Annotated in this window: 95 protein-coding genes and 1 pseudogene (2 of these 96 running past the window's edge); 51 read left to right on the top strand and 45 right to left on the bottom strand. The window is 70.6% G+C overall.

What is annotated here, in order from left to right:
* The 3 genes from AB0I66_RS03415 to AB0I66_RS03405 all read right to left on the bottom strand — a co-directional run.
* Positions 1-150, bottom strand: partial view of a tetratricopeptide repeat protein gene (locus tag AB0I66_RS03415; RefSeq protein ID WP_363205982.1) — the beginning only. The gene continues 1,272 nt to the left of window position 1, outside the view; only the first 150 of its 1,422 coding nucleotides appear in the window; it begins with the start codon at positions 148-150; its stop codon lies off the left edge, out of view.
* Between the two features lie 224 nt (positions 151-374).
* Positions 375-1,313 (bottom strand): MerR family transcriptional regulator, encoded by a 939-nt coding sequence (locus AB0I66_RS03410; RefSeq protein WP_363205981.1) that lies wholly within the window; start codon positions 1,311-1,313, stop codon positions 375-377.
* Between the two features lie 69 nt (positions 1,314-1,382).
* Positions 1,383-2,273: a LysR family transcriptional regulator gene (locus tag AB0I66_RS03405; RefSeq protein ID WP_363205980.1), complete on the bottom strand. Its 891-nt coding sequence runs from the start codon at positions 2,271-2,273 to the stop codon at positions 1,383-1,385.
* A gap of 149 nt (positions 2,274-2,422) precedes the next feature.
* Between AB0I66_RS03405 and AB0I66_RS03400 the strand changes: the two genes are divergently transcribed.
* A complete protein-coding gene (locus AB0I66_RS03400) occupies positions 2,423-2,896 on the top strand; it encodes a cupin domain-containing protein (protein WP_363205979.1) in 474 nt (157 codons plus the stop codon).
* A gap of 9 nt (positions 2,897-2,905) precedes the next feature.
* Here the strand turns inward: AB0I66_RS03400 and AB0I66_RS03395 are convergent, their stop codons facing one another.
* Both AB0I66_RS03395 and xylB read right to left on the bottom strand, forming a co-directional pair.
* A complete protein-coding gene (locus tag AB0I66_RS03395) occupies positions 2,906-4,108 on the bottom strand; it encodes an ROK family transcriptional regulator (protein ID WP_363205978.1) in 1,203 nt (400 codons plus the stop codon).
* A gap of 28 nt (positions 4,109-4,136) precedes the next feature.
* Complete coding sequence (gene xylB, locus AB0I66_RS03390) at positions 4,137-5,600, bottom strand: xylulokinase (RefSeq protein ID WP_363205977.1); 1,464 nt, start codon at positions 5,598-5,600, stop codon at positions 4,137-4,139.
* 191 nt (positions 5,601-5,791) lie between these two features.
* Here xylB and xylA point away from each other — a divergent pair, with 191 nt between their 5' ends.
* Together xylA and AB0I66_RS03380 are read left to right on the top strand one after the other, a co-directional pair.
* Positions 5,792-6,958, top strand: a complete 1,167-nt coding sequence (xylA, locus tag AB0I66_RS03385) for a xylose isomerase (RefSeq protein ID WP_363205976.1) — start codon at positions 5,792-5,794, stop codon at positions 6,956-6,958.
* Positions 6,959-7,284: 326 nt separating this feature from the next.
* Positions 7,285-7,635: a hypothetical protein gene (locus tag AB0I66_RS03380; protein ID WP_363205975.1), complete on the top strand. Its 351-nt coding sequence runs from the start codon at positions 7,285-7,287 to the stop codon at positions 7,633-7,635.
* 27 nt (positions 7,636-7,662) lie between these two features.
* On the opposite strand, the gene AB0I66_RS03375 is transcribed toward AB0I66_RS03380, so the two are convergent.
* From AB0I66_RS03375 to AB0I66_RS03365, 3 genes are all read right to left on the bottom strand, one after another.
* Positions 7,663-9,015, bottom strand: a complete 1,353-nt coding sequence (locus AB0I66_RS03375) for an esterase-like activity of phytase family protein (protein WP_363205974.1) — start codon at positions 9,013-9,015, stop codon at positions 7,663-7,665.
* 518 nt (positions 9,016-9,533) lie between these two features.
* Entirely contained in the window at positions 9,534-10,862 is a 1,329-nt protein-coding gene (locus tag AB0I66_RS03370; protein ID WP_363205973.1) for an SWF or SNF family helicase, read from the bottom strand.
* Positions 10,859-13,729 carry a DEAD/DEAH box helicase gene (locus tag AB0I66_RS03365; protein ID WP_363205972.1) on the bottom strand — a complete coding sequence of 957 codons (2,871 nt, stop codon included), beginning with the start codon at positions 13,727-13,729 and terminating at the stop codon, positions 10,859-10,861. Before AB0I66_RS03365 ends, AB0I66_RS03370 begins: the two co-directional genes overlap by 4 nt.
* A gap of 247 nt (positions 13,730-13,976) precedes the next feature.
* On the opposite strand from AB0I66_RS03365, the gene AB0I66_RS03360 reads away from it, so the two are divergent.
* The 3 genes from AB0I66_RS03360 to AB0I66_RS03350 all read left to right on the top strand — a co-directional run bounded on the left by AB0I66_RS03360 (position 13,977) and on the right by AB0I66_RS03350 (position 18,962).
* Positions 13,977-15,032, top strand: a complete 1,056-nt coding sequence (locus tag AB0I66_RS03360; RefSeq protein WP_363205971.1) for an acyl-CoA desaturase — start codon at positions 13,977-13,979, stop codon at positions 15,030-15,032.
* A gap of 141 nt (positions 15,033-15,173) precedes the next feature.
* Positions 15,174-15,356 carry a hypothetical protein gene (locus AB0I66_RS03355; RefSeq protein ID WP_363205970.1) on the top strand — a complete coding sequence of 61 codons (183 nt, stop codon included), beginning with the start codon at positions 15,174-15,176 and terminating at the stop codon, positions 15,354-15,356.
* A gap of 192 nt (positions 15,357-15,548) precedes the next feature.
* Positions 15,549-18,962: a hypothetical protein gene (locus tag AB0I66_RS03350; RefSeq protein WP_363205969.1), complete on the top strand. Its 3,414-nt coding sequence runs from the start codon at positions 15,549-15,551 to the stop codon at positions 18,960-18,962.
* A 51-nt stretch (positions 18,963-19,013) separates the two neighbouring features.
* Here AB0I66_RS03350 and AB0I66_RS03345 read toward each other — a convergent pair whose 3' ends face one another.
* Positions 19,014-19,847 carry a hypothetical protein gene (locus AB0I66_RS03345; RefSeq protein WP_363205968.1) on the bottom strand — a complete coding sequence of 278 codons (834 nt, stop codon included), beginning with the start codon at positions 19,845-19,847 and terminating at the stop codon, positions 19,014-19,016.
* Positions 19,848-20,338: 491 nt separating this feature from the next.
* The gene (locus AB0I66_RS03340; RefSeq protein ID WP_363205967.1) at positions 20,339-20,623 is read right to left on the bottom strand and encodes a hypothetical protein; all 285 of its coding nucleotides are present in this window, start codon (positions 20,621-20,623) and stop codon (positions 20,339-20,341) included.
* 100 nt (positions 20,624-20,723) lie between these two features.
* Between AB0I66_RS03340 and AB0I66_RS03335 the strand changes: the two genes are divergently transcribed.
* Entirely contained in the window at positions 20,724-21,629 is a 906-nt protein-coding gene (locus tag AB0I66_RS03335; RefSeq protein ID WP_363205966.1) for an oxygenase MpaB family protein, read from the top strand.
* On the opposite strand, the gene AB0I66_RS03330 is transcribed toward AB0I66_RS03335, so the two are convergent.
* On the bottom strand, positions 21,618-22,139 hold the full coding sequence (locus tag AB0I66_RS03330) for a PadR family transcriptional regulator (RefSeq protein ID WP_363205965.1): 522 nt from the start codon (positions 22,137-22,139) through the stop codon (positions 21,618-21,620). The two genes, AB0I66_RS03335 and AB0I66_RS03330, sit on opposite strands and share 12 nt — an antisense overlap.
* A 102-nt stretch (positions 22,140-22,241) precedes the next feature.
* On the opposite strand from AB0I66_RS03330, the gene AB0I66_RS03325 reads away from it, so the two are divergent.
* Positions 22,242-22,997, top strand: a complete 756-nt coding sequence (locus tag AB0I66_RS03325; RefSeq protein ID WP_363205964.1) for an alpha/beta hydrolase — start codon at positions 22,242-22,244, stop codon at positions 22,995-22,997.
* An 18-nt stretch (positions 22,998-23,015) separates the two neighbouring features.
* Here the strand turns inward: AB0I66_RS03325 and AB0I66_RS03320 are convergent, their stop codons facing one another.
* On the bottom strand, positions 23,016-23,615 hold the full coding sequence (locus tag AB0I66_RS03320; protein ID WP_363205963.1) for a methyltransferase domain-containing protein: 600 nt from the start codon (positions 23,613-23,615) through the stop codon (positions 23,016-23,018).
* A gap of 151 nt (positions 23,616-23,766) precedes the next feature.
* Here AB0I66_RS03320 and AB0I66_RS03315 point away from each other — a divergent pair, with 151 nt between their 5' ends.
* The 5 genes from AB0I66_RS03315 (at position 23,767) to AB0I66_RS03295 (ending at position 28,607) form a co-directional block, all read left to right on the top strand.
* Positions 23,767-24,540 carry an MHYT domain-containing protein gene (locus AB0I66_RS03315; RefSeq protein ID WP_363205962.1) on the top strand — a complete coding sequence of 258 codons (774 nt, stop codon included), beginning with the start codon at positions 23,767-23,769 and terminating at the stop codon, positions 24,538-24,540.
* Between the two features lie 64 nt (positions 24,541-24,604).
* Positions 24,605-27,157: a nitrate- and nitrite sensing domain-containing protein gene (locus tag AB0I66_RS03310; protein WP_363205961.1), complete on the top strand. Its 2,553-nt coding sequence runs from the start codon at positions 24,605-24,607 to the stop codon at positions 27,155-27,157.
* Positions 27,154-27,588 (top strand): roadblock/LC7 domain-containing protein, encoded by a 435-nt coding sequence (locus AB0I66_RS03305; RefSeq protein WP_363205960.1) that lies wholly within the window; start codon positions 27,154-27,156, stop codon positions 27,586-27,588. The genes AB0I66_RS03310 and AB0I66_RS03305 overlap by 4 nt, the downstream gene beginning before the upstream one ends.
* A 19-nt stretch (positions 27,589-27,607) precedes the next feature.
* The gene (locus tag AB0I66_RS03300; protein WP_363205959.1) at positions 27,608-28,021 is read left to right on the top strand and encodes a DUF742 domain-containing protein; all 414 of its coding nucleotides are present in this window, start codon (positions 27,608-27,610) and stop codon (positions 28,019-28,021) included.
* The gene (locus AB0I66_RS03295) at positions 28,002-28,607 is read left to right on the top strand and encodes an ATP/GTP-binding protein (protein WP_363205958.1); all 606 of its coding nucleotides are present in this window, start codon (positions 28,002-28,004) and stop codon (positions 28,605-28,607) included. The genes AB0I66_RS03300 and AB0I66_RS03295 overlap by 20 nt, the downstream gene beginning before the upstream one ends.
* Before the next feature lie 13 nt (positions 28,608-28,620).
* Here the strand turns inward: AB0I66_RS03295 and AB0I66_RS03290 are convergent, their stop codons facing one another.
* Positions 28,621-29,049 (bottom strand): PPOX class F420-dependent oxidoreductase, encoded by a 429-nt coding sequence (locus AB0I66_RS03290; RefSeq protein WP_363205957.1) that lies wholly within the window; start codon positions 29,047-29,049, stop codon positions 28,621-28,623.
* Positions 29,050-29,142: 93 nt separating this feature from the next.
* On the opposite strand from AB0I66_RS03290, the gene AB0I66_RS03285 reads away from it, so the two are divergent.
* Positions 29,143-29,556, top strand: coding sequence for a roadblock/LC7 domain-containing protein (locus AB0I66_RS03285; RefSeq protein WP_363205956.1), 414 nt, complete (start codon positions 29,143-29,145; stop codon positions 29,554-29,556).
* A 121-nt stretch (positions 29,557-29,677) separates the two neighbouring features.
* Positions 29,678-30,676: a DUF6397 family protein gene (locus AB0I66_RS03280; protein WP_363205955.1), complete on the top strand. Its 999-nt coding sequence runs from the start codon at positions 29,678-29,680 to the stop codon at positions 30,674-30,676.
* Positions 30,677-30,740: 64 nt separating this feature from the next.
* Here AB0I66_RS03280 and AB0I66_RS03275 read toward each other — a convergent pair whose 3' ends face one another.
* The 6 genes from AB0I66_RS03275 to AB0I66_RS03250 form a co-directional block, all read right to left on the bottom strand.
* Entirely contained in the window at positions 30,741-31,256 is a 516-nt protein-coding gene (locus tag AB0I66_RS03275; protein WP_363205954.1) for a tetratricopeptide repeat protein, read from the bottom strand.
* An 86-nt stretch (positions 31,257-31,342) separates the two neighbouring features.
* Complete coding sequence (locus AB0I66_RS03270; RefSeq protein ID WP_363205953.1) at positions 31,343-32,371, bottom strand: LacI family DNA-binding transcriptional regulator; 1,029 nt, start codon at positions 32,369-32,371, stop codon at positions 31,343-31,345.
* A complete protein-coding gene (locus AB0I66_RS03265; RefSeq protein ID WP_363205952.1) occupies positions 32,368-34,791 on the bottom strand; it encodes a glycoside hydrolase family 2 protein in 2,424 nt (807 codons plus the stop codon). The genes AB0I66_RS03270 and AB0I66_RS03265 overlap by 4 nt, the downstream gene beginning before the upstream one ends.
* Before the next feature lie 86 nt (positions 34,792-34,877).
* The gene (locus AB0I66_RS03260) at positions 34,878-35,711 is read right to left on the bottom strand and encodes a carbohydrate ABC transporter permease (protein ID WP_363205951.1); all 834 of its coding nucleotides are present in this window, start codon (positions 35,709-35,711) and stop codon (positions 34,878-34,880) included.
* Between the two features lie 51 nt (positions 35,712-35,762).
* Positions 35,763-36,719 (bottom strand): sugar ABC transporter permease, encoded by a 957-nt coding sequence (locus AB0I66_RS03255; protein WP_363205950.1) that lies wholly within the window; start codon positions 36,717-36,719, stop codon positions 35,763-35,765.
* Positions 36,719-38,002, bottom strand: coding sequence for an ABC transporter substrate-binding protein (locus AB0I66_RS03250; RefSeq protein ID WP_363205949.1), 1,284 nt, complete (start codon positions 38,000-38,002; stop codon positions 36,719-36,721). Before AB0I66_RS03250 ends, AB0I66_RS03255 begins: the two co-directional genes overlap by 1 nt.
* 258 nt (positions 38,003-38,260) lie before the next feature.
* Between AB0I66_RS03250 and AB0I66_RS03245 the strand changes: the two genes are divergently transcribed.
* Positions 38,261-39,250, top strand: a complete 990-nt coding sequence (locus tag AB0I66_RS03245; protein WP_363205948.1) for a glycosyl hydrolase — start codon at positions 38,261-38,263, stop codon at positions 39,248-39,250.
* 145 nt (positions 39,251-39,395) lie between these two features.
* Positions 39,396-41,660, top strand: a complete 2,265-nt coding sequence (locus tag AB0I66_RS03240) for an MMPL family transporter (protein ID WP_363205947.1) — start codon at positions 39,396-39,398, stop codon at positions 41,658-41,660.
* On the opposite strand, the gene AB0I66_RS03235 is transcribed toward AB0I66_RS03240, so the two are convergent.
* Both AB0I66_RS03235 and AB0I66_RS03230 read right to left on the bottom strand, forming a co-directional pair.
* Positions 41,647-42,552 (bottom strand): acyl-CoA thioesterase II, encoded by a 906-nt coding sequence (locus tag AB0I66_RS03235; RefSeq protein WP_363205946.1) that lies wholly within the window; start codon positions 42,550-42,552, stop codon positions 41,647-41,649. The genes AB0I66_RS03240 and AB0I66_RS03235 overlap by 14 nt on opposite strands.
* A 47-nt stretch (positions 42,553-42,599) precedes the next feature.
* Positions 42,600-45,236 carry a DUF3516 domain-containing protein gene (locus AB0I66_RS03230; protein ID WP_363205945.1) on the bottom strand — a complete coding sequence of 879 codons (2,637 nt, stop codon included), beginning with the start codon at positions 45,234-45,236 and terminating at the stop codon, positions 42,600-42,602.
* On the opposite strand from AB0I66_RS03230, the gene AB0I66_RS03225 reads away from it, so the two are divergent.
* Complete coding sequence (locus AB0I66_RS03225) at positions 45,235-46,029, top strand: metal-dependent hydrolase (RefSeq protein ID WP_363205944.1); 795 nt, start codon at positions 45,235-45,237, stop codon at positions 46,027-46,029. The two genes, AB0I66_RS03230 and AB0I66_RS03225, sit on opposite strands and share 2 nt — an antisense overlap.
* Before the next feature lie 63 nt (positions 46,030-46,092).
* The gene (locus AB0I66_RS03220; protein ID WP_363205943.1) at positions 46,093-46,977 is read left to right on the top strand and encodes an alpha/beta hydrolase; all 885 of its coding nucleotides are present in this window, start codon (positions 46,093-46,095) and stop codon (positions 46,975-46,977) included.
* 37 nt (positions 46,978-47,014) lie between these two features.
* Here the strand turns inward: AB0I66_RS03220 and AB0I66_RS03215 are convergent, their stop codons facing one another.
* Both AB0I66_RS03215 and AB0I66_RS03210 read right to left on the bottom strand, forming a co-directional pair.
* Positions 47,015-48,796, bottom strand: coding sequence for an ABC transporter ATP-binding protein (locus AB0I66_RS03215; RefSeq protein ID WP_363205942.1), 1,782 nt, complete (start codon positions 48,794-48,796; stop codon positions 47,015-47,017).
* Positions 48,793-50,646 (bottom strand): ABC transporter ATP-binding protein, encoded by a 1,854-nt coding sequence (locus tag AB0I66_RS03210; protein WP_363205941.1) that lies wholly within the window; start codon positions 50,644-50,646, stop codon positions 48,793-48,795. Before AB0I66_RS03210 ends, AB0I66_RS03215 begins: the two co-directional genes overlap by 4 nt.
* 293 nt (positions 50,647-50,939) lie before the next feature.
* Here AB0I66_RS03210 and AB0I66_RS03205 point away from each other — a divergent pair, with 293 nt between their 5' ends.
* A complete protein-coding gene (locus AB0I66_RS03205) occupies positions 50,940-51,677 on the top strand; it encodes a L,D-transpeptidase family protein (protein ID WP_363205940.1) in 738 nt (245 codons plus the stop codon).
* Between the two features lie 292 nt (positions 51,678-51,969).
* Complete coding sequence (locus AB0I66_RS03200) at positions 51,970-53,397, top strand: cation:dicarboxylase symporter family transporter (RefSeq protein WP_363205939.1); 1,428 nt, start codon at positions 51,970-51,972, stop codon at positions 53,395-53,397.
* On the opposite strand, the gene AB0I66_RS03195 is transcribed toward AB0I66_RS03200, so the two are convergent.
* From AB0I66_RS03195 to AB0I66_RS03185, 3 genes are all read right to left on the bottom strand, one after another.
* Complete coding sequence (locus tag AB0I66_RS03195) at positions 53,336-54,796, bottom strand: Gfo/Idh/MocA family oxidoreductase (RefSeq protein ID WP_363205938.1); 1,461 nt, start codon at positions 54,794-54,796, stop codon at positions 53,336-53,338. The two genes, AB0I66_RS03200 and AB0I66_RS03195, sit on opposite strands and share 62 nt — an antisense overlap.
* A 125-nt stretch (positions 54,797-54,921) precedes the next feature.
* On the bottom strand, positions 54,922-57,840 hold the full coding sequence (locus AB0I66_RS03190) for an FAD-binding and (Fe-S)-binding domain-containing protein (protein WP_363205937.1): 2,919 nt from the start codon (positions 57,838-57,840) through the stop codon (positions 54,922-54,924).
* Positions 57,841-57,891: 51 nt separating this feature from the next.
* Complete coding sequence (locus tag AB0I66_RS03185; RefSeq protein WP_363205936.1) at positions 57,892-58,332, bottom strand: MarR family transcriptional regulator; 441 nt, start codon at positions 58,330-58,332, stop codon at positions 57,892-57,894.
* A 116-nt stretch (positions 58,333-58,448) separates the two neighbouring features.
* Here AB0I66_RS03185 and AB0I66_RS03180 point away from each other — a divergent pair, with 116 nt between their 5' ends.
* A complete protein-coding gene (locus AB0I66_RS03180) occupies positions 58,449-60,266 on the top strand; it encodes an ABC transporter ATP-binding protein (protein WP_363205935.1) in 1,818 nt (605 codons plus the stop codon).
* Positions 60,267-60,312: 46 nt separating this feature from the next.
* Positions 60,313-61,158 carry an endolytic transglycosylase MltG gene (gene mltG, locus AB0I66_RS03175; protein ID WP_363206667.1) on the top strand — a complete coding sequence of 282 codons (846 nt, stop codon included), beginning with the start codon at positions 60,313-60,315 and terminating at the stop codon, positions 61,156-61,158.
* Positions 61,159-61,182: 24 nt separating this feature from the next.
* Here the strand turns inward: mltG and AB0I66_RS03170 are convergent, their stop codons facing one another.
* The 6 genes from AB0I66_RS03170 to AB0I66_RS03145 form a co-directional block, all read right to left on the bottom strand.
* A complete protein-coding gene (locus AB0I66_RS03170; protein ID WP_363206666.1) occupies positions 61,183-62,241 on the bottom strand; it encodes an NAD(P)-binding domain-containing protein in 1,059 nt (352 codons plus the stop codon).
* A gap of 132 nt (positions 62,242-62,373) precedes the next feature.
* Positions 62,374-63,582 carry an LLM class flavin-dependent oxidoreductase gene (locus tag AB0I66_RS03165; RefSeq protein ID WP_363205934.1) on the bottom strand — a complete coding sequence of 403 codons (1,209 nt, stop codon included), beginning with the start codon at positions 63,580-63,582 and terminating at the stop codon, positions 62,374-62,376.
* A gap of 2 nt (positions 63,583-63,584) precedes the next feature.
* Entirely contained in the window at positions 63,585-64,628 is a 1,044-nt protein-coding gene (locus tag AB0I66_RS03160) for an ABC transporter substrate-binding protein (RefSeq protein WP_363206665.1), read from the bottom strand.
* An 86-nt stretch (positions 64,629-64,714) separates the two neighbouring features.
* Positions 64,715-65,491: an ABC transporter ATP-binding protein gene (locus AB0I66_RS03155; RefSeq protein WP_363205933.1), complete on the bottom strand. Its 777-nt coding sequence runs from the start codon at positions 65,489-65,491 to the stop codon at positions 64,715-64,717.
* Positions 65,464-66,369, bottom strand: a complete 906-nt coding sequence (locus AB0I66_RS03150) for an ABC transporter permease (RefSeq protein WP_363205932.1) — start codon at positions 66,367-66,369, stop codon at positions 65,464-65,466. Before AB0I66_RS03150 ends, AB0I66_RS03155 begins: the two co-directional genes overlap by 28 nt.
* 118 nt (positions 66,370-66,487) lie before the next feature.
* Positions 66,488-66,571 carry a putative leader peptide gene (locus AB0I66_RS03145; protein WP_363206664.1) on the bottom strand — a complete coding sequence of 28 codons (84 nt, stop codon included), beginning with the start codon at positions 66,569-66,571 and terminating at the stop codon, positions 66,488-66,490.
* A 101-nt stretch (positions 66,572-66,672) separates the two neighbouring features.
* Between AB0I66_RS03145 and AB0I66_RS03140 the strand changes: the two genes are divergently transcribed.
* From AB0I66_RS03140 to AB0I66_RS03105, 8 genes are all read left to right on the top strand, one after another.
* On the top strand, positions 66,673-67,095 hold the full coding sequence (locus AB0I66_RS03140; protein WP_363205931.1) for a secondary thiamine-phosphate synthase enzyme YjbQ: 423 nt from the start codon (positions 66,673-66,675) through the stop codon (positions 67,093-67,095).
* A 153-nt stretch (positions 67,096-67,248) separates the two neighbouring features.
* A complete protein-coding gene (locus tag AB0I66_RS03135; protein ID WP_363205930.1) occupies positions 67,249-68,910 on the top strand; it encodes an MFS transporter in 1,662 nt (553 codons plus the stop codon).
* 226 nt (positions 68,911-69,136) lie between these two features.
* Positions 69,137-69,622: a MarR family transcriptional regulator gene (locus AB0I66_RS03130; protein WP_363205929.1), complete on the top strand. Its 486-nt coding sequence runs from the start codon at positions 69,137-69,139 to the stop codon at positions 69,620-69,622.
* Between the two features lie 198 nt (positions 69,623-69,820).
* A complete protein-coding gene (locus AB0I66_RS03125) occupies positions 69,821-70,852 on the top strand; it encodes an AvrD family protein (RefSeq protein WP_363205928.1) in 1,032 nt (343 codons plus the stop codon).
* 205 nt (positions 70,853-71,057) lie between these two features.
* On the top strand, positions 71,058-71,522 hold the full coding sequence (locus tag AB0I66_RS03120) for a hypothetical protein (RefSeq protein ID WP_363205927.1): 465 nt from the start codon (positions 71,058-71,060) through the stop codon (positions 71,520-71,522).
* A 5-nt stretch (positions 71,523-71,527) separates the two neighbouring features.
* Positions 71,528-71,701, top strand: a complete 174-nt coding sequence (locus AB0I66_RS03115; protein ID WP_363205926.1) for a hypothetical protein — start codon at positions 71,528-71,530, stop codon at positions 71,699-71,701.
* A complete protein-coding gene (fabG, locus tag AB0I66_RS03110; RefSeq protein WP_363205925.1) occupies positions 71,701-72,405 on the top strand; it encodes a 3-oxoacyl-ACP reductase FabG in 705 nt (234 codons plus the stop codon). The genes AB0I66_RS03115 and fabG overlap by 1 nt, the downstream gene beginning before the upstream one ends.
* Positions 72,406-72,531: 126 nt before the next feature.
* Positions 72,532-73,323: an ATP-binding protein gene (locus tag AB0I66_RS03105; RefSeq protein ID WP_363205924.1), complete on the top strand. Its 792-nt coding sequence runs from the start codon at positions 72,532-72,534 to the stop codon at positions 73,321-73,323.
* A gap of 48 nt (positions 73,324-73,371) precedes the next feature.
* Here the strand turns inward: AB0I66_RS03105 and AB0I66_RS03100 are convergent, their stop codons facing one another.
* Positions 73,372-74,388, bottom strand: coding sequence for a family 2 encapsulin nanocompartment cargo protein terpene cyclase (locus AB0I66_RS03100; RefSeq protein WP_363205923.1), 1,017 nt, complete (start codon positions 74,386-74,388; stop codon positions 73,372-73,374).
* 424 nt (positions 74,389-74,812) lie between these two features.
* Here AB0I66_RS03100 and AB0I66_RS03095 point away from each other — a divergent pair.
* Together AB0I66_RS03095 and AB0I66_RS03090 are read left to right on the top strand one after the other, a co-directional pair.
* Positions 74,813-76,238 (top strand): annotated as a pseudogene (locus AB0I66_RS03095) (family 2B encapsulin nanocompartment shell protein).
* 19 nt (positions 76,239-76,257) lie between these two features.
* Entirely contained in the window at positions 76,258-77,118 is an 861-nt protein-coding gene (locus tag AB0I66_RS03090; protein ID WP_363205922.1) for a geranyl diphosphate 2-C-methyltransferase, read from the top strand.
* A 28-nt stretch (positions 77,119-77,146) separates the two neighbouring features.
* On the opposite strand, the gene AB0I66_RS03085 is transcribed toward AB0I66_RS03090, so the two are convergent.
* Both AB0I66_RS03085 and AB0I66_RS03080 read right to left on the bottom strand, forming a co-directional pair.
* Positions 77,147-77,788 carry an NAD(P)H-binding protein gene (locus tag AB0I66_RS03085; RefSeq protein WP_363205921.1) on the bottom strand — a complete coding sequence of 214 codons (642 nt, stop codon included), beginning with the start codon at positions 77,786-77,788 and terminating at the stop codon, positions 77,147-77,149.
* Between the two features lie 31 nt (positions 77,789-77,819).
* A complete protein-coding gene (locus tag AB0I66_RS03080; protein ID WP_363205920.1) occupies positions 77,820-79,034 on the bottom strand; it encodes an MFS transporter in 1,215 nt (404 codons plus the stop codon).
* An 81-nt stretch (positions 79,035-79,115) separates the two neighbouring features.
* On the opposite strand from AB0I66_RS03080, the gene AB0I66_RS03075 reads away from it, so the two are divergent.
* From AB0I66_RS03075 to AB0I66_RS03060, 4 genes are all read left to right on the top strand, one after another.
* Positions 79,116-80,021, top strand: coding sequence for a LysR family transcriptional regulator (locus tag AB0I66_RS03075; RefSeq protein ID WP_363205919.1), 906 nt, complete (start codon positions 79,116-79,118; stop codon positions 80,019-80,021).
* 103 nt (positions 80,022-80,124) lie between these two features.
* The gene (locus tag AB0I66_RS03070) at positions 80,125-80,682 is read left to right on the top strand and encodes a PadR family transcriptional regulator (protein WP_363205918.1); all 558 of its coding nucleotides are present in this window, start codon (positions 80,125-80,127) and stop codon (positions 80,680-80,682) included.
* Between the two features lie 78 nt (positions 80,683-80,760).
* On the top strand, positions 80,761-82,482 hold the full coding sequence (locus tag AB0I66_RS03065; protein ID WP_363205917.1) for an acyl-CoA dehydrogenase family protein: 1,722 nt from the start codon (positions 80,761-80,763) through the stop codon (positions 82,480-82,482).
* 57 nt (positions 82,483-82,539) lie between these two features.
* Positions 82,540-83,376, top strand: coding sequence for a DUF3592 domain-containing protein (locus tag AB0I66_RS03060; protein ID WP_363205916.1), 837 nt, complete (start codon positions 82,540-82,542; stop codon positions 83,374-83,376).
* 4 nt (positions 83,377-83,380) lie between these two features.
* On the opposite strand, the gene AB0I66_RS03055 is transcribed toward AB0I66_RS03060, so the two are convergent.
* Complete coding sequence (locus AB0I66_RS03055) at positions 83,381-83,812, bottom strand: VOC family protein (RefSeq protein WP_363205915.1); 432 nt, start codon at positions 83,810-83,812, stop codon at positions 83,381-83,383.
* A gap of 52 nt (positions 83,813-83,864) precedes the next feature.
* On the bottom strand, positions 83,865-84,278 hold the full coding sequence (locus AB0I66_RS03050) for a Fur family transcriptional regulator (RefSeq protein ID WP_363205914.1): 414 nt from the start codon (positions 84,276-84,278) through the stop codon (positions 83,865-83,867).
* 308 nt (positions 84,279-84,586) lie between these two features.
* Between AB0I66_RS03050 and katG the strand changes: the two genes are divergently transcribed.
* Complete coding sequence (gene katG / locus AB0I66_RS03045; protein WP_363205913.1) at positions 84,587-86,800, top strand: catalase/peroxidase HPI; 2,214 nt, start codon at positions 84,587-84,589, stop codon at positions 86,798-86,800.
* A 54-nt stretch (positions 86,801-86,854) separates the two neighbouring features.
* Here katG and AB0I66_RS03040 read toward each other — a convergent pair whose 3' ends face one another.
* Entirely contained in the window at positions 86,855-88,198 is a 1,344-nt protein-coding gene (locus tag AB0I66_RS03040; protein ID WP_363205912.1) for a Gfo/Idh/MocA family oxidoreductase, read from the bottom strand.
* 220 nt (positions 88,199-88,418) lie between these two features.
* Between AB0I66_RS03040 and AB0I66_RS03035 the strand changes: the two genes are divergently transcribed.
* From AB0I66_RS03035 to AB0I66_RS03005, 7 genes are read left to right on the top strand one after another with little or no spacing between them, the layout of a single operon-like run.
* Positions 88,419-89,537: a Gfo/Idh/MocA family oxidoreductase gene (locus AB0I66_RS03035; protein WP_363205911.1), complete on the top strand. Its 1,119-nt coding sequence runs from the start codon at positions 88,419-88,421 to the stop codon at positions 89,535-89,537.
* Positions 89,534-90,454, top strand: coding sequence for a PmoA family protein (locus AB0I66_RS03030; RefSeq protein ID WP_363205910.1), 921 nt, complete (start codon positions 89,534-89,536; stop codon positions 90,452-90,454). The genes AB0I66_RS03035 and AB0I66_RS03030 overlap by 4 nt, the downstream gene beginning before the upstream one ends.
* Complete coding sequence (locus tag AB0I66_RS03025; protein WP_363205909.1) at positions 90,448-91,194, top strand: cupin; 747 nt, start codon at positions 90,448-90,450, stop codon at positions 91,192-91,194. The genes AB0I66_RS03030 and AB0I66_RS03025 overlap by 7 nt, the downstream gene beginning before the upstream one ends.
* A 56-nt stretch (positions 91,195-91,250) precedes the next feature.
* A complete protein-coding gene (locus tag AB0I66_RS03020) occupies positions 91,251-92,534 on the top strand; it encodes an ABC transporter substrate-binding protein (RefSeq protein WP_363205908.1) in 1,284 nt (427 codons plus the stop codon).
* Positions 92,531-93,490, top strand: coding sequence for a sugar ABC transporter permease (locus AB0I66_RS03015; protein ID WP_363205907.1), 960 nt, complete (start codon positions 92,531-92,533; stop codon positions 93,488-93,490). The genes AB0I66_RS03020 and AB0I66_RS03015 overlap by 4 nt, the downstream gene beginning before the upstream one ends.
* Positions 93,487-94,356: a carbohydrate ABC transporter permease gene (locus AB0I66_RS03010; RefSeq protein WP_363205906.1), complete on the top strand. Its 870-nt coding sequence runs from the start codon at positions 93,487-93,489 to the stop codon at positions 94,354-94,356. The genes AB0I66_RS03015 and AB0I66_RS03010 overlap by 4 nt, the downstream gene beginning before the upstream one ends.
* Positions 94,353-94,958, top strand: coding sequence for a hypothetical protein (locus tag AB0I66_RS03005; protein ID WP_363205905.1), 606 nt, complete (start codon positions 94,353-94,355; stop codon positions 94,956-94,958). Before AB0I66_RS03010 ends, AB0I66_RS03005 begins: the two co-directional genes overlap by 4 nt.
* Here AB0I66_RS03005 and AB0I66_RS03000 read toward each other — a convergent pair.
* From AB0I66_RS03000 to AB0I66_RS02990, 3 genes are all read right to left on the bottom strand, one after another.
* Complete coding sequence (locus AB0I66_RS03000) at positions 94,955-95,689, bottom strand: class I SAM-dependent methyltransferase (RefSeq protein WP_363205904.1); 735 nt, start codon at positions 95,687-95,689, stop codon at positions 94,955-94,957. The two genes, AB0I66_RS03005 and AB0I66_RS03000, sit on opposite strands and share 4 nt — an antisense overlap.
* Before the next feature lie 91 nt (positions 95,690-95,780).
* A complete protein-coding gene (locus AB0I66_RS02995) occupies positions 95,781-98,477 on the bottom strand; it encodes a discoidin domain-containing protein (RefSeq protein WP_363205903.1) in 2,697 nt (898 codons plus the stop codon).
* 131 nt (positions 98,478-98,608) lie between these two features.
* Positions 98,609-99,280, bottom strand: coding sequence for a GntR family transcriptional regulator (locus tag AB0I66_RS02990; RefSeq protein ID WP_363205902.1), 672 nt, complete (start codon positions 99,278-99,280; stop codon positions 98,609-98,611).
* Between the two features lie 335 nt (positions 99,281-99,615).
* Here AB0I66_RS02990 and AB0I66_RS02985 point away from each other — a divergent pair, with 335 nt between their 5' ends.
* The 4 genes from AB0I66_RS02985 (at position 99,616) to AB0I66_RS02970 (ending at position 107,146) form a co-directional block, all read left to right on the top strand.
* Positions 99,616-101,958, top strand: coding sequence for a collagenase (locus tag AB0I66_RS02985; RefSeq protein WP_363205901.1), 2,343 nt, complete (start codon positions 99,616-99,618; stop codon positions 101,956-101,958).
* 157 nt (positions 101,959-102,115) lie between these two features.
* Complete coding sequence (locus AB0I66_RS02980) at positions 102,116-103,012, top strand: alpha/beta hydrolase (RefSeq protein WP_363205900.1); 897 nt, start codon at positions 102,116-102,118, stop codon at positions 103,010-103,012.
* 183 nt (positions 103,013-103,195) lie between these two features.
* A complete protein-coding gene (locus AB0I66_RS02975; RefSeq protein ID WP_363205899.1) occupies positions 103,196-105,808 on the top strand; it encodes a helix-turn-helix transcriptional regulator in 2,613 nt (870 codons plus the stop codon).
* A gap of 75 nt (positions 105,809-105,883) precedes the next feature.
* Positions 105,884-107,146, top strand: a complete 1,263-nt coding sequence (locus AB0I66_RS02970; RefSeq protein ID WP_363205898.1) for a helix-turn-helix domain-containing protein — start codon at positions 105,884-105,886, stop codon at positions 107,144-107,146.
* Between the two features lie 67 nt (positions 107,147-107,213).
* Here the strand turns inward: AB0I66_RS02970 and AB0I66_RS02965 are convergent, their stop codons facing one another.
* Together AB0I66_RS02965 and AB0I66_RS02960 are read right to left on the bottom strand one after the other, a co-directional pair.
* The gene (locus AB0I66_RS02965; RefSeq protein ID WP_363205897.1) at positions 107,214-108,659 is read right to left on the bottom strand and encodes a glyceraldehyde-3-phosphate dehydrogenase; all 1,446 of its coding nucleotides are present in this window, start codon (positions 108,657-108,659) and stop codon (positions 107,214-107,216) included.
* 95 nt (positions 108,660-108,754) lie between these two features.
* Positions 108,755-109,726: an SMP-30/gluconolactonase/LRE family protein gene (locus AB0I66_RS02960; RefSeq protein WP_363205896.1), complete on the bottom strand. Its 972-nt coding sequence runs from the start codon at positions 109,724-109,726 to the stop codon at positions 108,755-108,757.
* Positions 109,727-110,025: 299 nt separating this feature from the next.
* Here AB0I66_RS02960 and AB0I66_RS02955 point away from each other — a divergent pair, with 299 nt between their 5' ends.
* Positions 110,026-111,390: an FAD-dependent oxidoreductase gene (locus tag AB0I66_RS02955; RefSeq protein ID WP_363205895.1), complete on the top strand. Its 1,365-nt coding sequence runs from the start codon at positions 110,026-110,028 to the stop codon at positions 111,388-111,390.
* 10 nt (positions 111,391-111,400) lie between these two features.
* On the opposite strand, the gene AB0I66_RS02950 is transcribed toward AB0I66_RS02955, so the two are convergent.
* Positions 111,401-112,597, bottom strand: coding sequence for an acyl-CoA dehydrogenase family protein (locus AB0I66_RS02950; protein ID WP_363205894.1), 1,197 nt, complete (start codon positions 112,595-112,597; stop codon positions 111,401-111,403).
* A 59-nt stretch (positions 112,598-112,656) separates the two neighbouring features.
* Positions 112,657-114,210: an AMP-binding protein gene (locus tag AB0I66_RS02945; protein WP_363205893.1), complete on the bottom strand. Its 1,554-nt coding sequence runs from the start codon at positions 114,208-114,210 to the stop codon at positions 112,657-112,659.
* 137 nt (positions 114,211-114,347) lie between these two features.
* On the opposite strand from AB0I66_RS02945, the gene AB0I66_RS02940 reads away from it, so the two are divergent.
* Positions 114,348-114,645, top strand: partial view of a TetR/AcrR family transcriptional regulator gene (locus AB0I66_RS02940; protein ID WP_363205892.1) — the start only. It continues 299 nt past the right edge of the window; the window shows 298 of its 597 coding nt (coding positions 1-298); it begins with the start codon at positions 114,348-114,350; its stop codon lies off the right edge, out of view.

Here is a 114,645-nt window from a genome sequence, read left to right as displayed (position 1 = left end):
CGCCGAATCCGGGGATGCCGACACCATCGCCTGCGCATGGTCAGCGACTTCGGCGCGGAAGAACAACAGGGCGTCGAGAGCACACTCGTAATGGCGCGCGGCTTCATCGCCGGTGCCACTCAGCACGTGGGCGTGCCGGTCCATCTCCATCGCTGACCCCTCGTCTGCCGGCTCTGTCCGGTCCATCCGGTTTCAACTCACTCTGCTCAGCCAGCCCCAGTTTCGGGGTTCTGCCCGCGGGATACGAGAGGTGACGCTCGGTTCACCAGAACGAGCAGGGTACGTCCGTCAGGCCCGGTAACCGCCGAGGAAACGCGGAGGGCATGTGTCGCCCGCCTCGGGTGGGTCGGTGTGGGTTGCGTCGGTCTGACCCACTACCGGGGCAGTCGGGCGTGCAGGGCTCGGATGGTCCAGTCGAGTACCGGTGCCAGGCTTTCGGGCGCGGGCCACCCGTTGATGACGGCGAGCAGCTGAAGGTAGCGATCCCGCCGGGGGTCGTCCATGGTCGCCAGGCGGGAGATCAGGCGTTGGCGGAGGGTGGTGTCATCGGGGAGGCCGAGGATGTGCGCGTAGTGCCCTGCGAGCGCCGTGACGATCGGTTCTGCCTCGGGCGAGGCCGGATCGGTGCCCGCCGCCAGGGCCGGCGCGACCTGCGAGCGAGCGGCTTCGGCGAGGATGCGTGGCAGGCCGGTGCTGTTGTCCGGGGTGCGGTCGGTCGCCAGGTCTCTGGCCATGCCCTGCATCGTGGAGCGGAACCCCGGGTCCTGGAACAGCTCGGCCAGCTCCACCCAGGCCTCGACCTGCTCGGCGTCGGGGTCGTCCGGCAGTGCGGGAGTGAGGGAGCGGGCGACCCCCGCGAACGCGGGGTGGTCGTCCAAGCCGTCGAAGACGGTGCCCAGGAAGTCGTCGATCAGACGGTTGCGTTCTTCCTCGGAGAGCTTGGCCAGCTTGTGCATGAGATCCAACTCCTCAGGGGTGGAGCCGCGCTTGGCCACCGCCGTCAGGACCGCGCGCCGCAGCCGCAGCACTCTGATCTGCACCTCGAGCGCGTCCGCGTGCGCCGCGGCCACCTCGGGGAGCGAAATCTCGCGGTCGACGACCTTCCGGATGGTGGCCAGGTCGAGACCCAGGTCGCGCAGGGTGCGTACGAGATCGAGGCGGGCGACGGCGTCGGTGCCGTACAGGCGGTAGCCGGCCGGGCTGCGGTCGGTGGGCGGCACGATCCCGGCGTCGGAGTAGAACCGGACGGTTTTGACCGTCAGTCCGGTCCGCCGCGCCAGATCACCGATCGAGTGGAGCGTGTCGCCGTTCATGGCCCCACCTTCATGTCTCCCCCTGGTGGAGACTCAAGTCCCGCCGTCCCCGAAGGCTGGGCACAGTACCTACTGCGCACGCGTGGCCTCCAAGGCGTTCAGCAGATGACGCGTCGCGGGGGACAGCGGTCCCGGCCGCACGGCAAGGCTGACGGCTGAGCGCGCGCCGAGCAGCGGCCCGAAGGCGATACGCCGTACCGGAGGAAGCTCACCCACGAGATCGAAGACGGTCCAGGAGGGCGAACCGCTCGTCGAGTCCGCGGCGATCGCCGCCAGAGTCTCCTGCAAGGTGGTGAAGTGCGGGCCGGCCGGCACGTCGATGCCCGCGCGCCGCATCAGTCCCGTCACCAGATCGTGAAACGCCGGGTTGTGGTCCCGTGGCGCCAACCGCAGCGGCAGGCCCGCGAGATCGGCGGGCTCGAAGCGGGGCAAGGCTGCCAGCGGATGCGTGGCGGGGAGTGCGACGATCAGCGGATCGTCCCAGACCGGCGTCACCGAGAGCCCCGGCAGCGGACCGTCACCTCGGACGAGCGCGGCATCCGACTCTCCACTCCGTAGTGCTTCGATACGCCGCTCACGAGCCTCCTGGAGCAGTCGGACCCGTAGCCCCGGAGCGCTTTCCGCCAGCAGATCGAGCGCCGGATGCACGCGTTCCGCGAATGCTCGGGCGGTGCCTAGGCGCAACACGCCCGCCCCGCCGGAGACGATCTCGCCGGCCACGTGGCGCACGCGGGCAGCGGCGGCCAGCGCGGCCCTCGCCTCCGGCAGCAACCGCTCTCCGGCCGCCGTGAGCCCCACGCGGCGGCTGGTCCGGTCGAAGAGGCGCAGGCCCAACTCCCGCTCCAGGCGAGCGACCTGCTGGCTCACCGAGGCCTGTACGACGTGCAGCCGCACGGCCGCCCGACCGAAACCGCCCTCATCCGCGACCGCCACGAAGTACTCCAGCTGCCGAAGCTCCACTGTGTCCGCGCCCCTCCCGCATCCGGTCCACGCGAGCACACCCATCGGCTCAAGTGATCGCTGCCTTCATGAACAGCTTCTTGGACGCGCCGTGTTCCCGCGATGGACTGGTGCCTCACGAGCAGGTACACCGCCCGAAGGAGTACGACGTGTCCCACGACCCGCACGCCCTGATCGTCCACGCGCGAGACGCGGAGGAAGTGCCCCTCCCCGGAGGGGGCCGGTTCCAGTTGCTGGAAGACAGCCGTGCGACCGGCGGACTACTGGGGGCCAATCGGCTCGCCCTGCCCGCCGGCGCCGACGGCACGCGCCCCCATCACCACCGTCTGTCCACCGAGCTCTTCCATGTGCTCGACGGCACCATGGAGTTCCTGATCGACGGCGCGCTCACGGCTGTGGGCAAGGGCGGCCTTGTCGTGGTGCCACCCGGTACGGTGCACGCCTTCGGAGCGTCCACCGATGGCCCGGCGGAGTTCTTCGCCGTTCTCACCCCAGGGATACAACGGTTCGAGTACTTCCGGCAGTTGGGTCGCATCGCACGAGGCGAGGCGGGCTGGGACAGCATGGACGAGCTGCACGACAAGTACGACGTGCACTTCGAAGGGGGAGCGAGGTGGCGCTGAGCGGGGACCCTACGGTGCGGCTCCCGCCGGGTCATCCAGGATCGCCCGTACGACCGAGTGTGCCGCCCCCAGCAGCGGGCCGTCGGAGCCGAGCCCGGAAACAGTGACGGCACAGGCCGTGCCCGCCGTACGGCGCCCCAACTCGCCCTCCAAGGAGGGCAGCATCCACGGCGCGAGCCGGGACAGGGCACCGCCGAGCACCACCGAACGCGGATCCAGCAGATTCACCGCACCGGTGAGCGCGATGCCCAGTGCGGCCCCCGCACCTCGCAGCGCCATGCGTACGTTCTCGTCGCCCTGCGCGGCGCGCTCCGCCAGCAGGCCGACGCGGTCCGTGCCCGGGTCGAGGCCCGCCGCACGCCACACTGCTTCCTCGCCCGCGTACTGCTCCAGGCAGCCGCGCCCGCCGCACGGGCACGCTGGGCCGTCCGGCCAGACCGGCACGTGTCCCAGCTCGCCCGCGAAGCCGCGTGTCCCGCGCAGCAGCCGCCCGTCGACGACCAACGCGGCGCCGATGCCGATCTCCGCCGACACGTGCAGGAAGTCCTGGGGTGCCTCTTCGCCGAGCCACAGCTCGGCCAGCGCCCCGAAGTTGGCCTCGTTGTCCACCGTCAGAGGCAGCCCGCTCGGCACCAGGGCGCCGAGGTCGACGTCGTGCCAGTCGAGGTTGGGGGCGCGTACCGCCACCCCCGTGCCGCGGGCGACCAGGCCGGGGACGGCGAGGGCCAGGCCTGCGGGGCGCAACCCTGCCTCGCGGGCCTCCTCGCTCACCTGCCGTACCAGCGCGATGAGTTCCTCGATGACGGGTTGCGGGGCCCGACCTCGGTTGTCTCCTTGTCGCACGGCACGCGCGCGTACCTCTCCGCGCAGGTCGACCACGCACACGGCGAGGTGATCGACACCCACTTCGGCGCCGATGCCGGCGGGTCCACTCCCGCTCACCGCGAGCGCGGAGCCGGGACGCCCCACCTTGCCGGGGCGCTCGGGGCCCAGCTCGTCCAGGAGGCCGGAGCGGATCAACTCGTCCACCAGGGTGGAGACGGCGGCCCGTGTCAGACCGATCCGGGTGGCAACGGCGGCACGGGACAGCGGCCCGTGCGCCGCGACGGCGTGCATGACGCGCGAGAGGTTGCGGCGGCGCATTCCCTGCTGGGTGTCGGGCAGCGGAACTCCGGACGTGCCCCGGCGCGCGTCGTGCGGTGGTGCGGTCATGCCCCCGTCAGTCCCTGTTCTTCGGTCCTCATGGCCGTGCGTCCTGGTGGCCCGCGGCGCCGAGCAGCGGCGCCGCGTCGGAGACTACCCCGGCGATCCGCGCGAGCGCCGATTCGTCCCGCTCCACGGGCGGCAGCACGGGCCCCTCGGCCGTGCCCCAGCGGCGCGCGACGGCCGCCGGGTCCTCACCCGTGAGGAGGCCCGCCGCCTGGGCGGCGGCTCCGAGCGCGACCAGTTCCTTGGCTTCGGGCACCTGAACGGCACGTCCGGACAGCCGCCGCACGGTGTCCTGCCAGGCCCTGCCCCGCGCCCCGCCGCCGATGAGCAGCAACGGAGCCGAACGGTCCGCGTCCGCGTCCAGGACCAGATCGAGGGCGCCGAGCAGCGAATGCACGGCCCCGTCGTAGGCCGCCTGAAGCAACTGCCCCGGAGTCGTGTCGTGCCGAAGGCCGTGCAGCAGCCCCGAGGCGTGCGGCAGGTCGGGGGTGCGCTCGCCGTCCAGGTAGGGCAGCAGGGTGACGGCGCCGCCGGCCTCCACCGCCTCACGGTCGAGGCTCAGCAGCGCGGCCACCCGGTCCACGGCCAGGGTGCAGTTGAGGGTGCAGGCCAGCGGCAGCCAGTCGCCGCGCGCGTCGGCGAAGCCGGCCACCGTGCCCGTCGGGTCGGCCTGGCGCCGCGTGGAGACCGCGTAGACGGTGCCCGACGTCCCCAGGCTCAGCACCGGGGTGCCGGGGCGCAGGCCGAGCCCCAGCGCCGCCGCCGCGTTGTCGCCGGTCCCGGGGGCAACCAGGGTCCCCTTTGAGAAGGGAAGTTCGCCGCTCCCGCGCACGGTGCCCGCGACCTCGCCGGGCCGCACCACGCGCGGCAGCAGCTCGGGATCAAGGCCCACGAGCCCCAGGATCTCCTCGTCGTACGCTTCCGTCGCCGATGCCCACCACCCCGTACCGGAGACGTCGCCCCGGTCGGTAGTGCCGCTTCCCGTGAGGCGTTCGGTGAGGTAGTCGTGGGGGAGTCGCACGGCCGCGGTGGCGCGGGCGGCCTCGGGCTCGTGCTCGCTGAGCCAGGCCCACTTGGTCACCGTGAAGGAGGGCCCCGGCACGCTGCCGACGCGCTCGGCCCACGCCTTGGGGCCGCCCAGGCGGTCCACCAGCGAGCGGGCCTGCGCCGCCGAGCGCACGTCGTTCCACAGCAGGGCGGGCCGCACCGGCCTGGATTGCGCGTCCAGCGTGACGAGTCCGTGCTGCTGGCCGCCGACCGACACCGCGGCGGCTTCGCGCGCAGGGGTGCCGCACTGGTCGAGGGCCGCGCACAGCGCGTTCCACCACTCCTCGGGGTCGCTCTCGCGGGCGCCCCCGGAGCTCACGTGGTGCGGGGCCTGGCCGCTTGCCACCACCCTGCCCGTGGCGGCGTCGACGACCAGGACCTTGGTGGACTGCGTGGAGCTGTCCACGCCGACGACGAGGGGCCCGTCGGCTGCTGGTGCTGAGGACATCGGGGGTCTCCGTTCCCGCGGCTCTTTCCGGGCACGCCCGGACTTCTTTCCGTCCGACCTTCCCAGGGATGCCTTCGGATACTAATTTGTTAAGCGCCATGACGAAATAGTCGCGGCGGCCGCAATGAGCGGTCGCGCAGCCGTGCCCGTTCGGCCTCACCGCCGTGCACCAGTCATCAAGGGAGCCGCACATGACGTACCAGCCCACTCCTGAGGACAAGTTCACCTTCGGCCTGTGGACCGTCGGCTGGCAGGGGAGGGACCCGTTCGGCGACGCGACGAGGGCGGCCATCGACCCGGCCGACTCCGTGCGGCAACTGGCCGAACTGGGCGCCTACGGAGTGACCTTCCACGACGACGACCTGATCCCCTTCGGAGCGTCGGACACCGAGCGTGAGTCGCACATCAAGCGCTTCCGGCAGGCGCTCGACGCGACCGGCCTCGTGGTGCCGATGGCGACCACGAACCTCTTCACGCACCCCGTCTTCAAGGACGGGGGCTTCACCGCCAACGACCGAGACGTGCGCCGCTACGCGCTGCGCAAGACCATCCGCAACATCGACCTCGCGGTGGAGCTGGGTGCCCACACCTATGTCGCGTGGGGCGGCCGAGAAGGTGCGGAATCCGGCGGGGCGAAGGACGTGCGCGTCGCTCTCGATCGCATGAAGGAGGCCTTCGACCTGCTCGGCGACTACGTGACGGAGCAGGGGTACGACCTGCGCTTCGCGATCGAGCCCAAGCCGAACGAGCCGCGCGGCGACATCCTGCTGCCCACCGTCGGGCACGCCCTGGCCTTCATCGAGCGCCTGGAGCGTTCCGAACTGTTCGGCGTGAACCCCGAAGTGGGCCACGAGCAGATGGCGGGCCTCAACTTCCCGCACTCCATCGCCCAGGCCCTGTGGGCGGGCAAGCTCTTCCACATCGACCTCAACGGCCAGACCGGCATCAAGTACGACCAGGACCTGCGCTTCGGGGCGGGTGACCTGCGCAGCGCCTTCTGGCTGGTCGACCTCCTGGAGAGGGGCGGTTACGAAGGGCCGCGGCACTTCGACTTCAAGCCGCCGCGCACGGAGGACTACACCGGAGTGTGGGCGTCCGCTGCCGGCTGCATGCGCAACTACCTGATCCTTCGCGAGCGTGCGGCCGCGTTCCGCGCGGACCCGGAGGTCCAGGAGGCCCTGCGGGCGTCCCGTCTGGACGAGCTGTCCCTGCCGACCGCCGAGGACGGTCTGTCCGGGCTGCTCGCCGACCGCGGCGCCTTCGAGGACTTCGACGTGACGGCGGCGGCGGACCGCGGCATGGCCTTCGAGTACCTCGACCAGCTGGCGATGGATCACCTGCTGGGGGCCCGGAGCTGACCGGAGCCTTCAGCTCCGCTCTCATCCAACGGGTATCAACTTGCGCGCAGGGGTCGCGTCTTGACCCTTTCGAGGCGACTCTTGACGGTATGGCCATGCCGCCCGTACCGCCGCCGCCTCCCCCTCCGCCGGGTGACCCACCCCCTCCGGGCGATGGGGGCTTCGGTCCGCCCGGGGGTGGGTACGGGCCGCCGCCGGGCGACGGATTCGGACCGCCCCCGGACGGCGGAGGGTGGCCTCCCGCGGGCGGAGGCGGTGTGCCCCCGGGAGGCGACGGGTGGCCGCCTGCTCCGCCGCCGGGCGGGCCCCCCGGCCGGAGGGGCGGGATGTTCGTCCTGCTTGCGGTGATCGTCGCGATCGCAGCCGTCGTGGCCGTGGTCCTGGTGGCCACCAGCGGTGACGGCTCAGGCGACAAGAAGGGCCCTTCCGAGAGCAGCGAGAGCTCGGGCGGCAAGCCCAAGCCCTCGCTGAGCATCCCGTCTCAGATCCCCTCCGAGCTGCCGTCGGAGGTGCCGACAGAGGTGCCGACGGAGGCCCCATCGAACCTGCCGAGCGAGCTGCCGTCGGAGTTGCCCAGCGACCTGCCGAGCGGCCTGGACTCCTTGTTGCCCTCACGCGCGGACAACGAAGTGCCCTACTACTTCCTGAAGGTGAACGTCACCGAACGTGCGCCTTGAGTGCTGCGTCGCAACCGGGCCGGCAGCTCAGATGCCCTTCGGCAGCCGCACGTACGTCACCGTGGTCTCCACGTCGCTGTCCACGAGCCGGCCCTCCTTGTCGAACGCCTCCGCCCCGTCCGTCATCCCGAAGTCGTTGTCGTTGATCAGGGCGAGAGTGTGATCGTTCACGCGGGCCACACCTTCGATCTTGTCGGGGACGCCGTCGATGCCGCCCAGGTCGACCAGCAGCCGCTTCTTCAGGACGGGCACTCCGGAGTCCGCCGGATCCGCCAGCTGCTCCAAGGAGGGCTTCGTGGCGTCGTCGTCCCACCGCTTGCCGAGGATGTCGGACTTGCGGTCGAGCTTCACCGTGTGCAGTCGTGCGGCCTTGTCGGTGCGCTCTTCGACCATGAGCCGGTCACGGCCGACGGCCACCACGGAGGAGATCTTCAGCTCCGACGTGTCGTCCTCGCCCGGGTCGACGACACCCACCGCGTCGAAGCGGTAGGCGTACTCGGCGGTGACCGCCTGCTTCTTCGGAGAGAAACGCAGCAGCCGCGTCGTCCGCGACGCGTCGCCCGCGTCCTCGTCCGGCAGGGACAGGGGGCTCTGGACCGCCATCACCAGGTCGCCGCCCGGGAGTTGCGCGAGTCCCTCGAAGCCGCGGTTGCCCTTGCGGTGCAGGAGGATGCCCGGAAGTGCCTCGGCGACCGGGTAGTCGGCGCCCGACAACTTCAGGCCCTCGGGGACGTAGCGCTTGAGCACCTTCCCGTGCGCGGAGACGTGGACGAGCGAGGGCCCGTACTCGTCGACCAGCCAGAAGCTGCCGTCGTGCGCCCGCACGATGCCCTCGGTGTCGAGGCCGTTCGGGTCGTGGCTCAGTGCCGTCTTCGCGTCGTAGGTGTACGGCGCCTCGTCGCGCCCCTCCTGGTTGGGCAGGCCGGTGACGGGCTTCCCGGAGGAGGTGGTCAGCGGGAGCGCGTCGATGACCTTCACGGTGTCACCGGAGACGCGGATCTTCACGATCGCCGGATCGAAACCGGGCACAGGGAAAGTGCGACGCTTCTTGCCGTCCACCTTGATCTGGCCGTTGGGCCCGCGATCGGTGACCGTCCAGAACTCGCCCTTGCGGCCTGCCGGATAGATGTCGCTGCCTATGCCGCCGAGCTTCACCCCGCGGTCGTCGCTCACCGTGCCGGGCATCAGGGAGTTGCTGAACTTTCCCAGGGGGATCTCCCCGAGTGTCGCCGTCGAGGTGATCCGGGACGTCTTCTCCTTGCCGCCCGTCTGGGCGCCCGTGGCGGTTCCGGCCACTGCGATCGCGGCGAGCACGGCGATCGGCAGACCCGCGGCGACGGAACGGCGGACGCGATGCTTACGGGCGGCGTGCGGGGACATTGGTGCCTCCTGGGGCGCAAGTGTTCGGTGACAGCGATCAGACTTCGCCGTCGCCGCGAACACAGGGAGGCACAGAGGTGAACGTGAGGGGGCACACTGACGGCGCCTCCCGCGAGGGGCGGGAAGCGCCGTCGTCCTGTACGGGCCGGTCAGCGGCAGTTGGGCACCTGGCCCTGGTCGCCCCCCTTCGCCTGGATCGCGCTGACGTGCTCCGGCATTCCGGGGCCCTGCGGAACGGGGGAGTCAAGTCGCGGTCAGCACCCCCTGAACCGATGTGATCCACACTCGCGGATGTCATGCCCGCGCTCAATCGCTGGCCAGGGGGAGTGCTCGTGCCGGTGTTCCCGGCGCGTACGCGAGCGGCTTGAATACGCCGGTGCCCGCCGCATCGCATGACCAGGTGGACCGGCGTCAACGCTCGGGTCCGGTGCGGGCCTACGAAAGGGACGTCCGGTGCGCGTCTGCCGAGGAACGTTCGGTGCGGGCCCCGCGAAAGGCCCGCACCGAACCTGGGCGGCCTATTCGCCGCCGGTCACCACGGCCAGTGCCGTCGCCGGATCGTGCGCCGCGGGGCCCGCCGGGGTCCAGCGGCCGCGCTCCTTGCGGTAGGGCCACCAGCGGCCGTCGGTGCCGTGCCGCAGCTGGGCATCGCTTCCGACCACGGTCCAGCGGTTGCGGGCGGCGCGCAGCTGGGGGCGCTCCTCGTCGTCCCACGCGGCATCCAGCGCCGCACGCGCGCGTGCCAGCGTGTCCGCCGCGGGAGTCCACTCCTCCTCCAGAACGGCCAGCGCTGCCGGGCCGCCGTACTCCCAGGCCCGCACGGCCAGCGCGAGGCCGTCCTTGCCGCGGCCCGCGGCGGTCGCGAGGCGCTCGGCCACCGGCACGGGTGCCGAGAGGGCGAGGCGAACGGCGTCCTCGTCCGGCGTCAGTTCCTCCGCGACCGGATGGCTCTCGTGTCCGAGGGAGAGCGCTTCGGCCAGCAGCCGGTGCGCCTCCACGGCCGCCTGTGCCGCCAGGAATTCGAGCGCGGCCACATCGAGGCCGGGCGCGGGCTCCTCCTCGGTGTCGAGCGAAGGCGGCAGGCCCGGCTCAGGCGGCAGCGGAGGCAGTTCGGGCAGCGGGGGGAGGATGGCCCCCTCCGCGTACGCCTCGTCGGCGTCCACGCCCTCCTGGGCCCCCTCCAGCTCCTCGCCGGACGTCTCCTCGGCCTCCGCATGTGCCACGCTGCGGACCTGCAGCTCGTCCAGCAGCTCGCGCTCCGCACGGCCACGCATCAGGAACAGCACGAACGGATCCTGGTCGAGGAGCCGGGCCACCTGGTAGCAGAGCGCGGCGGTGTGCCCGCAGTGGTCCCACGCGTCGCAGTCGCACTCGGGCTCCAGGTCGCCGATGCCGGGCAGGAGTTCGACTCCGGCCGCCGCGGCGTCCTCCACCAGGTGCGGCGGCATCTCACGGTCGAGCAGCGCCGCGATGTGCCCGGCCCGCTCGACGGCCATGCCCAGGAAGCGGTCCCACTCGTCCTCGCTGAGCCGCTGCAGCAGCACGTCGGAGCGGCGCGGGGTGCCGTCGCGGTCCTGGACGACGGCGGTGATCCGGCCGGGGCGCACCGAGACCGCGCCCACGGCTCCCGCGCGCGCGAACCTGCGTCCGGCCTTCAACTGCTGCAGGTCCAGGGCCGTGTCCTCAAGGGCCTTGAGCCAGGCCTGGCCCCACCAGCTCTGTGCGAACCCCCGGCCGTGGGTGGCCGGCAGTGCGGCGAAGGTGCGCTCGTGCTCGGACGCGCCCTCCCCGGGACGATCGTCCCCGTGCGTCTCGTCGATCGGCTCGTCATACATGTCGTCGCTCATCGAGTCCCCCCTCGCAGCTCCACCAGGTCAGACAGCTCGGCGTCGGTGAGTTCCGTCAGCGCCGCCTCGCCCGAACCGAGCACCGAATCCGCCAACTCCCGCTTGCGCACCAGCATGTCGGCGATGCGGTCCTCGATGGTCCCCTCCGCGATCAGCCGGTGCACCTGCACCGGCTGCGTCTGCCCGATGCGGTACGCCCGGTCGGTGGCCTGCGCCTCGACGGCGGGGTTCCACCAGCGGTCGTAGTGCACGACGTGCTCGGCCCGCGTCAGGTTCAGACCGGTACCCGCCGCCTTCAAGGACAGCAGGAAGACCGGGACTTCGCCGTCCTGGAAGCGCTCGACCATCGCCTCGCGCGTCGCGATGGGCGTGCCGCCGTGCAGGAACTGCGACGGGGTGCCGCGGGCCGCCAGGTGCTGCTCGATGAGGCGCGCCATCTGGACGTACTGCGTGAAGATGAGCACGCTCGCGTCTTCGGAGAGGATCGTGTCGAGCAGTTCGTCGAGGAGTTCCAGCTTTCCGGAACGGCCCTCGATCCGCGGCTTGTCCTCCTTGAGGTACTGCGCGGGGTGGTTGCAGATCTGCTTGAGGCCGGTGAGCAGCTTGACGATCAGGCCGCGTCGGGTGAAACCGTCGGCGCCGGAGATCTCGGCGAGGGTCTCGCGCACCACGGCTTCGTAGAGCCCCGTCTGCTCCGTGGTGAGGGACACGGCGCGGTCGGTCTCCGTCTTGGGCGGCAGTTCGGGTGCGATGCCCGGGTCGGACTTGCGCCTGCGCAGAAGGAAGGGGCGTACGAGCTGGCCGAGCCGCTCGGCTGCCGCCGGATCCGTGCCGCTCTCGACGGCCTGGGCGTAGCGGGAGCGGAAGGTGCCGAGCTTGCCGAGCAGGCCTGGTGTGGTCCAGTCGAGGATGGCCCACAGTTCGGAGAGGTTGTTCTCCACGGGGGTGCCGGTGAGCGCCACGCGCGCGCGTGCGCCGATGGTGCGCAGCTGCTTGGCGGTGGCCGAGTACGGGTTCTTGACATGCTGGGCCTCGTCGGCGACGACCATGCCCCAGGAGGTCTGCGCCAGGCTGTCCGCGTCGAGCCGCATCGTGCCGTACGTGGTGAGCACGAACTCCCCGTCGGCGAGGCCCTCCAGGCTGCGCCGAGAGCCGTGGAAACGGCGTACGAGGGTACCGGGGGCGAACTTCTCGATCTCGCGCTGCCAGTTGCCCATGAGGGAGGTGGGGCACACGACCAGGGTGGGTCCGGCGGTCTCGTCGTGGGTCTGCCGGTGCAGGTGCAGGGAGATGAGCGTGATCGTCTTGCCGAGCCCCATGTCGTCCGCGAGGCAGCCGCCCAGGCCCAGGGAGGTCATCCGGGCCAGCCAGTTCAGGCCGCGCAGCTGGTAGTCGCGCAGATGCGCGGCGAGCGCCTCGGGCTGGCCGACGGGCTCCATGCCCTCGGGGTCCGCGAGGCGTTCGCGTAGCGTGGCGAGCCAGCCCGTCGGCTGGACGTCCACGCGCCGCCCGGCCAGTTCGGTGGTGCCCGTCAGGACGGCGCTCAGGGCGTCGATCGGGGTGACCTTGTGGTCCTGGTGTGCGCGGGCGCGCCGCGCCTCTTCGGGGTCGATGAGCACCCACTGGTCGCGCAGGCGCACCACGGGTCGGTTGGCTTCGGCGAGCTGGTCGAGCTCCGCGCGGGACAGCTGTTGGTCGCCCAGCGCGAATCGCCAGTTGAAGGCGAGCAACGCGTCGGCGGAGAGGTATGACGGCGTGTCCGACGAGGGCTTCTCGGGGTCCTTGGTGTCCTCGTCGGGCGGGCCGATGACCGCACGGGCGGTCAGATTGCGCGCCAGCTCCCTGGGCCAGTGCACCTCGACGCCCGCGGTGGCGAGCATGCGGGACCCCTCGCCCAGGAGCGAGGTGACTTCGTCGTCGGCGAGCTCGATCGCATCGGGGACGGTGGCCGAAAGCAGCGGCGCCAGCGGCGGCCACGCGCGCGTGGCGCGTCGCAGCGCGAGCAGGGCGTCCATCCGTGACCGAGCCCCGAAAGCCTGCCCCGACGCGCCGGAGCCGGCCCACGCCTCGGCCGCGTCCGCCACGAGCGAAGGGTCGCTGACGCTGTGCAGTTGAAGTACGGCGCGGAAGGGCAACCTGGTTTCGTCGGGGGTGTCGGACACCAGGCCGGGCACTTCGACGCGCAGCGAGATCCGTACGCCGGCGTCGTGCCCGGCGGCGACATCGGCGGCCCAGGGCCGCTGCTCGGGGATGTGTCGGGGCTGCGGTGAGGCGAAGGGCGCAGCGCCCGCGGCCAGCGACGCGGCGGGGGTGCGCGGCAGCGTGTCGGCCACCGCGTCCAGGAACTGGCGCAGCAGCCGTTCCGGTTCGGGCAGCCGCAGGGGCTCGGAGCCGCCCTCCAGGGGCAGGGCGTGCGCGGCGGGGGGCATCGCCGCGGCGAGGTCGCGCAGACGTCGCAGGTCGTCGGCGCCCAAGGGACCCGCGCGCCATGCGTCGTGATCGCTCGTCGTCAGACCGGGCAGCAGCAGTCCGCGCGCGGCGAGTTGCAGCGCCAGCAGGCCCGCCGTGCCCCAGAACGCGGCCGTCGGGTGAACGCCCGCCGAGGCACGCGCGCGTGTCAGGACGGGCAGCGCCGCACGCATCGGAAGCACTGTCGCGGATACGTCGCTGAGCTGGGCTCCTTCATCGCCGGGAACCGCGATGGCCAGTTCCTCGACGGTGCCCGCGGAGCAGGCGGGGGGCGCGTCACCCTCGGGGTGCCAGAACGCGACCCGGCCGGTGCGTGCTGGGTCGGCGGGGACGAACAGGACGGAGTAGCGGGACAGTTCAGAGATCTCGGAAGGTGACGCGGCAGAGGGCCTGGGCACGGCGATGGCGCATTCCTCAAACTTGACTACTGGGAGTGGAGCGGCCGAGAGTACAACACCTCGGACCTCGGACGTGAGTGATCACGAGGTGATCCACGTCACGGAGTGTCGAAGGTGTAGCTAACCCCCCTCCCGGGCGGTGCTGTCCCCCTCCCGAGACGGGTGAAAGCGTCATGGTTGTCGCAGGTCACGGGCTCATACGTTGTGTCACGTCCGCCCGATCCAGTCAGAGACCGGAGACCTCACCATGTCCCAGGCCGCCGCAGCAGTCGCGGAACGTTCCCCAGGCACCACCACGAGGCAGCCCGCCGGGAGCGATTTCGCGCCTCTCCTGCGCACCGTCAAGGAGCAGGGGCTCCTGGGCCGCCGCACCGGCTGGTACGCCCGCACCATCGCGGTCAACGCCGTGGCCCTGGCGGCCGTGGCGACGGGCATGTTCCTTGTCGGCGGCTCCTGGTGGGTGCTGCTCCTCGCGCCCGTCCTCGCCGCACTGTGTGCCCGCACGGCGTTCATAGGCCATGACGCCGGGCACTCCCAGATCACCGGTGACCGCGGCGTGAGCCGCGCCATCGGCCTCATCCACGGCAACCTCCTCCTCGGCATGAGTTCGGCCTGGTGGAACGACAAGCACAACCGCCATCACGCCAACCCCAACCACATCGAGAAGGACCCCGACGTCGCCGCGGACGTCCTCGTCTGGACGAGCAAGCAGGCCAAGGTCCGGGTGGGATTCCGGCGCTGGCTCACCCGCAACCAGGCCTGGCTGTTCTTCCCGCTGACGCTGCTCCAGGGCGTTGCCATGAAGATCTACGGTTTCCAAGACCTGCGCCGCCAGGCCCCTCGCGAACGGCTGCTCGAAGGCTTTCTCCTGGTGGCCCACCTCATCGGGTACGTGACGCTGCTGCTCGTCGCCATGCCGGTGGGGCACGCCCTCGCCTTCGCCGCCATCCATCAGGCGCTCTTCGGTCTGCACCTCGGCCTGGCCTTCGCGCCCAACCACAAGGGAATGGAGATGCCCGATCCCGACGGAGAGCGCTGGGGCCACCTCAGCCGCCAGGTCCTCACCTCGCGCAACATCAGGGGCAGCGCGCTGACCGACTGGTTCCTGGGCGGACTCAACTACCAGATCGAACACCACCTGTTCCCGAGCATGCCCCGCCCCAGCCTGCGGCGTGCCCAGCCACTGGTCCGCGCCCACTGCGCCAAGCTGGGCATGCCGTACACGGAGGCCGGATTCATCGACTCCTACCGGCAGGTGCTGCGCCACATGTACGAGGTCGGCGAGCCGCTGCGGGTCGAGTAGCCACGCGACCCACGAAGCGGCTCAGGGTTACCTCAGGGTCGCTCCTCAGGGGTCTATCAGGGGAGCAGTCCGGAACCGTGGACGGCCCGAGCCCGTTTCTCAAGACAGAGAGCGGCAGCAGCCGCGAAGGAGGCGACACACATGTCGAAGAACGCGAAGATCGCCGCAGGAGGCGCGGCGGCCGGACTCATCCTGTTGATCTGGCTGCCCTGGTGGGTTGCCTTCCTGATCGTGGTCGGAGTCCCGGCCGCGGCTTATCTGACCCTCGACCCCGGGCAGCGGCGCAGGCTGCGCCGCGTCTCCCGGAAAGAACTCGGGCGCTGATCCGGCGCCCCGCAGCGGGCAACACACCGGTGAGAAATCGCCCGAAGACCAGCGGCTGACGGCTTCTCCGCTCGCGGTCGCGCCCAGCGTGGCACCGCGAGCGGAAAACCCCTTGCGCTCCGTCAGCCGCACGGTGACCATGGCGCACATGACTTCCCGAAAGGAGGCCCAGCGATCCCACGGTGATCGCTGATGGCCGCATATGAGGCGTCGCAGACGCCGTCCCTCCCGCCGCAGCCCACTCCCGCGCCGCTGACGTCGGCCTGGCTGGCGGTTCACTTCGACCCACTGCCCTTCCCGGCCCGTATGAGCGCCCTCGCCCGTTACGCCCGGGCGCTCACCGAAGACGCGTACAGCACACTCCGCGCGGCCCTCGCTGCCGGCACCCCTGACGACCGGCACACCGCCCTCTTCCTGGCCGAGGCCCGGCGCGACCTCACCACCATCGCCGAAGCCCTCGCCGATCCCTTCCTGCGCCGCCGCGCCCTCTCGGCGTCCATCCGGCTACCCGTGCCGGAAACGGCCCTGGAACAGCTCGTGCTGAGCGACATCGCGGCGGCACGCCGCGAGACCTACCGCGTCCTGCGCCTGAGCCGGCGGAGCGCCCTCGCCGCACGCCTGCTGCCCGAGGTCCACGAACGGTTCGGCGCACGGGACGCCGCTCATCTGCTGCCCGCATGCCCGGCCGAGACGGTCGGAGTGTGGCTGCCCCGCCTCGATCCACCCGTCGGCGTCCTGAGCGCGCTGACCCGCACCGCACCACTTGCCGTGGCCCAACTACTCGCTGCCCGGGGCGAGAGCCGCGCCCATCGCGACGGCCATCGCTTCGTGGCCCGCAACCGAGCGATCGCGAGCGGGGCCGCGCAACGTGACCCGGAGGCCGGACTGCTGCTCCTGGCACAGGCCCCCGATCTCCTGACCCCGCGAGCCGCCCGGACGCTGCTGCAACACCCCTCCAGAGTCCTTGAGATCCTGCGCGCGGCCCCGCTCGACCACGATGGCTCTCCCCGCGAGCTAAGGATCGCTGCCGGTGCACTGCCGCCCGCCACCCGACGAGCCCTGCACGCGCTCCCACCCGCGGAGTTGATGGAACTCGTCCGTCGCTGCCCCGTGTCGCAGCCACGCCACCGATGGCCGGGACGCCACGACACCGGGCCCGACGGCCTGGTGGTCATGCTGCCCGCACCGGACCGCCGCCGCCTCGTCGAGGAACGCATCGCCCGGCCCCGCTCGGTGCGGAGCCTGCCCATGGCCACGCTCACGGCCCTGGAGCCAGCCGACAGGGCGGAGCTCGTCATGCCCTTGGTGGAACGCTTCGCGCGTCGCGAGTGGACACTGAGCCGCCTCGCCGTCGGTCTTCCGCTCACCCTGGGAGAACCGCTGCTGCGCGACATGGCCGGGCAACACCGCGTCCACCAGCGCCAGATGGCATGGCCCGCGCTGCTCGCCTGCGCGGAACTCGAAGGCGACCCGGAGCAGTTCGCGCGGATCGCCGAAGACTGCGAGCGGGCCTGGCACGACCAGGAGGAAGTACGCAGAGCCGCTCTCCAGCAGCTCTCCGGGGCGCCCTCTCGTCTGCTCGCGGCCCTGCCCGACCGGGTCCTGCGTGACGCGGCACTGACCACCGTCCAGTCCCGCGACTCGACCACCTCCACCCTGGCCGCGGCGGAACAACTGCTCCGTCGCGCCGCCGAGAGCGCCGCGGCGACCGGCAGGCTGCACCGCGCGGCCTACGCGGTGGAACTGCTCTGCGACGTCGTGTCCGACCCGCGCTCCCGCAAAACCGTCGCGCCGCTGCGCATCGGTGAGGAAGCGGCGCGTGCCGTCTGGTCTGCCACATCGCAGGGCACACCGGCACCTCCCGGCCTCCGCAGCGCCCTCGCGGAACTCCTCGCGCCGCACCTCACCGCACTGCCGGAACTCGACGCTCTGGTACGTGTCATGGCGCTGGAGTCCGACGACCCGGACATCGCCGCTCGCGCGGCGGCCGCCTGGGTGGGTCCGGTGGAGCTGCGGGAGCGGCGCAGTGCCGAACTGATCGGCCACGACGCTTCGTTCGCGTCGGTGCCGGTCATCCTGCGCACCGTCGTCACCAGGCGCACCGACCTGCTGGACTCGGTGCTGCGCGCCGCTCGGGACGGGCTCACCGGCCGCGTGCGCCCCCGCGCCGCCGCCTGGGCCGCGGGGCTGCCCACAGGCGTCACCGGCCGCTGGCTGCCGGCACAGCGCCGCGCATGGGACGAGCACCACGCGCGCGTGGCGGCCGACGAGCTGGCCCCACTGCGCACCCGTGCCGACGCGGCGGCGCAGGTACGCGAAGCCGCACTGCTGACCGCACTCGCGGAATCAGCGCCGCAACCCGTCGCCGCGGCGGCACTCTGCGCACTGGGCGAGATCCTCGGTGCGGCGTACGACGGCGTACCGCCCGCCACCGAGCCCCTGCTGGACACCTTGCTGCGGCACGCCGCGACCGGCGGCGTCCGGGGGCGGGCCGCCATGGCATCGGTACGCCGACTCCTGGCGGTGGTGCCGGACTCGGAAGCGGTCGCCCTGCTCGGCCCCGTGGCCTGCGCGGCGGACACCCCCGTCGGCTCCCGCAAGGAAGCCGTCCGCGCTCTTGGCGCGCTCACCGGTGACGCGGCGTTCGACGCTCTGGTGGCGGCCTGGGACGCACCGCGCCAACACCGCGACGTACGTGCCGTGGTGGCCCGCCATCTTCTCGCCGCGATCGACCGCCCAGCCATCGCGGACCGTCTTGCCCGGGCGGCGGACCAACCCGCCGTACGGGAAGCGGTGATCCACGCGCGCGTGGGGCCCGTGAAGGAATCCGCCGGGCAGGCCTACGCGGACTTCCTGGCCCGCTTGGTGAGGGACGGCGACGAAGAGACCGTGGTCGCCGCGTGCCGCGCCCTGCCCGCCTGGTTCACCCCCCGATCGGCCGACGCCATGAGGGCCGTCGCCGACGTCGCCACGGACCCGGGGCGGAGCCGGCGGGAGTGGGACACGGCCGCACAGCAGTTGGCCTGGTTCCCTCCGGGGCCGGTCGGAGGGCCCATCCTGAAGAGCGTCATCGAGCGGCTTCAAAGCCTTGCCGTCGCGCCGGACCCACAGGTGCGCGCTGACGCGCTGCGCCGTCTCTCCGGCATCGCCGAGGCCGTGCACGTCCGGCGAGGCTCCGCCCAGACGCTCCTCGTCGCCGACGCTTTGGCCCTGTCGCTGCGCGCCGTGGGCCTCTACCCCGACGCGGCGGCCCTGACCTGGGACACGTCGCTGGCCGCCGTGCGCCACGGCCAGCACGACGCGGCGCGCTGGGAGCGGCTGCTGGAGCTGGTGGAAGAACGCCCCGAACGGCTTCCCCTGGCGAGCGCACTACAGCTCGACGTCCCGACGCCACGCGCGCGTGCGGCCCTGCTCGCGGCCGCCCGTCTGCTGCGCGAGCGAGGGACCCCGGTGGCCGGGGTGATGGCGCTCGCGCTGGTGCGGGCCGGCGGCCGGGCGACATCGTGGGACGCGACCTGGCGCGCCGAACTGGTGGCGCTGCGCGACCACACGGACCACGACACGGCGATGGGCGCGTTCGTCCTCGCCGCCGAACAGAACCCGTGAGGAATCGCGCGCCCCGAAGGTTCGCTCCGGTCAGGGGTTGGGGCGAGGCGCTCAGGTGGGGCGCACGGCCATCTTGTCGAGTGCGTCGAGGAGCGCGGGGAGTTCGGGACCGCGGCCCACCGGCAACACCTCGCCCGGCTCCTCGTCGAGAAGCACGAACGCGATGTCGTCGGTCCTGGCGACCATCGACCAGCCAGGACCGTCGGCACGAAGAATGCGCGCCTCGCCGGAGGCGAAGGAGGAGCGCACGCGGCCCAGCGGCGGCGGGAGGCTCACATACGCCCGCGCCTCGGCCAGCACGCGGCGCACACCGGTGAGGGGGGCTTGAGCGGCCTCGTCCTCGGCCTCGACAGCGGCATCGGCCGCGGGGGCGCCGTCGGTGAGGAAATCGGCGTCGTCGATCTGTTCGCGCCATGCTGCCCACTGAAGCGCGATCTCGTCCGCTCCCAACCGGCGCTGAGCAGGACCCCAGGTGTCGGACTGCGGAGGTGAGAGCGGCTTCTCGTCCGCTTCCTCGGGCGCGGGATCGTGCGGAGCGGGCACGTTGGGCGCCGCGACCGCGACCGCCAGTGGCCAGCCGGGCAGTGCCGCGACCACCGTGCGTTCGTCGGGCGACAGGTCGTACTCCATGCCGCAGTCCCAGGAGGCGATGGCGACGGCCACGAGGGACACGTCGTCGACGACGACGGTCCACCGGGCACCCGCACCATCCTGACCGAGCACCAGGCCGTATCCGGTGGCGAGTGGCGCGAGCCCCAGGGCCGCGCACGCCTCCGGATAGTCGTCACCGAGCACACTCGGGAACTTCGCGGGTGTCAGCAGCACCGCGGTCAGCACGTACAGCGCGTCGTCCTCGGCGGCGACAGCGTCGTCCGTTCCGGCCATGCCAGCCTCCCCATCGCTTCATCTGTCGGCGCACCCTAACCACAGGTCCGGTTGATCGTCGAGGGGCGTGTGACCAGGAAGGGTGCTCGCAGGCGCCGCGAAACTCGCTCGTGGGCGCCCGCGCCGGTCGCCTAAGGTGCGTGTCATGCCTGGAGCCAGTGCGCACTATGTCTGTCTGCCGTGCCGTGCTTCGTTCAAGAAGTCGGCCGACTACGGGCGCGCGCGTGCCGAGATCTGCCCGCAGTGTGAGGGTCAGTTGCTCAACGCGGGATCGGCGCTCGCCGTGCCCAAGCGCCGCGACACAGCGGCCTGGCGCGCCTTGAGCGTGGTCCTGCTGTCCGGACTCCGCTTCCGTCAGGGCTGCTGCGGCGATGGCCCGGGCTATCGCCCCCGTACCCCGCGCGAGGTCCGAGAGCGCCTCGTGCACGCGGCCGAGACAGGCACCCCCTTCCATGAGGCACTGGCCTGCCCCGATCCCACGCACACGGATGTCAGGCGGCAGGCAGGCCGAGGAGCGTACGCGCTACGACCGTCGGCGACTCGTCGCGTTCCCGGGCGAGGGCGATGACCGCTCGGCAGGCGAGTTCGCTGACACCGAAGGACAGCGCCTCCGGCGACACCCAGCCCGCGGCTTCGTCCGCGCGGTCCTGATCGTCGTCGGCGGACGCGGACACGTAGACGGCAGCCGCCTCGAAGAGATTGTGCGGGCGGCGCCGCTCCTCCTTGCCGCGCACCGCTTCGTCCGTGCGCCACAGCTTGCGGAGCTTGTCGAACATGTGGGCCACCTTCCCCCGGTTGTGGTTGCCGCTGATGATCACTCATCCGCCTTACTCCAAAGTAGAGTTGGAGCTCCGACGACAGAAGGGGGGCCGTGCGGTGAAGCGCTATGACCGGCTCAAGGAGATTCGGCGTCTCGATCCGGAGAAAGACGCCCTGACGATCTACCGGCTCACCGCGACGTACGAGTTCCCCTGGGACTACACCCGCGCTCTCGAGCTCGCGCTCTACCGCACCTACGCCGTTCCCAGCATCGGACGGCTCCTCGCCGAGACGGCGGAACTGACGGACCGTACGCAGAAGAGGTACGACGACACGGCCCTGCTCCTGGACACCGTCGTGGAGCACGGCTTCGGCACGGACGAGGGCCGCACCGCGATCCGCCGCATCAACCAGATGCACCGCAGCTACGACATAAGCAATGAAGACATGCGCTATGTGCTGTGCACGTTCGTGGTGATGCCCAAGCGCTGGATCGACGCCTACGGCTGGCGCAAGCTGTCACGTCACGAGACGACCGCGGCCGCCGTCCACTACCGCACCCTGGGGCGGCACATGGGGATCCAGGACATCCCGGACTCCTACGAAGCCTTCGAGAAGTGTCTCGATGCCTACGAAGAGGCGCACTTCGCGTGGGACGAGGGCGCGCGCAAGGTCTCCGACGCGACCCTCGAACTCATGGCCTCCTGGTATCCCCGCCCGCTGGCGCCCTTGTTGCGCGCCTCGACCATCGCCTTGCTCGACGAGCCCCTCCTGCGCGCCTTCCGCTACGAACCGCCGAGCTCCGCGACCCGCACGCTGGTCAGGCGCGCGGTGCGATTGCGCGGCCGGGCCGTGCGCCTGATGCCGCCCCGCACCGCCCCGCATTACGCGCGGCAGAACTGGGAGATCAAGGGCTACCCGCGGGGCTACCGGGTCGGCGAGCTCGGCACCTTCCCCGTACCCGGCGTCCGTGGCTGTCCCGTGCCGCACGGTGACGCGTCGGAGGCCACCTCAGAGCAGTGAGGCCAACGTCGCGCGCAGCCACGTGAGTTCGGCGCGGCTCGTCGCACGGGCGATGGTGAGGATGCCGCGTCGAAACGGATCGTCCAGATCCTCGGCACGCAGCGGGCGCTCGCCGTCGTAGAAGAAGCTGGCCGGCTCCTCCAGGAAGGCCAGGCGGCGCTCGAGGACCGCCGCCTGCGCCGCCTTGTCGTCGACGTGGCGGAGGAAGGCGAGGATCGTGAACCAGCGGTTCTCGTCGGTGATGTCGGCTTGCTGAGGCTGCGTGAGCCTGCGGCGCAGCTCGCTCCTGCCCTCCGCGGTGAGGTTCAGGACGTGGCGGGGGGCCGCCACGGAGCCGGGCTGTGTCTCGCGGGCCAGCAGCGCGGCCTTCTCCAGCCGTTTGATGGCGGGGTACAGCGTGCTCTCCGCGACCGGACGCACGTGCCCGGTCAGGGCGGTGATGCGCTTGCGCAGCTCATAGCCGTGCAGGGGCGCTTCGTAGAGGAATCCGAGGATGGCCAGTTCGAGCATGGCGTGCATTGTGCCGTACCGGCGGTGTACCTCCCACACGCAATACATCGGTGACGATGTATTGTCCTCCCGGAGTAGGAGCGGACGAGCGAGGGAGTGGCGATGCGACAGGCACGGTTCGACGCACAGGGCAGCTGTGTCCGCTGGACGGAGAGCGAAGGGGCTGATCCGGCCCGGGTGTACGTGCACGGGCTCGGTGCGGCGTCGTCGGTCTATCACGCTCACATCGCGGCCAGAGCCGAGCTGAGCGGACGCCGGTCGCTCTTCGTCGATCTGCCCGGCCACGGCATCAGTGACCGCCCGGCGGACTTCGGATACTCCCTGGAGGACCACGCGGACGCCTTGGCCGCGGCGCTGGACGCAGCCAAGGTGACCGGCGCGGAGGTCGTCGCGCACAGCATGGGCGGCTCCGTGGCCATCGTGCTCGCGCACCGACGCGGGGACCTGGTGTCCCGCCTTGTGCTGACCGAGGCGAACCTCGACCCCAACCCGGCCGCGACGGAGGGCAGCAGTGGCATCGCGGCCTACGAGGAGGAGGACTACGTCGCCGCCGGCCACGCGCGCGTGCTCGACAAGGTCGGCCCCCTCTGGGCGGCGACCATGCGGCTGGCCGACCCCCGCGCCCTGCACCGCAGCGCGAGGGGACTGGTGAGGGGAACGCAGCCGACGATGCGCGCGATGCTCACGCAACTGCCCGTCGAGCGTGTCTTCCTGCAGGGCGCGCGGAGCGGGGAACTCCCGGGGACAGAGGGGCTGATGGCCTCCGGGGTGCGGGTCGTGACCGTGCCGAACGCGGGGCACAACGTCATGTTCGACAGCCCGGAGGTCTTCGCCTCGGCCGTCGCCGGACGCGAGTGACCGTCCGGCGCTGCGGTCCTAGTCCTCTCGCACGGCCAGGGCGAGAAACCGCGCGTCCTCGTCGACGTAGGAGGTCAGCCGCCAGCCGGCACCGGCGAGCAACGGGCGGAGGTTCGCCTCGGCACGCAGATCGTCCTGCGTGATCTGACGGCCCTGCCGCGCCGCGAGCGCCGCCCGGCCGATGGGATGGAAAAGGGCGAGGATCCCGCCCGGGCGCACGACACGCCTCAACTCCCGCAGGTTCTCGGCCGGATCGGCAAGATGGGAGATCAGGCCCGCGCCGAACACGGCATCGAGCGACGCGTCCCGCACCGGGAGCCGGGACACGTCCGCGAGCAGGAGGTGCCCTTCGCGGTCCCTGCCCGCCCGTGTGGCGGCCTCCAGCATGGCGGGCGTCAGATCGGCCCCGAGCACGACTCCCGAGGGCCCCACGGCCTCCCTGAGCGCGGGCAGTGCGCGTCCGGTGCCGCACCCGGCGTCGAGGACACGGCCACCGGGACGCAGACCGAGTTCGGCCGCGGCGGCCCGATAGGCGGGGCCGTCGTCGGGGAAGCGGCTGTCCCAATCAGCCGCTCGGGCGGAGAAGAAATCACGGACACGCGTGTGGTCATCGCTCATGTGGCCATGATTGCTCAACGACCGGCATGCGCGTCGGGGGCACACGTTCGAGCGTCACGCGATCGTTCAGGACCCTCTCTCAGTCATATTGCAACACCTTTCGAACTGCGCCCCCGTTGTGCGCCCCTGTTCGGACTAGCGTCCCGGAGCCATGGGACACCTGGACCACGCCACCTTCGGCTGGCTGACCCCCGTGCTGTCGTACGTGATGGCCTGTATCGGCGCCGCTCTCGGGCTGCGCTGCACCGTCCGTGCGCTCGGCGCCACGGGCACGTCGCGCCGCAACTGGCTCCTCACCGCGGCCTCCGCCATCGGCGCGGGCATCTGGACGATGCACTTCGTGGCCATGCTCGGCTTCGGCGTCACCGGCACGCAGATCCACTACAACGTGCCCCTGACCATCCTCAGCCTCGTCGTGGCGATGGCCGTCGTCGGAGTCGGGGTCTTCGCCGTCGGCTACGGCCGTCACCGCGGACGGGCGCTGGCGCTCGGCGGGCTCACCACCGGGCTCGGCGTGGCGTCCATGCACTACATGGGCATGGCCGCCCTGCGGCTGCACGGCAACGTGCGCTACGACCCTGTGCTGGTAGGCCTCTCCGTGGTCATCGCCGTCGTCGCCGCGACCGCGGCCCTGTGGGCGGCACTCAACATCAAGTCACCTCTCGCCGTGGCCGTCGCGTCCCTCGTCATGGGCGGCGCGGTGAGCAGCATGCACTACACCGGCATGCTGGCCGTGAGCGTGCGGGTCACCGAATCCGGCGCCGCGCTGGCGGGCGCGACGACCATGCAGTTCATCTTCCCCCTGGCGGTCGGCCTCGGGTCCTATCTCTTCCTGACCTCAGCGTTTGTCGCGCTCTCCCCGACCTCAGGGGAGCGCGAGGCCTCCGTGGCGGCCCAGCGGCCGGTGGAGGGTGCCGCCGGATAGCGGCGCAGCCGGGCCGGTCACGGACGGGCGGACACACCCCGAAATCTCTCCGAGCGAGGAGGCCATGCCTACATCCCGTAGGACCCCTGACCCGGCCGACGGCATGTCGCCGCCGCAGACCGGCGCCCCGGCACGCGGTCGACGCGCTCACGCGGGACCGCCCGCCGACGAACGGCCCGACACGGAAGGCCCCTCGGAACCCGGCCCGCCGACGGCCCCGGCGTCGCGAGACCGCTCGTGGTGGCCACGCCCTCGCACCGTACGAGCCAAGATCGTCTGCCTGTTGATGGTGCCGGTCGTCTCCCTGATCGGGCTGTGGGGGTACGCCACGGTCAGCACGGCCCAAGACGTGGCGCACCTAAGGCAGTTGCAGCGCGTCGACGCGGAGGTGCGCGGTCCCGTCGACACGGCCATCGCCGCACTGCAGGCGGAGCGCGTGACAGCGGTGCGGTACGCGACCCGCCCCGCACCCGACGGGGGCAGCGAGCTCAACAGGCGCGCGGAGCGCACGGACCGCGCGATCGCGAAGCTCCGCCGCGGCGAGGGCCGGACGGTCGCCGACGGCGCCGATCTGCCCACCGGGGTGACCTCCAGGCTCGCGTCCTTCGTCACGGCCGCCGAAGGCCTGACCGCCCTACGAGCCGACGTGATCGAGGGACGCACGGGCTGGGACGCGACCTACGGCCAGTACTCCAAGGCCATATCGGCCGCCTTCGGGGTCTCCGGCGCACTCACCGGCGTCCAGGACGCCGAACTCGGCTCCGACGCGCGCGTGCTGCTCGAATTCGCCCGAGCCGCCGAGATGCTGGCACGTGAGGACGTCGTCCTGTCCAGCGCCCGGCTCGACGGCTCCCTCGACGGTGAGCGACTGCGGCAGTTCACCGGAGCAGTCGACACCCGACGCACCCTGACCGAGACGGCGGTCGCGGATCTGCGCGGTGCCGAACGAGCAGCCTGGCAGGACCTCGCGGAGGGGAGTGCGTACGCCGACGTGCGCGCCGTCGAGGACAAGGTGCTCCTCGCACCACCGGGCCGCAAGGCCGCCGACGCGGCGTCGGCCGCCAAGTGGGACATCTCCCACGCGGTGGTACGCGACGAGCTGCGCGCGATCGACGTGGGCGCCGACCGGGACGCCGCGAGCAGGGCCGACCCCCTGACCCGCGGACTGCTCACACCGGCAGGTGCCGCCGTGCTGCTCGGGCTCGTGGCCGTCGCCGTCTCACTGGTCATCTCCGTACGCATCGGGCGCGGCCTGGTCGTCGAGCTGGTGAGCCTGCGCAACGGCGCCCTGGAGATCGCCCGCCACAAGCTCCCGCACGCCATGCGGAGGCTGCGTGCGGGCGAGGAGATCGACATCCACGCCGAAGCACCCCCGGGACCGCCCGCGGAGGACGAGACGGGACAGGTCTACGAAGCGCTCGGCTCGGTGCACCGGGCGGCCCTCCACGCCGCCATCGAGCGCGCCGAACTCGCCAGCGGCATCTCGGGCGTCTTCGTCAACCTCGCCCGCAGGAGCCAGGTCCTCGTCCACCGCCAGCTCAGCCTCCTCGACGGCATGGAGCGCAGGGCGGACGACCCGAACGAACTCAGCGACCTCTTCCGGCTCGACCACCTCACCACCCGCATGAGGCGACATGCCGAGAGCCTGATCATCCTCTCCGGGGCCGCACCGGGGCGTGCCTGGCGCCTGCCCGTGTCCTTGACGAACGTGGTCCGAGCGGCTGTCTCCGAAGTCGAGGACTACGCGCGCGTGGAGGTACGACAGCTCCCCGGCGCCGCGGTCCTGGGGACGGCCGTCGCCGACCTCACCCATCTCCTGGCCGAACTCGTCGAGAACGCCGCCCAGTTCTCGCCGCCCCACACCAAGGTGCGCGTCAACGGCGAACCGGTCGGCAACGGCTATGCCCTGGAGATCGAGGACCGTGGTCTGGGCATGGGCCCGGAGGCTCTGGCGGAGGCCAACCGCCGCATCGAGCAGGCCGAAGCGCTCGACCTCTTCGACAGCGACCAACTGGGGCTCTTCGTCGTCAGCAGGCTCGCCGCGCGACACGGGATCAAGGTGCACCTGCGCACGTCCCCGTACGGCGGCACCACCGCGGTCGTCCTCCTGCCCACCGCACTACTGCAGAGCACCACGCCGGAGAGTCCCGGAGACCACACCATGGAACGTGACCGCGAACTGAACGCGCACGCACGCGTGCCCGACGTTTCCCCGCTGAACGGCAACTCGGTGCCGGCCCCGGCGGCCCGCCCCGCCCTGGCCCCCTCGACGGACGCTCCGTCGGCGACACCCCCGGGCGTGACGGCCCTGCGCCCGCACAAGCCGCCGGCAACGGAACCCGAGGCCGCCCCAGGGCCTTCGGACGACCTCCCGCGCCGGGTACGCCAGGCCAGCCTGGCCCCCCAGCTGCGCGAGCGCCCGCGCGACGTGGCGGCCGGATCCGTGAGCGTCCGAGAAGACACCGAGCGCAGTCCCGAAGACGTACGGGACCGCATGTCCGCCTACCGCGACGGCTGGGCCCGCGGCGGCGGCCGCAGGCCCGGCATCGTCGGCGCGGTCCCCGACATCCCAGGGCCCGCCGCGGCCAGTGACAGCACCGAAGGAGACCAGGCATGATCCAGGATCAGAGCATCACCGCCGGCAGGACCGGCGAACTCGACTGGCTGCTCGATGACTTGGTGCTGCGCGTCGGAGAGGTACGGCACGCCGTGGTGCTCTCCAACGACGGACTCGCCGTCGGCGCCTCGACTGCCCTCACCCGCGAGGATGCCGAACACCTCGCCGCGGTCGCCTCCGGATTCCACAGCCTCGCCAAGGGCGCGGGCCGGCACTTCGGAGCCGGGGGAGTGCGCCAGACCATGGTGGAGATGGACGACGGCTTCCTGTTCGTGGCAGCGGCGGGCGACGGCTCATGCCTCGCCGTACTCAGCTCCGTGACCGCCGACATCGGCCTAGTCGCCTACGAGATGGCACGCCTGGTCAAACGCGTGGGCGAGCATCTGCACACCCCTCCGCGCTTCGCGGCGCAGCCGCCGGCCGTCGGATGACGCAGGGCGGCCGACGCGGATGACCGAGGACAAGAGCGCCGCCCCGCGCGACGCGGGCAGCCAGTGGTACGACAACGAGGCCGGACCACTGGTCCGTCCCTACGCGATGACCGGCGGGCGGACCCAACCGGGCCCCAGCGGAGTGCGCTTCGACCTGATCGCGCTCGTCGCACTGGACGCCAACGCACCGAGCCCGGGGGACGACACCGCGCTCGGCCCGGAACACCGGTCGCTCATCGAACTGTGCCGCACCGAGACCCAGTCGGTGGCCGAACTGGCGGCCGACGCCGATCTGCCCGTGGGCGTGGTCAGGGTGCTGCTCGGCGACCTGCTGGAAATGGGCTGCGTGAAGGTGAACCGACCCGTGCCACCCGCACAGCTACCCGACGAGAAGATCCTGCGAGAGGTGATCGATGGGCTCCGAGCACTCTGACGCCGACGGCGGCGACACAACCGCCATGGCGTTGAAGATTCTGGTCGCGGGCGGCTTCGGGGTGGGCAAGACCACCCTGGTCGGCGCGGTCAGCGAGATCCGCCCGCTGCGCACCGAGGAACTCCTCAGCGAGGCGGGCCAGTCGGTGGACGACACCGGCGGAGTCGACCGCAAGACCACGACGACCGTCGCCATGGACTTCGGCCGCATCACCATCAGGTCCGGCCTGTCGCTGTACCTCTTCGGTACACCGGGGCAGGACCGTTTCTGGTTCCTGTGGGACGAGTTGTCCCAGGGCGCGCTCGGAGCCGTCGTCCTCGCGGACACCCGACGGCTCGAGGACTGCTTCCCCGCCGTCGACTACTTCGAGCACCGGCACATCCCGTTCGTCGTGGCCGTCAACTGCTTCGCGGCCGCGCGTACGTACGGTGCGCACGAAGTGTCACGGGCCCTGGACCTCGACCGCGGCACCCCCGTGGTGCTGTGCGACGCACGGGACCGCGATTCGGGAAAGGAGGTGCTGATACGCCTGGTCGAGTACGCCGGGCGGATGCATACCGCCCGGCTGCTCGACACGGTGGGCTGAGGCGCCGAGGACGTCAGTCGGCGACCGCGCCCTGCGCGATCACCTTGTCGATCTTGACGCGCACGAGCAGCTCCCCCGGCACGCCATTGCGCTCGCCGAACTCCTCGGCGCGACCCTCGCCCATGTAGCGGGCGCCGAGCCGGGCTGCCCAGTGCCGCACCTCGTCGGGATCGTCGCTCAGCCGTGCCTGCCCCTGCAGGATCACGAACGTGAAGGGAGGCCTGTCGTCGTCCACACAAAGGGCGACACGCCCGTCTCGCGCCAGATTCCGCCCCTTGACGGTCTGTGCCCCGGTGTTGAACACCAACTCGTCCCCGTCCAACAAGAACCAGATCGGTGCGATATGGGGGCTGCCGTCCGCCCGGACGGTCGACAGCTTGCCGGTACGGGTGCCCTGCGAGACGAAAGCCCGCCACTGGTCCTCGGTCATCTTCTGTGCCATGTCCTCATCATGCTTGCCGGAGGGCCGATGGTGGGGAAGGCTGGCAGGTCAGTTCCGCCGGCCAGGGGGAACAGAAGGCGGGGAGACGGGAACATGGCGCAGAACACGGGCCTCGGTTGGCTGCTCGACGACTTGACCAAGCGCATGGAGCCCGTACGGCACGCGCTCGTGCTGTCCAACGACGGTCTGGTGACCGGCGCGAGCTCGGAACTCAAGCGCGAGGACGCGGAACATCTGGCCGCGGTCTCGTCGGGTCTGCACAGCTTGGCCAAGGGCTCAGGGCGGCATTTCCGCGCGGGCAGCGTGCGCCAGACGATGATTGAGTTCGACGACGCGGTGCTGTTCGTGACGGCGGCCGGCGACGGCAGTTGTCTGTGCGTGCTCAGCTCCGCGGAGGCGGACATCGGCCAGGTCGCGTACGAGATGACGTTCCTCGTCAACCGCGTCGGCGAGCACCTCGGCGTGGGCGCCCGGCAGCCGGAGCGGACACCGGTCGTAGATCTCTGATCTCCCTCCTGACCTGGTGTTACGTCGACGCGTCGAGAGTTATCCACAGGCTCGGCGCGGATCGCGGTGATCGCGCTACGGTTTTCCCGAGAGCAAATACGCCTCACGGGGGAGAACCACCATGACAGGTCACACGATCACGCAGGAGACCACCGAGACCGCCGCCACGGCAGCGCAGACCTCGGTCGCGCAGAGTCGAGCGGCACGAGAACTGGGTCTGAAGCGCGGCGAGTTCGAGCTCGCCGTGATGCTGGGACGCGTCCGCACCGTCGCCGACCCACCCGGTGCGCGCCGCCGCGTCACACGCGAGGAGATCGAGCGCGTGCGTGCCGGGGACGGTTTCCCGGAGGCGTGGCTCGAGCGCATCAGAGCCGTGGGCACCACTGAGGGCGCGGCTCTCATGGGTATCTCCACGGCGCGGTTCACCCGGCTCACACGGGCAGGCTTCGTGACCCCGGTGAAGTTTTACCTGAACCGCTACCGCGCGGTGGTCTGGCTGTATCTCGCAGAAGAGCTGAAGCACTTCGCCGATTCCGAGGTCAACGCAAACCTGCTCACGGGCCGGGCTCCCGGCACGATCCGCGCCCAACTGGAGGCGGGCGTCGACCTGCGGGCACGGAACTGGCGGGGCCGCCACGCGGGAGCGCTGCTGCGGCAGTCGAACGACCCATGGGAGCGCGCCGCGGCCGTGGCCTCGCTGCTCGACCCGGTCCAGATCGCAGAGATCATCCGTGATCCGTACGAACGCGCCTATGTACGAAGGCTCATGCCCGACCCCTTCGGCCAGAGCGTGCCGGAGTCACCGGCGGGACGGATCATCTACAAGATCATGACTGCGGACCATCCGGACGAGATCCGTTGGCTGCGGGCCAATCTCACGATTGGTCTCTCCCAGGCCCGAGGTCTGCGTCCGGCGCCGCGGCCCGCGCCGAAACCGGGCCCCGATGCGATGGCTGGGGTCGTCCCTGCTCCGCGGGCAGAACACGTTGCCGAGCCGTCCCCGCACGACCCCGCGCCGCACCCCGAGGCTCCGCCCGCCGCGCTGCCCGAGGAAGGCAGGAACCGACGGGCGTCGGAGCCGCGAGGCCTGCTCAAGTGGATGCGCCGCAGGGGAGCGTAGTCACAGCCGCGGGGGAGCGCAGCCCTCGCGGACGCGAAGGCCGGCCCCCGTGCGGAACGCGACGCTACGTGGTGGCGTCGAGGTCCTTGGCGTAGTGCTCGATCGCGCGGCGGTAAGTGGCGATGTCCGGGTCCTGAGTCGTGGTGGCGAGCAGGGTCAGCAGGATCTCCATCGCGTCGTGTGCCCGGCCGGTGTTGTAGAGGGCCATGGCCAGGAAGGTCTTGAGGGCGGCGTCATCCGGGAATTCGGCCGCCGCGTCCCCCAAGGTCGTGACGGCCTCCGGATACCGGCCAAGGACGCGGTAGGTGCTGCCCAGACCCAGGAGCGCGCCCCGTCGTTCATCCGGGGAAAGGCCGGGCTCCTCGACCGCGCGCACGTAGTGCGGCACGGCCTCGGCCTCCAGACCGAGTGCGTCGTGCACCCACGCGGTCTGGTACGCCACCTCCGCGTCCAGGGGGAACTGCTCGCACAGGGCGAGCAGGCGTTCCCGGGCCTCCTCCCGGCGGCCGTCCTCGCGCAGCCCGATGGCTTCGGCGAGCAGGCGGTCGCGGTGCGCGGCCAGGTCCCCGTCCTTCGTCAATGCCCTGTCCCTCTCTCTGTCTTGTCTGAGCCCTGACCGAATGATCGGAGGCATCAATGTCATTCTGCCGGAAGTGGATGCGCCGCCTATGGGCGCTTCGGTGGCGGGCCCGTGGACCCTCGTGGCGTGAGGGTGGGCGTGGGCACCTGGTGAGGCGCGACGCGCCGACCGGAGAGGACCTCGTAGAGGGAACGGGCCACATCCGCCCCGAAGGCGTAGATGTCATGGCTCATCGCGGACAGCGTCGGATGGGTCAGCTTGCACAACTGCGAGTCGTCCCAGGCGAGCAGGGAGATGTCGGCGGGCACGCGCAGACCCATCTCGGCGGCGACGGACAGCCCGGCCACGGCCATCAGGTCGTTGTCGTAGATGATCGCGGTGGGTCGCTCCGCCGCGGCGAGCAGCGAGCGCGTCGCCCGGGCCCCCGCCTCACCGGAGAAGTCCGTGGCCAACTGACGGCCTTCCGGCAGCCCCAGGTCGGCCATGGCCGAGGTGAAGGCGGCCCCGCGGATCACGCTGTGCCCCAACTCGGCGGTGCCGCCGACCCGGGCGATGGAGCGGTGCCCCAACGCCGCGAGATAGCGCACTGCTTCGGTGACGGCCGTGGTGTCGTCGGTCCACAGCGAGGTGAACGGCCCCGTCAGCGAGGGGTGGGCGACGGCGACCACGGGCATCCCGAGCTGCGAGAGAACGGGGACGCGGGGGTCGTGCTCACGGAAGTCGACCAGGACGGAGCCGGCGATCTGCCCCGAACGCCACCAGTGACGCTGCAGTTCGATCTCCTCGTCCAGGCTCTTCACCAGGCGCAGGAGCAGGGCGCTGGACTGGTCGGAAAGGACGCTCTCCAGGCCCGAGATGAACTCCATGTAGAAAGGTTCGAGGCCGAGTTGACGTGCGGGGCGGCTGATCGCGAGCCCGATCGTTCCCGTGCCCTGCTTGTTGAGCGCCCGAGCCGAGCGGTTCGGCTCCCAGCCCATCGACCGGGCGACCTCCATGATCCGGGTGCGCGTCGCCTCCGACACCCCTGGTTTGTTGTTGAACGCCAGCGATACGGCCGCTCGAGAGACTCCGGCGCGGGCGGCGACATCCCGGATGGTCAGCCTCTGCTCCGTCATGCGGGCTCCACCGCGAACAGAGCCGCCTTGACCGCGGCGAGGGTGCGTGCGTCGTCGGAGCCCGGACTCCAGCCGCGTACACCGATCGTCACGCTCTCACCGGGCAGCAGCGTCACGAGTCCTCGTTCCGCTGTGGCCGTGGGCGCGATTCGGTCGGCCTGCAGCAGCAGGTCTCGCAGCAGCGTGCGGGCAGTCACCACGACGTCGACCCTATCCTCGCGCCGGACCACGTCCACCTCGTACGAGGGAACGGGATATGCGAAGTCCTTGTCCGGCACGGGAAGGTGCAGGGCGCGCAGCCCGTCGGCGTCGGCGATCAGGAGTTCCTTGCCCGAACCGGCATCGGGAAGCAGCTCGTCGGGGACCTCCGCGCACGCGACCGAGCGCCCCACGGCGCGTGCCGGGAGGATCGTCTGGGCCAGAGTGCGTCCGTCCGCCGTCATCCGCCGCAGCCGCACGTCGGTGACCCAGGCAGTCGCCGACTGGTTGACGGCGGCCACGACCAGGCGACCGTCACGAGACTGGACGGTGAGCAGGCGGTCCGCGTAGAGCCGGCGCAGCTCGTGGTAGAGGGGCTTGAGGCGGCCGTCGCCGTCGATGGCGGCCCAGGAGGTGACCGGCCAGCAGTCGTTGAGCTGCCAGACGACGGTGCCCGCGCAGCGTGGCCAGTGGGAGCGCCAGTGCTCGATGCCGGTGGCGATGGCGCGGGCTTGGTTGACCTGGGTCAGATAGTGCCAGCGGTCGAAGTCTTCAGGGAGGGTGAAGTGATGCTCAAGTCCCCGTGCCAGTTTGCCGTTTCCGTCCTCGGCCTTCTGGTGGTGGAGCATGCCGGCCGAGTCGGGCCGCAATGGTTCGCCGGGCAGGGCGCGTCGGAGAGTGGCGTGGGCGGGCGGAGCCTGCCAGCCGAATTCGGCGACGAAGCGGGGCACCGAGTCGAGGTAGTCGGTGTAGTCGGTGCGGTTCCACACCTCCCAGGAGTGGGTGGTGCCGTGATCGGGGTCGTTCGGGTGGTGGTCCCAGGTACCGGACCACGGGCTGCCGGCCCAGTAGGGACGGGTGGGGTCGAGCTCGGCGACGATGCGGGGGAGCAGGCCCAAGTAGTAGCCCTCGCCCCAGGAGTCGCCGGCGAGTTGTTCCTCCCACTGCCAGTCGCGAAAGCCCCAGAGGTTCTCGTTGTTGCCGTTCCACAGGACCAGAGAGGGGTGTGGCATGAGCCGGGTCACGTTCTCGCGGGCCTCGGCCTCGATCTCGGAGCGCAGGGGCTGTTCCTCCGGGTAGGCCGCGCAGGCGAAGAGGAAGTCCTGCCAGACCATGAGGCCCAGTTCGTCGCAGAGGTCGTAGAAGGCGTCGGCTTCATAGATGCCGCCGCCCCAGATGCGTACGAGGTCGATGCCCGCCTCGGCGGCCTGGGTGAGGCGGGTGCGGTAGCGGTCGGGGGTGATGCGCGAGGGGAAGACGTCGTCCGGGATCCAGTTGACGCCGCGGGCGAAGAGGCGCTCGCCGTTGACGGCCAGGGTGAAGCCGGTGCCGTGCTCGTCGGCTTCGGTGTCGAGGGTGACCGTGCGGAATCCGAGCTTTCGCTCCCAGCGGTCGAGGGTCCTGCCCTCCTCGTCGATGAGCTGGAGCTGGGCCTCGTGGAGTATCTGTTCGCCGTATCCCCGGGGCCACCACAGGGCCACGTCCGGTACGTCGACGGTCAGGGTGGCGCTGTCCTCGGAGAAGGTGACGGACGCGGTGTGCTCACCGATGCGGGCGCGGGCGGTGAGCGGGCCGCTGCGGATGCGCTCCACCTCGATGCGCAGTTCGGCGCGGCCCGTCGTGCCGTCGACCGTGACCAGCGGGCGGACCTGGTCGAGCCGAGCCGTCGACCAGTGCTCCAGGCGCACCGGGCGCCACATGCCGGCCGTGACCAGGGTCGGGCCCCAGTCCCAGCCGAAGGAGCAGGCCATCTTGCGGATGAACTGGAAGGGCTCCGGATAGGAGTTGGGGCGCTCGCCGAGAGCGGTTCGTACGGCTTGGGCCTCGGTGTAGGCGGAGGTGAAGTGGACCGACAGGGGCACCTCGGCGTCCGGGCTCGCATCCGCGAGCCGACGGGTGATGTCGAAACGGTGGCTGCGGTGCATGTTGCGGGTGCGGCCGATGGTCTCGTCGCCGAGCGTGATCTCGGCGACGGTGTCCAGGCCGTCGAAGACCAGATCGGTCCGCTCGTGGGCGGTGTCGCGCGGGCCGAGCACGGTGACGTAGGTCCAGTCGGCGTGGCCGATCCAGGCGACCTCCTGCTCGTTCCGGCCGAGGAAGGGGTCGGGGATCCGGCCTGCGGCCAGCAGGTCGGTGTGGACGCACCCGGGGACCTGGGCGGGTATCGCGGTGTTCTCGTGCCGCAGCGTCCAGCCTTCGGTCAGGGTGGTGACGTCCTTCATGAACCGTGCTCCATTCGAGGCAGTTGAGGGGGCTCGCACTTCCGGTGAGGGGCCTTGCCCGTCCGGGGGCGGAACGGTCGGTGCGGTCACGACTTGACGGCCCCGTCCACGAGGGCGTTCTCCATGCGGCGCTGCAGTGCGATGTACACGGCGTAGACCGGGGCGAGGGAGATCAGGCAGGCGGCGGCGAGGGTGCCGTACTGGATCATCGTCGCGGAGGTGAGGGAGGGCAGTGCGACCTGCACGGTGCGGAGTTCGGGGTCCGGGCCGAGGATGACGAGGCTGAAGAGGTATTCGTTCCAGAAGCCGAGGAAGTTGAGGATGGCCACGGTGATCACGCCGGGTGCCGACATGGGGACGTAGATCTTCCACAGGACCGTCCAGCGTCCGGCGCCGTCCATCATGGCGCTCTCCTCCAGCTCCGGCGGGATGGTGCGCATGAACTGGGTGAGGAGGATGACCGAGAGCGGCAGGGCGGTGGCGGGCAGGAAGAGGATGAGGAACGCCTGCATCTGGAACATGCCGAGTTCGATGGCCAGCAGCACGGTCGGCACCAGGGCGGCGAAGGCGGGGACGAGGAAGCCGAGTCCGAAGACCTTCTCCACGACGGCGGCGGTGCGTCCGCTGCTGCGGGCCAGGCCGTAGGCGGCGGGGAAGGCGAGAGCCAGGGTGATGGCCTCGGCGCCGGCGGTGACGAGGACGGAGTTGCCCAGGGCGGAGCCGAGCGAGGCCAGGTCCCAGGCGTTCGTGAAGTTCTCGAAGAGCCACTGCGAGGGCAGGGCGAAGGGATGGTCGAAGACCTCGGTGTTGTCCTTGAGGGAGGTGGTGAGGAGGTAGTACAGCGGCAGGATGAGGAGCAGGGCGTAGAACCAGGCCAGGATGTGGCCGGTCAGCAGGCCGCTGCTGCGGCGCGATGCCATGGGCAGCCTTCCCAAGTCGTTCGGGCTTGTCGGTTCCGGCTGGTGGGCCGGCTAGTAGTTCTGGCGCAGGAGGCGGCGGATGACGACCATGCCGATGAGTCCGGCGACGAAGAGGAAGACGCCGACGGCCTGGCTGTAGCCGACGTCCTGCTGGAGGAAGGCTCGTTGGTACATCAGGTACGAGAGGGTGGTGGACGAGGTGCCGGGGCCGCCCTTGGTGAGCATCAGGACCGTCGCGGCGGAGCTGAAGAGCGTCCACAGGAACTGCAGCATCGTGGCGACACCCACGAACCCCTTGCACATCGGGTATGCCACCTGCCACATCCGGCGCCAGTGCCCGGCTCCGTCCAGGGCGGCCGCCTCGTACATGGCCTCGGGCACGCTGGCGAGGCGGGCCGCGAAGAGGACCGCGGTGTAGCCGATGCCGCCCCACACGTCGACGACGATCACGGTGGCCAGGGCAGTCGAGGGATCGGCGAGCCAGGGCGTGGTCGCTGAGCCCAGGCCGAGGGACTCCAGCAGACCGTTGACGCCGCCGTCCGGCGCGAACATCCCCACGAAGATCATCGCCTTGGCGGAGATCGACAGCAGGCCGGGGGTGAAGCACAGGACGCGCAGAGTGCGGTGACCGGGCGGTTTGAGCTGGAGGTAATAGCCCAGCATGAAGGCGAGCGGGATCATCAGGGGCAGCGCGACGGCCAGTTGGATCCCGGTGTTCTGCACCGCGTCCCAGAAGACCGGGTCGTCGAACATCCGCCGGTAGTTGTCCGTCCCGGTGAACGCGTGCGGCGAGATGAGGCTCGCCCAGTCGTTGAGGCTGATGACGAACATCGCCACGACCGGGCCGAGCATGAACACGCCGTACCAGGCCAGGGCGGGCACCGCGAAGAGCGCGGGGCCCCGCCCGCGCCGCCGACGTCGGACGGCAGCGCGGACGGGCGGCGGGGAGGCCGGCTGAGAGGGCGACTTCGCGGTGGCGGGCCCGGATCGGGTGAGTGCTTCCGCCATCACTGGGCTCCGGAGTACGCCTGGTCGAGGGCGCCGCAGATCTCCTTGGCGTCCTTGCCCGGTCCGAAGGCGAGCGAAGTGGCCTGGATGAGCGGGGTGTTCGCGGCGGCCGGGATGTGCAGGTCGGGCAGCTGGGCGTCCGTCGTGGCCTTCGGGATGTCGTTGATGGCGCTGTTCAGCAACGGGTCGTCGCTCTTGCGGTGCTCGGCATCGAGCTTCACGGCCGGGTAGATGCTGGCGTCGGCGACGAAGCGGCCGGCCACCTCGGGCTGGTAGAAGTGGCTGACGAACTGCTTCACCGCGTCCTGCTTCTTGTCGCCGTTGGGGCTGATCCAGAAGCCGGTGCTGGTGTAGCCGGTGAACACGGTCGGCTTGTCGAAGGCCGCGCCCTGCGGCAGCGGCAGACCGGCCAGCTCGGTGTTGCCGCGGACCTTGTCCGGGACTTCGCTGAAGGCCCAGGAACCCTGCGACATGATCGCGGCCTTGCCGGTGTAGTACTGGTTCTGCATCGCGTCGAAGGTGAAGCCCTGGGCCTTGTCGGCGAAGACTCCCGCGTCGCGCAGTTCGGTGAAGAGCTTGATGCCCTTCATCGCCCCGGCCGAGGCGCAGTAGCCGCCCTTTGCGTCGAGTTTCTGCGCGGCCTGCTTCGTCACGTACGACTGGGATATCTGCAGGAAGAGCTTCTGGCCGCTCCAGTCGTTGCCGCCCACCGCCATCGGCTGGATGCCCGCCTTGCGCAGCTTCTTCGCCGCGGCGATCAACTCGTCGGTGGTGGAGGGGATGTTGTCGACGCCGGCCTTCTTGAGCAGGGAGGTGTTGTACCAGACCGGCCAGGAGAAGCCGGCGAACGGGAAGCCCATGGCCTTGCCGTCGGGGTTCGTCCACTCCTTGAGCGCCTGCGGTTCGGCCTTGTCCCTGAGTCCCCAGTCGTCGAGGTATTTGTCGACGGGGACGGTGGCGTCGTTCTTCGTCCAGGCGAGGGTCTTGTCGAAGAGGTTGACGAAGACGACGTCCGCCTCCTTGCCGGCGGCGAGCGAGGTCTCGTACGACTCGTCGAGGTCCTCGCCGGCCTCGACGATCTTGACCTTGATGCCCGACTCCTTGGAGAAGGCTTCGACCTCGTCGTAGAAGACCTTGCCGCCCGGAGTCGCCTTCAAGTACTGCGAGAGCACGGTCAGTTGCTTGGGATCGTCGGCGCTCGCATCGCCGCCCTTGCCGCACCCGGTTGCCACGGCGAACAGAGAAAGGGTGCCGACGAGGGCGATGGCGGTTCTGCGTGTCATCTGCCTTGTCCTTCAGGGGAGTTGCGGGCGGCCCTGACGCGGCCCGCTGACCTTGGCGCACAACCTAGACAGGAATTCCGGGCCCCGTCCATAGACCGGTTCAGTTTTCTTTTGCTTGGAACAGCCACCAATTCATGGCACATTACTGAACCTTTACTTAAATAGACATGCATCTAGACAACGTTGTCTGCGATGGGCAGAGTGTGCGGTCGACCGCGGGCCGCTCCGGTCTCGCGTCCCCGACAGAGGGGCTTTCCCATGCACAGAAAACGCATCACCGCGTTTCTCGCGGCGGCGCTCCTTGCGCTGTGCCTCACCCCCGACGCCCAGGCGTTCCCGAGCAGTTCCAAGCAGCAGGTGATCAATTACCTGCGTTCCGTCTCGGGTTCGAACATCGTGTCCGGCCAGCACAACAAGGAGCCCGCGAGCAATCCCGGCCAGTACACCCAGCAGGTCAAGGACGTCACAGGGCAGTACCCGGGCCTGTGGGGCGGGGATCTGATGTTCCGGGCCGAGGACGTCGCCAACCGGCAGCGGGTGATCGACCAGGCGAAGACGGAGTGGGCCAACGGCTCGCTCGTCTCGCTGACCTGGCACGTCTGTCCGCCGACGATGGGCAGTTCCTGCGAGTTCGAGGGCGGCGTCAAGTCGCGCATCACCGACGCCCAGTTCTCGCAGGTCGTCACCAACGGCACGGCACTGAACAACGCCTGGAAGCGCCGCCTCGACGAGGTCGTCCCGTACCTGCAGCAGCTGAAGGCGGCCGGAGTGCCCGTGCTGTTCCGGCCGTTGCACGAGATGAACGAGCAGTGGAACTGGTGGGGCAAGCGACCGGGCGCGAACGGCGGGGCCAAGCTCTACCAGATCACCCACGACTACCTCGCGGGCAAGGGCCTGGACAACCTCATCTGGGTGTGGAACGTCCAGGACAATCCGGAGGGCGGCTGGGCGAGCTACTACCCGGGCAACAGCTACGTCGATGTCGCCTCGCTCGACGTCTGGTACAAGAACTACCCGAGCTCGGCCGACTACCAGCAGCTGCAGAGCATCGCGGGCAGCAAGCCGATCGCCCTCGCGGAGATGGGCAAGGTCCCCAATTCGGCGCTGCTCAACAGCCAGACCCGCTGGTCGTACTTCATGATCTGGTCGGAGCAGCTCAAGGGGAACAACACCAACGCCGAGATCCAGGCCTGCTACTTCCATCCGCGCGTACTCAACCAAGGTGAGGTGAAGCTTCCGGCCGCCTAGCCGACGCCCCCACCCGGGCGCACAAGCGGCCCCTCACACCCCTCCTGCGGGGAACGAGGGGCCGTCACCCGTTTCGCCGACCCTGGGTGCCGGGTGCGCGGACGTTGCGTTGAATCCGGAGTGACCTATGCCTTCGGGAGCAAGCATGTCTGTGCCACACGGGCCGAGCGAACCACGGCCGAGTACCTCACCGCCCCGGCGCGGACGGCTTCGCGGGATCGGGCAGTGGTGCGCCCGCCACTGTGTGACCGTCATCGTGGTGTGGCTCGCCGCGCTGGTCGGGCTGCAAGTCCTGAACCACGCCTACGGCGGTCAGTACTCCGACGACTTCTCCCTGCCCGGCACCGCCTCGCAGGAGGGCCTGGACGTACTCAAGGCACATGAGCCCGCGGCCGGTGGCTACAGCGCCCAGGTCGTCCTGCACGACGCGGCCAAGCCACTCAGCGACCAGAGCGACCAGGTCAGCTCGGCGGTCAGCAGCCTGCAGAAACTTCCCCACGTGCTGTCCGCGCAGAGCCCGCTGCCCGCACAGCAGCAGCCCGCCGGCACGCCGAACCTGGGACCGCTGTCCTCGGACGGCAAGACGGGCTACATCACCGTCCGCTTCGACGTGCAGCCCTCCACCCTCGGCGACGCCTATCTGAACGGCGTCGACAAGGCGGTGCAACCGCTGCGTTCCGCCGGTGTGGAGGTGGAGTACGGAGGCCCGCTGGGCGAGCTCGCACGCCCCGAGGCGAACGACCGCACGAGTGAGGCCATCGGATTCGGTGTGGCGATCGTGGTCCTCCTCATCGGCTTCGGCAGCGTGCTCGCCGCACTGCTGCCCCTGGTGACGGCGCTGGTCAGCGTCCTGTGCGGCCTCGCCTGCCTGGGCTTGCTCGCGGCCGCCTTCACCTTCGCCACCGTGTCACCGACGCTGGCCACGATGATCGGACTCGGCGTAGGAATCGACTACGCCCTCTTCCTCGTCACCCGCCACCGGCAGAACCTCCTCACCAAGGATCCCGTCACGGCGGCCGGGCACGCGACGGCGACCAGCGGCCGGGCGGTCCTGGTCTCCGGATGCACGGTGATCATCGCCCTGTCCGGCCTGTGGGTCTCCGGGATCTCGTTCATCGGCAAACTGGGCCTGGCCGCCGCGGTCACCGTCGTCACGGCGGTGCTCGGCGCGCTGACCCTGGTGCCCGCCCTCCTCGGCCTGATCGGGCGCCGCATCGACAAGCTGCGGGTGCGGACCCCGATCGCCGAGACGAGCACCGCGCCGGGGACCACGGACCAGGGCGGCTGGCATCGCTACGCGCAGCGCGTGGAGCGGCGGCCCTGGTGGTTCCTCGCCGGCGGCGCCGTCGTGCTCGCCGTCCTGTCCGTCCCGGTCTTCTCCATCCAGCTCGGACACATCGGCGACGGGGCCGACCCGAAGTCCTTCACCGACCGGCGTGCCTTCGACCTGATGTCCTCCGCCTTCGGGCCCGGCTCGAACGGCCCGATGACCCTCGTCATCGACCAGAGCGACGTACCCCAGTCGGACAGGGCGGCACTGAAGAGCCAGGCGCAGAAAGCCCTCACCGACGTGCCCGACGCGGCCGCCATCACACCGCTCACGGCCACGTCGGACGGCGACGTCCTGATCTCCACGGCCTACTCCGTGGCCGCCCCGCAGGACGCGCGGACCACCGACCTGCACGAGAATTTGAGCGACGACGTGCTCCCGCAGGCCGTCTCGGGGACGAAGGCGAGCACGTACGTCACGGGGACGACCGCCGCGCAGGCCGACTTCCTGGAGATCGTCTCCAAGAAGCTGCCACTGATCATCGCGGTGGTGGTGGCGCTCGCCTTCCTCGTCATCCTCGTCGTGTTCCGCGGCCTGCTCGTCGCGGTCAAGGCCGCGGTGCTCAACGTCCTGTCGATCGCCGCCTCGTACGGCGTCGTGGTGGCCGTCTTCCAGTGGGGCTGGGGCGGACCGGCACTCGGGGTGTCGGGGAAGGTCCCGATCGAGAGCTACGTACCGATGATGATGTTCGCGATCGTCTTCGGACTCAGCATGGACTACGAGATCTTCCTGCTGTCCCGGGTCCACGAGGCGTGGCTGCGCACCCGGGACGCAAGGGCGAGCGTCGCCCATGCCCTGGAGATCACCGCACGGGTCATCACCTGTGCCGCGCTGATCATGGTGAGTGTCTTCGCCGCGTTCATCCTCAGCGACAACATCGTGGTGAAGATGCTGGGGCTCGGCCTCGCGGCCAGTGTGCTCATCGACGCCACCGTGGTCCGTCTGCTCCTGGTGCCCGCGGTGATGACGCTCCTGGGCAAATCCGCCTGGTGGGCGCCGCGTTGGATGGACCGGCTGCTCCCGCACATCGACGCCGAGGGCGAGAGCCGGGCCGTGAAACCGCCGCTCACGCCCCCGTAGCCGGGCGGCCGTCCATGTGCCGCTCCCCGTACGCCCTGAAGAGACCCTCCTGGACGACCGAGACCAGCAGCCTGCCCTCGCGGTCGTAGATCCGGCCGCGCGCCAGACCGCGGCCGCCCGTCGCGATCGGCGACTCCTGGTCGTACAGGAACCACTCGTCCGCGCGGAAGGGACGGTGGAACCACATGGCGTGGTCCAGCGAGGCCATGTCGAAGCCGCGCGGGCCCCACAGGGGTTCCACCGGGATGCGGACGGCGTCCAGGAGCGTCATGTCGCTCGCGTACGTCAGCGCGCAGGTGTGCACGAGCGGGTCGTCGCCGAGCGGGCCCACCGCGCGCATCCAGACCGCGCTGCGCGGCTCGGCGTCCTTGATCTCCTCGGCGGTCCAGCGCAGCCGGTCCACGTAGCGGATGTCGAAGGGCTGGCGCCTGGCCATGCGCTCCAGCTGCTCGGGGAGCTCGCCCAGATGCTCGGTGATCTCCTCGACGACCGTCGGCAGCGTCTCGGGGTCGGGAGCCGTGATGCGCGGCGGCAGCTGGTGCTCGAAGGCCCCTTCCTCGGGCTGGTGGAAGGAAGCCGTGAGGTTGAAGATGGTGCGCCCCTGCTGGACCGCGGTCACCCGGCGCGTGGTGAAGGAGCGCCCGTCCCGTACGCGCTCGACCTGGTACACGATCGGCACGCCGGGGCGGCCGGGCCGCAGGAAGTAGGCGTGCAGCGAGTGCACCGGGCGCTCGCCCTCGGTGGTGCGCCCCGCGGCCACCAGGGCCTGCCCGGCGACCTGCCCGCCGAAGACCCGCTGCAGGGACTCCTGCGGGCTGCGGCCACGGAAGATGTTGACCTCGATCTGCTCCAGGTCCAGCACGTCGACAAGACGGTCGGCGGGATTGTTCATGGCGGTTCCTCGACTCCTGTCCGGGGGAAGCTCGGGGCGGTCAGCGGTCAGAGCTGGCCGACGTCCGTGACGCGGACGACGGCGCGGCCCTCCTCGTCGGAGGCCGCGAGATCGACCTCCGCGCTGATGCCCCAGTCATGGTCGCCGTTCGGGTCGGCGAACGTCTGCCGGACGCGCCACAGACCGTGCTCCGGGTCCTCCTCGATGAGCAGCAGCTTGGGGCCGCGCGCGTCGGGACCGGTGCCGAGATCCTCGTACTCGTCCCAGTACTTGTCCATGGCCGCGCCCCAGGCGTCCGCGTCCCAGCCGGAATCGGCGTCGAGCTCGCCCAGCTCCTCGACGTGGTCGAGCGCGGCGAGCTCGACACGGCGGAAGAGCGCGTTGCGGACCAGCACGCGGAAGGCGCGGGCATTGGCGGTGACCGGCTTGACCTGGTCGGCGCGCTCCTGGGCCTCCTCGGCGGTCATCACCTCGGGGTTGGCGAGCTGCTCCCACTCGTCGAGGAGGCTGGAGTCGACCTGACGGACCATCTCGCCGAGCCAGGCGATGAGGTCCTCCAGGTCCTCGGACTTCAGGTCGTCCGGGATGGTGTGCTCAAGTGCCTTGTACGCGCTCGCGAGATAGCGAAGGACGATGCCCTCGGTGCGGGCGAGCTCGTAGAAGGACGTGAACTCCGTGAAGGACAGCGCCCGTTCGTACATGTCACGGATGACGGACTTGGGGGAGAGCGGGTGGTCGCCTACCCACGGGTGACTCGTCTTGTACGTGTTGTAGGCGTGGAAGAGCAGCTCCTCCAGGGGCTTGGGGTAGGTGACGTCCTGGAGCCGCTCCATGCGGTCCTCGTACTCGACGCCGTCCGCCTTCATCAGCGCGACGGCCTCGCCGCGCGCCTTGTTCTGCTGGGCGGCGAGGATCTGGCGCGGGTCGTCCAGGGTGGACTCGACGACGGACACCATGTCCAGGGCGTACGAGGGGGATTCCTGGTCCAGCAGATCGAAGGCCGCAAGAGCGAAGGTCGACAGCGGCTGGTTGAGCGCGAAGTCCTGCTGCAGGTCGACCGTCAGACGCACGATGCGGCCCGAGGCGTCCGGCTCGTCGAGCTTCTCGACCACACCGCCGTCGAGCAGCGAACGGTAGATGGCGATGGCGCGGCGGATGTGCCGCAGCTGCTGCTTGCGCGGCTCGTGGTTGTCCTCGAGGAGGTGACGCATCGCCTCGAAGGCGTTGCCCGGACGGGCGATCACGGCCAGGAGCATGGTGTGCGTGACGCGGAAGCGGGAGGTCAGCGGCTCGGGCTCGGAGGCGATGAGCTTCTCGAAGCCGGACTCGGTCCAGCCCACGAAGCCCTCGGGGGCCTTCTTGCGCACCACCTTGCGGCGCTTCTTCGGGTCGTCGCCCGCCTTGTTGAGCGCCTTCTCGTTCTCGATCACGTGCTCTGGCGCCTGCGCCACGACCAGGCCCGCCGTGTCGAAGCCCGCACGTCCCGCGCGGCCCGCGATCTGGTGGAACTCCCGGGCGCGCAGGGTGCGTACGCGCGTGCCGTCGTACTTGGTGAGGGCGGTGAAGAGGACCGTGCGGATCGGGACGTTCACGCCGACGCCCAGGGTGTCGGTGCCGCAGATGACCTTCAGCAGACCGGCCTGTGCCAACTTCTCGACGAGCCGCCGGTACTTGGGCAGCATGCCCGCGTGGTGCACGCCGATGCCGTGGCGCACGTACCGCGAGAGGTTGCGGCCGAACTTGGTGGTGAAGCGGAAGTTGCCGATCAGCTCGGCGATCTTGTCCTTCTCCTCGCGGGTGCACATGTTGATGCTCATCAGGGACTGCGCGCGCTCGACGGCCTGCGCCTGCGTGAAGTGCACGATGTAGACCGGCGCCTGCTTGGTCTCCAGGAGCTCGGTGAGCGTCTCCGTGATGGGCGTCAGGCGGTACTCGTACGACAGGGGGACCGGGCGGGTCGCGGAGCGGACCACGGAGGTGGGGCGTCCCGTACGGCGCGTCAGGTCCTTCTCGAACATCGAGACGTCGCCGAGCGTCGCGGACATGAGGATGAACTGGGCCTGCGGCAGTTCGAGGATCGGGATCTGCCAGGCCCAGCCGCGGTCGCCCTCGGCGTAGAAGTGGAACTCGTCCATCACGACCTGGCCGATGTCGGCGTGCTTGCCGTCCCGCAGCGCGATCGACGCGAGGACCTCGGCCGTGCAGCAGATGACCGGGGCGTCGGAGTTCACGGACGCGTCACCGGTCAGCATGCCGACGTTCTCGGTGCCGAAGAGCTTGCACAGGTCGAAGAACTTCTCCGACACCAGCGCCTTGATCGGAGCCGTGTAGAAGGTGACCTTGTCCTGGGCCAGCGCCGTGAAGTGCGCGCCCGCCGCGACCAGGCTCTTTCCGGAGCCGGTCGGCGTGGACAAGATCACGTTGGCTCCGGAGACCACCTCGATCAGCGCCTCCTCCTGAGCCGGATAGAGAGTGATCCCCGTTTCCTCGGCCCACGAGGAGAAGGCTTCGAAGAGGGCATCGGGGTCGGCATCCGGCGGCAGCTGATCAATAAGGGTCACACCCCCATCTTGCCTTCCTTCTGTCCCGATCCGGGAACCGGCGGTCCGCACGAAGATCACGAACGCTACGCTGTGTGGCCAACGGGGCGTCAGCACAACAGAAATGGGGCGGGCAACAGCCATGATGGGTCCGGCACACTCACTGTCGGGGGCCGCGGCCTGGCTCGGCGTCGGAGCGGCCGCGGCGGCCGCGGGGCACACGATGCCCTGGCCGGTCCTCCTCGCCGGAGCCCTGATCTGCGCCGGAGCAGCGCTCGCACCGGACCTGGACCACAAGTCGGCGACCATCTCGCGCGCCTTCGGGCCCGTCTCCCGGGGCCTGTGCGAGATCGTCGACAAGCTCTCGGCCGCCGTCTACAAGGCGACCCGCAAACAGGGCGACCCGCGCCGCGCCGGAGGGCACCGCACCCTCACCCACACCTGGCTGTGGGCCGTCCTCATCGGGACGGGCGCCTCCGCCCTCGCCATCTTCGGCGGGCGCTGGGCGGTCCTCGCGCTGCTCTTCGTCCATATGGTGCTCGCCATCGAGGGCCTGCTGTGGCGGGCCGCGCGCGGGTCGAGCAGCGATGTGCTGGTGTGGCTGCTCGCCGCGACGAGCGCCTGGATCCTCGCCGGAGTCCTGGACAAGCCCGGCAACGGCGCCGACTGGCTGTTCACCGCGCCGGGGCAGGAGTACCTGTGGCTGGGACTCCCGATCGTGCTGGGCGCCCTTGTGCACGACATCGGGGACGCGCTCACGGTCTCCGGCTGCCCGATCCTGTGGCCCATCCCCATCGGCCGCAAGCGCTGGTACCCCATCGGACCGCCGAAGCTGATGCGGTTCCGGGCGGGCAGCTGGGTCGAGCTGAAGGTCCTGATGCCGGCCTTCATGCTGCTCGGGGGAGTGGGCGGGGCGGCCGCCCTCAATTACATCTGAGGGCGGGTTTTCGGGTGTGCGCCCCGCCGATGAGTTCTGGCGGGGAGCGGGGTCTATACGGTCATGACAACGCACACGCTCACCACACCTGGCGCCGAGCTCACCTATGACGTGCACGGCCCCGTGCCGACGGCGGACGGGCGCCCCCCGCTGTTCATGATCGGCCAGCCCATGACCGCCGACGGCTTCGCGGCCCTGGCGGCCCGCTTCCCCGACCGCACCGTGGTCACCTACGACCCCCGCGGCCTCGGCCGCAGCAGCCGCAGCGACGGCAGGGACGACCACGACCCCGAGGTCCAGGCCGGCGACGTGCACGCCCTGATCCACACGCTGGGAGCCGGGCCCGTCGAACTGTTCGGCAGCAGCGGCGGTGCCGTGGTCGCGCTGGCCCTGGTGACGGCGTATCCCGACGACGTGATCACTCTCGTCGCGCACGAGCCTCCGCTGCTCTCCGTGCTCCCCGACGCCCAAGCCGCCGAGCGCGCGCGGGCCGGGGTGCGGGACGCGTACGACAAGAGCGGCTGGGGCGCGGGCATGGCGGCCTTCATCGCGATGACGTCATGGCAGAGCGAATACACCGACGCCTACTTCGCGCAGCCCGCCCCCGATCCAGCCGCTTTCGGCCTGCCGACGCAGGACGACGGCTCGCGCGACGACCCGCTGCTCTCCGACCGGTCCTGGGCGGTCAGCGGCCTTCAGCTCGACGTCGGCGCGCTCGCGGCGGCACCTACGCGGATCGTGCTCGCGGTGGGGGAGGAGTCGGAGGGCGTGTTCACCTGGCGCACCGCGGAGGCGGCGGCCGCGCTGCTCGGCCAGCGGCCGGTCGTGTTCCCCAGCCACCACGGAGGCTTCACGGACGCCAGTTCCGGCTACCCGGGCAAGCCGGACGAGTTCGCGCTCAGGCTGCGCGAAGTCCTCGCCAACGCCCCTGAGTCCGCGGGCAGCTGAGCCGTAGGGCGGGGGCGCCTCCCCCCCCGGGCGCCCCCTACCCGTGCCATGACCGCCACAGCGCGGCGTACGCACCCCCCGCCCCCACCAGCTCGTCATGGCTGCCCAGCTCGCTGATCCGGCCGTTCTCGACCACCGCGATGACGTCCGCGTCGTGCGCGGTGTGCAGCCGGTGGGCGATGGCGACGACCGTACGGCCGTCCAGGACGCGCGCGAGGGAGCGTTCCAGGTGACGGGCCGCGCGCGGGTCAAGGAGCGAGGTCGCCTCGTCGAGGACCAGGGTGTGCGGGTCGGCGAGGACCAGGCGGGCCAGCGCGATCTGCTGGGCCTGCGCCGGGGTGAGGGCGAAGCCGCCCGAGCCCACCTCGGTGTCCAGGCCCTTGCTCAAGGCCCGCGCCCAGGTGTCCGCGTCGACCGCGCCAAGGGCCGCCCACAGCTCGGCGTCCCGTGCCCCGGTCCTCGCGAGCAGGAGGTTGTCGCGCAGGGAACCCACGAAGACGTGGTGCTCCTGGTTGACCAGCGCGACATGGGAACGCACGTCCTCCGCGGGCATGGCCGACAACTCCGCGCCGCCCAGTGTCACATGACCGTCCCGCGGTGCGTAGATCCCGGCGAGCAGCCTGCCCAGCGTGGACTTGCCCGCGCCGGACGGGCCGACCAGGGCGACCCGCGAACCCGGCTCGACGGCGAGGGAGACCTCCCGCAGGACGTCGACACCTGCGCGGTAGCCGAAGTGCACGTCGTCCGCGAGCACATCGCGTCCCTCGGGCGTGACGGTGCCGTCGCCCGCGTCCGGCTCGATGTCCCGTACGCCGACCAGGCGGGCCAGCGACACCTGGGCGACCTGCAGCTCGTCGTACCACCGGAGAATGATCCCCAGCGGGTCGACGAGCATCTGCGCGATCAGGGCGCCGGTGGCCAGCTGGCCGACATCGATCCAGCCCTGCAGGACGAACACGCCGCCGATCATCAGGACCGAGCAGAGCACGAGGGTGTGGGTGAAGTTGATGACCGGGAAGAGGACGGAGCGCAGGTAGAGCGTGTGCCGTTCCCACGCGGTCCATTCACGGACACGACGCTCCGACAGGTCCACGCGGCGCTTCCCGAGCCGGTGCGCCTCCACCGTCCGCCCCGCGTCGATGGTCTCGGCGAGAGCGGCGGCGACCGCGGCGTACCCGGCGGCCTCCGAACGGTAGGCGGAGGGTGCCCGCTTGAAGTACCAGCGGCAGCCGACCACGAGCAGCGGCACCGCGACGAGGAGGGCGGGTGCCAGCGGCGGCGCGGTCACGGCGAGACCGCCGATGAGCAGCGCGACCCACACCACGCCGATCGCGAGCTGCGGCACCGCTTCCCGCATGGCGTTCGCGAGCCGGTCGACGTCCGTGGTGATCCGCGAAAGGAGGTCGCCCGTCCCGGCCCGCTCCAGCACGCCGGGCGGAAGCCCGACCGACCGCACGAGGAAGTCCTCGCGCAGGTCGGCCAGCATCCGCTCACCGAGCATCGCGCCGCGCAGCCGTACCTGATGGACGAAGAGGGCCTGCACGACGAGAGCGACGGCGAAGAGGCCGATGGTGCGGCCCAGATGAAGGTCGCGGGCGCCGTCCGCGACGCTCTCGACCAGATCGCCCAGCAAGTAGGGACCGGCCATCGAGGCGATCACGGCACAGGTGTTGACCGCGACGAGCAGGGCGAAGGCCCGGCGGTGCCGCTTGACCAGCTCGCGCACGTAAGCCCCCACCGTCGCGGGCGCGCCGACGGGCAGGGTGTCCGCGGTGGTCGGGGCCGCCGGGTCGTACTCCGGTGGCGCCAGGCCGATCATGCCGTCTCCTCGATGTCGATGTTGATGTCGGTCCCGATGCCGGTCCCCATGTCGGTCTGCGCCTTCGGCGCCTGTTCCTGGTCCGTCTCGCGTGTGACGACCGCCCGGTAGCGCGGCTCGGTGTGCACCAGCTCGCGGTGCACGCCCACCGCCGCGACCTCCCCCTCGTGCAGGAAGACCACCCGCTCGGCCCGGTCGAGGAGCAGCGGCGACGAAGTGAGGACCACGGTCGTACGTCCCTTGCGCAGCCCCTTGACGCCGTCGGCGACCCGCGCCTCGGTGTGCGAGTCGACGGCGGACGTCGGCTCGTCGAGCACGAGGACACCGGGGTCGGTCACCAGCGAGCGGGCCAGCGCGAGGCGTTGCCGCTGGCCGCCCGACAGGGAGCGTCCGCGCTCGGTGACATGGGCGTCCAGCGGGGCCTCGTCCACCGATGCCTGCGCGAGGGCGTCCAGGACGTCCGCGCACTGCGCCGCCTCCAGGGCCTCGTCGGCGCTCACCGCTCCCGACGCCGGTACGTCGAGAAGTCCGCGGAGCGTGCCGGAGAGCAGCACCGGGTCCTTGTCCTGTACGAGGACCGCGGTTCGGGCGGTGGCCAGCGGGACCTCGTCGAGCGGTACCCCGCCGAGCCGTACGGACGGCAGCTTCTCCGCGTCGTCGAACGCGGCGTGTCCGCCCAGGCGTTCGGCCAGCCGTCCCGCCTCGTCCGGGTCCCCGCACACGACGGCGGTGAGCCGTCCCGAGGGCGCGAGGAGCCCCGTCGCCGGGTCGTAGAGATCGCCCGTGGGTGTCCTGGCGTCGTCGCTCGGTTCGTCGTGCGGTTCGTTGGGCGGTGGTGTGTCACCGGCATGCGTCGTGCGCTGCAGGGAGAGTACCCGGGCGGCGCGCTTGGCCGAGGGCCGCGAGAAGCTGTAGGCCATCGCGATCTCCTCGAAGTGCCGCAAGGGGTAGGTCAGCAGCGTGACCGTGCTGTAGACGGTGACCAGCTCGCCGATGGTGATCCGCCCCTCGCGGGCCAGGTGCACGCCGTGCCAGACCACCACGATCAGGAGCAGCCCCGGCAGCAGCACCTGGACGGCCGAGATCGCCGCCCACATGCGGGCACTGCGCACGGCGGCCGTACGCACTTCCTGCGAGGCGTGGCGGTAGCGTTCGAGGAAGAGTTCCTCGCCGCCGATGCCGCGCAGCACCCGCAGGCCCGCCACGGTGTCCGATGCCAGTTCGGTCGCGCGCCCGGCCTTCTCCCGCTGCTGATCGGCCCGTCGGGTGGCCCGCGGCAGCAGCGGGAGCACGGCGAGCGCGAGCACCGGGACCCCCACCGCGACGACGACGCCGAGGGCGGGCTGGTACACGACCAGGCCCACGCAGATGAGGACGACCGTGAGCGCGGCCGCCGCGAAGCGCGAGGCCGCCTCCACGAACCACCCGATCTTCTCGACGTCACCGGTGGACACGGCGACCACCTCACCGGCGGCGACGCGCCGCGTGAGCGCCGAGCCGAGCTGGGCGGTCTTGCGGGCGAGGAGCTGCTGGACACGGGCGGCCGCGGTGATCCAGTTCGTGACCGCGGTGCGGTGCAGCATGGTGTCGCCCAGGGCGATGGCCAGGCCGCACAGCAGCATCACCGCGCCCGCGACCGCGAGGCGTTCCCCCGACCGGTCGACCACGGCCTGCACGGCGACGCCGACGAGGTAGGGGAGCACCGCGATGGAACCGAAGTGCAGGAGACCCCAGGCGAGGGACTTCAGCTGGCCGCCGAGCTGGTTCCGTCCGAGCCAGCGCAGGAAGTGAGGGCCCGAGCGGGCATCCGGCATGCCCGGGTCGGTGTACGGAAGATCGCGAATCTGCATGACGTGTGACGTCCCAGGGTCGGAGAGACGGAATCGTCGGTTCGGCGGAGCGTGCCGGCGGGAACGGACGACGGTGAACGGGCGTTGCTGAGCGGGCGTTGGCGTACGGGCGAGGAGCGGCTCCGCGAAGGGAGGCGGCCGACATCGAACGGAGGTAACAGGCCGTGAAAGGTTCGCCTCGCACGGTGGCGCGAGGCAAACGATTTTCCGTCGGCGAGTAAAGATTCGGCCCCTTCTCGATCGCGGGCCGGGCGCCGGCGCGGCGCGCGTGAACCGGGTGCGACCATGGACGGATGCGTATAGCCGGTGCGGTGCGAGCGGCGGCCGCCGTCGCGGCCTGCGGTGTTCTTCTGACGTCCTGCGGCAGTTCGGACGGAGCGGGGGCCGGAGCCAAGAACGACCAGGGCGCGGGCCGCGCGAAGAGAGCCGAGGCGTCGCCGACGACCGACCTCAAGCGCATCCCCGACGTGGGTGAACGTCTGCGGAGCAAGATCCCCGAGAACTCCCGGCAGGTCGTCGCGGTCTACGGAGAGGGCGTGGACTCGGCGAAGTCGAGGGTCGTCCTGTACGAGAAGTCCGGCTCGACCTGGGACAAGACGCGCACCTGGTCCGCGCACAACGGCAAGAAGGGCTGGACGACCGACCACCGCGAGAACGACAAGCGCAGCCCGGTCGGCGTCTTCACGCTCACCGACGCGGGCGGTGTCCTCGCCGATCCCGGTGCCGGCCTCCCGTACACCCGTAGTGCGTCGATGCAGGCGCCCCGTTACTGGGCCAAGTCGCACTGGCACGACTTCGATTACGTCATCGCCATCGACTACAACCGCGCCAAGGGCACCCCGCCCAATGACCCCACTCGCCCCCAGGGCCAGTCCAAGGGTGGCAGCATCTGGCTGCACATGGACCACGGCAGCGGCACGTCGGGCTGCGTCAGCCTGTCGAAGGAGGGCATGCGGTACCTCCTGAAGAACCTCGAGCCGAAGCAGCACCCGGTCGTGCTGATGGGCGACAAGGCGAACTTGAAGGACTAGGGCTGGATCAGCGCTGGACCAACGCTGGATCAGGGCTGGACCAGGGCTGGATCAGCGCCCTTCTGACATCACCTTTCCCCGGGACGGGCAGCGACTACCCCCGGGGGCCGACAGGCGACCCCGCTCTCCGGAGGGCCTCCTTCCGTTTCGGCGTTTTGGAGCAAGATCCAAGATTTACGCCGATGTGATTCGTAGGTCTTTTGCGGAAGCGATCACTCCGCCATAGTGGCGCATCGCGGAAACAAACTTCCGCATGCCAGAAGAAGGTTGAAGCCTCACCACAGGAGTGCCCGTGCCGCAGTCCGTACCGTCCATACCGCGACGCGTAGCACGCACATTGCGAACCTCACTGTTCGCGCAGGTCGCCTGCGCGTTGGTGCTCGGAGTCCTCGTCGGCCGACTGTGGCCCGACGCGGGGACAGCCGTCCAGCCGCTCGGCGACGGCTTCGTACGTCTCATCAAGGCGATGATCGCCCCGCTCGTCTTCTGCGTGGTCGTCGCCGGAATCACCAAGGCCGGAGACCTCAAGGCCTTCGGGCGCATCGGGATCAAGGCCCTCATCTGGTTCGAGGTCGCGACCACGGTCGCCCTCGTCGTCGGCCTGGTCGCCGGAAACCTCGTCAGCCCCGGCGCCGGCATGAACGTCGACTCCGCCAAGCTCGACGCCTCCGCCGTCGACGCGAAGACCGGCGGCGGTGAGCTGCCCTCGACCAGCGAGTTCATCCTGCACTCGCTGCCCGACAGTGCGATCGGGGCCTTCGCCGAGAACTCGCTGCTCCAAGTCCTCGTCCTGTCCTGCCTGGTGGGCGCTGCCCTGCTGCACCTGGGCACCACCAAGGTCCCCGCGATCCTGCCCGCCATCGAGCAGGCCCAGGAGGTCGTCTTCGCGATCGTCGGCTTCATCATGAAGCTGGCGCCCCTCGCCGTCTTCGGCGCGACCGCGCACTTGGTGGGGGAGTACGGCCTCGGCGCCCTGTCGACGTACGGCAAGCTCATCGGCGTCTGTTACGCGGTGGCCCTGATCTTCCTCCTCCTGCTCGGCGTCGCCCTGAAGGCGCTGACCGGCCTGAGCCTGTGGAAGTTCGTCCGCTACACGCGTGAGGAGATGCTGCTCGCGCTCGGCACGGCCTCCAGCGAGGCCGTCATGCCGCGCATGATGCAGAAGCTGCGCCAGGCCGGCTGCCGCGACGACGCGGTGGGCCTGGTCCTGCCGACGGGGTACTCCTTCAACCTTGACGGCGCCTCGATCTACCTCTCCGTCGGCACGTTGTTCATCGCACAGGCCGTGGGCGTGGACCTGAGCCTGGGGCAGCAGATCACGGTCGTCCTCGTCCTGATGCTGACCAGCAAGGGCATGGCGGGCGTGCCCGGTTCGGCGTTCCTCGCGCTGTCCGCGACCGCTTCCGCGCTCGGGGTCATCCCGGCCGGCGCGGTCGCCCTGCTGCTCGGCGTGGACCGCATCATGGACGCGATGCGCGTCGCCACGAACCTGCTCGGCAACTGCGTCGCCGTCTTCGTGGTCTCACGCTGGGAAGGGGCGCTGGACACGGCACGGGCGAAGAAGGTCCTGGGCGGCGAGATCGCCTTCGTGCCGGAACAGGGCGAACCAGTGGAGGGGCCCGGCAGCGCCGATGTGAGCACCGCCGGGCCCAAGTCCCTTACGCCTGCGGCTTCTCCGAGTCCACTCCCGGGCGGGCCTTCTTCCACATCCCGCGAGTGAAGTCCGGGATGGCCTGCGGCGCGCCCTTCGCCTTGATCGAGAGATGGCTCAGGGGGACGGGCGACGTCCAGACCGCGGCGTCATAGACGTCGAAGTCCGGCACGAGGCCGAGCTGCATGGTCTGCATCAGACGGAAGATCATGATGTAGTCCATGCCGCCGTGCCCGCCCGGCGGGTTGGAGTGTTCCTTCCACAGCCAGTGGTCGAACTCGCCCGCGTACTTGCCGAAGTCGCCCCACTCGTCGTCCGTGTGGTCCGGCTCGATGTAGATGCGCTCGGGGTAGTCCTCGAAGACACCCTTGGTCCCGCCGAGGCTGTTGATGCGGGAATAGGGGTGCGGGGTGCTGACGTCGTGCTCCAGGCGGATCACCCGCCCCTTCGCCGTCTGTACGAGACTGATCGTGCGGTCGCTCTCGATGTACGTCTCCTTCCAGCTCGGGTCGCCCGCGGGCATGTGCGCCTTGCGGTACTCGGCCAGACCGAGGGCGGGCGTGCCGAAGCTGGAGATGTGCGTGACGCGGTCGCCGCGGTTGATGTCCATGTAGTTGGAGACCGGACCGAAGCCGTGGTTGGGGTAGAGGTCGCCGCGCAGCCGCGTGTGCCACAGGCGTCGCCAGGGCCCCTCGTAGTAGTCCGGGTCGAACATCAGGCCGCGCAGATCGTGGTTGTAGGCGCCCGCTCCGTGCAGCAGATCACCGAACTTGCCCGCGTGGGCCATGCGCAGGACGCGCATCTCGTTCTTGCCGTAACAGCAGTTCTCCAGCTGCATGCAGTGTCTGCGGGTGCGCTCGGAGAGGTCGACCAGTTCCCAGAGCTGGTCGAGCTGGAGGGCGACGGGACACTCCACGCCGACGTGCTTGCCGTTGAGCATCGCCGTCTTGGCCATGTCGAAGTGCCAGTCCCAGGGCGTCGCCACGTACACGAAGTCGACGTCACCGCGCTTGCACAGGTTCTCGAAGTCGTGATCGCCCTTGGTGTACGTGGCCGGGGCGGGCTGGCCCGCGTCGGTGACCTTCTTCGCCGCGGCCGCCGTCTTGTCCTTGACCGGGTCGCAGAGCGCGACGACCTTCACTCCCGGGATCGCCAGGAACAGGTCGATCATGCTGCCGCCGCGGTTGCCGAGCCCGACGATGCCGACCCGCACCGTGGAACGCCGCGCGAACGGCACGCCGACCATGGTCTTGCCCTTGCGTGGCGGCGCGTCGGCGGCCGTGGCCGCGCCCGCGGGCGCGCCCTGTGGGGCGTCGGCGTGTGCCGTGCCGCCGGTGAGTGCGCCGAGACCGAGCCCGGCTCCGGCGAGGCCGGCGGTGCGGAGCACGGCGCGGCGGGAGGCGCCGTCCGCGGAGTCTTCAGGGGTCGCGGACTCGTCGGGGTTCGGGGTGGCGTGCTCGTCGTGCATCGGACCTCCGTGGCTTGGATGCCTGCGCTGGAACGGATGCCACCCTGATGGCGGGATGGGCGTGGCGCAAGGGACCGAAGTGGCCAGGGAGTTGGACTTATGTCATCCGGCTTGTGGTGCTGTGCTCACGGCCGCGTCGCGCGCTCCAGTTCCAGGAGTACGGAGTAGTAGGAGCGGCCCGTGGCGTGGTCCATGCCCACCTCGCACATGCGGTTCGCCGAGAGGTGGGCGTCGTAGGGGCGGGTGGTGACCTCTGCCGCTTCCTTGCGGGTGGCCGACTCCGTCAGTTCCTTGTGCAGCATGCCGCGGTCGCCCGCGAAGGCGCAGCAGCCCGCGTCGTCCGGGACGACCACCTCGTCCGCACAGGCCTCGGCGAGGGTGCGCAGCTGCGCCTCGTCGCCGAGATGGCTCATGGAGCAGGTGGGGTGCAGGACGGCGGAGCCGACCGTGCGGTGCACGGTCAGGTGCGGAAGCAGCTCGTCCGCGGCCCAGACCAGGGAGTCGACGACGGTCAGCTCCCGGTGCAACTCGCGGTTCTCGGCGGTGAGATGGGGCACGACCTCGTGCGCGATGCCGAGCGTGCAGGACGAGGCGTCCACCACCAGCGGCAGCCTCCCGCCCGCCGTCCAGGCCCAGGCCGCCTCGACGATGCGGTTGGCCATCACCGCGTTGCCCTGGTCATAGCCCTTGGAGTGCCAGATCGTGGCGCAGCAGGTCCCCGCCACGTCGTCCGGGATCCAGACGGGCCTGCCCGCGCGCGTGGCGACGGCGACCATCGCCTCCGGCAGGGAGCGGTCACCGGGGCTCCCGAAGATGCGGTTGACGCACGCCGGGTAGTACACGGCACTCGCGCCCCTGCGCTGTGTGCGCGGCAGTTTGCGGGCGGCCGCTCCCGGGATGTCCGGCAGCCATTCGGGGACCAGGTCGGGGCGGACGGCCTTGCGGGCGGCGCGCGTGACCGAGGTCAGGAGCCGGTCGCTGATCCGGTCGGAGGCGGCCACCGCGAGCCTCGCGGCAGCCTCGACCGCCTTGAAGTTCTTGGCGGCGACGGCGGCCGCCCTCTCCTCGCGCGGCGAGTGCCGTGCGTGCCGGAAGTCCTTCATCAGGGCTCCGGTGTCGATCCCCACCGGGCAGGCCAGCTTGCAGGTGGAGTCGCCGGCGCAGGTGTCCACGGCGTCGTACCCGTACGCCTCGACCAGGCCGTCCTCGACCGGGGAGCCGGGCCTCTGCCGCATCATCTCGCGGCGCAAGACGATCCGCTGGCGCGGAGTGGTCGTCAAGTCCTCGCTGGGGCAGGTCGGTTCGCAGAAGCCGCACTCGATGCAGGGGTCCGCGATCAGCTCCACCTTGGGGATGGTCTTCAGGCCGCGGAGGTGGGCCTTGGGGTCGCGGTCCAGGACGATGCGCGGCGCGAGCACGCAGTCCGGGTCGATGACCTGCTTGGTGCGCCACATCAACTCCGTGGCTTCGGGCCCCCATTCGAGTTCGAGGAACGGGGCGATGTTGCGTCCCGTCGCGTGCTCCGCCTTGAGCGAGCCGTCGAAGCGCTCGACGGTGAGGCGGCAGAACTCGTCCATGAACGCGGCATAGCGCTCCACGTCCGAGGGCAGGCCCGCGTCGAAGGCGAGCAGGAAGTGCAGGTTGCCGTGCGCGGCATGACCCGCGACGGCGGCGTCGAAGCCGTGCCGTGTCTGAAGTTCGAGCAGGGCCCCGCAGGCGTCGGCCAGCCGCGACGGCGGCACGGCGAAGTCCTCGGTGATCAGTGTCGTCCCGGAGGGGCGCGAGCCGCCGACCGCTGTCACGAAGGCCTTGCGTGCCTTCCAGTAGCCCCCGATCGTCTTCGGGTCGCGGGTGAAGGTGTTGGTCACCGAGGCGACGGGCGCGACGAGTTCGAGCCCTTCGACGACTTTGGCGGCCGCCGCCTCGTAGGCCTCGCGGCCCGCCTCGTCCGGTGCGCGGAACTCCACCAGGAGCGCGGCGGTCGACTTCGGGAGCCGCGCCCAGTCGGCGGGCACGCCCGCGACGCTGGTCGAGGCGCGCAGGGTGTTGCCGTCCATCAGCTCGACGGCCAGTGCGCCCGCTTCGTTGAACAGGGGGACGGCGGCCGCGGCGGCCGGCAGGGAGGGGAAGAACAGCAGGGCCGTGGTGAGGTGCCGGTCCAGCGGAAGCGTGTCGAAGACGACCTCCGAGATGAACCCGAAGGTGCCCTCGGAGCCGACCATCAGGCCGCGCAGGATCTCCACCGGCGTCGCACCGTCCAGGAACGCGTCCAGGCGGTAGCCGTTCGTGTTCTTGATCTCGTACTTGGCGCGGATGCGGGCCGTGAGTTCCCGGTCCGCCTCGATCTCGCGCTTGATCTGCAACAAGCCCTCGCACAAGGCCGGTTCGGCATGCGCGAGCTGCTCGTCCGCGTCCGGGTCTGCCGTGTCGACCACCGTGCCCGTCGGCAGGACGAAGGTGAGTGAGGCCACCGTGTGATAGGAGTTGCGGGTGGTGCCCGCCGTCATCCCGGAGGCGTTGTTCGCGACGACCCCTCCGATCGTGCAGGCGATGGCGCTCGCCGGGTCGGGGCCGAGCACCCGGCCGTGCCGGGCGAGTGTGGCGTTGGCCCGCAAGATGGTAGTCCCGGGGCCGATGCGGGCCTGCTCGCCGTCGCCGATGACCTCGACGCCCGCCCAGTGCTTGCGTACGTCGACCAGGATGTCCTCGCCCTGGGCCTGGCCGTTGAGCGAGGTGCCCGCCGCGCGGAAGACGACTTCGCGGCTCCTGCCGTGCGCGTACGAAAGGACGGCCGAGATGTCGTCGATGTCCTCGGCGACGACCACGACCTGCGGCACGAAGCGGTAGGGGCTGGCGTCGGAGGCGTACCGCACGAGGTCGGAGATCTTCGTCAGTACCTTGTCCTCGCCGAGCAGTGCGCACAGCTCCGAGCGCAGGGGCTCGGGGGTGCCCTTGGCCTGCCGGTCCGGCACCCGGTCGTGCGCCGGTGCCTCCGGGTGCGAGACGGGGCGCAGGGCTTCCGGCTTGGGCTCCAGGAACGGCATGAGCTCTCCTCGGCGAGGGGCGGGCGGCCAGACGGTGGACGTCCGGCGCTGTCAGCAGCGCCGGACGTCCGGCTCGAACAGCGCGTTCAGCAGGCCGCCGAGCTGCTTGCGCTGCTCGGTGTCCAGTGGAGCCAGGATGTCCTCCGCGGCGGCCAGGCGCGCGCCGCGCAGCTCCCCGAGAGCCTTGCGACCCGCGTCCGTGAGCTCGATGCGGATCACCCGGCGGTTGGTGGGATCGGGGACGCGCCGCACGAGATCACCGGCCTCCAGGCCGTCGACCAGGCTCGTCACGGCACGCGGGACCACTTCGAGATGCTGGGCGAGATCGGCCATGCGCGGCGGGGTGTCGTACTGCACGAGGGTGCGCAGCAGGCGCGACTGGGCCGGGGTGATGCCGATCGGCACCAGATGGCGCTTCTGGATGCGGTGCAGCCTGCGGGTCAGCCGCAGCAGCTGTTCGGCGAGGAGTCCGTCGGCGTCCGGGGTGTTCATGCGGGAACATTATCAGGACCTTGTGCATTGTGAGTATAGGTAACAGTGAGCTATGATCGCTCAGCCATCGTCGGCGGAATCTCCGTCGACGGCCGTCCCACCTCCCGTAGGAGCCCATGCCTCACGACGAACCCAAGTGGACACCGCAGCCCCCGGCCCCCGGCCAAGAGGAACAGCCGCGGCAGATCCGCCGCATCCTGCGCCTCTTCCGCCCCTACCGCGCCCGCCTCGCGATCGTCGGCCTGCTGGTTGGCGCCGCCTCCCTGGTCTCCGTCGCCACCCCCTTCCTGCTGAAGGAAATCCTCGACACCGCCATCCCGCAGGGACGGACCGGTCTGCTGAGCCTGCTCGCCCTGGGGATGATCCTCAGCGCCGTCGTCACCAGCGTCTTCGGCGTCCTGCAGACCCTGATCAGCACGACGGTCGGGCAGCGCGTCATGCACGACCTGCGCACCGCTGTCTACGGCCGGCTGCAGAGCATGTCGCTCGCCTTTTTCACCAGGACCCGCACCGGAGAGGTCCAGTCCCGCATCGCCAGCGACATCGGCGGCATGCAGGCGACGGTCACCTCCACCGCCACCTCCCTGGTCTCGAACCTCACCAGCGTGATCGCCACGATCGTCGCGATGCTCGCCCTGGACTGGCGTCTGACGGTCGTCTCGCTGCTCCTGCTGCCGATCTTCGTGTGGATCAGCCGCAGGGTCGGCCGCGAGCGCAAGAGGATCGCCACGCAGCGGCAGAAGCAGATGGCCGCGATGGCGGCGACGGTCACCGAGTCGCTCTCCGTCAGCGGCATCCTGCTCGGCCGCACGATGGGCCGCTCCGACTCGCTCACCAAGACCTTCGCCGACGAGTCGGACCGCCTCGTCGACCTGGAGGTCCGCTCGAACATGGCGGGGCGCTGGCGCATGGCCGTCATCTCGATCGTCATGGCCGCCATGCCCGCCGTCATCTACTGGACCGCGGGCCTGGCCTTCCAGATGGGCGGCCCGACGGTCTCGATCGGCACGCTCGTCGCCTTCGTCTCGCTCCAGCAGGGCCTGTTCCGGCCCACCGTGAGCCTGCTCTCCACCGGCGTGCAGATCCAGACCTCGCTCGCGCTCTTCCAGCGCATCTTCGAGTATCTGGACCTGCCCATCGACATCACCGAGCCCGAGCACCCGGTGCGCCTCGACAGGATCAAGGGTGAAGTCCGCTTCGAGGACGTCGAGTTCCGTTACGACGGGGAGGACGGCCGTAGCCGCCCGATCCTCGACGGCATCGACATCACCGTCCCCGCGGGCGGCAGCCTGGCCGTCGTGGGCCCCACCGGTTCGGGGAAGTCGACCCTGAGCTATCTGGTGCCTCGGCTGTACGACGTGACGGGCGGCCGCGTCACCATCGACGGCGTCGACGTACGCGACCTGGACTTCGACACGCTGGCCCGCGCGGTCGGCGTCGTCTCCCAGGAGACGTATCTCTTCCATGCCTCGGTCGCCGAGAATCTGCGCTTCGCCAAGCCCGATGCCACGGACGAGGAACTGATCGCCGCGGCCGGGGCCGCCCAGATCCACGACCACATAGCGTCCCTGCCCGATGGGTACGACACGGTCGTCGGCGAGCGAGGTCACCGCTTCTCCGGGGGAGAGAAGCAGCGCCTGGCCATCGCCCGAACGATCCTGCGCGATCCGCCCGTGCTCATCCTGGACGAGGCGACCAGCGCCCTGGACACGCACACCGAGCACGCCGTGCAGGACGCCATCGACGCGCTGTCCGCCGACCGGACGACGCTCACGATCGCCCACCGGCTCTCCACGGTCCGCGGCGCCGACCAGATCGTGGTCCTGGACGCGGGCAGGACCACCGAGCGCGGTACGCACGAGGAGCTCCTGGCAAAGGACGGCCGTTACGCCGCTCTGGTCCACAGGGACGCCCAACTGGAGCCAGCGACATGAAAATATGCTCGGTATGTCCGCATTTGCACGATAATGTGCCCGCATGCTGCAGACCAAGACTCCGCGCCGGGGCACGATTCGACTGACGCGTCGGGGCCGGATCGCCCTGATCGCGACCGGAACCGTCGCGGCGGTCACCGCCGTGGCGGTGCCGCTGCTGCTCCCGGACGACGACGCAGGCCCCGAATCGCTGACCATCCCGGAAGGCTGGCGCACCAGCCAGGTGTACGAGGCCGTCGACAAGGCCCTCGAGGTACCGGCGGGCACCACGAAGAAGGCCCTTCCCAAGGCGCACCTCAAACTCCCCGGCGACGCACGCGGAAACCCGGAGGGCTACCTCTTCCCGGCGACGTATCCCATCGACAAGAAGTCGACCCCCGAATCCGTGCTCTCGTACATGGTGAACACGGCCGCCAAGAAGTTCGGCGGCAGTCAGATCACGGCGGGCGCCGACCGCAACACCATGAACGTCTACCAGACCGTCACCATCGCCAGCATGATCGAGGCCGAGGCCGGCTCGAAGGCGGACATGGGCAAGGTGGCCCGCGTCATCCACAACCGCCTCGAGCAGGGCATGCCGCTGCAGATGGACTCGACGATCAACTACGCCCTGAACCGCTCCACGCTGAAGACCCGCGACAGCGACACGAGGATCAACAGCCCGTACAACACCTACACGCGCATGGGCCTGCCCCCCACCCCGATCGGCAACCCCGGCGAGGAGGCGCTGCGCGCGGCGATCAATCCGACACCGGGCAACTGGCTGTACTTCGTGACGGTGAAGCCGGGGGACACCCGCTTCACCGCGAACTTCGAGGAACAGCAGAAGAACGTGGCGGAGTTCAACAAGAACCAGAGCAAGAACAAGGACGAGGCCCAGCAGGCCGGCTAGCTCCCGGACGTCCCGGTCCCGGTTTCACACCGTGACCGGGACGTCCGCCAGCAGTCGCTTGATGTCCCGCACCGCCGCGCGTCCTGCACGGTTCGCGCCGATCGTGCTGGCCGAGGGGCCATACCCCACCAGGTGGATGCGGGGGTCGACGGCTGCGCGGGTGCCCTCGATGCGGATGCCACCGCCCGGCTCGCGCAGCCGCAGCGGTGCCAGATGGTCGATGGCCGCCCGGAAGCCGGTGGCCCAGAGAATGATGTCGGCGTCCACACGGCGCCCGTCGTCCCACTCGACGCCGCTCGGCGTGATGCGGTCGAACATCGGCAGCCGGTCGAGCACCCCGTCGGCCCTGGCCCGACGGATGGCGTCGTTCACGGGCAGACCGGTCACGGACACCACGCTCCGCGGCGCGAGCCCCTGCCGCACCCGCTCCTCGACCATGGCGACGGCCGAGCGCCCCCAGTCCTCGTCGAAGGGCCCCTCGCGGAAGACGGGCGGGCGCCGGGTGACCCAGGTGGTCTCCGCGGCGTACGGGGCGATCTCCATCAGATGCTGGGTACCCGAGGCCCCGCCGCCCACGACGATCACCCGCTGTCCCTTGAATGCCTCGGGCCCCGGGTAGACGGCCGTGTGCAACTGCCGTCCGCGGAACGTTTCCTGCCCTGGGTAGCGCGGCCAGAACGGCCGGTCCCACGTCCCCGTGGCGTTGATCAGTGCCCGCGCCGACCAGAGTCCGGCCGACGTCTCGACGAGCAGCCGCCCGCCCTCGCCCTCGCGCACCTTGTGTACGTTGACGGGACGATGCACCCGCAGGTCGAAGCGCCGCTCGTACTCCTCGAAGTACTCCTGGATGACCTCCGACGAGGGGCGCGCGGGGTCGGCGCCCGTCAGTTCCATGCCGGGCAGCGCGTGCATCCCGTGCACTTTCCCGTAGGTGAGCGAGGGCCAGCGGAACTGCCACGCGCCGCCGGGCCGGGGCGCGTGGTCCAGGACGACGAAGTCCCGGTCAGGCGCGAAGCCGGCCTTGCGCAGGTGGTGGGCGCTGGACAGGCCCGCCTGCCCGGCGCCTATGACGACGACGTCCACTTCGCGTGCCGCTTCGTCGCGTACCGCTGCCTGTGCGGTCGCATCCCGCGCCGCCGCGTCCCGTACCCCGATGTCGTTCACGCTTCTACTAACTCCATCGGGGTACGGGATCTTCCCGCGCGGGCCCGCGGGTCAGCGCCCGCCCGCCACCAGGAGCGGGGCGCCGCCCGGAGCGGAGGCCGGACGCCCGTTCGCCGCGGGCACCCCGGCCAGCTGCGATGCCGGAATCCGGGGCAGCAGCCCGCGCGCCGCCAGGTCCGGGATCACGCCCTCGCCGAACCAGTACGCCTCCTCCAGATGCGGGTAGCCCGACAGCACGAAGTGCTCGACGCCCAGCGCGTGATACTCCTCGATCCGGTCGGCGATGTCCGCGTGGCTGCCGACGAGCGCGGTCCCGGCGCCGCCCCGCACGAGACCGACGCCCGCCCACAGGTTCGGCGAGATCTCCAGCTCGTCGCGGGAACCGCCGTGCAGCGCGAGCATCCGCTGCTGACCGACCGACTCGCTGCGGCCGAGCGCCTGCTGGGCGGCGGCGATGGTGTCCGGGTCGAGGTCGTCGAGCAGCCGGTTCGCGGTGGCCCACGCCTCGGCGGCCGAGTCGCGCGAGATGGTGTGCAGGCGGATCCCGAACCGGACCGTGCGCCCCTGCTCCTCGGCGAGACCACGAATCCAGTCGATCTTCTGCTTGACCTGCTCGGGAGGCTCGCCCCAGGTCAGGTACACATCTGTGTGCCGCGCCGCGACAGGACCGGCCGCCGCCGACGAGCCACCGAAGAAGATCTCCGGCAGCGGGTCCGGCGGCAGCGCGGTGAGTCCGCCCTCCACGTCGTAGTGCTCGCCGTGGAAGTCGAAGGGCTTTCCGCCCCACACACCCCGTACGACGGACAGGAACTCGTCCGTACGGGCATAGCGGCGATCGTGGTCGAGATGGTCGCCGAAGCGCCGCTGCTCGGTCGAGTCGCCGCCGGTGACGACGTTCAGGAGCAGACGTCCGCGCGTGATGCGCTGGTACGTGGCCGCCATCTGCGCGGCGAGCACCGGCGAGATGACGCCGGGCCGGAAAGCCACCAGGAACTTCAGCCGCTCGGTGTGCTGGGCGAGGGCGACCGTCGTCAGCCAGGCGTCCTCGCACCACGTGCCGGTCGGGGTCAGCACCGCCTCGAAGCCCAACTGCTCGGCTGCCTTGGCGATCTGGATCAGATAGTCGATGTCGGGGGCCCGCACCCCGCTGACCGGCGTGACGCGCGAGCGCTTGATCCCGCCGTCGGTGTAGGCGTGCCGGTCCACGAGGGTGCGGCCGTCGCCGCCGGTCGGCAGGAACCAGTTGAGGTGGACGGTCATGGTCAGGACTCCTTGCGGTACGTGCGCGGCTTGCTGGTCGAGGGCGGCAGGTCGCCGTTGAAGCGGGTGTCGACGAAGTCGCCGAAGTCGATGCGGCGCGGAATGAATTTCTGGCCGGCGAAGGTGTCGGCGATCTCCTGCTCGGAGGCGATCACGTTCTTGTCGACGGCCACCGGGACCCGTGTGCCGTTGCTGCGCTTGACGGCGGCGAGCGCGACCTCGTACGGCAGGCCGGTGTCCTTCGCCCAGACCTTCGCCCATGCCTCCGGGTGGTCGTGGACCCAGTCCTGGGCCTTGCGCAGCCGCTTGAGGTAGTCGTCGATCGCGGCGGACTTCTTCTTGTCCTTGAGCGCTCCCGGCGCCGCCACCTGGAAGGTGAGGCCGTTCACCAGACCGTCGCCGTCGGTCAGGACGTGTCCCTTCTTGCTCTCCAGAACCTGCGAGGTGTACGGGTCCCAGACGGCCCAGGCGTCCACCTTGCCGCTGGTGTACGCGGCCAGCGCGTCGGCCGGCTGCAGATACTTGACCTTCACGTCCTTGATGCCCAGCCCGGCCTTCTTCAGGGACGCGATCAGCTGGAAGTGGGCCGACGAGCCCTGTGCCACGGCGACCGACTTGCCCTTGAGATCCTCGGTCTTCTTCAGGGAAGAGCCGTCGGGCACCAGGATCGCCTCGCCCGACGCGGTGCCGTGGTACGCGGCCACCACGGAGATCTTCGAGTCGGCTCCGGCGGCGAAGACGGGCGGCGTGTTGCCGACGGCGCCGATGTCCACGGCCTTGGCGTTGACGGCCTCCAGGAGGGGAGGCCCGGAGGTGAAGGTGGACCAGCGGATCTTGTACTTCAGGTCGTCGAGCTCCCCGGCCGCGCGCAGCACGGCCTCCGAACCGCCCTTCTGGTCACCGACGTTGAGGGTGAGCGACCCCTGGCCGTCGGTCCCGCCACCCGCGCCCGCGGACGAGGTGCTCGCGGAGGGGGAGCCGGAGCAGGCGGCGAGCAGCAGGGCCAGGGGGAGGAGCAGGGCGGGGGCGGCGAGGTGCCGTCGCATGGTGAGTCCGTTCGGTCTGGGCGGGCTGTTCGTGCTGGTCATGTGGGATTTCGTGCTGGTCATGGGGGAGGAGGGAGGAGTGGGGATCACGCCGCGGCGGCTTCCGCGCTGTGGTCGGGAGCGTCGACACCAAGGCGCTGCAGCAGCTCGGCACGCAGTGCGCCGAAGCGCGGGTCGGAGATGCCGCGCGGCCGGTCCAGATCGATCTCGGTCTCGTACGCGATGACCCCCTCGTCCATGACGAGCACCCGGTCGGCGAGGAGCACGGCTTCCTCCACGTCGTGGGTGACCAGCAGGACGGCGCAGCCGCGCCGCTGCCACAGCTCGTCGACGAGGCGCTGGGCCTTGATGCGGGTGAGCGCGTCGAGTGCGCCGAACGGCTCGTCGAGCAGCAGCAGATCGGGCTCGCGCACCAGGGCGCGGGCCAGTGAGGCGCGCTGGGCCTCGCCGCCCGAGAGCGTCTTGGGCCAGGCGTTCGTACGGTGTTTGAGGCCGACCTCCTCCAACGCCCGCTCCGCGACGCCGCGTTCGGGCTTTCCCGGCAGCCCGAGCAGGACGTTGCGCCACACCCGCTTCCAGGGCATGAGCCGGGGCGCCTGGAACGCGACGGCCTTGCGGCGCGGCACGAGGACGGTCCCCTCGATGTCCCGGTCGAGCCCGGCGAGGATGCGCAGCAGGGTCGACTTGCCGCAGCCGCTGCGTCCGAGCAGCGCCACGAACTCGCCCGGCCGCACGTCGAGGTCGAGGCGATCGATGACGGCACGCCCGTCGAAGGATCGGGTCAGCCCCTCGACCCGTACGGCCGAACTCGGTGCGTCGGTCGTCGTGTTGGGGGTCACCGGCCGGTGAACGTCGGTCGCCATTGCAGCAGCAGCCTTTCGAGGGTGCGGACGATGAAGTCGGCGATGAGGCCGAGGAAGGCGTAGACGATCAAGCAGACGACGATCACGTCGGTGCGCAGGAAGTCACGCGCCTGGACCATCAGGAAGCCGATCCCGGAGTCCGCGTTGATCTGCTCGGCGAAGACGAGGGCGAGCCAGGCGATGCCCAGGGAGTAGCGCAGCCCGGTCATCGCACCCGGCAGCGCGCCCGGCAGGATGACGTGCCGCACGAGTCCCCACCGCGAGAGCCCGAGGGACTCGCCGGCCTCGATGAGCTGCGAGTCGACCCCGCGGATACCCGCGTACACGTTCAGGTAGAGGGGGAAGGAGACACCCAGCGTGATGATGGCGACCTTGGGCGCCTCGCCGATGCCGAACCAGATGATGAACAGCGGGATGAGCCCGACGAACGGCACGGTGCGCAGCATCTGCACGCTGGCGTCCACGAGATCCTCGCCGACGCGGAACAGCCCGGAGATGAGCGCGAGCGAGGTCCCGACGAGGGTGCCGAGCAGCAGTCCCACCGCGACACGTTGCAGGGAGACCCCCATGGCGGAGGTCAGCGAACCGTCGGCGAGGAGATCACGGGCGACGCCCGCGATGGTTCCGGGCGAGGCGAGTATGTCTTTGCTCAACGCCCCTGTGGAGCTGAGGAGTTGCCACAGGGTGAGAAGTGCGAGAGGGCCGGAGGTGCGGCGCAGCCAGCGGGGGACGCGGGCGCCGCGGGTGGAGGAGGGGACGATGGGAACGAGGTGCGGTTCGCCCGGCCGGACGTCTCCGGCGTCCTCGGCGGAACGATCGGACTTGGATATTCCCGAAATGTCGGTCGGGGAATCCGGCGGGGCATGGCTGATGCTCATGGCTGCTCCACGGCAGAGGGAGGGATGCCCGAACGGCCTGCACGCGGGACGGGGAGATCAACCGGGCGAAGGCATCAGGGCAGAGAAGAGCGAAAGGAGAGAGAGAACTGAGAAGGCGTCAGCAGCCGCGAGGACACGCGGCGGAGGCCACCCGCAGCAGGTCGATGTGACCGCGCGTGGTGAGCAGGGCTGAACGCAACATGCCGCAGAACGTAGCCAGGTCGTCCGCGCACGGTCAATGCCGTCTCGAAAGGCGGACGCCGCATATCAGCGATCGGAAGATCCCTGAGGGAGGATGGACCCATGTCCGATGCTTTCACCACACGTGTCCTGAACGTCACCACCGGGTCGTCCGAGAAGGTCTTCGACCTCACCGGCGACATCGAGGGTTTCCTGAGTGAGGCGGCGTCCGGCCGCGACGGTCTGCTCAACGTCTTCGTGCCCCATGCGACCGCCGGTGTGGCGATCCTGGAGACCGGCGCGGGCAGCGACAACGACTTGCTCGCCGCGCTGCACACCCTGCTCCCCGCCGACGACCGCTGGCAGCACCGGCACGGCAGCCCCGGCCACGGCCGCGACCACGTCCTGCCGGCCCTGGTGCCGCCGCACGCGACGCTGCCGGTGGTGGGAGGCCGCCTCGAACTGGGGACGTGGCAGTCGGTGTGCCTCGTGGACACCAACCGGGACAACCCCCGGCGTGAGGTTCGGTTGTCGTTCCTCGGGTGATCGGCGCGGGTCTCGGCGGTTTCCGGCCGGTTTGCGGGCGGATCATGGCCGAGACCCGAACGCTCCGTTGACAGGCATCCGGGGTCTTCGTAGCTTTTCAAATCGTTGGGAACATCGATGATTTGAGAAGTAGATCATTTAGATCTCGGGGGAATGATGTCCGGACGAACGACCTCGGTGGGCGGGCGGGGGTGGACCCTGGCCGTGGTGTGTGTGGCCACGTTCATGCTGCTGCTCGACCTGACCGTGGTGAATGTGGCGCTGCCCGACATCAGGGATGCGTTCGACGCGAGTTTCACCTCGCTCCAATGGGTGCTCGACGCGTACGCCCTCGGTCTCGCCGCCGTGCTGCTGACAGCCGGATCGCTGGCCGACCGTCTGGGGCGCAAGCGCGTCTTCAACATCGGCTTCGTGGTGTTCCTGGTGGCCTCGCTCGCCTGCGGCCTGGCGAACGACGCCGTCGTCCTGTCCGTGGCCCGGGGGGTCCAGGGACTGGGGGGAGCGGTCCTGTTCGCCGTCGGTCCCGCGCTGATCGGCCAGGAGTACCAGGGCAAGGACCGGGGCAAGGCCTTCGGCGTCTTCGGTGGCGTGGTCGGGCTGTCCATCGCCTTCGGCCCGCTCATCGGCGGCGCGCTCACCGACGGGCTGAGCTGGCGCTGGATCTTCCTGGTGAACGTGCCGGTCGGGCTGCTCGCCATGGCCGTGAGCGTGCTGCGGATGCGCGAGTCACGAGCGGAGTCGGCCCCGGCGGTGGACTGGTGGGGGATGGTGCTGTTCACCGGCGCGCTGACCCTGCTGGTCCTTGGACTGCTGCGAGGGGAGGCCGAGGGCTGGGGCAGCGCACCCATAGTCGTCATGTTCGTGGCCGCCGTGCTGCTGCTCGGTGGGTTCGGCGTCGTGGAGCGGCGGCGGGGCGAACGGGCCATGTTCCAGCTGTCGTTGTTCAGGAACAGGACGTTCAACGGGGTCTCGGTGGTGACGCTGCTGTGTGCCGCCGCGACCATGTCCGCGATCTTCCTCCTGGTGTCGTACGTGCAGAACGTCCTCGCGTACTCGCCGTGGGAGACGGGCCTGCGGTTCCTCCCGCTGACCGGGACGCTGTTCGTGGCGGCCGCGATCTCCGGGTCGCTGACCACGCGGGTGCCGCAGCGGCTGCTGATGGGGACCTCCCTCGCGCTCATCGCGGTCGGGCTCTTCCTGGTCGCGCTCACCGGTCCGGACACTTCCTGGACCGCCCTGCTGCCGAGCATGTTCGGGATCGGCCTGGGCATGGGTCTCTTCAATCCGCCGCGCGCTTCGCTGTCCATCGCTGTCGTGGAACCTTCCAAGGCGGGCATGGCCTCCGGGATCAACGAGACGTTCCAGCAAGTGGGCGTCGCCATCGGCATCGCGGGATTCGGTGCGGCGTTCCAGGGCAGGGTGACCGACCTCTTCACGCAGTCCGAAGCAGGGCGGCAACTGGGGGCATCCGCCCATGAGTTCGGAGAAGCCGTCGCGGCGGGCGGTGGCGCGGAAGCCGCCGGCCGTGCGCCCTCGGGGGCGGCCCCTGCACTCGAGGCGGCGGCACGCGCCGCCTTCGTGGACGGGCTGACGGATGTGATGCTGGTGTGCGCGCTCGTCGCCGCCGTCGGTGCGGTGGTGGGCTTCGCCTTCATCCGTACGCGCGATCTGCACGAGAGCGCCCGGGGCGAGACCGTGGACGTGCAGAGCAGCCGGACCGTCGTGCACGCCGCCGGGACGCCGGGGCTCTTGGAGGGGGAGAGCGCCGCAGCGCCGGTCGTGGCCCAGTCCGCACATGCCGGGGGAGACGGGTGAGCCACCGGGTCGGGGGAGATGGGTAACCCGGTCGGAGACGGCCGGGCTACCCGCCCCGAACACCCGTGCCACCCTGCATGACACCGGCCTTGGTGGCCGGTGCCGGCGCCAGTACCCTTGACGTGATCGACGATCGGCACGGGGGATGTTCGGCACGACCGAGCAGCAACATCCCCTCGGTCCGGTCCCTTCACCGAGATGACAGCAGCAAAGGGGAGCGGCCCGGATGACTGAGGCGACGCCCACTCCGGCGCGACCCGCCGGGCTCGACTTTCCCCTCGTCCGCAGGACCGGTTATCTGCTGAACAAAGCAGGATCGATCCTGATGGAGGACGCGGAGAAAGCCCTCATGGCGCAGGGCATGCGCCTGCGCTATTTCTACGTTCTCGCGGCGCTGGAAAGTGATCTGACCCTGTCTCAGCAGGATCTGAGCAGACTCCTCCACCTCGATCCGACCACCATGGTGGCCCTGATCGACGAGATGGAGCGGGCCGGCCATGTGGAGCGGCGGCGCAACCCGTCGGACCGCAGGCGCTACATCCTGCGCCTCACCGACGACGGCCGCGCGGCGCTCGAACGCGCGGGACGCGCCGTCGACGCCGTGGAGCAGGACTTTCTCTCCGCCGTGCCCGCGCAGGACCGCGAGCGGCTGCGGACCCTGCTCGGCGATCTGCTGGCCGACCGCTGGCCGCGCGTGATCGCCTGCGAATGATCTCCGGATGTCCCGCCGAATTCCTCGAATTCCGCGGTGCAACTGGAGTCAAAGAATCCCTATTTGAGCTTTACTTTGGGTCGATCTGTGGAGACCGTCACAGATTACCTTGACTAATTGCTTTCCCCTTGATGCGCCGGATAGTGTTTTTTCTGTCCGGGTCGCATGACTCGCGACACGGGGGAAGGTAAACGGGGAATGAGCAACAAGGAATTAGTATACGGATCTTTGGAAAGTTGCCTCGGGCCCGGCAGCTCCCGCTTTTTCGGAAGCGGATACAAACGCGTCACCCAAGGCCTCAAGGACATCACCACCGATGGCTCCGCTGACCCGGGTGCACTGATCACCGCGCGCGGCACGCTCACCTATCCGCGCGACTGGTCCCGCAAATCGGGTGCCGGTGAGCTGCGCCCGCATCTGAGCAGCATCGACGCTCTGGTGCTCGCCGCGAATCTCGCGGAGACGCACCTCGGCCGGGCCTTCGGGCTCGGCGCCGCCGAGCGGCGCAGGATCTGGCTGCGCAGCGCGGACGTACGGGCCGGCAGCGCGCCGCACGAGGACCTCGCGGACTTTCCCGTACGCGGCAGGCTGGTCGCCGTCGACGGTCCGACCGGGGAAGACGCCACGCTGGCCAGTACCTTCGACTGCCGCGTCGGGAGGCTGAAGGTGCGCTGCACGCTAGTGCACGAACAGGGCGGCCGGGCGGGGACCCCGGTCACGTACGACAACGAGAAGCAGGCGCTCGGACCGGCGCGAGCACGCCACTACGGGGTGGGCTACAAGCGGCGCGACCAGTACGCCGAGCAGGTCCGTGTCGACCTCGACCGGCAGCAGATCCAGGGGTTGCAGCGCGTCGTCGCCACGGACGAGGACGCGCACACCTTCGCGGACGCGCGCACCTGCGGGGCGGAAGCGGCTTACGGGCCGTCGGTCTCCCTGGTCGACGCGCTCGTGGGCGTGGCCCAGCTGGCGCAGGTCCTGCTCTACGCACAGGACGGGCTGACCCGCGGCAGCACCGACACGCTCTGGATGCGGCGCTTCGTCATCAGCGCGGGTTCGCCGGTGCGCCCGTTGGGGCGCAGCTTCACCCCGACCGTGCGCACCGCGAACTCCCGGCTCCTGTCCATGGGCGACGCCCGCTGGCGCACCGCGGAACTGGCCGTCGACGACTTCGCGGGGATCGACGGCCGCTGCTGGCTGGCGCACCGCCTGCCCGGGGTCGCCGCATAAATAAGGCACGTACGAAAAGCGAGAAACGCAAGAAACGCAACGGGGGAAAGAGATCATGCGCTTTACGCCCACGCTCCGATTAGGAGACGTGCTCGTCGTGCTCGAAGGGCCGGCCCGCCTGCTCTGGAAAGAGCACGCTCGCGGGCCCGGTCCGAGGCACTGGACACCGACGGCGTTATGGCCGGACGAAAAGCAGCGTGCCGAGGTGCGCGCACACCTGGACGAGGAACGGCCGCTGCTCGTCCTGCTGGACGAGGCCCGATGCCGCGTACCCATGCTGCGCGAGGAGTGGCGGGCCGCGCCCCGTCAACTGCTGCGGCATCAGGCGGACATGCAGACGGACCTTCAGGCGGGCATCGGCTTGGAGGGGGGCGTGGACGACGAGGTCGTCGAGGTCGGCCTGCCGTTCCTCGACTGGCTGCCCGAGGTACACAGGGCGCGGGCGGCGCGGTTCCTCGCGGAGAGCGACGCCGAACTGGCCCGTACGCCGATGGCGTTCCTGCCGTCGCTGATGACCGAGGAACCGCGTGACGGCACACCGCTGAGCCCGCGCTTCGCCCGGCGGCTGCTGCCCAACGCGCTGACGGCCGACCGCCTCGCGGCGGCCGTGGAGCACCTGTTCGCCGACGCCTCGCGGTACTGCGTGGCGGCGACCGGCTCGGCGAGGTGAGCCCGATGAGCGAGCACGCGATGGACGAGCACCTCAGCCTGGGGGAGATCGGCCTTCTGATCGTCACGACAGCCACCCGGAATGTGGCACTCACCGGACGGCGTACGGCGGAACTCCGCCGTACGCCGGGCTGGCGGGCCCGTCAGGCGCAAGACGCCACCACCCCGGGGAGCCACTGATGGGACGCTCGGTCATGGTCACCGGCGGCAACCGCGGCATCGGGCTCGCCGTGGCCACCGCCTTGGCGGCCGACGGAGACCGGGTCGCCGTCACCCACCGGGACACCGCACCGCCCGCGGGACTGTTCGGTGTCCGCGCGGAGATGACGGACACCCAGAGCATCGATGCCGCCTTCAAGGAGGCGGAGGCCGCACACGGGCCGGTCGAAGTGCTCGTCGTCAACGCGGGCATCACCCGGGACGCCCTGGTCCTGCGCATGGACGAGCAGGACTTCACGGATGTCGTCGACGTCAACCTGCACGGCGCCTTCCGTACGGTGCGACGTGCCGTGCGCGGCATGGTCCGCGCACGCTGGGGCCGGATCGTGCTGATCTCCTCCATGACCTTCGCGTACGGAGCACCGGGCCAGGTCAACTACGCGGCGGCCAAGGCGGGAATGCTCGGCATGGCCCGCTCCCTGGCCTGGGAACTCGGCCCGCGGAACATCACCGTCAACATCGTCGCGCCAGGTCTGATCGACACGGACATGAGCCGTGAGATCACCGACGACCGCCGCGGACACCTGCTGTCCATCACTCCGCTCGGCCGCGCCGGGGAACCGGCCGACGTCGCCGCCGCCGTGCGCTACCTCACCGGCGAGTCGGGCCGCTTCGTCACCGGAGCGGTCCTGCCGGTCAGCGGAGGCCTGGGCCTGGGCGCCTGACCACAGCCAACCAGGCCTGGGCCTGGGCGCCTGACCACGGCCGACCACATCACCCACACCCGGCACCGGCCGGGCCACCTACTCCCGGCTCCGGCCGGGCCACCCACCACGGGAAGAGAACACACCATGGGGAACACAAGCACCCCCACGCCCCACACCGGTCTGCATCTGGCGATCTCCGGGACGTACTCCAGCGGCAAGAGCACCACGACCGAGACGCTGTCGATGGCCACGGGCATCCCGCGCACGCACGCGATGACGTCACGGGAGATCCTCGTGGACCTCGTCCCGGGCAAGCAGGTCCAGGAGCTCAGCGCGATGGAACTGACGATGCTGGGGTTACGCCGGCTCGAGGAGCGGATCCACCACGAGGCGGGCGAGGGGCCGTTCATCTCGGACGGCTCCGTGATCCACGAGTGGATCTACGGCGAGGCCCGCATGCGGGTCGGCATCAACCCCGGGGCGAACCTGTTCCTGCGGGCCGTGAAGAACATGGCCGGACTCCCGGTCAAGCGGTTCTACCGCCAGTACATGGACGCCTACGGCGCGGTCGCCAAGGCCCGTGCCAAGCGGATCTACGACGCGTATGTGCACCTGCCGGTCGAGTTCGAGATGAAGGCGGACGGCCACCGGCCGGTCTCCGAGAAGTTCCGGCAGATGTCCGACGACCTGCTGATCGAGACCCTGCAGGAGCTGGAGATCCCGTACCACGTGGTGGGCGGCAGTGTCCGCGAACGCGTGGAGCGCATCGTCGAGATCTTCGGGCTGCCCTTGGTGATGCCGCTCGACGAAGCGATCGAACGGGCCGGGGCGAAGGTGCGCGAGGCCACGGAGATCCTGGAACAGGACGCCCGCTTCCACGAGGCCCAGCGAACCAAGTCCCTGCGCCGACGTGCGGCTTACGCGGTGCGCTTCTGACCGTGAGGCGGCTCCGGCCGCCTCACGCGGTGAGCTGAGCCGATCAGGTCAGGGCGAAGTCGCGTACCGCGTGCCGACGTTCCCCGCGTGCCACTCATGGTTGCCGCCCACCCAGTTCGACAGGCCCGCCATGAAGCGGGCGACGAGCGGATCGGTCGCGGAGAGCACGGCGGCCTGTTCCTCGAAGAGGTGGACGAGGTCGTTGTGGACCTCGATCGACTTCTGGAAGGCGTCCTCGATGGAACACTCCTCCTCGGCGGCGATCACGGTCGGCAGGCTGTAGTGGAAGCGTTCGCTCTGCTGCTCCTTGCGCAGCGAGTAGAGGTCGTTGCAGAGGGTCGCGGCGTTCGAGGACAGGGCGACGGCGCGCTGTACGGCGGGCTCGGCGAAGAGGTGGGCGGGCAGCTCGTAGCCGCCGACGGCGTCGGTGATCGTCAGGCACGGGCGGAAGTTGTTGAACTGCCGCTGCACCAGGTACTCCCACACCGCCGGTGTGCGGCGCTGGGTGATGCAGTCGCCCTCGGCGTTGTAGCCGAGGTAGAGGCCGGAGATGTCGTGCCGGTAGCGGTGTGCCTGGGCCGGGGTCGCCAGGGCGCGGAAGTGGTCCATGGCCGAGCGCATCGAGCGCAGGGCGGGGTGGGATTCCACCCCGGACCGCCAATCGGCTTCGTAGCGGGGGGTGTTGTGCGCCGGATCTATCGCGGACTGGGCGACCGCGAGTGCCGCGCCGCGCCGGTCCGCGAGGCCGCCGTACTCCGCTTCGCAGAAGTAGTCGTCCACGGCGTTCTCGCCGACCAGCAGGCGTGCCGCGGCCATGAGGTGGTCGATGCCCGGGGCGTCCGGGTGGCACAGGACCACCGACCGCCCCGGATCGAAGCCGATGAGCGCCTCCCCGTGCTCGGCGCCCGGGTAGAGGCCCACCTCATGCTCGGCCCACTCGACGAGCCGGTGGTTGATCTCGTCGGCGAGCGCGCGGTCGTCCCGTACGGCCGGCGGGCAGTAGAGGCCTTCGATCCGTCGCGAGGAGGACTCGGAGCCCGAGTGGGCCTCCGCGGGCGACTCCACGTCTGCTTCCGTGACTGGCGCGAGGCGCAGGGAGGCGGTCCCGATACCGGACGGGCCCGAGAGGATCCGTGCCGCCTGCCGGGGCGAGGGGTGAATGTCCGCAGGTCCCTCAGTCGTATGCGTTCCGGGAATGGGCGCCTTCATCCGCAACTCCGTCCACGGCAGGCTGCTCGGTCTTCGACGCAGGGATAACACGGCCCTCGGGGCGCAACAAGGCGGTCCGCTCGATTTCCGGCCGTCCTCGGACGCGGAGGCTGTCGCTCCCGCAGCGGGTCACGGGTTGTTTGTGCAGCGTATCCGGGATGCGGGAAATGTGGCGCAAACGCATGGTGTGGGCCTGAGGTCGCTCTCGACCGGCATCCTGGCGCGCTGCTTCACTTGCCGCGCAGCTCCTAGCAACGCAATGCCGTGGGAGGGGACCAGGATGGCGACCGCAGCGTCCGCCGAGCAGTCGGAGCAACCTGAACAGAGCGCAGGGCAGGCGCAGTTGAGCCTGGGCATCGCGGCCGCACGCAATCTGGCGACCACCACCAAGACCGTTCCGCAGATGCAGAACATCAGCTCCCGCTGGCTGCTGCGGACCCTGCCATGGGCGGAGGTGGGCGGCGGCACGTACCGGGTGAACCGGCGCCTGGTGTACGCGGTCGGCGACGGTCGGGTGACCTTCGTCCAGGAGGGCGCAGAGGTCCGCGTCGTCCCCGCGGAACTGGGCGAGCTCCCGCTGTTGCGCGGATACGACGACCCCGAAGTGCTGCGGGCGCTGGCCGAGCGGTTCCAGCAGCGGGAGTTGGCGCCGGGCGAGGTGCTCGCCCAGGAGGGCCGGCCGGCCGACCACGTCTACCTGATCGCGCACGGCAAGGTGGAGAAGACCGGGACCGGCAAGTACGGAGAGGAGACCCGGCTCGATGCTGGCCGACGGCGGGTTCTTCGGCGGGCAGGTGGTCGCGGACGAGCCCGGCGACTGGGAGTTCACGACGCGCGCGGTGACCGCGTGCACCGTCCTCGTGCTGCCCCGGCAGGCGTACGAGGAGGTCGCGGGGCAGAGCGAAGGGCTGCGGACCCATGTGCGGCAGCGTCAGGCCGAGGGGGAGCGGCCGCACAACAGACGCGGCGAGGCCGACATCGCGCTCGCGGCCGGACATGCGGGCGAGCCCGCGCTGCCGGGGACCTTCGTGGACTACGAGCTCGCGCCCCGCGAGTACGAGTTGAGCGTGGCCCAGACGGTCCTGAAGATCCACACCCGGGTAGCCGACCTCTACAACGACCCCATGAACCAGGTCGAACAGCAGCTGCGGCTGACCATCGAGGCGCTGCGCGAGCGTCAGGAGTACGAGCTCGTCAACAACCGGGAGTTCGGGTTGCTGCACAACGCCGACTACGGCCAGCGCATCTCCACCCACTCCGGGCCGCCCACGCCCGACGACTTCGACGAGCTGCTGAGCATGCGGCGCCAGACCAGGGCGTTCTTCGCGCACCCGCGTGCCGTCGCCGCCTTCGGCCGCGAATGCAACAAGCGGGGCATCTACTTCGGTGACACCGAGGTCGGCGGCCACCGGCTGCCCGCTTGGCGTGGGGTGCCGATCTACCCCTTGGGGAAGCTGGAGGTCTCCGCCGAGGGCACCACCTCCATCCTGGCCATGCGGATGGGCGAGGAGGCGGAGGGGGTGGTCGGCCTGCGCCAGACGGGGATACCCGACGAGTACGAGCCGGGTCTGAACGTGCGGTTCATGGGCATCAACGACCAGGCCGTCATCTCCTACCTGGTCAGCGCCTATTACTCGGCGGCCGTACTTGTCCCCGACGCGGTCGGAGTCCTGGAGAACGTCGAGGTCGCCCGGACGCCCGCCTGACACCGAAGGAGCTCTCACGATGACGGTGACTCCGGATGCCTCTGCCCGCGTGGTGCGCACGGCCTACCAGCGGGCGGTCGCGGACTACTGGAACAAGGAGAAGGACCCGGTCAACCTCCGCCTCGGCGACGTCGACGGCCTCTACCACCACCACTACGGCATCGGCGACTGGGATCCGTCGGTCCTCGACGGTCCCGAGGAGACCCGGGACGAGCGCGTCATCGAGGAAATGCACCGTCTGGAGTCGGCGCAGGCGGATGTCCTCCTCGACCACTTGGGGGCCGTCGAGCCAGGCCACCGTCTGCTCGACTCCGGCTGCGGCCGGGGCGGCACCAGCATCATGGCCCATCAGCGCTTCCGCTGCCGGGTCGACGGTGTCTCCATCTCCGAGTCACAGGTCGCCTTCGCCAACGAGCAGGCCCGTAAGCGGGGTGTGGCCGCCAAGGTGGGCTACCACTTCCGCAACATGCTGAACACGGGCCCCCCGGCCGGCGCCTTCCAGGGGATCTGGAACAACGAGTCCACCATGTACGTGGACCTGTTCCCGCTGTTCGCCGAGTACTCCCGGCTGCTGGTCCACGGCGGGCGCTACGTCTGCATCACCGGCTGCTACAACGACGTGACCGGTGGCCGCTCCAAGGCGGTCAGCCGCATCGACGAGCACTACACCTGCAACATCCACTCCCGCGGCGCGTACTTCAAGGCGCTGGCGGCCAACGGCCTGGTCCCCATCAACGTCGTCGACCTCACCGCCGCGACCATCCCCTACTGGGAACTGCGGGCCAAGTCCTCGCTGGCCACCGGCATCGAGGAACCCTTCCTGACCGCGTACCGCGAAGGCAGCTTCCACTACCTCCTCATCGCTGCCGACCGCATCTGACCTGCCCCGCGATCGCCCCGCTCGGGCCTCAGTACGCCGCGGTGAACCGCGCCCGGTGGTGCTTGGGATGCTCGGCCTCGTCGAGGAGGGCCACCGCGAGGTCCTCCATCGAGAGCGCGGAGATGCCCTGGGCGTCGACGATCAATTCGTCGGTGCCCAGGCGGAAGCGGCCGGTGCGCTCGCCCGGTTCGAGGAGGGACGGCGGACTGAGGTAGGCCCAGTCGACGTCATGGGCGGTGGTGCGGCAGGCGTCGAGTTGTTCGTTGCAGGCCAGGGCGATGGGGCGCAGGGACGGCGGGAAATCGGGGGCGTCCACGACCAGGGTGCCGTCGGTGCCGGGGAGGGTGAGACCGGCGGCGCCGCCGACGAGCAGGAGCCGTACGCCGGTGGCGTGCAGCCCGGTGAGCAACGCCCGCGTGACGGCGGCAAGTTCGGGCTCGCGGCCCGGGGCGGGGCGGGTCGCGGTGATCACCAGGTCCTGTGCCGCTGCGAGCACCGCGACGGTGTGGGGTTCGGCGGCGTCGCCGCTGCGGATCCTGGCGGCGCCGGGCAGTGCAGAAGCCCGGGCCGGGTCACGGACCACCGCGGTGACCTCGTGCCCGCGGGCCACGGCCTCGGTGACGACGCGGCGGCCTACGTTGCCCGCGGCCCCGAAGACGGTGATGTTCATGGGTGCTCCTCAACTACGTAGATGCGGATGGTCAATTAGCGGGGCGGTAGCGGTCCCAGGCCCACACCGTCACGGCGCCGGTGGCCAGGGTCGCGCCCAGTGCGCAGGTCCCGGACCAGCCCGCGGCCGCCCAGACGACGGAGGCGAGTGCGGAGCCGGTGGCGCCGCCGAGGAAGAGGCTTGTCGCGAACGCCGAGTTGATGCGGTTGCGGGCCTCGGCGTCGAGCGCGAACAGGATGGTCTGGCTGCTGTTGAGGACCGCCTGCTGGCCGATGTTCAGGGCGACCACACCGACCGCGAGCCAGACCAGGGACCGCTCTCCCGCCAGCAGGGTCAGCCAGCCGGTGAGCAGCAGGGCGGTCGCGACACCGGCCACGTGCTGGGCGTGGCCGCTGTCGCTCAGGCGCGCCGCGAACGACATCGACAAGATGCCCACGGCGCCGACCAGGCCGAAAAGACCGATCGCGGGAGCCGCCCAGCGGAAGGGCTCACCGGACAACAGGAAGGTGAGCGCCGTGAGTTGGACGCTGTAGGAGGCGAAGGACAGGGCGCCGAGGAGGGCGCGCCGGCGCAGCACGCTCTCCTGACGCAACAGGGAGAGCGTCGAGCGGAGCAGGGCCGGGTAGCGCAGGTCGGCGGCGACCGCGAGGTACGGCAGCCTGCGGTGGAGGACGACGGCGGCGCCCGTCATGAGGGCGGCGAGCACCCAGTACACGGTGCGCCAGCCGCCCAGTTCGGACAGTCCGCCCGCGGCGGTGCGGGCCAGCAGGCCGCCGAGCAGCACGCCCGACATGACGGTGGCGACGGCGCGGCCCCGGGTCGCGGCGGTGGCGAGAGCGGCGGCGTGGGCGACGACCACCTGGGCGCCGACGGAGGTGAGGGCGGCGAGGACGGTGCCCGCGAGGAGGACCGGGCCGCTGGGAGCCAGCGCCGAGACGCCGAGGAGGAGCGCGGTGGCCAGGAACAGGGTCACCGCGAGGCGGCGCCGGTCGATGACGTCACCGAGCGGGACGAGCAGCAGGAGACCGAGCGCGTACCCCGCCTGTGATGCGGTGACGACGAGCCCCGCGAGGACGCTGCCGAGGTGGAGGTCGTGGGAGATGAGGTCGAGCAGCGGCTGGGCGATGTAGTTGCCCGCCGCGGACAGGCCGGTGGCGACGGCCATGAGGAGCAGCAGGCCGCGGCCCGGGGCGTCGCGCTCGTCCGGATCTCTCGCGCGATGGTGGTCAAGTCCCGTCTGTGTCATGGCAGTCAGCCTGCGGCCGGTCGCATTGATGAGTCCAACACATCCTTGTCATCCGAACGATCGCGCAGCACGATGGATCGCATGGAGCTGCAGCAGTTGCGCTATGTCGTCGCGGTCGCCGAGACGGGTGGGTTCACCCGGGCCGCCGAGCGGTGTCTGGTGGTGCAGTCCGCGCTGAGTCATCAGATCGGCAAGCTGGAGAAGGAGCTCGGGGCGCGGCTGTTCGAGCGGACGAGCCGGCGGGTGGCACTCACGCCGGCGGGCGAGGCGTTCCTGCCCGCCGCGCGGCAGGCGCTGGAGGCCTCGGAGCGGGCACGGGCCGAGGTGGCCGCGGCGACCGGTGAGATCCGGGGACGCCTGGCCATCGGGGCGATCTCGACGGTGACGGCGGTCGACGTGCCGAGCCTGATGCGGGCCTATCACGCCACGTATCCGCAGGTCACGATGCGGCTGATCGACGGCATGAGCGAGGCTCTGGTGCGCGGGGTGCGGGAGGGAGCGCTGGATCTGGCGTTCCTGGGGGTGCCGCCGTCGTTCCGTACGGACGAGGCCGGTCTGGGCAGTCGGACGCTCGTCATCGACCGCCATGTGGCGGTGGTCGCCCCCGATCACCCGCTGGCTGCCGCGCCGTCCGGTGAACCGCTGCCGCTCGAACGGCTGGCGGACGAGGTGTTCGTGGATTTCCCCGCGGGCATCGCGGCGCGGGCGCAGACCGACGAGGCGTTCCAGGCCGCGGGGCTGCGGCGCGAGGTGGCGTTCGAGGCCAAGGGGCTCGAGTTCTTCGCCGACCTGGTGCGCGGCGGGCTCGGCATCGCGCTGCTGCCCTCCCGCCTGGTGCCGAGGCTGCCCCGCCTTGCGGTGGTGCCGGTCGAGGGCGGTCCGGTCCGTGAGGAGCGGCTGGTGTGGAGCCGGACGCGGACCTCGCCCGCGGCGGCCGCGTTCCTGGAGTCGATCCCGGAGTCAATCCCGGAGGCCCTGCCGGACTGATCGTCGGCCGCCGACGGGCGGAGGTACCGGCACCCGGGTGAGCCGTGTCTCACCAGGGCGGCGCCACTTGTTTATGCAACGAGTTGCATAGCAGGATCGGGGCATGGCGCTAGAGCACGCGATCCTCGTCTCGCTCCTTGAGAAACCGGGCTCCGGCTACGAGCTGGCCCGGCGGTTCGAGCGGTCCATCGGCTACTTCTGGACCGCCACCCACCAGCAGATCTACCGCGTCCTGAAGCGCATGGAGAGCGACGGCTGGATCGACGTCCGGGAAGTCGCACAGCAAGCGCGCCCGGACAAGAAGGAGTACTCCGTCGCCGCCCTCGGGCGGACCGCGCTCTCCCGGTGGCTGCACGAGCCGATCGAACCCGAGAGCGTGCGACACGAGCTCGCCGTGAAGATCCGCGGCGCGGCCTTCGACGATCCGGCCGCACTGATCGACGAGGTCGAGCGGCACCGCCGGGCGCACACCGACCGGCTCGCGCGTTACCTCGCGGGGGAGCTGCGTGACTTCACCGGACCCGACGCGCCCGCCACGCCCGACGCCGGGCAGGAGCTCCAGCATGTCGTGCTGCGCGGAGGCATCGCGTACGAACGCATGACGCTGGCCTGGCTCGACGACGTGCTTGCCACCCTCCACCGGCTCGGCTCCCAAGGCTGATCCGGTCCGACGCGCCACGAACCACCCCTCATTTCTTTGAATCCGCCCAGACCTCCCGAGCCGGAAAGGCGAACACCCATGGCCGACCCGCTGCTGTTCAACCCGCGCACCTACGACCCGAAGCACTTCGACCCCGAGACCCGCAGGCTGCTGCGCGCCACCGTCGACTGGTTCGAGGCCCGTGGCAAGCGCCGGCTGATCCAGGACTACCGCGACCGTGCCTGGCTGGCGGATTTCCTGGAGTTCTCGGCCAAGGAGGGCCTCTTCGCGACCTTCCTCACCCCGGCGTCCGCCGCGGGTGACAAGCCGGACGCGCGCTGGGACACCGCCCGGATCGCCGCCCTGAACGAGATCTTCGGCTTCTACGGGCTCGACTACTGGTACGCGTGGCAGGTCACGATCCTGGGCCTCGGCCCCGTCTGGCAGAGCGAGAACGAGACCGCCCGTGCCCGCGCGGCCGAACTCCTCGGCCAGGGCGAGGTGTTCGCCTTCGGCCTGTCCGAGAAGACCCACGGCGCCGACATCTACTCCACCGACATGCTCCTGGAGCCCGACGGCGACGGCGGCTTCAGGGCCAGCGGGTCCAAGTACTACATCGGCAACGGCAACGCGGCCGGGCTCGTCTCCGTCTTCGGCCGCCGCACCGACGTCGAGGGCCCCGAAGGCTACGTCTTCTTCGCCGCCGACAGCCGCCACGAGTCCTACCACCTGGTCAAGAACGTCGTCGACTCGTCGAAGTACGTGAGTGAGTTCCGCCTGGAGAACTACCCGGTCGCGCCCGCGGACATCCTGCACACCGGCCGCGCCGCCTTCGACGCCGCCCTCAACACCGTCAACGTCGGCAAGTTCAACCTCTGCACCGCCTCGATCGGCATCTGCGAGCACGCGATGTACGAGGCCGTCACCCACGCCACCGGCCGCATCCTCTACGGCCGCCCCGTCACCGCCTTCCCGCACGTGCGCCGCGAGCTGACCGACGCCTACGTCCGCCTCGTCGGGATGAAGCTGTTCAGCGACCGCGCCGTCGACTACTTCCGCTCCGCGGGTCCCGACGACCGCCGCTACCTCCTCTTCAACCCCATGACGAAGATGAAGGTGACCACCGAGGGCGAGAAGGTCATCGACCTCATGTGGGACGTCATCGCGGCCAAGGGCTTCGAGAAGGACAACTACTTCGCGCAGGCGGCCGTCGAGATCCGCGGCCTGCCCAAGCTGGAGGGCACGGTCCACGTCAACCTGGCCCTGATCCTCAAGTTCATGGGCAACCACCTGCTCAACCCCGCCGACTACGAGCCCGTGCCCACCCGCCTTGACGCGGCCGACGACGACTTCCTCTTCCGGCAGGGCCCGGCCCGCGGCCTGGGCGCCATCCGCTTCCACGACTGGCGCACCGCCTACGACGCCTACGCCGAGGTGCCCAACGTCGCCCGCTTCCGCGAACAGGCCGACGCGCTCTGCGAGTTCGTCACCACCGCGGCCCCCGACGAGGAGCAGAGCCGCGACCTCGACCTCCTGCTCGCCGTCGGCCAGCTCTTCGCGCTGGTCGTGCACGGCCAGCTGATCCTGGAGCAGGCGCGCCTGACCGGTCTCGACCAGGACGTGCTCGACGAACTGTTCGCCGTCCTCGTACGCGACTTCTCCGCGCACGCCGTCGAGCTGCACGGCAAGGACTCCGCCACCGAGGCTCAGCAGAACTGGGCCCTCGGCGCGGTACGCCGCCCGGTCGTCGACGACGCGCGCTCGGCACGGGTGTGGGAGCGGGTCGAGGCGCTGGCCGGGGAGTACGAGATGGCTCCCTGACCCCGCCAAGCAGGTGTTTGGGCGGATGGCGAGGCGATCAGGCCTTACCATCCGCCCATGGGGCGGGACATGAGAGTGGTGCTGAAGGGGCGCGGGGGCGCCATGCGGCTGGAGAGCGGAGAGGTGCGTGTGGTGCGGGGGCGCACGACGTGGCGGATACCGCTGCGGGCCGTCGGCGCCGTGGAGAGTGATGGCGCGACCTCGGTGTGGCTGCGGATCAGCGGTGACACCTCGGGGGACGGGTTCCGGGTGAGCAGTGGCAACAGGAACGCGGTGGGCGCGTTCGCCGAGGGGCTGCGGCAGGCCATGCAGGGCATCACGCCGGTTGCGGACGGCACGGCGCTGGTGACGACCGGGCCCACGCCCCGGACACCGCTCTCGCTGAGCACGCGCGCGGCCCGGGTGACCATGGGAGTGTGTGGCTATCTGCTGCTGCTCGTCCTGCTGTTCACGGTGGTGCAGGCACCGGACCAGGTGAAGTGGCTGGCTCCGACCGCGTTCCTGCTGCCCGGCGGCGCCGGACTGCTGGCGCTGGCCTGGAAGGTCTTCCTCCGCGACCCGTGGATCCTGCGGCGCCGTGGCGTGACGGTGCCCGGTGAGATCATCGACTACCGCACGTCGACCAAGCAGCAGGCCATGAACCCGGTCCTGCGCTTCACCACGACCGGGGGCGTGACGGTGACGCACGAGTCGTCGGTCACCGTGCTGATGCGGCGCCGCGATCCGGCCGTGGACGTCACCTACGATCCGGACGATCCCAGCAGGGCCCGCGGGGGCCGCGCGCTCGCCCACATGCTCGCGGGCCTCGTCCTCGGCGCGCTCGGCACGGCCGCGGCCCTGGTGCCCCTGACCGGATTCCTGATCACCGTGCTGGGCGATCTGCTGCAGGGCTGACGGATCAGACGGCGAACACCTGGGAGTCGTCGGCGAAGGCCTTGAACTCCAGGGCGTTGCCGGCCGGGTCGAGCAGGAACATCGTCCGCTGCTCCCCCTTCTCGCCCTCGAAACGTACGTACGGTTCGATGACGAACTCGATGCCTGCCGTGCGAAGGCGCTCGGCCAGCTTCTGGAACTCGGGGACCGGCAGGATCAGTCCGAAGTGCGGCACCGGGACGTCATGGCCGTCGACCGGGTTGTGCACGCGCTGGGCGCCCTTCGGCGCGAGATGCGTGACGAACTGGTGGCCGTGCAGATTCCAGTCCACCCAGGTGTCCGCGCTGCGGCCCTCCTCCAGGCCGAGCACCTCGCCGTAGAAGAGACGCGCCGCGGCGAGGTCGTCGACCGGCATGGCCAGGTGGAACCGGGGGATGGTGGTGTGGGGATCGGTCATGGCGCTGCCTCCTGTGACGGGAGTGTGGGCGGACCTTGGGACGAATCCCCGGTCAGCCGCGGGCGCAGTCCGGGCACATTCCCCGGTACGTCACCTCGGCCGCGGACACGGTGAAGCCGTACCGCTCGGAGGCCGGCAGGGCGGCCAGCGGGTCGCCGCCGGGGTGGACGTCGCGGATGGCGCCGCAGCCCGAGCACACCAAGTGCTGGTGGGGCTGGTGGGCGTTGGGGTCGTACCGCTTCGCGCGGCCGGTGGACACCTCGATGACCTCGCCGAGGCTGACCAGCTCGCCGAGGGTGTTGTAGACCGTGGCACGGGAGATCTCCGGCAGTCGGTCCGTGGCGCGCGCGAGGACCTCGTCCGCGGTCAGGTGGACGTGTTCACCGTCGAGTACCTCGGCCACCACCCGACGCTGCGCGGTCATCCGCCAGCCACGTCCGCGAAGCCGTCCCAGAAGATCGCTCATGCTTACCAGCCTAACTGTGCTGTGTCTGACGACTGAATTCGTACGGACCCGTCTGTCGTATTGACTTGGACTTGGTCCATCGTAGGATCAGTTCCGGCCGACGGCCAAGGGACAGGGCAACAGCAGGGAACAGCACGTGACTTCAGGAAGCGGGTCCGCTCGGCCCGGCATCCGGTACCCCGCTCGCGGAATCTCAACCCGGCGGGCCCTTTCGGCCGCCGAGGCCCATGTCACCTCTGGGCGCCCCCAACTGTTCCGCCGTTCGCAGTTCCAGAGCACCGTGATCCGCCCCGTCCGGAAGGATTCCCATGACTGAGAACCATGACGCGATCGTCACCGACCCGAAGCCGGAAGAGACCGGCGGTTGCCCGGTCGCGCACGGTCGCGCGCCGCACCCGACCCAGGGCGGTGGAAACCGCCAGTGGTGGCCGGAGCGGCTCAACCTGAAGATCCTCGCGAAGAACCCCGCGGTGGCCAACCCGCTGGGTGAGGAGTTCGACTACGCCGAGGCGTTCAAGAGCCTCGACCTGCCGGCCGTGAAACGCGACATCGCCGAGGTCCTCACCACCTCGCAGGACTGGTGGCCCGCGGACTTCGGCAACTACGGCCCGCTGATGATCCGCATGGCCTGGCACAGCGCCGGCACCTACCGCATCAGCGACGGCCGCGGCGGCGCGGGCGCCGGGCAGCAGCGCTTCGCCCCGCTCAACAGCTGGCCGGACAACGTCAGCCTCGACAAGGCCCGCCGGCTCCTTTGGCCGGTGAAGAAAAAGTACGGCCAGAACCTCTCCTGGGCCGACCTCATGGTCCTCACCGGCAACGTGGCCCTGGAGACGATGGGCCTCAAGACCTTCGGCTTCGCCGGTGGCCGCGCCGACGTCTGGGAGCCCGACGAGGACGTGTACTGGGGCCCCGAGACCACCTGGCTCGACGACGAGCGCTACACCGGCGACCGCGAGCTGGAGAACCCGCTCGGCGCGGTCCAGATGGGTCTCATCTACGTCAACCCCGAGGGCCCCAACGGCAACCCGGACCCGGTCGCCGCGGCCCGCGACATCCGTGAGACGTTCCGCCGCATGGCGATGAACGACGAGGAGACCGTCGCGCTCATCGCGGGCGGCCACACCTTCGGCAAGACCCACGGCGCGGGACCGAGCGAGGCCGTCGGCGACGACCCCGAGGCCGCGTCCATGGAGCAGCAGGGCTTCGGCTGGAAGAACTCCCACGGCACCGGCGTGGGCAAGGACGCGACCACCAGCGGCCTCGAGGTCATCTGGACGACCACGCCCACGAAGTGGGGCCACGACTTCTTCAAGCACCTCTTCGAGTACGACTACGAGCTCACCCAGAGCCCGGCGGGTGCCCACCAGTGGGTGGCGACGAACGCCGAGTCGATCATCCCCGACGCCTTCGACGAGTCGAAGAAGCACCGCCCGCAGATGCTCACCACCGACCTGTCGCTGCGCTTCGACCCGGTCTACGAGCAGATCTCGCGGCGTTTCTACGAGAACCCGGACCAGTTCGCGGACGCGTTCGCCCGTGCCTGGTACAAGCTGACGCACCGTGACATGGGCCCGGTCGTGCGCTACCTCGGCCCGGAGGTGCCCGAAGAGGTGCTGCTGTGGCAGGACCCGCTGCCGGCGGCCGAGGGCGAGCCGGTCGACGCCTCGGACATCGCGTCGCTCAAGGAGAAGATCCTCGCCTCGGATCTCACCACCGAGCAGCTTGTCTCCGCGGCCTGGGCCGCGGCGTCCTCCTTCCGGGGCAGCGACAAGCGCGGTGGCGCCAACGGCGGTCGTATCCGTCTGGAGCCGCAGCGCAGCTGGGAGGTGAACAACCCGGACAGCCTCGCGCAGGTGCTGCGTACGCTCGAGAGCATCCAGTCGTCCTTCAACTCCGGTGGCAAGAAGGTCTCGCTGGCCGACCTGGTCGTTCTCGGCGGCTCCGTGGCGGTCGAGAAGGCGGCCAAGGACGCGGGTGTCCAGGTCGAGGTGCCGTTCACGCCGGGCCGTGTCGACGCCGCGCAGGAGCAGACGGACGTCGAGTCGTTCGCCGCGCTGGAGCCGACCCACGACGGCTTCCGCAACTTCGTCGGCAAGGGCAACCGCCTGCCGGCCGAGTTCCTGCTGCTCGACAAGGCGAACCTGCTGACCCTGAGCGCGCCCGAGCTGACGGTCCTCGTCGGCGGTCTGCGCGTCCTCGGCGCCAACCACGCCGGTTCGAAGCACGGCGTGTTCACGGACAAGCCGGGCACCCTGTCGAACGACTTCTTCGTCAACCTGCTCGACATGGGCACGACCTGGAAGTCGACGTCCGAGGCGCAGGACGCGTTCGAGGGCCGTGACGCCGGCGGCGCGGTCAAGTGGACCGGCACCCGCGCCGACCTCGTCTTCGGCTCGAACTCCGAGCTGCGTGCGCTCGCCGAGGTCTACGCGAGCGACGACGCCAAGGAGAAGTTCGTGAAGGACTTCGTCGCGGCGTGGAGCAAGGTCATGGACCTCGACCGGTTCGATCTGGTCTGAGTTCTCTGACGGTGGCGTACGGGCCGGTCCTCGCGGACCGGCCCGTACGCCGTCTCAGCTCTCCATGATGTTCCGGGCGTCGACCGGAAGCCCCGTGACGAAGGACTGGTTCGCGGCCAGGCCCGTGGCCAGCGAGCGGGCTCCGTCGACGGCGTCCGCCGCGCGGCCCAGGGGGTCCGCATCACCGTCCAGCTGCTCGCCGAAGAGATCGGCCAGCATGCGCACGTCGCCGCCGCCGTGCCCGCCCTCGCCCGTGGGCACCCGCACCTCCCGGGGCTCCTCCCAGAAGCGGCGCAGCAGGAGTTGCGTACGCCCTGCCTCGTCCCCGACCGCCGTTCCGTGCAGCACAGGGCTCGCGCCCTCCGTCCGTACGTCGGGGCGCGTCCAGGTCGACTCCTCCACGAGGAGTTCGACGCGTCCCTCGCTGCCGTTGAACGCGATCCGGTAGCCCTCCCAGGGCGCGTACGCGGTCAGGTGGTACGTGAGGGTCGCGCCGGAGGAGTAGCGCACCAGGACCGCCATGTCGTCCTCGATGCTCACCCCGGGTCCGAACACGTTCTGGTCGCGGTGGTAGCCGTCCTCGCCCTCCGCGTCGAGGTACAGGGCGCTGAGCACGGACGAGTCGGCCAGACGGACGGCGAAGGGGTCACTGTCTGCTGCGGGGGAGCCGTGGGCGCGGGTGTAGTCGCGGGCCAGGCCGCGCCGCTTGCCCGCCTCGGCGCCGTAGAAGAAGAGCCCGCCCTGCGCGTAGACGGTCTCGGGCCGAGCGCCCAGCCACCAGTTGACCAGGTCGAAGTGGTGGGTGGCCTTGTGCACCATCAGGCCGCCCGAGTTCGCCTTGTCGCGGTGCCAGCGGCGGAAGTAGTCCGCGCCGTGCCGCAGGTCGAGCAGCCACTCGAAGTGCACCGACCCGATCTCGCCGATCGCACCGCCCGCCAACAGCTCGCGTACGGCCGAATGCACCGGGTTGTAGCGGTAGTTGAAGGCGACCCGGACCCTGCGGCCCGTGCGGAGCTGTGCGTCGAGGATGCGTCGGGCGCTCTCGGCGGTCGTGGTCATCGGCTTCTCGGTGACCACGTCGCAGCCCGCTTCGAGGGCTCGCACGATGTAGTGGTCGTGGAGGCGGTCGACGGTGCAGACCACGACCAGGTCGACGCGCTCACGGCGCAGCATTTTCTCGAAGTCGTCCGCCGAGTATGTCGGTACGGGCGGGCGACCGGGGTGGGCGGCTGCGATCCAGGCGTTGTGAACGGCCATGCGGTGCGCGTTGACATCGCAGAAACCGGCCAGTTCGATCCGGTCCGCGTAGGGGCCGGCGAGCGCCTCGGTGAAGAGCTGGGCGCGGGCGCCGAGTCCCACCACGGCGCAGCGGCGACGGCGCGCGGCGTCGATGGGCATGCGTGACTCCCTTCGAGGGGCTGAGATGTGGGGGGTCCGGTGGGGGCGTCGTGAGGAGGCGGTGAACGCGCGGCGACGGCCGCGAGCTGCCGCGCCGGACAGGTGCGTCCACATATTGAGTCGTTTCAGTTTTCGGCTCCGAGGTCTTGTCCTGACATTCACGCGGTGCCTAGGGTCGGTCCCGGTGCAAGCGCTTTCTAAGCTCGTTCGAGGAGACCGTATGTCCTCCACCCCCACGCGTCCACGGGCCGCCGTCGTCGGCACCGGCGGCATCGTCACCGGAAGTCATCTGCCCGCCCTGCAAGCCCACTCCGACCGGATCGAGCTCAGAGCCGCCGTCGACGTGGACCCGGCACGGCTCGCCGCGTTCCGCGCGGAGGCCGCGGCGCTGGACATGGACGTCGAGGGCTACACGGACTTCGACGCGATGCTGGACGCGGTCCGCCCCGACCTGGTCCTGATCGGCACCCCGCCGTCACTGCACCGTGCGCAGACCGTGGCCGCGCTGAAGGCGGGCGCGTGGGTGCTGTGCGAGAAGCCGCTGTGCCTCTCCCTTGCCGAGTACGACGAGATCGCCGCCGCCGAGGAGGCATCGGGGGCGTACGCCTCGGTGGTCTTCCAGCACCGCTACGGCTCGGGGGCCGTCCACGCCCGCGAGCTCATCGCGAGCGGTGAGCTCGGCACGCCCCGGGTCGCGCACTGCCAGACCACCTGGCACCGCGACAGCGCCTACTACGCGGTGCCGTGGCGCGGCCGTTGGGAGAGCGAGGGAGGCGGCCCCACGATGGGACACGGCATCCATCAGTTCGACCTGCTCCTGCACCTGCTCGGCGACTGGACCGAGGTGCGTGCCATGGCGGCCCGCCTCGTGCACGACACCGAGAGCGAGGACGTGTCGACCGCCCTGGTGCGGTTCGAGAACGGCGCGCTCGCCACCGTCGTCAACAGCGTCCTGTCCCCGGACGAGGTCAGCCGTATCCGCGTCGACTGCGCCGACGCGACGGTCGAACTCACCCATCTCTACGGGCACTCCAACGACGACTGGGTCTACACGCCGGCCCCGCACGTGGACGCCGGACGCGCCGACGCCTGGCGCACCCCCGCCGCCGACGTGCCCAGCTCGCACGCCGCCCAGCTCGGCGCGCTCCTCGACGCCTACGAACAGGGCGTACGGCCACCGGGCAGTGGGGCGGACGCCCGGCGCACCCTCGAATTCGCCGCCGCGCTCTACAAGTCCGCGTTCACCGGACGGCCGGTGCTCGCGGGCGAGATCGCCTCCGGCGACCCGTACTACCCGGCCATGCACGGCAGCCACCCCGACTGGAGCCCCACGCGATGACGATTCAGGTCACCCACACGCACGGCGAGCGCATCACGGTCACCTCCGGCGGTATCGAGCTGCTCAGCTACGTCTACGCACCGGACCCGGACGCCTTCGAGGCCCGCAAGCCCTACATCCACCCCCTGCGCACCCTGGCCGGACACCAGGTCTCCGGGTACCGCCCGAACGACCACCGCTGGCACAAGGGTCTCCAGATGACCGCGAGCCATCTGTCGGGGCAGAACTTCTGGGGCGGCAACAGCTATGTCCACGGCGAGGGCTATCTGCGCCTGCCGGAGCGCGTCGGGTCGATGCGCCACGACGGCTTCTCCGCCCTCGACGTCGAGGAGGACCGCCTCCACCTCACCGAGGAGCTCACCTGGATCGAGAACGGCGGCCAGGAATGGGCCAGGGAGGAGCGCGACATCACCGTCCACTCCGTCGACGAGGACGCGGGGTCCTGGGCCGTCGACTGGTCGATCCGCCTGACCAACATCCGTGACGAACCCCTGCGCTTCGGCTCGCCGACCACCGCGGGCCGCGACATGGCCGGATACACGGGCCTCCAGTGGCGGGGTCCGCGCGACTTCACCGGCGGCACCGCCTTCGGCCCCGACGACGAGAAGGACGCGGCCGGTCTCATGGGCACCCAAGGGCCTTGGCTCGCCTTCACCGCCGAGCACGACGACGTCGACGCGCACTCCACGCTCGTCTTCGCGCACGCTCCCGAGAACCTCGACGGCAGCGCGATCAACGCATCGCACTGGTTCGTACGCTCCGAACCCATCCCCACCGTCGCCTTCTCCTGGGCGTTCTTCGACGAGTTCGCGCTGGCACCCGGCGCGTCCTTCACCTACCGCTACCGCGTCGTGGTCGCCGACGGAGCCTGGGACCGCGACCGCGTCGCCACGCACCTGAAGGGACTGACATGGTGAGCCTGCCGCACCCCCTGCCCGGAGCCGTCGGCCTCTCCCATCTGAGCGCCTACGACTGGGAGGCCGCCGACGGCGTCTGCGGCGGCAGCCCGCATCTGCATCTGGTCTGCACGGAGGCGTACGTCGTCACCGGCGGCCGCGGCGCCGTCCAGACCCTCAGCCCCGCGGGCTACCGGGAGGTCCCCCTGGAGGCGGGATCCGTCGCGTGGTTCACGCCCGGAACCGTGCACCGCATGGTGCAGGGCGGCGATCTGCGGATCACGGTCCTGATGCAGAACAGCGGCCTGCCCGAGGCCGGGGACGCCGTCTTCACCTTCCCGCCCGACGTGCTCGCCGACCCGGAGCGGTACGCCGCCGCGGCACGGCTCCACGCGAAGACCGGACCGGAGGCGGAAGCCGCCGCCCGCAAACGCCGTGACCTGGCCGTCGAGGGGTACCTGCCGCTGCGCGACGCGCTCGAAGCCGGGGACAACGGCCCCTACCTGGAGTTCCAGCAGACCGCGGCCCGGCTCGTGCGGGACAAGGTCTCCACCTGGCGCGAGCTGTGGCGGGCCGGTGCGCTTGCCACCGCCGAACGCACGGGCGCCCAGCTCGACGCCCTCGCATCCGGCAGCCCCGACTACCTCGCCGGCTCGAACTCGTATGACAGCCGTCCTTCGCGCATCGGCGGCTACGGCATGTGCGGGCGCCGGGACGAGTACGAGCTGCCGGGGACCACGCTGCCGTACCACGGCGAGTAGCCGCCCTCAGCCGAAGAAGCACGCGTCGACAACCCGAGAGGAGAGGTGTCATCGGCATGCCCGGAAACAGGACAAAGTGGTCCTGCGCGACGGTCGCGGCGCTCACGCTCAGCGCGCTGCTCACCGGCTGCGGCGGCTCGGACGAAGCGAGCGGCGGCGGCAGGACCGTTCTGCGCTACACCTGGTGGGGCAACCCCGACCGGGCGGCCCGCACCCAGGAAGCCGTCGCGCTGTTCGAGAAGGAGCACCCCGGGATCACGGTGCAGACCTCCTTCGCCGGCTACGAGGCGTACAAGCAGAAGCTCGCCACCCAGGCCGCGGGCGGCGACGCCCCCGACGTGATGCAGCTCGACTACCGGCAGATCGACCAGTACGCGACCGGCGGCATCCTGCTCGACCTCGGCCGGCAGAAGAAGGCCCTGCGCACCGACGAGATCGACCAAGGTCTCCTGGCCACCGGGGTCGTGGACGGTGCCCAGTACGCCATCCCGCAGGGCCGCGGCACCGAGACCGTCGTGTACGACGCCAAGCAGTGGAAGGCGGCCGGGGTGGCCCTCCCGCGCAAGGGCTGGACCTGGGGCGAATGGGCCGACGCCATGCGGGAGTTGGCGAAGAGGACCGGCAAGCCGGGCTCCGTCGACCCCGGCCAGAGCGAGGACTGCTTCGAGGTGTGGCTGCGCGGCCAGGGCAAGACCCTCTACACGAAGGACCGCGGGCTCGGCTTCACGGCCGACGATCTGACCCGCTGGTGGACCTTCGCCGACAAACTGCGGCGCGAGGGCGCGGTGTCGCCCGCCCAGCAGACCACCCAGCTCGACGGGACGGTGGAGAACCAGCCGCTGGCCCGCGGCAAGGCGATCTCCGACTTCAACTGGGACGCGCCCGCCAGCGGTTACACGCCCATCGTCGGTGAGGGGCTGACGCTGGCCCCGATGCCGTCGGGCGGCGACGGCACACCCGGCCAGTACTTCAAGCCCTCGATGTTCATGGGCGCGGCGGCCACCACCGAACACCCCCGTGAAGCCGCCGAGTTCATCGACTTCATGATCAACGACGAGAAGGCGGCGGACATCCTGGGCGCCTCCCGCGGCATCCCGGTCAACGAGCCGATCCGCGAGGACATCGGCCCCGAGCTCAAGGACTTCGACAAGACCGTCGCCGACTACCAGGACTCCGTTGACGGCAGCCTCAAGGCTCCGCCCAAGGCGCCGCCCTCGGGCGACACCTCCCTGCAGACCACCTTCGGGCGTGACTACGACCAGGTCTCCTTCGAGCAGATGTCACCCCGCGAGGCCGCGGAGGACTTCATCACCGAGGCGAAGGCGGAGCTGAGGTCATGACCACCACCGACATACCCGCCAAGGCCGCCCGCGCGAAGAGTCCGGAGCCCGCGGCCAAGCAGCGCAAGAAGCGTGAACGCGAGGGCGCCGCCTGGGTGTTCCTCTCGCCCTGGGTGCTCGGCGCGGCCGTCCTGACCCTGCTGCCGATGGCCGTCTCGCTCTACCTCTCCTTCACCGACTACGACCTGTTCAACGCCCCGCGCTGGGTGGGCCTGCGCAACTACGTCCAGATGTTCACCGAGGACCCGCGCTACTGGCGCTCGGTCGGCGCGACCCTGATGTACGTCGTGATCGCCGTACCGCTGCAACTGGCGCTCGCCCTGGCCGTGGCACTCGCCCTGAAGTCGATGAAGCGCGGCAAGGCCTTCTACCGTTCGGCCTTCTACGCCCCCTCGCTGCTCGGCGCCTCCATGTCGATCGCCCTGGTGTGGCGGGCGGTCTTCAACGACGGCGGCACCGTCGACAACCTCTTGTCGGACATCGGCATCCACACCGGCGGCTGGGTCAACAGGCCCGGCTGGGCGCTGTTCGCCGTGGCGCTCCTGACCGTCTGGCAGTTCGGCGCCCCCATGGTGATCTTCCTGGCGGGGCTCCAGCAGATCCCCGCCGAGCTCTACGAAGCCGCTGCGGTGGACGGGGCGAGCCGCAAGCGGCAGTTCATCTCCATCACGCTGCCGATGCTCTCCCCGGTGCTCTTCTTCAACCTGGTCCTCCAGACCATCCAGGCCTTCCAGGTCTTCACCCCCGCCTTCGCGGTCAGCGGCGGCAAGGGCGGCCCCGCCGACTCGACCCTCTTCTACACGCTCTATCTCTACGACCGCGGCTTCGTCGCCTCGCACATGGGCTACGCCTCCGCCATGGCCTGGGTCCTGCTGATCGCCATCGGAGTGGTCACCGCGGTGCTCTTCCGCACCTCGCGCTCCTGGGTCTTCTACGCGAACGAGGGGGAGCGATGACCACCACCACTGCCACCACCACGGGCCGACGGTCTTTCCCCTGGCGCCGCGTCGCCCTGCACACCGGATGCCTGGCCGCGCTCCTGGTGATGCTCTATCCGCTGGCCTGGCTCCTGGCCACATCGCTCAAGCCCGCCGACGAGGTGATCGCGAGCCTGAACCTGCTGCCGAGCAAGCTGGAGTGGTCGAACTACTCGACCGCCCTCGACGGCGTGGACGACGTGTCCGTCGGGCGGCTGCTCTCCAATTCTCTGCTGATCGCGGGCGGCGCGGTCCTGGGCAATGTCATCAGCTGCTCCCTGGCGGCCTATGCCTTCGCCCGGCTGCGTTTCCGCTTCCGGGGCCCGCTCTTCGCCTTCATGATCGCGACGATCATGCTGCCGCACCACGCCGTCCTGATCCCGCAGTACATCATCTTCAACCAGCTCGGCATGGTGAACACCTACTGGCCGCTGATCCTGCCGAAGTTCCTCGCGACCGAGGCCTTCTTCGTCTTCCTCATCGTGCAGTTCATGCGCGGCCTGCCACGCGAGCTGGAGGAAGCCGCCAGGATTGACGGCTGCGGGCCGTTCCGCAGCTTCTTCCTGGTCGTCCTGCCGCTCACCAGGCCCGCGCTGATCACCACCGCGATCTTCACCTTCATCTGGACCTGGAACGACTTCTTCACCCAGCTGATCTATCTCTTCTCGCCGGAGAAGTTCACCCTGACCCTGGCACTGCGGTCGTTCGTGGACGCCTCCAGCCAGTCGGCGTTCGGCCCGATGTTCGCCATGTCGGTGATCGCGCTCCTGCCGATCGTGCTGTTCTTCCTGGCCTTCCAGCGCTTCCTGGTCGAGGGCATGGCCAACTCCGGGGTGAAGGGATGAGCGCGCGGGCCCGCGAGACGGGCGAGATCTTCGGGCCGCGCATGACCCTGTTCGCGGACGTCCTGGCACTCGGCGTGGTCACGGCGCTCGCCTGTCTGCCCCTGATCACCGCTCCTGCGGCGATCTCCTCGGCCTGCGCGATCGTGCGCGGGACGGGGGACGGTCAACCGGTCACAGCCCGGCGGTACTTGACGCTCCTGCGTGAACGCTTCCGTGCCGGTGACCTCGCCGCCGGCGCGGTCGCCCTCGCCGGAGTGGTGCTGTTCGCGGCGGACTTGGCCCTTGCCGGGGCAGGTCTTCCGGGGGCCCGCGTCTTCGCCGTGACGGCGGCGGCGATCGGGGCGTGGGCCGTGATCGTGGGCCTGCGCGCCTGCGCCCGCCCCGCGTCCCTCACCGACTGGCGCACCGCGCTGCGCGAAGCCGCCGGGGACGCGGCGCGGGACGTGGGCGGCAGCGCCCTGACCCTGCTCGCCCTCGCGGCGGCCACGCTGTGCGCGTGGATGATGCTGCCGCTCGCGTTTCTGGTCCCGGGACCGCTGGCTCTGGCCCTCACCGCCATCGACGTACGCACCGTACGAACGACTCCCTCGCCGACGCGCTAGCGGGACTCCTGGCGGCGGGCGACGAAGACGAACTCCCTGCCGGGGCGGTCGGGGGCGTCGCGGATCTCGTCCACCGCGTAGCCGTGTGCGGTGAGGGAGGCGGTCACCTCGTCGCGGTCGCGGAAGCGCAGGGTGGAGTCAGAGGTGAGGGTCTCGCCGCTCGCGGTGAGGACGTAGGTGTGGCGGAAGCTCACCAGCGGCAGGCTGACGTCGGTGACGTCCACCCACGTCTCGACGTCGCCGACGCCGTCGACGGTGACCGTGCGCAGGGTCGCGGCGCGGTTCCACTCCTCCCATGCTCGCCGGGCCGGGTCGCGGGTCTCGAAGACGAGGACGCCGTCCGGGCGCAGGGCGGCGTGAATGCCGCTCAGTGTGCCTTCCCACGTCTCCGGGCTCACGATCGCCTGTGCGACGTTGGCCGTCATGGTGGCCAGGTCCACCCGCAGCTCCGGGAGCGCCGTCGCGTCGCCGTGGAGCCAGTGCACGCGCTCGCTTCCGGGCTTGGAGCGTGCGACGTCGAGGGAAGCCGCGGCCGGCTCGACGCCGGTCACCCGCAGTCCGCGGTCGGCCAGGAGCAGCGCGAACGTACCCGTGCCGCAGCCCACGTCCAGGATCTGACGTGCCTTCAGTTCTGTCGCGAGGTCGGCGTACACCTCCAGGTCGCCGCGGTCCGCTTCGAGCGGGTCGTAGAGCGCCGCCAGCCTTGGGTTCTCGTACGCCTCGTCTGTCACGCACGGGAGGCTAGCAACGGGAGCGCCGGTGGGGCACTTGTTATTCGTGCCCCACCGGCGCCGCCGTCGATGTCGTCGCTTGCGCCTTCGTCTATCGGTTGACGGTCAGCTCCTGGATGCCCGCGGGCTTCTTCGCGTCCTTGGACGTGAACGTCACGCGGACGTAGCGGGCGGTGCCCCCGTCCGGGTCGGCGGTCTTCCAGTGCCGCCCGTCGAGCGAGGTCCGCACCGTCTTCTTCACCGGCTTCACGTCGGTCCAGCGCGGGGTGATCTCCGAGAACCGGGCGGGCTTGCCGAGGTCCGCGGTGAGGGTGGCGCGGGTGGTCTCGGGGACCCAGGCGGTGGCGGTGCTGCCGTCGAGCGCGGCGCCCGCGTACTGGCCCGGCTGCTCCGAACTCGCCTTCGCGCTACGGCACCTGGCGAGGTTGTCGGTGGGCTCCAGATCCGGGCGGCGGGTCTTGAGGTGCGCGGGCGCGCCCTGGCTGACGATCTGCTTGCCCTGCGGCGTCTCGATCTCGAAGGGCTCGCCGTGGGTCAGGCGCACGGTGGTGTCGTGGGCGCCGATGGCGATGTCGTACGTACGGCCCTGCCAGTGCAGGCCCTTCAGCTTCACGCCCTGCGACAGCTGCGGCGGCAGCATCGGGTCGAGGTGCACGCTGTTCTCGCGCATCCGCTGTCCGGTCAGGCCGTTGGTGAAGACCTGGAGGAAGCCGCCCTGGCCGGTGGTGAAGTTCTGCGCGGGGGAGCCGGAGAGCGGGTCGGAGGCCCCCGCCTTCTCGCCGCGCGCCTCCGAGAACAGGTCGAACGGGCCGCGCACGAAGGGACGGATGGAGCGCGTCAGGTAGGTGTACGCGGAGCAGCCGGGCTCGCCGATGGCGGCGGCGTCGATGGCGTGCACCGAGTCGGTCATGGCGGGGCCGTCGGGGTCGGTGCGGGCCGCGTAGTAGTCGAGGGTGTTCGTGGCGGCCTTCTTCGACATCGGCCACTCCAGCGGATACATCAGGAGCACGGTGTCCGCCTGCTTGATCACCGAGCCCTTGTAGCCGTCGTACTGCCGGAAGACCTGCTTCTTCTTGTCGTAGGGGATGCGCAGCTTGTCGGCGACGGTGTTCCAGCCGGCCGGGGCGTCCTTGCCGAGCAGCTTCGCGGCGCGGGCGGCGGTACGCAGGGTGGTCGCGGCGCCGGCGTTGGTGAAGACGCCGTCATCGACTCCGTTGCTGTACTCGTCGGGGCCCGCGACGTCCTTGATGGAGTAGCTGCCGTCGGCGTTGCGCGTGGCGCGGTCGGCCCAGAACTCGGCGATGCCCTTGATCACCGGCCAGCCGCGGGTGCGCAGCCAGTGGGTGTCCTTGGTCGCGAGGTAATACTGCCAGGCCGCCAGGGCGACATCGCTCTGCAGGTGGTTCTGGGTGCGGCAGTGCGGCGGGTCGACGCTGTGGCACTCGGCCTTGAGGTCGCCCTTGCTCGCGCTGGTCCAGGGGTAGAAGAGGCCGGGGTGGCCGAGCTTCTGCGCGTTGGCGCGGGCGGCGTCCCGGGTGCGGTAGCGGTACTCCACCACGGACTTGGCGAGGTCGGGGTGAGCGGCGAGCAGCGCCGGGTACATCCAGGTCTCCGCGTCCCAGAAGACGAGGCCCGCGTAGTTGTCGCTGCTCAGGCCGGTGGGGGAGATGCTGTTGGCCGAGCCGGTGCGGGAGCTGGAGAGCAGGCCGTACTGGGCGGACCGCACCCACGACTGGAGTTCGCCCCGGCCGGGCACCTCGATGTCGCTGCGCCACAGCTTGCGCCAGGCAGCGGTGTGCCCGGCGAACAGCGCGTCCCAGCCCCGGTCGGCGGCGCGCTGCGAGGCCGTCACGGCGTCGCGCTCGGGGGAGCGGGAAGTCAGCGCGGTGTCGACGCCGACGTACTTGGTCAGCTCGTAGGTCTGGCCGGAGCGGACCGGCATGCCGACCGACTGATGCGCGCTCAACTTGCGTGCGGGCGCGGAAGTTTGTTCATTTTCTGTACGCACGCCGTGCCCTGCGCGGAGTGTCGAGGCGACCGTCCCCTCGGTCTTCGTGCCGTCCGTGCGGAACCCCACGGCCATGGTCCCGCCATGGCGGGCGCCGCTTCCGGTGGCGGACATGCGCCGGGCGCCGCGTCCGTCGATGCGGTCGGTGACCTTGGCCTCGCCGTCCCAGTGCGGGGTCATGCGCAGGCGTACGGCGCCGACGTGGGGGTTGGCGCGGTCCGCGAGGACGTCGTAGACGAGGTCGGTGGCCCGGCCGTCGGCGGCCGTCCAGGTGAGCTCGGTGCGCACCAGGCCGCGGCGCAGGTCGAGGCTCTGCCGGTAGTGCGAGATGCGGGCGGCCGGAGTGGCGGAGGTGAACGTCTCGGAGCCGGGCCCGCCGGTGGACACCGTGAGCGGACTCCAGGTGGGGATGGCCGCCGCGACCTCACGGTTCTCGGTGGTGTCCTTGTTGTGCGCGTACAGCCCGGAGACGAAGGAGCCGTCGTAGCGGCGGCTGAACAGCGGCCATCCGGTCTTGGCCGAGGAGGCGGCGTAGCCGGAGCCGTTGGGTGCGACGCGCTGGCCGAGATAGCCGTTGCCGACGAAGGCGTGGTGGGTGTCCTTCGGATCGATGCGGTGGGACGTCAGCGTCCAGCCGTCGTCGTGCGAGGACGTGGGCGTAGTCGCCCCGTCGTTTCTCGGGGACGCGATGTCGGCCGCCGCGGTGGGGGGAACGGCCGCGGCAAGGGCACCCACGAGGAGGGGTGCGATGAGCCGGACCGTGCGGGGGAGGGACCTCATTGTGCTCCGTTGCGGGATCGCCGGGCAAGGTCAGGCGACCATAAAGATGTGAACGGTCCGCGTCAATGAATCGCGCGATGTGTTGAAGAATCAAACGAACCCGTGAGTAGGACCCGCCCCGCGCGCAGGCCTTACACCTCGGTGTCGCGCGCCCAGAGTGACCGCACATGCCCGAGATGCCGGGCCATGCACTGTTCCGCCCCTTCGGCGTCCCCGGCCACCATCAGGTCCAGGAGTTCGATGTGTTCCTGTGCGGAAGGGATCAGGCGGCCGCGCTCGTCCAGTGCCGTGAGGCCGTAGAGCCGGGAGCGCTTGCGCAGGTCGCCGACGGTCTCGACGAGCCGGTCGTTGCCGCCGAGCGCGAGCAGGGAGAGGTGGAACCGCCGGTCGGCCTCCAGATAGCCGATGAGGTCGTGGTCGCGGGCGGCGCGCACGATCTCCTCGGCCACGGGGCGCAGCTCCTCCAGGTCCGCTCGTGACGCGGACCGGGTGATGCGGCCGATCATGGGGACCTCGATGAGGGTGCGGATCTCGGTGTACTGGTCGAGGTCGCGCTCATTGACCTCGGTGACGCGAAAGCCCTTGTTGCGGACCGGTTCCACGAGACCTTCGCTGGCCAGGTCGAGCATCGCCTCGCGTACCGGCGTCGCGGAGATCCCGAAGTCCTCGGCGAGCACGGGCGCCGAGTAGACCTGGCCGGGTCGCAGTTCACCGGATATCAGCGCGGCCCGCAGATGGTGGGCGACCTGATCGCGCAGCCGCTCCCGGGGAGTGACGAGGGTGCGCTGTGTGAGGTGACCCATGGTGGTGATCCCTTCGTGACCCCGCAGGTCGTGGCCCACGCGCCCGCCCCGAGTGGTTCACCAGCGTACAAGGTCACCCACCGCTCGCCCCTGGGTCTGGCGCACGCCGTCCTGGCGCGAACGCGGGCTGGGCGCGGGGGAGTTGCGCCTGAAGGGTCGCGAGAAGCCCGGCGTCTGAGGGGTTGTCAGTGCCATTTCACATTACTACGTTACGCATCACATGGCGCACCCCGCGCTCCTCAAGTAGCCCTGAACGCACGGCTGTTGAGGTCAGTGCGGCTTCGCGGCGTGCGCACGCACCGCTTGCCCCACCTCCCACACATCAGGAGCCTGTCGTGCACCAGCCCCGTACCCTGCGCAGATCCGTGGCCGCCGCGGCGATATCCGTGGCCTTATGCGCCACGGCCGCACCGGCAGCCCATGCCGGCGCCCCCGAACCCGCCCCGCGCGCGGCCGCTCCCACGACCGCCGCGCCCGCACCCGAGAAGCCGCACCCCTCCGACCACGTCGACCGTCGCGCCAAGGCCCCGAAGTCCCACACCTGGAAGCCCCCGGCCCCCGGCGGACTCACCGACGGGCGCGTCCCCGGCCCGCGTACGGACAAGCCGAAAGCCACGGCCGACGCGCCCCGCGCCAGCGTCGGCAAGACGTCGGTGCCGTGCACCCTCGATGGGGTCACCGGCCTGACACCCGCCCAGTTCGCCGAGTTCCTCGCCGATCCGGCGGTCACCGCCGACGGTTGTCTGCGCGGACTCGTCTGGACCTGGGACCGGCGCCTCGCCCCGGTCATGTCGGGCGGCCACATCCAGGCTGTTTCCGAGCGCGCCGCCCAGCTCGCCGCGTCCCACGACGGCACCAACGGCAGCCACCTGCTCGAGATGTTCACCTATCTGCATGCCGTCTCCTACCAGGGCTTCTCGCACGACGAGGTCGACATCACCGACCCCGCGACCCTGGCCGCCATGCGACGCGCCGTCGACGCCTTCGGGACGGCCCCCCACGCCTTCGACGTCACCCGCTCCAACGCCGAGACGCTCCGCGAGGCGCTGACGGCGGCCAGTGCCGCGGGGCTGCGGCAGCATCAACTCCCGCTCGTGAAGAGGGTCCTGGCGACGATGGACGCCGCCCACCCCGACACCGCGCAGGACAGCGGCTGGGCCGGCGCGGCCCTCTCCGCGCTCACCCTCAACTACCTCGGTGTCTACCCCGGCAACCAGGACACCGCCTTCCGTTCCGCGGTGGCCGCCGACCCCTCCTACCGCGCCGCCTTCAAGGCGTTCGCCGGGCACACCCATCTCAAGGGCGGGCCCAACGCCTGGGTGGTGCGCGACGCGGTGAGCGAGTACGGCAGGTTCGGCCAGATCGACGCCCTGCGCTCCGAGACCGTCGCCGGGCTCGGCCCGCTCCTGGACACCACCGCCCGCAACTTCGGTGACGGCAGCGCCCCATGGGCGAAGGTCGTCACCTGGCTGATCGCGTTCGAGGCCTGCGAGCCGTACGACGTGTGCAGGGACGACATCGAGCGCCGTCTCTTCCCGCAGGCCTACGCCTATGACGCGGGCGGCATGAAGATCCGCACCGCCCTCGACCGCGCCACGGTCGACCAGCTCTACTACGCGAGCAAGCAGGTCAAGGCCCAGTTCCACCGCGTCGTCGGCACCCATGAACCACTCAAGGGCGACCCCAACACCACCCTCAACACAGTCCTCTATGCCTCCCGAGCCGACTACGAGAACTTCCACCCGCTGCTGACCGGCATGGGCACCGACAACGGCGGCGTCTACATCGAGCGGGGCGCGACCTTCTACACCTATCAGCGGCGCGTCCCCCAGGACTCCTCGCTGACGCTGGAGGAGCTGTTCCGCCACGAGTACACCCACTACCTCAACGGCCGCTGGGCCGTGCCCGGCTTCTTCGGCGAGGGTCCCTGGTACGAGGGCGACCGGACGACCGCGATGGACGAGGGGACGGCGGAGTTCTTCGACGGCGCCACCCGCGACGACGGCATCAAGGTCCGCAAGTCCCTGATCCAGGGCATCATCGACGACACCGCGGGCGGCGGGCCGCGCATGAGCGTGGACCAGCTGCTGCACGCCACCTACGACGGGGACGGCTTCCGCTTCTACGACTACGCCGGCGCGTTCTTCGAGTTCCTGTGGACCGAACGACCCGCGCTGATCAAGGAGATGTACCGCCACCTGCGCGCCGACTCCCCGAGCGCGTTCGACGCCTGGCGCGACCGCCTGGGTCGTGACGCGGGGCTGCAGAGCGCCTACGACGCCTTCCTCGACAAGCAGATCGCGCACGTCGACGACCTGTTCGTCCCCGACACCACCTACGTCCCCGTCGACCGGCTGCGCGACAGCACGGCCGGCCAGGTGCGTTCCTCGTTCATCGCGACGACCGGCATCACACCCGACTGCCGCTCCACCAAGGCGGCGGCCCGCCCGCGGTTCGTGTGCACCGGCCGGATCACCGCCAACCTCAGCGACGCGGCCGACCCCGACCTCGTCTTCAAGGACATGTCCGAGACCGTGGACGCCTACATCCTCGACCGCGCCGCGGGCGGCGACAACAACCTCACCGACATGAACTGCGCCTTCGGCGAGGTGGACATCTGGACCAACGGCAAGGCCGGAACGTCCTCCTACACCTGCGAGGGCCCCCTGCGGGGCTGACTCCCGGAAAGTCAAATGCCGTACGACACCGGTGATTTCGCCGATGTCGACACCCTGTCGGCACCGCCACGGTGGGGACCGCAACGAACACGGCGGTCTCCACCGGGGCGTACCTCCCTCTCCCGGGTGGCTCCGCCACGACCGAGAGGACCCCTCCGTGCGCCTGCACGTCTTCTCCCGCCCTGTGGTGCGGGCCTGTCTGGCCGCCGCGGTCGCCACCGCGGGACTCCTCGGCACCGGGCTCGCGCCCGGCGCCCAAGCCGCCGCCGACAATCCGTACGAGCGTGGCCCCGCCCCCACCGAATCCAGCATCGAGGCCTCGCGCGGCTCGTACTCCGTGTCGCAGACCAGCGTCTCCTCGCTGAGCGTGTCCGGCTTCGGCGGCGGCACCATCTACTACCCGACGTCCACCGCCGACGGCACCTTCGGCGCGGTCGTCATCTCCCCGGGATTCACCGCGTACCAGTCGAGCATCGCCTGGCTCGGGCCGCGGCTCGCCTCCCAGGGCTTCGTGGTCTTCACCATCGACACCAACACGACGCTGGACCAGCCCGACAGCCGTGGGCGTCAACTCCTCTCCGCGCTCGACTACTTGACGAAGAGCAGCTCGGTACGGGGCCGCGTCGACGCCTCGCGGCTCGGCGTGATGGGGCACTCGATGGGTGGTGGCGGCACCCTGGAGGCCGCCAAGAGCCGTACCTCGCTGAAGGCGGCGATCCCGCTGACCGGCTGGAACACCGACAAGACCTGGCCCGAGCTGCGCACGCCGACGCTCGTCGTGGGCGCCGACGGTGACACCGTCGCCCCCGTGTCCTCCCACTCCGAGCCGTTCTACCAGTCGCTGCCCAGCACCCTGGACAAGGCGTACCTGGAGCTCAACGGCGCCACCCACTTCACGCCGAACTCGTCCAACACGACGATCGCGAAGTACAGCCTCTCCTGGCTGAAGCGGTTCATCGACGACGACACCCGCTACGAGCAGTTCCTCTGTCCGCTGCCGAGGCCGAGCCTCACGATCGAGGAGTACCGGGGCAACTGCCCGCACTCCTCCTGATCCTGATGACCCGTCATGGGGGCCCGTCGTCCGTCGCCGGTCAGCCGGCGGCGGACGACGTGTGTCGTGCCCCGCAACCTCGATTGTGCTCGTGCACACCCCCGGGCGGCGGCCGCTGGTGGCGTGCCCAATGCGCCGGACGCGGGGCTTCCGGGCCGTGTTACGCGGAAGTAACGTGCCGACGTGACCCTTTCGACGACCGAACCCGGCGTACTCAGGGCTCCCGCGCTGCACGGCCGCCGTGCGGAAATCGACGCGCTGGAAGCCCTGGTGGGGCGCCTGCGGGCCGGCCGGGGCGGCGTGCTCGCCCTGACCGCGCAGCCCGGCCTCGGGCGCACCGCGCTGGTGGAGCACGCACGGGCCTCATGCGTCCCGGTCCCCTCGGTACAGCCGACCGCCCCGGCGGCGCTGCCCCTCGCGCAGGAGGGCCCGCTGCTCGTGTGTGTCGACGACGCGCACACCTGGCACCCCACGGCCAGGGCCGCCCTGCTGTCCGACCTACGACGGCTGCCCGCCGAGCGACCCGTGGCGGTCCTGCTCACCGTGGCCGAACACCACGCCATGGCGGGGGAGTTGTACGGCCTCGCGACCCTGCGTCTCGGACCGCTCGACGACAGCGCGGCCGCGGCCATGCTCGACCGGCTGACCCGTGGCGCGGCCGACCCCGTCGTCGGAGCCTGGCTGATCCGCGAGGCGGCGGGCAATCCGCGCCTGCTCTCCGCGTTCGTCGCGGCCCTCACCCCCGACCAACTGGCCGGCCGCATCCCGCTGCCCGATCTGCTGCCCGGCGGGGAGGACGTACTCCACGACTACGCCGCCCGCGTCGACGCACTGCCCGGCGACACCCGCGCCCTGCTGCTGCTCGCCGCGGCGGCCGGGGAGCACGAGCCCGAGGGCGCGGGCGCGGACCTCGCCCTGCTGCTGCGGGCCGGCGGCGATCCCGCGGCGCTGGCGCCCGCCGAAGCCGCCGGTGCGGTCGTCGGAGCGGGCGGGCGCATCCACTTCACCCAACCCCTCCTGCGCCGGGCCGTGCTGCACCGCGCCCCGCTCGCCCGGCGCAGAGCCGCCCACGCGCGCCTCGCCACGGCCTGCCGTGACCGCCTCTCCTGTCTCGTGCAACTCGCCTGCGCCGCGGAGGATCACGACGCGCGGCTCGCCGGGGCCCTCGCCGTCGCGGCGAGCGCGCCACGCCCGCACGCCGAGCGGTCCGCCGCCCTGGCCCGGGCCGCGGCGCTCACCGCCGACACGGCGCTGCGCACCGACCGGCTGGCCGAGGCGGCGGAAGCGGCCCGGCAGGCAGGTGACCCCGTACGGGCCCGCGCCCTGCTCGCCCGCACCGCGGGCGCACCCGCCCACGGCGGCGTCCACCAGGTGCGCGGACTCCTGTCCCTGGCCGACGGTCCGGCAGCCGACGCCAGGGAGGACCTGCTCGCCGCGGCCGTGCTGCTTCCGCCCGAACCGGCCCGCCACGCGCTGATCGGCGCGGCGGAGGCGGCCTGGGCGATGGGCGACGCCGCCGCCTACAAGGAGGCGATGACGCGCGTCCCCGTGTGCGCCGACGATCCCTTGCTGGAGGCGTACCGCGCCGGGATGTGCGCGGTCCTCTCGGGCCACGTCGCCGAAGGCCACGTGCTGCTGCGCCGCTGCCTGGACGAGTTGCCCGGAACGGACGAGCCTGCCGGTCTGCTGCGCGCCGGGGCCGCGGCGCTGGTCGTCGGCGAGGTCGAGACCGCCTGCGGGGCGGGCGCCCGAGCGCTGGCCGCCGTACGCGCCTACGGGCCCGAGGTCCTGCTGCCGCGCGCCCTGGAACACCTGGCCTACGGAGAGCTGCGCGCGGGCCGCCACACCACGGCCCGCGCGCACGCCCTGGAAGGGCTCAGGGCCGCGCACCGCACCGGGCAGCCCAACGTCGCGGCCTGTCTGCACGCCGTCCTCGCGCTCGCCGCCTCCGTGGAGGGCGACGCGGAGGCCTGCGCCGGGCACGCGCAGGCCGCGGCGGCGGGCGCGGGCCCGCACGGTCTCAACCAGGCCGCCACCCTCGCCGTCTGGGCCGTCGCACGGGCGGATCTCGCGGCCGGGCGACCGGGCGATGCGGCCGCCCGCCTCGCACCCCTGGTAGCCCCGGGGCTGCGGCGCGGGCACTTCGCCGTGCGGATGCTGGCCGTCCCTTGCTTCGTGGAAGCGGCCGTGCGGGCAGGGCGCACCGCGGAGGCCCGCAGCGCCACCGCCGAGTTCACCCGCTGGACCGAGGCCACCGCCGACCGGCTCGCCCCGGCCCAACTCGCGCGCTGCCGGGCCCTGCTGGCCCCGCCGCAGCAGACAGCCGCCGCCTACGAGAGCGCGCTCGCGCACCACGACCGCACGCCCGGCGAGTTCGAACGCGCGCGTACGCAGCTGCTGTTCGGCCAGTGGCTGCGCCGCAGGCGCCGTACCCGCGAGGCGCGCGGCCCGCTGCGGGACGCGCTGGTCGGCTTCGAGCGGTGCGGGGCGCGCGCCTGGGCGGACCGCAGCCGCGGTGAACTCCGCGCCGCGGGCGAGGCGGTGGCCGGAGAGCTGGGGCCGGGACCGCTGGCGGCGCTGACCCCGCAGCAGCAGCGCGTCGCCCGTCATGTGGCGGAGGGTGCCACCAACCGTGAGGTGGCGGTGCGCCTGTCCGTGAGCCACCGCACCGTCGACCACCACCTGCGCAATGTGTTCTCCGCGCTGGGCGTGCGCTCCCGCGTCGAGCTGTCCCGGCTCCTCGCCGGCGACGGAGGGTTGCCGGACCGTGATGAGGAGATTGCCGCCAACCTCTAGGTACCGACCGGGCGGTATGCCATTCTTCGGGCGTCAAGAAGATCCGGCTGTGCGCACACTTCCCGTGGAGGCCTCATGCCACACGTCCTGCGGTCACGGGTCGGGCCCCTGCACGAAGTGCCCGTCATCACCCCGCTCGCACCGGGCGCCCGCTCCCTGCTCGACGCCGAGGCCGTCGCCGTACTGCACCGTGCGGCCCGCGCCCTGCTGAGGGACCTGCCCACGATGACCGACCGGCTCGTGGCGGAGCTGCGCGAACAGGAGCCCGCCTACCGCGCGGACATCGAGGCCCGCCCCACCGAGGTGTGGAAGGAGGTGCACCGCTCGCTGCGGTACAGCGTCACCTCGCTCCTCCAGCCCGGGGAGACCAGGGAGGCCGCACACCGCACGTCCATCCAGATCGCCGGGGTGCGCGCCGAACGGGGCCTGCCGCTCGACGCGCTGCTGCACGCCTTCCGGCTCGGCGGTGCGATGGTGTGGCAGGGCCTGGTGGAGGAGGTCTCGCGCGGCAACCCCGACGACATGGGGCTGCTCATCCATGTCGCCACGGACGTCTGGAACTTCGTCGACGAACACTGTGGTGTGGTCGCCGACGCGTACCGCCGCACCGAGCGCCGCATGGCCTGGCGGCACGAGAACCGCCTGCGGCTGCTGACCGCGAGCCTCCTGGACGGCAGCGCCCGCCTCACCGACCTGCCCACCGCCGCCGACGTCCTCGGACTGCCCGAGGACGGGTGGTACGCCGTGATCGCCGTGGCGGGGGAGGACACCAGCCTTGCTCTGCCACCGGGCACGCGCACACTGCGCCACGCCGGTCCCGACGCCCAGTACGCCCTGGTCCTGCTCGGTGACGCCGAGGGCGACCCGGCGGCCGAACTCTCCGCGCTCGGCGCCGGTCTCGCCCTGCCGCCCGGGGCCCGCGCCGGCATCGGCTCACCCGTGGAGGGACTGGCCGCCGTCCCGCACGCGCGCCGCCTCGCCGACACGGCACTGCGGGCCTGCCCCCGCAGCGGCGGCACCGTACTCCTCGACGAACGCCTCCCGGACGCCCTGGTCGTCTCCTCACCTGAGCTCGCGGAGGCGCTCGCCGAGCGCGTCCTCGGCCCGCTGCGCTCCCTCGACCCCGCCGACCGGGACCTGCTCCTCGACACGCTCGTCGTCTGGCTGGAGGCCGATGGCTCCGCGCAGCGTGCGGGCACCCGCCTCTACTGTCACCGCAACACCGTCCTCAACCGGCTGCGTCGAGTGGAGCAGCTGACCGGCCGCAGCCTCACCCGGGTCGGCGACCTCGTGGAGATCTCGCTCGCCCTGGGGGCACGCAGGCTGCTCGGGGGGTGAACGCGAGACAGCGGTGGGGCGGCAAGAGAATCCCTTGCCGCCCCATCGCCGTGTCGTACCGCCGGGATCAGACCACCGGCACCGGGTACGTCGGGTACTCCACGCCGGAGACGTGCTGGACGACGCGGATGACCTGGCACGAGTAGCCGAACTCGTTGTCGTACCAGAGGTAGAGGATCGCGTTGTCGCCGTCCACCTTGGTGGCGCCCGCGTCGACGATCGAGGCGTGCCGCGAGCCGACGAAGTCCATGGAGACGGCGTCGGGGGCGGTCGTGAAGTCGATCTGGCGCTTCAGCGGCGAGTGCAGCGAGACGTCGCGGAGGTGCTCGAGGACCTCCTCGCGGGTGGTCTCGCGGCCCAGGCGCAGGCTCAGGATGGCGATCGAGACGTCCGGGACGGGGACGCGGATCGAGCTGCCGGTGATGGGCGCCTTGAGGTCGGGCAGCGCCTTGGCGACGGCGGAGGCGGCACCGGTCTCGGTGATGACCATGTTCAGCGGCGCGGAGCGGCCGCGGCGGTCGGCCTTGTGGTAGTTGTCCAGGAGGTTCTGGTCGTTGGTGAACGAGTGGACGGTCTCCACGTGGCCACGCAGCACGCCGTACTCGTCGTCCATCGCCTTGAGCGGCGGGACGATCGCGTTGGTGGTGCAGGAGGCGCAGGACAGGATCTGCTCGTCCGGCTTGATCGTGTCGTGGTTGACGCCGTGCACGATGTTCGGGACGTCGCCCTTGCCCGGCGCGGTCAGGACGACCTTGTCGATACCGGGGCGCAGGTGCTTGGAGAGCCCCTCGCGGTCGCGCCACTTGCCGGTGTTGTCGATGAGGATGGCGTCCTTGATGCCGTACGCCGTGTAGTCGACCTCGGAGGGGTCGTTGGCGTAGATCACCTTGATCTCGTTGCCGTTGGCGATGATCGTGCTGGTCGCCTCGTCGACGGTGATCGTGCCCTGGAACTGTCCGTGGATGGAGTCACGGCGCAGCAGCGAGGCGCGCTTGACGATGTCCTGCTCGCCGCCCTGGCGGACGACGACGGCGCGCAGGCGCAGGCCGTTGCCGGAGCCTGCCTTCTCGATGAGCAGACGGGCGACGAGGCGGCCGATGCGGCCGAAGCCGTAGAGGACGACGTCGCGTCCCTCGCGGCTCTCGATCTTGTTGGCGCCCGTGGCACCGGCGACGGCCTCGGCGGTGAACTCCGCCACCGACAGACCGCGGTCATCGGTCCTGTGGGCCTCGGCGAGCAGGCCGACGTCGATCTGCGAAGGGCCGAGATCGAGGGTGGTGAGGGCCTGCAGGAACGGCAGCGTCTCGGTGACGGAGAGCTCCGCACCGGCTATCTGTCGTGCGAATCGGTGGGTCTTGAGGAGGCTGACCACCGACTTGTTCACCAAGGAGCGGCTGTGGAGCAGGACGGTCACGTCCCGCTCGCGGTGCAGCTTCCCGATGATCGGGATCATCGACTCCGCGATCTCCTCGCGGTGCTTCCAATTGGTGAACGAGTCGTCATTGACAGTCACAGGAGTATCTTTCGAGCTAGGCGGCGCTCATATGCTAACCCGACACCACTTTTGATCTTGCAATGGGTGCCGCCTGCCCGTGCTTCAGGGGAGATTCAGAGGGAGACGGCGACGGCGTCGAACGTCGTCCCGGGCTCCTGCGGGCTGGTGAACCGGGCGTTGACCAGATAGAGGCGCTCGCCCCATCGGGCCGCGGTGGTGGGGACGTCGAAGCGGGGGTCGGTGATCGTGCGGCGCAGGGTTGCGGTGCCCGCATCGGCGTCGAGGCGGAACACGCTGATCAGGTTCAGCCGGTTCTGTACGACGTAAAGCGTGCGGCCGAGGCGGAGCAGGCCGTCGCCGTTGACCACGTTGTCCGCGCCGACCAGCGTGATCTCTGTGGCGTACCCGGTCTTGAGGTGTACGCGGTAGAGCTTTCCCGGCGAGCTGCTGACGACGATCAGGCCGCGGCCGTCCGGGGTGCCGACGATGCCGTTGGCGTTGATCACGTCCGGTGTCTGCACCCAGTCGCCGCCGAGCGGCAGCGCGCGCACCTTGCCCTTGCGGCCGCGCGGCACCCCGTACAGCACGCCGTCGCGGGAGTCGGTGAACCAGGCGCGGTCGCCGAGCAACGTGACATCGTTGATGAAGTGACCGGGGGCTTCGGTCAGCTGATAGGTGTGCACGAGCTTGCGGGTGCGGGTGTCGAGGACCCGGGCCACCCCGGTGTTGCCGGCGATGTAGAGGAGGCCGTCGTCGTCCACCTTCAGGCCGACCGCGACCGTGCCGATGGCCCCCGGGTGGAAGACCTTGCCCCGGCCGGTGCGCAGGTCGGTGCGGTAAACGGCGCCGTTGGCGCGCGAGCCCATGTAGGCGTACGGCTGCTTTCTGCCGATGGTGATCCCCTCGGGCAGGAAGCCGTCGGGGAGCGGGAACTCGGTCGGCCATGCGGCGCCCTGTGGCGCGGGGGTCGCGGCGGTCGCGGTGGCCGTTGTGGCGCCGGTCGCCGCCGCGAGGGCGGCCAGGGTGGCGCCGCCGAGGACGCTGCGCCGGGACGGCTGGGGGTGGTTCCGGTGATCACGGGTCATGGTTCCGGGCCTCCGGGAAAGGGCGGGGACAGGTGCCGGGAACCTCAACTCATCGGCGGACCCGGCCAGTTGACAACGTGAGGCCGCGCGCCGGAGTTCCCTCGGGCCCCGGGGGCCTCTCCATGCTCCGGAGGGTGGCACGGTGCACCGCACGGCGGGCGGGAAACTCAAACCCTGCCTTCGCGACCCCATAAGCCGCCCTTATGAGGTCATAGGCCCAGGCCGGGTACTAACTTAGGATTGCCTTAGTTTAGGCTTCCCCACGAGCCCCATGTCTTCGCTCGAAGGGAAACCTGATCATGTCTCGCCCTCTGCGGGTAGCCGTTGTCGGAGCCGGTCCGGCCGGCATCTACGCCGCCGACGCGCTGCTGAAATCCGCAGTGGCGGTCGAGCCCGGTGTGTCGATCGACCTCTTCGAGCGGATGCCCGCGCCCTTCGGCCTCATCCGCTACGGCGTCGCTCCCGACCACCCCCGGATCAAGGGCATCATCACCGCCCTGCATCAGGTCCTGGACAAGCCTCAGATCCGCTTCTTCGGCAATGTCGACTACCCGAACGACATCGACCTCGACGACCTGCGCAGCTTCTACGACGCGGTGATCTTCTCCACCGGCGCGACGGCCGACCGGGCGCTCGACATCCCCGGCATCGACCTCGACGGCTCGCACGGCGCCGCTGACTTCGTCTCCTGGTACGACGGGCACCCGGACGTGCCGCGCACCTGGCCGCTCGACGCGGAGAAGGTCGCCGTCCTCGGCGTCGGCAACGTGGCGCTCGACGTGGCCCGCATCCTGGCCAAGACCGCGGAAGAGCTCCTGCCGACCGAGATCCCGCCGAACGTCCACGAGGGCCTCAAGGCCAACAAGGCGCGGGAGGTCCACGTCTTCGGGCGCCGCGGTCCCGCGCAGGCCAAGTTCAGCCCGCTGGAGCTGCGGGAGCTCGACCACTCCCCGAACATCGAGGTCATCGTCGACCCCGAGGACATCGACTACGACGACGGCTCGATCGCGACCCGGCGCGGCAACAAGCAGGCCGACATGGTCGCCAAGACGCTCGAAAACTGGGCGATCCGCGACGTCGGCGACCGCCCGCACAAGCTGTTCCTGCACTTCTTCGAGTCGCCGACCGAGATCCTCGGCGAGGACGGCCGGGTCGTCGGCCTGCGCACCGAGCGCACCGAGCTCGACGGCACCGGCAACGTCAAGGGCACCGGCGAGTTCAAGGACTGGGACCTCGGTGCCGTCTACCGCGCCGTGGGCTACCTCTCCGACGAGCTGCCCAAGCTCCCCTGGGACGTCGCGTCGGGCACGGTGCCCGACAAGGGCGGCCGAGTCATCGAGGAGACCGGCGAGCACCTGCAGTCCACGTACGTCACCGGCTGGATCCGCCGCGGCCCCGTGGGCCTGATCGGCCACACCAAGGGCGACGCCAACGAGACCGTCGCCAGCCTCATCGACGACCACACGAACGCCCGCCTCCACACGCCCACCGCCCCCGACCCGGCAGCCGTCGAGGCCTTCCTCGGCGAGCGGAACATCCGCTTCACCACGTGGGAGGGCTGGTACCGCCTGGACGCCGCGGAGAAGGCACTCGGCGAGGCCGAGGAGCGCGAGCGCGTGAAGATCGTCGAGCGCGAGGACATGCTCAAGGCGAGCGGCGCCTGATCCGAGCCGGTCAGGCCCGGAAGGCCAGGAGTTTGGCGATTCCGTTCCGCTGGATCTCCGATGTTCCGGTGAGGATCCGGAACATGCGCATCTTGCGGAACAGGAACTCGATCTCGTGGCCCTGGGTGAGGCCCTCCTTGCCGTGGATCTGGACGGCCTCGTCCAGGATGCGGAAGGCGGACTCGGCGACGAAGAGCTTGCACATGAAGGCTTCGGCGTGCGCGTCCTCGCCCTTGTCCAGTGCCGCGAGCGCCGCGTACGTCATGGAGCGGGCCGCATAGAACTCCGTGGCCATGTCGGCGACCTTGTGCTGGATGGCCTGGAGTGCGAGCAGGGGCGTGCCGCCCGCGACCTTGCGGTGCCGTGTGCGGTCCAGGGTCAGGCCGATGGCGCGGCGGGTGGCGCCGATGACGGTGGGGCAGTGCAGCAGCCGGTTGGTGGTGACACGGCCGAGCGCGATGCGCATGCCCTTGCCCTCCTCACCCAGGAGGTTGGCGGCCGGGACATGGCAGTCGTCCAGGACGATGTCGCTCTCGATGTGCTCGCCGGACATCGGGGTGGCGCCGTCCTCGACGCGGCACCCGGGGCTGTCCAGGTCGACGAGGAAGGCGGAGAACAGGGGCTTGTCGCCCTCCTGTTCGCCGGTCCCCGCCATCCGCGCCACCACGATGGCGAAGTCGGCGAAGGGCCCGGCCGACGAGAACACCTTGTGCCCGGTCAGCCGGTAGCCGTCGCCGTCACGGACGGCGGTGGTGCGCATGGAGCGCACGTCGGAGCCCGCGTCGGTCTCCGTCAGGGAGAAGCAGCAGGCCCGCTCGCCGCGGACCAGGGGCAGCAGGTACTTGGCGAGCTGGTGGTCGGTGGCGTGCTTGAGGATGTCGCCCGCGCGCAGCGGACCGCCCATGTCGCCGAGGACGCTGTGGGCCAGGACACGGCCGCTGGCCCCGATCTCCTCCTTGAGCGCGGCGAGTTGGGTGTACGTGAGGTTCTGGCCGCCGTACTCCTCGGGCAAGTGGACTCCGTAGAAGCCCAGTTCGCGGCTGCGGCGCCAGATCGGTTCGAGGTCGGCGCGCGTCAGGCGGCTCTCGTGGGTGAGGCCGCGCTCCCGTTCATGGTCGGCGAGTTCGCCGTCCAGGTAGTCGCGCAGGCGGTCGACGAGGTCGGCCAGGTGCGGGTCGTCGTAGGTGGGGCGCAGGGAGAAGGTCATGTCCGGTCGTTCCTCGTTCAACGGGGGAGTGGGGCGGGGCGGGCGAGGCGGGCGACGGGTCAGTTGACGCGGCGGACCGCGTCGGCCCAGAACGGTTCGCGCACGGCCTTGCGGTCGAGCTTTCCGTTGCGGTTGTGGGGCAGTTCGGCGACGAAGTCGACGGAGCGCGGCTTCTTCAGGCGATCGAGGCGCTCGGCGCAGAAGTCGATGAGCCGGTCGGCGGTCACGTCGGCGCCGGGCTCCGGCACGACGACCGCCTTGACGGCCTCGCCCCATGTCTCGTCCGGCACGCCGATCACACAGGCCTCCCGGACGGCGGGGTGCTCGTAGAGGGCGGACTCGACCTCGGTGCAGTAGATGTTGAAGCCACCGGAGATGATCATGTCCTTCTTGCGGTCGACGAGGAAGAGATAGCCGTCCTCCCGCGTCCAGGCCAGGTCACCGGTGTGCACCCAGCCGTCGCGGAAGGTCTCCGCGGACAATTGGGGCTCCTGCCAGTACTCCCGTACGCAGTCGGGGCCGCGCACGATGACCTCGCCGATCTCGCGCGGCGCCCGCTCACGCCCGCTCTCGTCGACGACGCGGATCTCGGTGTCGTACGAGGCCCTGCCGCAGGACTGCAGGAGCTCCGGGTCCTCTTTGACCGCGCAGGCGATTTCCTCGCTGCTCAGCCCGGCCACCACGCTGGTGGTCTCGCCCAGGCCGTATCCCTGGGCGACCACAGGACCGAAGAACTCCACCGCGTCACGCAGGCGTTGGGGTGATATGGGTGCACCGCCGATCCGTACGCTGGTCAGTGACGACAGGTCCCGTGCCGCGGCGCCCGGGTGGGCCAGCACCATGTTCAGCATGGCGGGCACGAGGAACGTCGCGGTGATGCGTTCCTTCTCCACCGTCTCGACGAAGGCTTCGGGGCTCCAGGTGGGCAGGACATGGGTCGTGGAGCCGCCGAACACCCCGGCGAGCAGGCCCATGCCGGTGGCGTGGGTGATGGGGCCGCAGGCGAGGTAGCGGGTGCCGGGCCGCGGGCGGGACTCGTCGCTCATCAGCTGTTTGCGCATGTTCGCGAGCCGGTTGCCGACGGTCTGCACGGCGGCCTTGAGGGCTCCGGTGGAGCCGGACGTGAAGTTCAGGACGCAGGGGGCGTCTTCGTCGACCTCTACGGCGACCGGTTCGTCGCTGCCTTCGGCGAGAAGCGTCTCGTAGGAAGTGTCCGGGGCGCCCCCGTCGAGCGGGACCGGCAGACAGTCGGTGCCGGCCGCGGCGATCGCGGCGAGGGCGTCCTCACGATGGGCCGCGTCGAAGAAGAGGGCGCGCACGGGGGCGTAGCGCAGGATGTGGGCCACCTCCCCGCGGCCCAGCCGGGCGTTGACCGGAGCGCGCATCAACCCCGCCTTGTAGAGGGCGAATTCGACCTCCACCAGCTCACCGCGATTCCAGGCGAGCGAGGCCACGGCATCGCCGGGGCGCAGGCCGCGTGCGATGAGAGCGGAGGCCAACCGGTTGGTGCGGGTGTCCAGTTGGCCGTAGGTCCACGAGCGGTCACCGCTGACGAGGGCCGTCGCTTGCGGCCAGTAGCGGGCGCTTCGGGTCAGATAGGTGCCGAGATTCATCACGGTCTCCGAAACAGTTAATGAACAAGCTGCTCAATTAAAGACAGCTTGTTCATTAACCTCTGGACTGTCAAGAGTCTTCTAGACTGGGTCCGCGAACACGGGAATCACGACTGCTGCGGGCGAGGAGGGCCTACATGGCCGAGGACAGGCGGACACGACGCTCACGACGGGCTCTGGGCTCGGCGCTGGTGCAACTGGTCCTCGAACGCGGCTTCACCGCCCTGACCGTGGAGGACATCACCGAACGCGCCGACGTGGCCCGCGCGACCTTCTACGCCCATTTCAAGGACAAGGAGGGCCTGTTCGCCCGCGTGACGTCCGACCTGCTCGAAGAGCTGGGGGAGCGGCTGCGGCCGACCATCGCGGACAGCGCCGTGGGCTTCACCGGCAAGCCGGTCCTGGAGATGCTGCGCCACGCCCGCGAGGAGCGCG

Source organism: Streptomyces sp. NPDC050439, assembly GCF_040655335.1.
Lineage (GTDB): Bacteria > Actinomycetota > Actinomycetes > Streptomycetales > Streptomycetaceae > Streptomyces.
Note: the sequence above shows the minus strand (reverse complement) of the source record. Positions and strands in the feature narration are given on the sequence as shown.

Coding starts and splice junctions, on each gene's coding strand:
- AB0I66_RS03075 (WP_363205919.1), top strand. CDS start 79,116: ATGGAGCTGCAGCAGTTGCGCTATGTCGTCGCGGTCGCCGAGACGGGT.
- AB0I66_RS03270 (WP_363205953.1), bottom strand. CDS start 32,371: ATGACGGAGCAGAGGCTGACCATCCGGGATGTCGCCGCCCGCGCCGGA.
- AB0I66_RS03230 (WP_363205945.1), bottom strand. CDS start 45,236: ATGGCTGTTGCCCGCCCCATTTCTGTTGTGCTGACGCCCCGTTGGCCA.
- AB0I66_RS03030 (WP_363205910.1), top strand. CDS start 89,534: ATGACGATTCAGGTCACCCACACGCACGGCGAGCGCATCACGGTCACC.
- AB0I66_RS03210 (WP_363205941.1), bottom strand. CDS start 50,646: ATGCAGATTCGCGATCTTCCGTACACCGACCCGGGCATGCCGGATGCC.
- AB0I66_RS03180 (WP_363205935.1), top strand. CDS start 58,449: ATGCCTCACGACGAACCCAAGTGGACACCGCAGCCCCCGGCCCCCGGC.
- AB0I66_RS03245 (WP_363205948.1), top strand. CDS start 38,261: ATGCACAGAAAACGCATCACCGCGTTTCTCGCGGCGGCGCTCCTTGCG.
- AB0I66_RS03315 (WP_363205962.1), top strand. CDS start 23,767: ATGGGACACCTGGACCACGCCACCTTCGGCTGGCTGACCCCCGTGCTG.
- AB0I66_RS02955 (WP_363205895.1), top strand. CDS start 110,026: ATGTCTCGCCCTCTGCGGGTAGCCGTTGTCGGAGCCGGTCCGGCCGGC.
- AB0I66_RS03195 (WP_363205938.1), bottom strand. CDS start 54,796: ATGCACGACGAGCACGCCACCCCGAACCCCGACGAGTCCGCGACCCCT.
- AB0I66_RS02945 (WP_363205893.1), bottom strand. CDS start 114,210: ATGAATCTCGGCACCTATCTGACCCGAAGCGCCCGCTACTGGCCGCAA.
- AB0I66_RS03290 (WP_363205957.1), bottom strand. CDS start 29,049: ATGGCACAGAAGATGACCGAGGACCAGTGGCGGGCTTTCGTCTCGCAG.
- AB0I66_RS03340 (WP_363205967.1), bottom strand. CDS start 20,623: ATGTTCGACAAGCTCCGCAAGCTGTGGCGCACGGACGAAGCGGTGCGC.
- AB0I66_RS03015 (WP_363205907.1), top strand. CDS start 92,531: ATGACCACCACCGACATACCCGCCAAGGCCGCCCGCGCGAAGAGTCCG.
- AB0I66_RS03395 (WP_363205978.1), bottom strand. CDS start 4,108: ATGACCGCACCACCGCACGACGCGCGCCGGGGCACGTCCGGAGTTCCG.
- AB0I66_RS03345 (WP_363205968.1), bottom strand. CDS start 19,847: ATGGCCGGAACGGACGACGCTGTCGCCGCCGAGGACGACGCGCTGTAC.
- AB0I66_RS02950 (WP_363205894.1), bottom strand. CDS start 112,597: ATGACCTTCTCCCTGCGCCCCACCTACGACGACCCGCACCTGGCCGAC.
- AB0I66_RS03325 (WP_363205964.1), top strand. CDS start 22,242: ATGCGACAGGCACGGTTCGACGCACAGGGCAGCTGTGTCCGCTGGACG.
- AB0I66_RS03090 (WP_363205922.1), top strand. CDS start 76,258: ATGACGGTGACTCCGGATGCCTCTGCCCGCGTGGTGCGCACGGCCTAC.
- AB0I66_RS03040 (WP_363205912.1), bottom strand. CDS start 88,198: ATGCCCATCGACGCCGCGCGCCGTCGCCGCTGCGCCGTGGTGGGACTC.
- AB0I66_RS03160 (WP_363206665.1), bottom strand. CDS start 64,628: ATGCGACGGCACCTCGCCGCCCCCGCCCTGCTCCTCCCCCTGGCCCTG.
- AB0I66_RS03300 (WP_363205959.1), top strand. CDS start 27,608: ATGACCGAGGACAAGAGCGCCGCCCCGCGCGACGCGGGCAGCCAGTGG.
- AB0I66_RS03235 (WP_363205946.1), bottom strand. CDS start 42,552: ATGAACAATCCCGCCGACCGTCTTGTCGACGTGCTGGACCTGGAGCAG.
- AB0I66_RS03135 (WP_363205930.1), top strand. CDS start 67,249: ATGATGTCCGGACGAACGACCTCGGTGGGCGGGCGGGGGTGGACCCTG.
- AB0I66_RS03320 (WP_363205963.1), bottom strand. CDS start 23,615: ATGAGCGATGACCACACGCGTGTCCGTGATTTCTTCTCCGCCCGAGCG.
- AB0I66_RS03050 (WP_363205914.1), bottom strand. CDS start 84,278: ATGAGCGATCTTCTGGGACGGCTTCGCGGACGTGGCTGGCGGATGACC.
- AB0I66_RS03130 (WP_363205929.1), top strand. CDS start 69,137: ATGACTGAGGCGACGCCCACTCCGGCGCGACCCGCCGGGCTCGACTTT.
- AB0I66_RS03225 (WP_363205944.1), top strand. CDS start 45,235: ATGATGGGTCCGGCACACTCACTGTCGGGGGCCGCGGCCTGGCTCGGC.
- AB0I66_RS03055 (WP_363205915.1), bottom strand. CDS start 83,812: ATGACCGATCCCCACACCACCATCCCCCGGTTCCACCTGGCCATGCCG.
- AB0I66_RS03140 (WP_363205931.1), top strand. CDS start 66,673: ATGTCCGATGCTTTCACCACACGTGTCCTGAACGTCACCACCGGGTCG.
- AB0I66_RS03115 (WP_363205926.1), top strand. CDS start 71,528: ATGAGCGAGCACGCGATGGACGAGCACCTCAGCCTGGGGGAGATCGGC.
- AB0I66_RS03060 (WP_363205916.1), top strand. CDS start 82,540: ATGGGGCGGGACATGAGAGTGGTGCTGAAGGGGCGCGGGGGCGCCATG.
- AB0I66_RS03105 (WP_363205924.1), top strand. CDS start 72,532: ATGGGGAACACAAGCACCCCCACGCCCCACACCGGTCTGCATCTGGCG.
- AB0I66_RS03125 (WP_363205928.1), top strand. CDS start 69,821: ATGAGCAACAAGGAATTAGTATACGGATCTTTGGAAAGTTGCCTCGGG.
- xylB (WP_363205977.1), bottom strand. CDS start 5,600: ATGTCCTCAGCACCAGCAGCCGACGGGCCCCTCGTCGTCGGCGTGGAC.
- AB0I66_RS02960 (WP_363205896.1), bottom strand. CDS start 109,726: ATGACCCGTGATCACCGGAACCACCCCCAGCCGTCCCGGCGCAGCGTC.
- AB0I66_RS03085 (WP_363205921.1), bottom strand. CDS start 77,788: ATGAACATCACCGTCTTCGGGGCCGCGGGCAACGTAGGCCGCCGCGTC.
- AB0I66_RS03035 (WP_363205911.1), top strand. CDS start 88,419: ATGTCCTCCACCCCCACGCGTCCACGGGCCGCCGTCGTCGGCACCGGC.
- AB0I66_RS03330 (WP_363205965.1), bottom strand. CDS start 22,139: ATGCTCGAACTGGCCATCCTCGGATTCCTCTACGAAGCGCCCCTGCAC.
- AB0I66_RS03080 (WP_363205920.1), bottom strand. CDS start 79,034: ATGACACAGACGGGACTTGACCACCATCGCGCGAGAGATCCGGACGAG.
- AB0I66_RS03070 (WP_363205918.1), top strand. CDS start 80,125: ATGGCGCTAGAGCACGCGATCCTCGTCTCGCTCCTTGAGAAACCGGGC.
- AB0I66_RS03010 (WP_363205906.1), top strand. CDS start 93,487: ATGACCACCACCACTGCCACCACCACGGGCCGACGGTCTTTCCCCTGG.
- AB0I66_RS03025 (WP_363205909.1), top strand. CDS start 90,448: ATGGTGAGCCTGCCGCACCCCCTGCCCGGAGCCGTCGGCCTCTCCCAT.
- AB0I66_RS03350 (WP_363205969.1), top strand. CDS start 15,549: ATGGCCGCATATGAGGCGTCGCAGACGCCGTCCCTCCCGCCGCAGCCC.
- AB0I66_RS02995 (WP_363205903.1), bottom strand. CDS start 98,477: ATGAGGTCCCTCCCCCGCACGGTCCGGCTCATCGCACCCCTCCTCGTG.
- katG (WP_363205913.1), top strand. CDS start 84,587: ATGACTGAGAACCATGACGCGATCGTCACCGACCCGAAGCCGGAAGAG.
- AB0I66_RS03310 (WP_363205961.1), top strand. CDS start 24,605: ATGCCTACATCCCGTAGGACCCCTGACCCGGCCGACGGCATGTCGCCG.
- AB0I66_RS03220 (WP_363205943.1), top strand. CDS start 46,093: ATGACAACGCACACGCTCACCACACCTGGCGCCGAGCTCACCTATGAC.
- AB0I66_RS03215 (WP_363205942.1), bottom strand. CDS start 48,796: ATGATCGGCCTGGCGCCACCGGAGTACGACCCGGCGGCCCCGACCACC.
- AB0I66_RS02970 (WP_363205898.1), top strand. CDS start 105,884: ATGCCACACGTCCTGCGGTCACGGGTCGGGCCCCTGCACGAAGTGCCC.
- AB0I66_RS03355 (WP_363205970.1), top strand. CDS start 15,174: ATGTCGAAGAACGCGAAGATCGCCGCAGGAGGCGCGGCGGCCGGACTC.
- AB0I66_RS03020 (WP_363205908.1), top strand. CDS start 91,251: ATGCCCGGAAACAGGACAAAGTGGTCCTGCGCGACGGTCGCGGCGCTC.
- AB0I66_RS03280 (WP_363205955.1), top strand. CDS start 29,678: ATGACAGGTCACACGATCACGCAGGAGACCACCGAGACCGCCGCCACG.
- AB0I66_RS03380 (WP_363205975.1), top strand. CDS start 7,285: ATGTTCGTCCTGCTTGCGGTGATCGTCGCGATCGCAGCCGTCGTGGCC.
- AB0I66_RS03360 (WP_363205971.1), top strand. CDS start 13,977: ATGTCCCAGGCCGCCGCAGCAGTCGCGGAACGTTCCCCAGGCACCACC.
- AB0I66_RS03250 (WP_363205949.1), bottom strand. CDS start 38,002: ATGACACGCAGAACCGCCATCGCCCTCGTCGGCACCCTTTCTCTGTTC.
- AB0I66_RS03255 (WP_363205950.1), bottom strand. CDS start 36,719: ATGGCGGAAGCACTCACCCGATCCGGGCCCGCCACCGCGAAGTCGCCC.
- AB0I66_RS03295 (WP_363205958.1), top strand. CDS start 28,002: ATGGGCTCCGAGCACTCTGACGCCGACGGCGGCGACACAACCGCCATG.
- AB0I66_RS03155 (WP_363205933.1), bottom strand. CDS start 65,491: ATGGCGACCGACGTTCACCGGCCGGTGACCCCCAACACGACGACCGAC.
- AB0I66_RS03065 (WP_363205917.1), top strand. CDS start 80,761: ATGGCCGACCCGCTGCTGTTCAACCCGCGCACCTACGACCCGAAGCAC.
- AB0I66_RS03260 (WP_363205951.1), bottom strand. CDS start 35,711: ATGGCATCGCGCCGCAGCAGCGGCCTGCTGACCGGCCACATCCTGGCC.
- AB0I66_RS03305 (WP_363205960.1), top strand. CDS start 27,154: ATGATCCAGGATCAGAGCATCACCGCCGGCAGGACCGGCGAACTCGAC.
- AB0I66_RS03370 (WP_363205973.1), bottom strand. CDS start 10,862: ATGAGCGACGACATGTATGACGAGCCGATCGACGAGACGCACGGGGAC.
- AB0I66_RS02990 (WP_363205902.1), bottom strand. CDS start 99,280: ATGGGTCACCTCACACAGCGCACCCTCGTCACTCCCCGGGAGCGGCTG.
- AB0I66_RS03285 (WP_363205956.1), top strand. CDS start 29,143: ATGGCGCAGAACACGGGCCTCGGTTGGCTGCTCGACGACTTGACCAAG.
- AB0I66_RS03410 (WP_363205981.1), bottom strand. CDS start 1,313: ATGAACGGCGACACGCTCCACTCGATCGGTGATCTGGCGCGGCGGACC.
- AB0I66_RS03185 (WP_363205936.1), bottom strand. CDS start 58,332: ATGAACACCCCGGACGCCGACGGACTCCTCGCCGAACAGCTGCTGCGG.
- AB0I66_RS03265 (WP_363205952.1), bottom strand. CDS start 34,791: ATGAAGGACGTCACCACCCTGACCGAAGGCTGGACGCTGCGGCACGAG.
- AB0I66_RS03240 (WP_363205947.1), top strand. CDS start 39,396: ATGTCTGTGCCACACGGGCCGAGCGAACCACGGCCGAGTACCTCACCG.
- fabG (WP_363205925.1), top strand. CDS start 71,701: ATGGGACGCTCGGTCATGGTCACCGGCGGCAACCGCGGCATCGGGCTC.
- AB0I66_RS03165 (WP_363205934.1), bottom strand. CDS start 63,582: ATGACCGTCCACCTCAACTGGTTCCTGCCGACCGGCGGCGACGGCCGC.
- AB0I66_RS03150 (WP_363205932.1), bottom strand. CDS start 66,369: ATGAGCATCAGCCATGCCCCGCCGGATTCCCCGACCGACATTTCGGGA.
- AB0I66_RS03145 (WP_363206664.1), bottom strand. CDS start 66,571: ATGTTGCGTTCAGCCCTGCTCACCACGCGCGGTCACATCGACCTGCTG.
- xylA (WP_363205976.1), top strand. CDS start 5,792: ATGACGTACCAGCCCACTCCTGAGGACAAGTTCACCTTCGGCCTGTGG.
- AB0I66_RS03190 (WP_363205937.1), bottom strand. CDS start 57,840: ATGCCGTTCCTGGAGCCCAAGCCGGAAGCCCTGCGCCCCGTCTCGCAC.
- AB0I66_RS03205 (WP_363205940.1), top strand. CDS start 50,940: ATGCGTATAGCCGGTGCGGTGCGAGCGGCGGCCGCCGTCGCGGCCTGC.
- AB0I66_RS03375 (WP_363205974.1), bottom strand. CDS start 9,015: ATGTCCCCGCACGCCGCCCGTAAGCATCGCGTCCGCCGTTCCGTCGCC.
- AB0I66_RS03005 (WP_363205905.1), top strand. CDS start 94,353: ATGAGCGCGCGGGCCCGCGAGACGGGCGAGATCTTCGGGCCGCGCATG.